The following is a 115343-nucleotide window of genomic DNA, read 5'->3' as shown; positions in this document are numbered from 1 at the left end:
GGTGGCGACCGTTTCGACGAAGCCATTACTAACTATGTGCGCCGCAACTACGGCTCGTTAATCGGTGAAGCGACGGCAGAACGCATTAAGCATGAAATTGGCTCAGCATATCCGGGTGACGAAGTGCTAGAAATTGAAGTGCGCGGCCGTAATTTGGCCGAAGGGGTACCACGTAGCTTTACGCTGAACTCCAACGAAATATTAGAAGCGCTGCAAGAGCCTCTGTCGGGTATTGTTAGTGCCGTAATGGTTGCCCTAGAGCAGTCGCCGCCAGAACTGGCATCTGATATCGCAGAGCGCGGTATGGTGCTTACCGGCGGTGGTGCTTTGTTGCGAGACCTTGATCGTTTATTGATGGAAGAAACCGGCATTCCTGTCGTGGTAGCCGATGATCCCTTGACCTGTGTGGCCCGAGGTGGCGGCAAGGCATTGGAAATGATCGACATGCATGGCGGAGATTTGTTCCATTACGATTAATAATGGGGCAGAACACATCGGCTTGCCTATTGCACCATGAAACCGATTTTTGGTCGTGGACCTTCTCTACCCATCCGCTTAGCTTTAGCGGTGGTGGGGTCGTTGCTGCTTATTATTGCCGATAGCCGTTACCAAAGCTTTAACGGAGCCAAGGTGTACCTCAATTCGTTGGTTAGCCCGTTGCAGTATATTGCGAGCAGCCCGCGACTTTTACTTGATTCAGTATCTAACCAGCTGATATCCAATAAGTCTTTGCTCTCTCAGTCTAAACGGCTGGAGCAAGAACTTTTTTTGCTGCGCGACGATTTGTTAAGGTTGAGCCACCTTGAGCAAGAAAACAAACGGTTGCGCGGTTTGCTAGGCTCGCCGGTGCGTCTTGACGCGCGGCGCATGGTGGCAGAAATAATGGCAGTAGATTCAGACTCTTTTTCTCACCAAGTGGTGATTGATAAAGGGAGCTTGAAAGGCGTATTCGAAGGCCAAGCTGTGCTGAATGAACAAGGAGTAGTGGGCCAAGTGATATCGGTGGGTAAAACCACTAGTCGCGTGCTGTTAATTACCGACAGTGGTCATGGTATTCCGGTACGGGTGGCGCGCAACGACATACGGGCCATTGCCAGCGGCAGTGGACAGCTCGATCGTTTGTCACTGCATAACATTACTCGTAACACCGACATTCAAGAAGGTGACATCTTGTTGAGCTCCGGCTTAGGAGGGCGCTTTCCTGAAGGATATCCGGTGGGGCTTGTTAGCCGAGTGGGTTATGAAGAAGGCCAACCCTTTGCCGATATTCAGGTTAAACCTTTTGCCGCGCTAGACCGAGTGCGCTATCTATTGCTGCTGTGGCCTGAGCCAAAAACCAGAGAGCACATAACAGAATGAGAAGCTTCTCGCTAAAAGGGCGTTTAGTGATCGCCGCCAGCATACTATTAACGCTTATTTTATCTATTCTGCCCTTGCCTGACATGATTGCTCCCTTTCGACCCGACTGGCTGCTAATGACCCTTATTTATTGGAGCATAGCGCTGCCACATCGAGCTAACGTAGGCACGGCATTCTTTGCAGGCTTGGTGCTGGATATATTGCTTGGCTCGGTGTTGGGCATGCATGCATTAGCGCTGGTTATTCCCATTTATATTGCAGCTTCTCAGTTTCAGCGCATGCGTAACTACTCGGTTTGGCAACAAGCGTTTGTGGTGGGGGCATTAACGATTTTAAATAAGCTGCTGATACTGTGGGCGGCTTATATGAATCGAGATGTCCAATTGGATTATCAGTACTTTTGGTCGATTGTAAGCACCATGGTGTTTTGGCCTTGGATCTTTTTGCTACTACGCAAATGCCGTCGCCAGTTCGCTTTGTCTTAAACGTAAGAGCAGCGCTGAGCACCAAGCGCCGAGCTAAACATAAGTATTGTTGTTTTTTGTAGTCTAGCGCTTTAGCTGCTAGTCCCGTCTCAGCGGGAATTTAAAAGCTATCCTGCCGTGCAGAATTACGCAGCTAAAGCAGCGGCTACAAACAACGATGTTTTTAAACTAACAGCTTACCGCTGACGGCTTACAGCTGCCCGAAGGGCTAACGGTTTCTCTCAATGTCCCCACAAATTTACTTGGCTTCTGGCTCACCTCGGCGTAGCGCACTGCTTGCGCAGTTAGGCGTGGCGTTTGCGGTGTTGCGCCCCGAGGTAGAAGAGTGCCAGCAAGCGGATGAAGACGCCGCAGGCTATGTGCAACGTCTCGCCGCTGACAAAGCTAAAGCCGGAGCCGCCATGGCTCCAAAGGCCATACCCGTGCTTGCCGGTGACACCATAGTGGTGCTAAACGGCGATGTGCTAGAAAAGCCCAACAACCAGCGCGAAGGCTATGCCATGTTACGCCGCTTGTCTGGTAGCACCCATCAGGTAATGACCGCCATGGCGCTAGCCTGTGATGAGCAGCTAAACGTGGTAATGGTGTGCACAGCCGTGACGTTTCGTGAGCTAACGGATGCCGATATTGCTCGATATTGGGCTAGTGGTGAACCCCTGGATAAAGCCGGCGGATATGGGATTCAAGGGCTGGGGGGACGTTTTGTGGTATGTATTAATGGCAGTTATAGCGCCGTAGTGGGTTTGCCACTAGTAGAAACGGAAGCCTTATTGCGTAACGCCGGGGTTTTGTTGGATTGAGACCCTAATACCATCGTCAATCTATGGTAGTTTAGAGATCATTAACTTCTTCTATGGGGCGTGCAAGCATGACGGCTGAACTGATTATCAATGTAACTCCCGCAGAAACCCGGGTTGCGTTAGTCGAAAACGGAATTCTGCAAGAAGTGCATGTCGAGCGTCAGTCGCGTCGTGGCATTGTTGGCAATATTTACAAAGGCAAAGTCAGCCGGGTATTACCGGGTATGCAGGCCGCCTTTGTTGATGTTGGCGGCGAACGTGCCGCCTTCTTGCATGCATCCGACATTGTTCCGCACACCGAATGTGTTGCCACCAAGGAGCAGGCGCATTTTCAGGCCGGCAACATTGGCGAGCTAGTGCGCCAGGGGCAAGACATAGTGGTGCAAGTGGTTAAAGACCCGCTGGGCACTAAAGGGGCGCGCCTTACTACCGACATTACCCTACCTTCTCGTTATCTGGTGTTTATGCCCGGCAGTGCCTATGTAGGGGTGTCGCAACGCATTGATTCAGAACAAGAGCGCGACCGACTTAAGCAAATAGTAGGCAGCTACGTAGACGAGCAAGGTGGCTATATCATTCGCACAGCGGCCGAGGGCGTGGGCGAGGTAGAGTTGGCACAAGATGCCGCCTTTTTAAAGCGGCTGTGGCGTAAGATCCAAGAGCGACGAGGTAAGTATTCGGCCTGCTCTATATTGTATGAAGATCTTGGGCTAAGTTGCCGAATTGTGCGTGATTTTGTCGGCACAGAGCTGGACCGAGTGCGTATTGATTCACGTAGCACCTGCGATGTGCTAGGTAATTTTGTAGAAGAGTTCGTACCTGAGTTATCGGGTAAAATTGAGTATTACCACGGTGAGTCGCCGATATTCGACCTCTATGATGTTGAAAATGAAATTCAGCGGGCGTTAAACAGAAAGGTGGAGCTTAAATCGGGCGGCTATTTGATTATCGATCAAACCGAAGCCATGACCACCGTCGATATTAATACCGGCGCCTTTGTTGGCCATCGTAATCTTGAAGAAACCATATTTAATACTAATACTGAAGCCACTCAGGCCATTGCCCGTCAGCTGCGCCTGCGTAATTTGGGTGGTATTATTATTATCGACTTTATTGATATGTACGATGCGGATCATAAACGCCGGGTGCTGCACAGCCTAGAGATGGCGTTATCTAAAGACCGAGCCAAAACCAATGTAAATGGGTTTTCTCAGTTAGGGCTGGTGGAAATGACCCGCAAGCGTACCCGAGAAAGTTTAGAGCATGTATTGTGCGGCGCCTGCCCCGAGTGCAGTGGCCGGGCACGGGTGAAAACTGTAGAAACCGTAAGCTATGAAATCTTGCGCGAAATTACCCGAGTCAATAAAGCCTACGATGCCGATAAGTTTGTCGTGTATGCCTCGCTGGCAGTGGCCTCGGCGCTGCAAGAAGATGAAACGCATATGCTGGCCGAACTAGAAGTGTTTATTGGTAAGCAAGTAAAAGTAAACAGCGAACCACTGTATAACCAAGAGCAATTTGACGTGGTAATGATGTAGTGTCCGTGGCGTTTAGGCGAAGTTTAAATTGGGCGTGGCTAAGCGTGGCCGCGGTAGCTGTATTGTTGGCAGTGCTGGTCACCTTGCTGCGCTTTGGCTCGCCTTGGCTGGCGAGTTGGCAGCAACAGTGGCTGAATAGCCAGCTTAATGACCAGGCGTTAACGCTTGAAATAGGTCAGCTTGGGCTAAGTTGGCAAGACTATGGCCCGGTATTGGTAGTCAGTCAGGTAAGCCTACACCAAGATAATGCCCCGCCTATTACGTTACGCCGCGCGCTGGTGGATGTGCAGCTGTGGCAAAGTGTACGTCAGTGGCGGCCGGTGCTAAATGAGCTGATTCTGGACGGCCTACGAGTGCCCATCGTTTTGGCTGCAGACTCTGGCTCAGAGGCCACGCCGGTGTCTATTGACTGGCGCAGTTTGCGCCACTTAGTGCTGCAGGGCGTAGAACAGTTTTCTCTGCAAGATGCCCAACTTATTGTAAGCAGCCCAGACAAAGACTTGGTTGAGCTGCACCTTCCTGATTTGCATTGGCAAAATAAACCCGGATTACACCAAGGCCAAGGGCGGCTGGGTTTTGGCGCCGATGCTAGGCAGCAATTTCAACTTAGCAGCCGCTTTAGCGGCCCCAGTGACCAGTTGAATGGCAGTGTGTACCTGCAGGCCGATAATGTAGATGCATCTAATGTGCTCAGCCTTATTCGGCCGGAAGATCAGGCGGTAACTGCCAAAGTGAACCTTGAGCTGTGGCTTGAATGGCAGCAAGGACAACTAAGCGCAGGATTGTTGGAACTTGGCGAAAACCGCTTTGGTTGGGGTGAACAACACGATGTGGCTATAAAAGGCGGGCGTTTGCAGTGGCAGCCCACCGATGCGGGCTGGCAGTTAGCCAGTAACAACATTGATATTAGTGTTGACGGTGAAGTATGGCCCAGTTGGCAGTTGCAACTAGACCAACATCAAGATCAATTACAAGGGTACTTAAACCGTCTTAGCTTTACCGACGTTGCACTGTTAGCACAGTGGGGCGAGAGCTTTTGGCCAGGGCCGGCGCGGCAACTCGCGGGCATTGCTCCTCGTGGCCAGCTAACCGATGTGTATTTTTCTGCTGATAGTGATTTAGCGGGCTGGCGCTGGCAGGGCAAGCTACAAAATATTAGCACCCAAGCCTTTGAATGGGCCCCGCAGACTCAAGGCATTAACGGTCGCTTTGTGGTGGCAGCCGAGGGGGGGGAACTGAGTGTGCAACAGCAGACCGCCGCCGACTGGGTCTTTGATGATGCCTTTAGGACACCGTGGCCCATGCAGCGGCTGGCCGCTAATGTACGCTGGCGTAAACAGCCCAAAGGGTGGATGTTATGGAGCCGAGATCTTGAGGTCGACACCGCCGATTTAACATTGCAGGGCTGGTTTAGTTTATTGCTGTCTGAACAGGCGTCGCCGTTGCTGAGTGCCTCGGCGCGGGTGGACGTGTTGCGCGCCGAACAAGCCTTTAGTTATTTTCCTGAGCCGGTGATGGGCCGCGAGCTGGTCGACTATTTACAGGGCGCCATTATGGGTGGCCAAGCTAAGGGCGCAGAAGTGCTTTGGTATGGCCGGTTGAATGAATTTCCCTATGCCGACGACAGCGGAATTTTTCAGGCGCGAGTACCGCTGCGCCAAGCCCAATTTCGTTTTGATCCCGAGTGGTCGCCCTTATCGGATTTAAGCCTAGACCTATTATTTGAAAACGACGGCCTTTATATGAAAGGCAGCCAAGGGCGCTTGGGTGCCGTTAATGCCAGCGCCATTGATGCGCGCATTGTGCCGCTGGATGAAAATGCCAAGCTAGAACTCAGTGCAGATATTAATGGCCAAGGCGAGGCCGTTACCGCCTATTTACAAGACTCTCCACTGGCCTCTTCGGTAGGCATCACCTTAGAGCAAGTACAAGTCAGTGGCCCGCTAGAGGCTAAGCTGGCGCTGACCATCCCCCTTAGCGGGGGCGCGGTTGCGGTAACTGGGCAAGTTGATTTTTCGCGTAACCAAGTGCGAGTTAAACCTCTTGATTTAGGGCTGCGCGAAGTGACGGGACGTTTGTTATTTGATGAGCAACAAACGCACTTTAGTAATATGAAAGCCCAGTGGAACGAACAGCCATTACAGCTGGATTATACCGGCCAAGACACGCCAGACAGCTATAAGGTCGCGCTGGCAATAAAAGGCCAGCTGCAGGCCGAAAAGCTGCGCCGGGTGTCGCCACCGTTAAAAGCCCTAGCGGGTACGGCAGATTGGCATGGTCAGCTAGATTTAACCTTGCCCGACCAAGGGCCGCTGCATTATCGCTTTACCGCTAATTCGGCCTTAACTGGGCTGAGCAGTCGGCTGCCGCCACCGCTTAATAAAAGCGCGGGGCGGGCTCAGCATAGCCAACTACAGCTTAGTGGCGATATTAATCAGGCCCAGTTGCAGCTAAATATAGGTGAGCATATTAACGGTCAAGCAAAGTTAGCTTTTGCTAACTCGGGGCCCCAAGTGCAACAGCTATGGCTATCTGCTGGTGCTGGGGTACGCGCGAGTCTACCCAGAGCACCGCTGGATATTGCGGTGCGCGTGCCCGACTTACCCATAGATGATTGGCTGGCATTATTGAGCGAGCTGCAAGACGCTTTGCCCAGTACGGGTGCGCCAAGCCAAGGACAGTCTAAGGCCGGTGGCATTAGCTGGCCTAGCCCGTATCGGGTAATGGCACAAGCGAGCCGTGCCGAGCTATGGCAGCAGCCGCTGAATCAGCTTAAATTATCCATTCAGCCGCTCAATAACAATCGGCAACAGCTGCAGATTAGTGCCGAGCAAGCCGAGGGCGGTATTCATTTTGGTGGCAACCAGCCGTTGCAGGCAAATTTTAAGCGGCTGTGGTTAGGGCAAGCCACCGCGGCAATCGATCAAGCTAAGCCCGCTGATAATCAATCTGGGCTGGACATTAATATACGGCCTCAGCAAGTTCCGGCGCTGCAATTCACTTGTGATGACTGTCGTTGGCAGCAGCTGGCGCTGGGTAAACTCAGCTTCGCACTACAGCCCGAACCCCAAAACAACAAGGTACTATTAAGCGAGTTTACCCTTAATGGTCCGTTGCTAAAAATGCAGGCGCAGGGACAATGGTTACAAGAAAAAAGTGTTAATTTAAGCCGCTTAGAATGGCAAAGTAGCAGCCCGTCTTTGCAGCGGGTGTGGCAGACGCTAGATAAAGAGTCGCCCTTTAGTGAAACCTCGGCACGGCTTGATGGCCAGCTACGCTGGTTAGATGTGCCTTGGCAGCCCAAGCTTGCCAATATGAACGGCACACTCGCCATAGACACTGGCGCTGGGGTGTTGCGTGAAATTAACGATAAAGGGGCCGGTTTGCTCTCGGTGCTTAGTTTAGAGTCTTTAATGCGCCGCTTGCGGTTAGACTTTCGTGATGTGTATGCCGAAGGCTTTTACTTTGACAGTATTACTGCCAGTGGCGAGCTGCGCAGTGGGGTGTTACACAACGAAGACTTACTTTTAAAAGGGGCTGCGGGTAACTTGCGGGGCAATGGTGGGCTCGACTTGGTTGCCGAACGGCTTGATTATCAGTTTGAGCTTACACCTAATTTAACCGGCAATTTGCCGGTGATTGCCGCCTTCGCCGTTACGCCCGTTGCAGGTCTGTATGTATTGGCGCTGTCTAAGGTGCTGGGACCGGTGGTCGATGTGTTTACGCGGATCCGTTATCAAGTAACGGGGCCACTGGCGGAGCCCAATATAACCGAGCTGGGCAGAGACAAAAAACGAGTCTCGGTGCCGGAGTAAGGGCGTCCCTTTGGGGAGCGGTAAGCCGTAAGCCGTCAGTTAAACAGAAAACCAAGTACAGATATGAGCAAAATGACAGGCGAAACACCGACTGAATATGCAGGTTGGTTTGGGTGTTTATCTTGAGCTTAAAGCTTACGGCTGCCCGAAGGGCTAGGCTGATAGCTATCTGTTAGCCGTACAATGAAGGAGCCGGTGATGGAATTGGTCGCGATTCAAATTAATGCCGGATCTGATTGGGAAGCGAATCGATCGCGTTTGGCCGGCTTATTACTACAATTACCCTCGCAGCGGCCGTTGTTGGTGTTACTGCCAGAAAATGTGGCGGTGTTCGGGTGTAAAAACGCCATACAGCAGGCGGCCGAACCCTTGGGTGACGGCCCCATACAAGACCAATTCAGCCAGTGGGCTCGCGATCATGGCATTTGGTTGGTGGTGGGCTCTATGCCAACCCGCATTGAAGGCAGCGCTCGCTTTCATGCCACCAGCTTGGTGTATAACGAGCTAGGCGAGCGCGTGGCTTATTATCATAAACTGCACCTGTTTGATGTGGATGTGTCCGATGAGCAGGGGCGCTATCGTGAGTCCGACAGCTATGCGCCGGGCGAAGAACTCTGCGTGGTAGACAGTCCGTTCGGGCGTTTAGGGTTGTCTATCTGTTATGATTTGCGTTTTCCGCAAGTGTATAGCGAGTTGCGCGCTAAAGGCGCCGACATTTTACTGGTGCCGGCGGCGTTTACTCGGGTAACTGGGCAGGCGCATTGGCAGCCTTTGTTGCAGGCCAGAGCCATAGAAAATCAGTGCTATGTGCTAGCAGCCGGACTATACGGTGAGCAAGGCGCACGGCAAACCTGGGGGCATTCGATGATTATTAGCCCGTGGGGAGAAATTGAACGCTGTTTGCCTAAGGGCGAGGGGCTGATTAGTACGCCCATAGACACAGAGCGACTGGCAGATATTCGTCGGCAAATGCCAGTGGCACAACATGCCCGCTTTAGCGCGGTCAGGAGAAATAAATGAGTATTGAACAACTTAATAACAGCATTTTAGTGCCAAACGACTTAGACATGGCACTGCTAAACGCGCAGTTGGCACGCCTGAGCCGACACCAGATTGATTTTGCCGATCTTTATTTTCAAAACAGCGTGCATGAGTCTTGGGTATTAGAAGACGGCATTGTAAAAGATGGCAGCTACAACATAGAGCAGGGTGTGGGTGTGCGCGCTATTAGCGGCGAGAAAACCGGCTTTGCTTATTCTGATGAGCTAACGGCGTCGTCACTCGACCAAGCGGTGAGTGCGGCACGCGGTATTGCAGAAAAAGGCGGCGATGGCCGTTTTAAAGTCGGCAAAGAGCGCGCCGTCACCAGCCGTTATATGGGCGTGAACCCGCTAGACAGCCTGACGCGTGAGCAAAAAATTGAACTGTTACAGCAAATGGACGCCTTCGGCCGCAGCTTAGACTCGGCAGTCACTCAGGTAATTGCGTCTATTTCTGGGGTGTACGAAGAGATTTTAGTGCTGGCCACAGACGGTACCTTAGCCACCGATTTACGCCCACTGGTGCGCCTAAACTGTTCGGTATTGGTTGAGCGTAATGGCCGCCGCGAACGCGGTGGCAGTGGTGGCGGCGGTCGCGTTGGCTATGAGTATTTCTTAGAAGAAGTCGACGGTCACCCCAGAGCCATGAGCTATGTAAAAGAGGCGGTACGCCAAGCCTTAGTTAACGTAGAGGCCATTGATGCCCCAGCGGGCACCATGCCCGTGGTATTGGGTGCTGGTTGGCCGGGCGTCTTGCTGCATGAAGCAGTAGGCCATGGGCTAGAAGGCGACTTTAACCGCAAAGGCTCGTCGGCTTATGCCGGACGCATTGGTGAAAAAGTGGCATCTAGTTTGTGCACCATTGTGGATGACGGCACCTTAGATAATCGCCGTGGCTCACTGACTATTGACGATGAAGGCACCCCCACCGGCTACAACGTGCTTATTGAAAACGGTATTCTCAAAGGCTATATGCAAGATAAGCTGAATGCCCGTTTAATGGGCGTGGCCCCCACCGGTAACGGCCGTCGTGAGTCTTATGCGCATCTGCCAATGCCGCGCATGACCAACACGTATATGTTGGGTGGTGAAACACCGCCAGAAGACATCATTAAGAGTGTGAAAAAAGGCATTTATGCACCTAACTTTGGTGGTGGTCAGGTTGATATTACCTCGGGCCGATTCGTGTTCTCAGCCTCAGAAGCTTACTTGATTGAAGACGGCAAAATTACCGCCCCTATCAAGGGCGCCACGTTAATTGGTAACGGCCCCGAGGCCATGAGCCAAGTGTCTATGGTCGGTAACGACTTAGCATTAGATGGTGGCGTAGGCGTATGTGGTAAAGAAGGCCAAAGCGTGCCGGTCGGTGTTGGCCAACCCACGCTTAAGTTAGATCAACTAACTGTAGGTGGCACTCAGTAGCCCGTATTTAGTACATATAGGGTAACCACAGTGCTAAGCGGTTAGTTATCGCGCTCGCCTTTGGCGGTTAGCTGTCACTTGGCTTTAAAAAATCCTGACTCACGTCAGGATTTTTTGTTATTAGCTCGACTCTTAAGTAATACCAATCTGAATAAAAAAGTGATCTATTTTAAAATTGGATACTAGAGGAAACAGAGTCCGCTCCCACGACCCGCCACTGGGCTAGCCATCTTTGCTGGGTAACGGCTGCGAATATTCACAGGATATTCGGTCCATGACCCAACAAAGATGCATGGCAGCAAGCTTCCCCATGGGGCCTTGGGAAATGCCATCCGACCGCCATGGATGGAGGAAATGTCGAAATGGCAGAAGCACTTTTCGGCCCTGGCATTGTCACGGTCGTGGGAGCTGATCTCGTTGCCTCTCTTTAAGCACCGAGCTGTCTGTAGGTCGAGCCCACAGTCGACTCTGTGGCATAGGGGCGGATGAAGAGAGCTACTCCACCGACCATCACATGACAAGGATGTCATGTGTTTGAGCGCCACAAGGATGTGTTTGCAGCGTGTCGGTGGAGTAGGCCCTTCGTTCGGCCTTTACAGAGCAGCTAAATAGATCAGTTACTTAGTCAGTTTGGTGTTAGGCATTATGCAGTTCACTAGAAAATCCATAAAAAGGAATACGACATGCCCAGTGTTAGTCTGCCGACTCATACCATTGTTGATGACTTTGTGGCGCCGGTGTGTGACGATTTTTTGCAGATATTATATCAAGATACCGACATCTTGTTGATCAACAAACCCAGTGGCTTGCTTAGTTTGTCGGGTAAGAATCCGCTTAACTGGGACTCAGTACATTATCGTTTGGTACATGGCCAAGCGGGGATGACCCCGGCCTTCCCAGAGGCAAAGTTACCGCACCGTTTAGACTTTGGCACCTCGGGTATTATGGTGGTGGCGCTAAATGCGCTGGCCGCTAAGCACCTTAATAAACAGTTTCAAGCACGCACCATTCAAAAGCGCTATCGCGCCATGCTCGAAGGCTGGGTGGCTGACGATCAGGGGCAGATTACGGCGGCGATAGCGAAAGACAAAGCTCATTTTCCACGGGTAAAAATATGCGCTGCTACCGGCAAGGCCGCCATCAGTGAATATCGGGTATTAGCACGTTTAGCGCAGCCGCAACGCAGCTTGGTGGAGTTTAATCCTCTCACTGGCCGCACTCACCAGTTGCGCATTCACAGCCAATCAATTGGCCACCCTATTCTTGGTTGCGACTTATATGGCAGTGCCACTAGCGAACAGCGGGCAGACCGGTTGCAATTGCATGCCAGTGATTTATATTTTGTGCATCCGACGAGCGGTGAGCCAGTGCACGGGCAATGCCCTTGTCCGTTTTAATACTTGCGCGGGAAGAGTGAGAGCAAGCGCTTACAGCCTACACATAAAGTTAGAGAATAGCGCGTCAATATGTCGTTATTAGCGTACAGTGAGCGTTTGTTAAGACTCACTACTTTAGGAAGCATTAATATGATTAGTTATGTCACTTTGGGTGTTAGCGACTTAGCCGCCGCAAAAGCATTTTATGGCGAATTACTGGCCGATATGGGCGCTAAAGTGCTGATTGATATGGACCGCATTAGCTTTATTGGTAAAAGCATGGCCGCACCCATGTTGGCGGTGTGCATCCCTTTTAACCAAGAGCCAGCACAAGCAGGCAACGGTACTATGGTGTCGTTTGCACCGGGCAGTAAAGAGGGCGTAGACGCTATGTACCACAAGGCCATCGCTTTGGGTGCGACTTGTGAGGGGGCTCCTGGTGAGCGCGTTGCAGATGTGTTTTACGGCGCTTATGTTAAAGATCCAGACGGCAATAAGCTGTGTTTTAATATTTTTATGTAAGACGTTTCCGCCTGCAGTTTAATAACGACTGCAGGCTTGCCTCCGCCAATTCCTACTCCCTCTTTCAATAGTGTTGAGTCGTCGGTTAGCCATAGTAACCAGTGCTAAGTTCATGAGTAGCCTAAAGCTAACCGCTTTACGCCAAAATCACCCTCGTATTTAGTAAGGCCGAGCTATTTTAGGTAAGAGTACTCTGCCGTCATCCTGACGAGCTTGCGAAAGTCAGGATCTCGTTTGTCCCTTAGCGCCAATATAAAGACAGTTAATACTGTAAATAAGCTGTTAGGGAACAACTTGTTCGATTGTTTTATTTTGTAGTTTTGGTCTTTTATTTAAAAATATTGCGCTTGTTTTTTATTTTTTTTTGGTAGTAGTTATTTTCATACAAAAAAACACTTATACTAAACCGCTATTAACTCCTTTACAGCCTAAGTCAATAGTAATAAGTTAAGTAGGTTACTACTTTTTCTTGTTTTAATAAAAAGCAAATGTACGTACTTCGATACTCGCTCTTGCGCCAACATTTGGATCTTGATCTGGGTATTCAAAAGCCGTGTGTGGTGTAAACCGAGCTACACCATCTTTCACGGAGTCGAAGCCTTTAATAAGAACAACTTCAGCGTGATTCATTTCTGAAAAATAGACCCACTTCTGCTCAGCAGCTTTACGCAATGCATATATTTCACCAACATGATCTGTATCTGGAAAATGAATTTTGGATAGCAGTAAATCTTTTTGATTAACACTAGCTGCATTACAAAATGCTAAGGGTGAGCGCTTTACAATATCCACCAAGGGACGCCAAACATTAATCTGGATCATTCGACGCCCTTTGAGTTTAGCAAACTGCTCCACTCCAATGCGCTCTTGTGCACGAGACTGAGCCGTCTGCTCAGTATAATCATTATGAACATGATGCGCGGGTTTACGGCTGCTATCTGCAGAGCCACGTCTTACAGTATGATCAAAAACAAAAACATCTTTCACACCGGTGGCTTCTTTAATAATCGCAATCACTTCGTCATAATAACTAGCTTCAATAGCTTTTTCGTCTATAAAATCTTTATGTTTTGTCGGGGCTGTAACTAATTGAAAGCCTTGTTTGTGAACTGAAAATGTTTCTTGTGAACTGCGCGCATCATCAATAGTGGCTGGCATAAATGCATAAGCATCATTGTATTTTTGTGGAGCCGCTCCACCAGAGTAAAAAACTTCAGGAGCGAGAGTGCTTTCTGGCTTAATATAATTAAGTTCAGATTCGATTTGACCAGATGTTTTCATTGTTGAGGTTTTTGTTGAGGATGCTGTCGTCATCTTAAGAGTTGCCCTTTTATACTGTAACTAGTTTTGTGTCACCTTAATATGACCATTATACCTATTTAAAAAAACTCAACAAAGCATGATAACTTCTGTGCAACAGAAGAAAATGTTTGTATGAAAATCTATGCTGGGGCAAGTGCTGAATATACAGGTGTAGCTTCGCGCGTTACAGGCAGTGCGATAGCAGAAATTATTTGTACAAGGCGAGGTAAAAAATGCTTGCGGTTAATTGCACAGTTTTCGCAACAACAATTTTAATTCTTTTTCAAGCCAGTTAGCAAAAAGTTTAACTTGGGATCTAGGGTTTAGCGGGGTAATAATGTAATACCCCCAATTTGTTGATAGAAGGTTATTAGGGTAAAGGTTTATTAAAGTCCCTGCAGCTATTTCGCTATGTACAAGGTGTTCACGCACCAGTGCAACACCTTGACTAAGTTTTGCCATTTCTATTGCAACTAAGGATGCATTTACCTCTAAAAAGTTAGTGTTATCAAACTCGGTAACTCCGACTTTATTTAACCACTCTCGCCAGTTAGGATAACTTGAATTTTCCATGGTTATATCGCGAATTAAAGTTTGCTTAAGTAAGCCTGAAGTTCCGGCTATTTCTGGGTGTGCTTTTAATAATTTAGGGCAACAAACAGCTAGAAGGCTTTCATTCTCAGCTAATGAAATAACATTAAAGCTTGACCAATCCTCTGCTTTTTCAGCGTATCGAATGACAATATCAAATTCACCTGTAGTTAAATCGATCAGGCGGTTTGTTATATCTAACTTAACGTCTATATCAGATTCGTCATTCAAAATCTTAGGTAAAATCGGTACTAACCACTTAGAGGTAATCGATGGGGAGGTGCTAATAGTTAAAGCTCCCGATTTTGACAAGCCATTTAATCTATCAGTAACACTTGATAAACACCTAAATGCTTCACTCAAGCTTGGCAGTACATTGAGTGTTTCTTGGGTTGCTGTAAGCTTTTTCCCTCCTTTATTACGTATGAAAAGCTGTATGCAAAAGTAAGACTCCAATGTGCGAACTAATTGCCCAATAGCTTCAGGGGTGACACCTATTTCATCAGCTGCGGCTTTAAAGCTACCTAATCGGGCTGTCGCTTCAAAGGCTCTTAGTGCATTAAGGTGCTTAGGTGTTTTCATACAAATTTTTTCTTTGCTGTAGGGGTAAGTTAAGTCATTGTCATTTGCTTGTTGGTGTTTGGCAAGACGTTATTATTGCAACACTACAATTTAACTAGAGACTTAGGTAAATTTGTCAGGGTAATTGCTCAAGCTGGTCTAAAATGCTCAAAGTCAAGGTTAGTGACAAAGTGGCGGTTCGTTGTTATCTCTACTCATTCCACGCTTTGATCAGTTATATTTTTTAATCGTTATGTGTTTGCCATTCAATCAACGTATAACAAGGTAAATCAATTAGGAAAAATACAGTTTGTCTCTTTTTTGCAAAATAACGAAAAAAAGTAGCCAATCAACAATTTCCTATTATTTAAGCGTTAGTGTGCTAATCGGGGAGAGGCTGTTAGGACTTCAAGCTAAAAAATAATCGAGAAAATAACACCGTCTTCGTTTTGGAAACTGCCAGCCTTTATTTAGCTGCTAGCAGATCTTGCCTGCAGGCAACTCGGTGCTTGAAAAATCCGTATCAAGTCCCGAATTTTTTGCCTCGTCGTCATCACGTAGCTGGCTGATGATGACGATAAAATCAGGCTATTGGTTGTACTAAGCTGCTGTTAGATGAACTTTTAACATGAGTGGCTTGATAGTATTCTTACTTTGGTACACTTCTGTATGGAGCGAGCCAAAACTGTCGATTGTTACTTATTTCTCGAGCATCGCTTCAAAATCAGTACCCATCCCTCTGTTTTTAGATGCTTCAGTCTTTTTTATTGCAGAGTAGGGCAATCAATTTATATTGCTCATACCAAGGGTTACTCTTGGATATTTTCTTTAATATGGCTGGTATGTTAGTATTTTAGGGATTTGTTGCGTGTAACGATAAAAAATGGAGAAAAGATAATAATGAAAATTGTAATTTTAGAATCTCTAGGGATTAGTGATGAAGAGTTCAATTTAATAACAAAACCATTAGCTGATAGTGGCCATGAGTTAGTTGTATATAACGATGGGAAGACAGATGATGAGACTCTTAAGGTTAGGGTCAAAGATGCAGATATTTTAGTGCTCGCTAATACGCCACTGAGTGGTGAAGTTATCGACGAAGCAGGGAGGTTAAAATATATTTCAGTAGCCTTCACAGGTTATAACCATATCGATTTAGAAAAATGTAAAGAGAAAGGGATTAAAGTCTCAAATGCCGCAGGTTATAGCACAAACTCAGTAGCAGAGCTTACTTTTGGGCTAATAACTGCACTGTTACGTAATATTGTACCTTTAGATGGTGTAACGAGAGAGGGAGGTACAAAAAATGGTTATAGACAGATTGATTTAAATGGTAAAACCTTGGGAATATTAGGTACTGGAGATATAGGTAGCGCAGTAGCTAAATTAGGTTTAGCTTATGGTTGTCACGTCATTGCTTATAACAGAAGCGTAAATACAGAACTAATAGAAAAAGGTGTTGAATATAAGTCGCTAGATGAAGTGTTAAAGACGAGTGACATTGTTACCCTTCATATACCGCTAACAGATGAAACCAAAAACTTAATTGATAAAGATAAGCTAGCACTGATGAAAACTAGTTCATATTTAATCAACACAGCAATTGGACCGGTTGTTGATAATGGTGCATTGGCAGAAGCACTGCACAATGGGACCATCGCTGGCGCCGGTTTAGATAGAGTAGATATGGAACCACCGGTTCCCGTAGATTACCCTATCCTACATGCTCCGAATACTGTTCTTGTTCCGCATGTCGGATTTGCAACAGATGAAGCAATGGTAAGAAGAGCCAAAATTACATTTAACAATATTATTAAATGGGAAAAAGGCAAACAAGAAAATACAGTTATTTAAAACAGCCCAAAACAAAGCTATCGTCACGCCTTGACCTTGGCCGTACCATCATCGATAAAGGGGGTCTGCTCAGCCGCGGCAGGATGGCGCGGCTGAGCCTTTACGGGGCGAGCTTGTCTCGCCGTGACGAACTATTTTAGCCTAATCGAACATCCAGTGAATGTTCGCAGTTGGCCAAAATTGTGAGTGGCGCACTAGCGGCGAGTCGGAGGAGTCGTGCCCTTTGCCTGCCCTCACACAGCATCCTAGCCGAAACCGATCCAACCCAAGATCCTGACGTGCGTCAGGATGACGGCAAAAAACACCGAACCTGCAGGTTCGGTGTTTTTTTAGCTTGGCGTTCTTTGTTTTTCTTCCAGATTTCAGCTTACGGCTTACCTGCCAGTCGCCGCCGTTGGTCAGCTTGTCGGTGACCTGATTTACTGCCTTCTTGAAAACTAACAAAACACCCATGTTAAGTGGCTGATTTTTCCTTCGGCATCTAAACTTACTAGATTCAAATTTGGTGTGTTGAGGAGGCTCCGATACCCAGATCACGTTCTACCCGAATGAGTTTGGAGGATACGCCCTTTTACCATAGTGTCAGTCGCACGATGAGAAGGGCGCTTTTATAGATTAATGACTCGTCGCTGCTTTTATTAAGACCTTACAAATAAACATTTCCGATTTTATCTTTATTTTTCCGTGGGGTCTGTGGATTCCGTTGCAAAAAATTATTGAATCTCTAAAAGTTCTACTTCAAAAATAAGTAACGAACCGGGGGTTATATTTCCGGTTGCGCTGTTGCCGTATGCTAGTTTAGACGGAATGAAAAATTTAAATTTATCACCCACTACCATTAATTGCACACCTTCTGTCCATCCTCTGATCACGCGATTTAAAGGAAAGCTGATGGGTTCGTTACGGTCTACTGAACTATCAAATACAGTGCCGTCTAATAGCGTGCCATGGTAATGCACTGTTACTGTTGAGCTGGCAGTGGGATGAACTGTTCCTTCACCCTTTGTTAATATTTTATATTGTAAACCTGAAGCAGTTTCGAATATGTCATTGTTCGCTTTGTTGGTTGCTAAAAACTCGCTTCCTATCGTTATGTTTTCGGCGGCGGCCTTTTTATTATTTGAATTTCTAATAAAGTAAAATGCCACTACTAAAATGACGACCACTAAAATAACAAACTTCATTACATATCCTTTAATGTTGAGATGTTTGCATTCTAACACTCAATTGATTTGCGCTTCTAGTCAGGCGGTTTAGCATTTTGGTATGAGGTGGCTATGTACGCTCTAGCAGATCCGAAAAGTGAGGCTAGAATGTTAGTTGTAGAGCCTAAAGGCGGGCGCATAGCAAGGCTAATCAAAAATGCCAGCAAGCTCAGGGTTGGTCCGTGTTGACTGCGTTAAGGATGGCAAGGAGGTTATCGTGAAAGGAAGTTGCTTATGTGGCGCCATAAAGTATGCAGTCTCTAGGCTGGATATGCCGATCATTTTTTGTCATTGCAAAACGTGTAAAAAGGCACACGCAGCGCCTTTTAACGCTACCGCTGGTGTAGCAAGAGAAAACTTTAGATGGTTACAAGGGCGCGACAAGCTTGCTAGCTTTGAGTCTAGCCCAGGCAAGATCAGGCATTTTTGCTCCATATGTGGCACACACTTAGTGGCTGAAAAACCGGCTCAACCCCATGTCATACTGCGAGTGGCCAGTTTAGATGAAGATCCTGGGGTTAAGCCTGAGGCTCACATTTGGACCAGTCATGACGTTGAATGGTTGCAGGGTGAAGGTATAGTTGCTTATAAAGAAGGGCGATTAGAGACCTGATATCTTGCCGATTTGTGCTGCCTCGGCACCTTGGCTCCGTTGCAAAATATTATTGGTGTGAGTAGATGCAATGCTCATCAGCTATATTTTTCTACCTTGGTCCAGCAAGATAGTAATAACAGTTAAGGCGAGGGTTGCTAGGAGAGTGAAAATAAATAAATAAATAAATAAATAAATAAGGTAAGTGTAGTCATGTTTATTAATGATGGGCTGTGTTGGCTATTTTATAATATTGAGAGGTTAATATGATCGAACGATTTAGTAATGTCGAGATAGATGCTTCGCTGCAAGAGCTTAACAACGGCTCTGAAAAATTATGGACCATTAAGGATGATAAATTACATCAAGAATTTAAGTTTGCTAATTTTGTTGCGGCATTTGGCTTTATGACAAAAGTGGCGATGCTGGCAGAAAAGGCGAATCATCATCCCGAATGGTCCAATGTCTATAACAGAGTGGTTATAAATTTAACGACTCATGAAGCTGGCGGTATATCGAAGAGAGATTTTGAGTTGGCTAAAAAGATCGCAACATTAATGTAACTTTTTAGAGGCGATTGATAGTGTCAACAGACAGCTCAAGTGCAGATGGGCGAGCTTATCACGCTGATATGCGCTGTTTTAGCCTAATCGAACACACCATAAAGGTGTGCAGTTGGCTAAAACGGTGAGTGACACACCCAGCGTCGAGTCGGAGGCCGTACGGCTGCCGTGAAAAACTCTGCACGGCCCATCACCTGAGCACCGCAAAAAACCATTAGTATCAGCTTGAATAACCTTACATTTCTCTAATTCATGCGGTTATAGCTGTAATGACATTTCTTTTATCGACATCAGTCGCACTTCTTGTTCTTTAGCGTAGTAAATTAAGCTACATTAATGGCATGATTTTAGAACAAGGTTGTAACATTGTGTGTCGCCCATGCGACACGGCTTCGATCCACTGTTAAGAGGGAACTTTAATGCTTAAAACGACCGTTAAGGCACTGGCTTGTGCTGTATCACTGGGATTGGCTGGTTTAGCTACGGCTGCCGAGCCTATTGTGATCAAATTTTCGCACGTAGTTGCCGAGCACACGCCAAAAGGCCAAGGTGCATTGTTGTTTAAAAAACTGGCGGAAGAGCGTCTACCTGGGCAAGTAGAAGTAGATGTGTATTCCAACTCATCGCTATTCGGTGACGGGAAAGAGATGGAAGCCTTGTTACTGGGTGATGTGCAGTTAATTGCCCCTTCACTGGCTAAGTTTGAACACTATTCTAAACCGATTCAGATTTTTGATTTGCCATTTTTGTTTGACAACATTGAAGCCGTTGACCGCTTCCAAAAAGGCCCTGTGGGTCAAGAGCTGTTAACCAGCATGGAAGATAAAGGCATTACTGGTTTAGGCTATTGGCACAATGGTTTGAAGCAGTTATCTGCCAATAAGGCGCTGCGCGTTCCTAAAGATGCGCGTGGTTTAAAGTTCCGAGTACAAGCTTCTGCCGTACTGGATGAGCAGTTTAAAGCGTTGCGCGCTAACCCTCGTAAAATGAGCTTTGCAGAAGTGTATCAAGGCTTGCAGACCGGTGTAGTTAACGGTGCAGAAAACCCGTACTCCAATATTTACTCGCAAAAAATGCACGAGGTACAAAAGTACATTACCGAGTCTAACCACGGTTTGCTCGACTACATGGTGATTACTAACACCGAGTTCTGGAATGGTTTACCAGCGGATGTGCGTACTGAGCTGACTGAAATCATGAGTGAAGTAACGGTTGAAGTGAACAAGCTTGCTGAAGAAATTAACCAGCGTGATAAACAGTCAATTATTGATAGTGGCAAAAGCGAAATTATTACATTAACGAAAGAGCAGCGTGATCAATGGCGTGAGCAGGTTAAGCCGGTGTGGAATATGTTTGAAGAAGACATTGGTGCAGAGCGCATCAAGGCAGCAGAAGCCTCTAACCAGCAGTAACTGAGCGAGTCGTCACGCGGTCATTGTGCTGCGTGACGACTGATTTAGCGCTCGTTAGTCGTGTCTGAGTTTTGCTATCCGTTTCGGGGTGAATATTTATGAATGCTGCGCGCCTGATTTGGGACCGCTTTGAAGAAGGTTTTATTGTTTTTTTACTGGCGGTAATGACGCTAGTCACCTTTGTTTATGTGATTTTTAATAACTTTTATACTTTTTTTTATGCAGTAGGTGCGTATTTTTCAGAAAGCTCTGAAGGTGTGTCGGAGTTTTTTTATACCATTGGTGACTTCATTTTAGACATAGTGCAAACCATGACGTGGAGTAATGCCTTAACCAAGGCCTTGTTCGCTTGGCTGATTTTCTTTGGTTTGGCCTATGGCGTACGTATTGGTGGGCATATTGGTGTTGATGCTTTAGTTAAATTAGCCTCGCGGCCCGTGCAGCGCATCATTGCCATTGTTGCTTGTGTTGTTAGTTTGGCTTATGCCGGGCTGTTGAGTGTGGCCAGCTTTGAGTGGGTCAGTACCTTAATGGAAGTTTCGATTGGTGCTGATGATTTAGCGCAGTTTGGCATTAAGCAATGGTATATCGGTGCCATTGTCCCTTTTGGTTTTGCTTTGGTGTTTATTCGTTTTTTTGAGATTTTAGTGCGGATAATTCGCCACCAACAAGTGGGTTTAGGCTTGGCTGATGAAGCCGCCGATGCCATGAAATTGTCTGAGACAGAGGAGTCTAAAAAATGACAATTCTGTTTTTGTTTGTCGCGTTATTTGCGCTGATGTTTATTGGGGTGCCGGTTGCGATATCGCTCGGCTTAGCTGGCTCTGTCACTATTATGCTGTTCAGCCCCGACTCGGTACGGTCGCTGGCGATTAAGCTATTTGAAACCAGTGAGCACTATACGCTGTTAGCTATTCCGTTCTTCTTGCTGGCGGGGTCGTTTATGACCACCGGTGGGGTGGCGCGGCGCTTAATTGATTTTGCCAACGCCAGTGTTGGGCACATTCGCGGTGGTTTGGCGATTGGTGCTGTATTGGCGTGTATGTTGTTTGCCGCGTTATCGGGCTCTAGTCCGGCAACGGTTGCGGCGGTGGGCTCAATTGCCATTGCTGGCATGGTGCGCTCGGGTTATCCCAAGCCGTTTGCCGCAGGTATTGTTACCAATGCGGGTACGTTGGGTATTCTGATCCCGCCCTCGGTGGTGATGGTTGTTTATGCTGCTGCCACGGAAACCTCAGTGGGCACCTTGTTTATGGCCGGTGTGGTACCGGGGGTATTACTGGGCGTGGTATTGATGGCGGCAATTTATATTATTGCGGTGAAGAAAAATCTACCGGCATTACCTAGAGCCACTGTTCGTGAGTGGTTAAGCTCGGCGCGCAAAGCTGTGTGGGGCTTGCTGCTGATGGTTATCATCTTGGGTGGAATTTACTCAGGGATGTTTACTCCTACCGAAGCCGCAGCAGTGGCAGCTGTGTATTCTGCTTTTATTGCGTTGTTTGTCTATAAAGACATGCGCGTTAGAGAGGCGCCAAAGGTGGTGTTGGAGTCGGCAAAACTCACCATTATGTTGATGTTTATTATTGCCAACGCCATGTTGTTTGCCCACGTGTTAACCACAGAGCAAATTCCTCAGCAAATTACTGAGATGGTGTTAGAAGCCGGGTTGCAGCCATGGATGTTTTTGTTGGTGGTGAATATTGTGCTGCTAATTGCGGGCGCATTTATGGAGCCCTCGGCGATTATTCTGATTTTGGCTCCTATCTTGTTCCCGATTGCCATACAGCTAGGGATTGACCCGATTCACCTCGGTATCATTATGGTGGTGAATATGGAGATCGGCTTGATTACACCGCCGGTGGGGCTCAACTTGTTTGTGACCTCTGCCGTAACCGGTATGCCGCTGTCTGAAGTGATTAGGGCCGCGATGCCGTGGCTGATGATTCTGTTGGGCTTCTTGATGCTAGTGACCTATGTGCCAAGTATTTCGATGGGTTTACCACGCTTACTTGGAATGTAGCTTAATGGCGTAGGGCCTGAGGCGTGACACGAAGCGGCTGATAGCGACAGCGCCAGCCGTTTCTTAGTAAATAGTTAAGTAAGAGAACCACTAACTCATAAAATAAATAGCTAGATATTATTGTTGTAAATTTAAATTTGTTATTTTCTATGTTACTTCAATGGTCAGTGTTACTCAGTGGATTTTTACTCTGCTGATTTTGTTGGAAATAGGATTAAATTACACTGGAAGAAGGGTCACGTATATTTAAATTAGACGATACTTCAGGTGGTTTAATGTCGGTATTGTTTTTTAAAGTGAAACTTAGAGGTTGAAATGAAATCGATTAGTGTGTTTGAAATTATAAAAGTAGGCATTGGTCCGTCTAGTTCTCATACTATGGGGCCTTGGAATGCTGCTGAGTTGTTTTTGAATGTCATTCGCAAAGACCATAAGCTATCTGAAGTTAAAGAGGTGTTTGTTGAGTTTTTTGGTTCATTAGCCAAAACGGGCATTGGACACGGAACCGATATTGCCGGAATGCTAGGGCTTTCTGGTGAAGATTTTAAAACGATTGATACTAAAAAAATAACAGAAAAAATAGATGCGATAAAGTCAGCGGGTACGCTTAAGTTAGGTGCTGAAGTAGAGGTTCCATTCGTATATGGCCATCACTTGATTTTAAATATGTCTAAAAATTTAGATTTCCATCCTAATGGGATGATTTTTAAAGCTATTTTTAATGATGGAACCGAACTAGAGCAGGATTATTACTCAATTGGTGGTGGATTTGTAGCCACACAAGAAGAAACTTCGGCCGATGAGGTTCTTACGCAGACTTTATATCCATGTCATCATGGAAAAGATGTACAATTTTATTGTGATAAATTAGAAGTTTCATTTTCAGATTTAGTTTATATTAATGAAGAAAGCTGGCGTACGAGAGAAGAAATAGATGCGCACGCATTGGATATTTGGGAAAACATAAAGAACTGCATCTACAAAGGAGTAACTCAAGAAGGTATTTTACCCGGAGGTTTAAGAGTTGTTCGTAGAGCGGCAGGATTAAATAGGAAGTTGTTAGGGGCGGATAATAAATATAGAAATCAAGCGCAATGGTATAAAATGGTGTTTGATGCTGAGACAAATTTTGTAAATATAAATAAGTGGATTTCTTGTTTTGCATTGGCAGTTAATGAGGAAAACGCAAGCTTTGGACGAATTATTACGGCGCCAACTAATGGTGCAAGCGGAATTATTCCTGCCGTCTTAATGTACTCTCAGGCGTTTACTGAGTTTTCAGGAGACGATGCAGTTATTCGTTTTTTATTGGTCGCAGGAGAAATTGGCACTTTATTTAAGAAGAACGCGACAATTTCTGCAGCCATGGGCGGATGCCAAGCAGAAACTGGCGTGTCGTCAGCAATGGCAGCGGCAGGTTTAACTGAAATTATGGGCGGAACACCCGGGCAAGTATTGATGGCAGCCGAAATAGCAATGGAACATCACTTGGGATTAACTTGTGATCCAGTCGGTGGCTTGGTGCAAATACCGTGTATTGAGCGAAATTCAATGGGTGCTATTAAAGCGATTACTGCTGCAAATATTGCCATTGAAAGCGACCCTGCCAATGCCCGAGTTACTTTGGATGAGGTGATTCAAACTATGTGGGAGACCGCTCAAAGTATGAATGATCGCTTTAAAGAAACGTCAGAAGGCGGACTTGCGATTGCTGTGAATATTACAGAATGTTAATTGATAAGTAAGTTTAATTAACTGACAAGACACCCATGTAAACTGGTTTGTTCTTTCGTTTGATATTGGCCACTATTGTGGCCAATTTTTTTGAGCAGCGCCGAACGTGAAAAATGCCTCTAACATGGGTGGTTATGTAAGCGACAAGCTGGGTTTCCCGTTGCAAATTATAGTACGGGGCCAATGGTTGCGATGACGTTATTCCAGATCCGTCGGTAATAGGGCCAGGCAAGCACCGTGGCCAGTTCCACCGTTTCGGAGCTGGCGATATAAGTTTGCTGGCGTTCGAAAATTGCCATGGTCATGGCTGGATCTTGCAGCAAAATATTGTTCTCGTAATTCAGGTCAAAGCTGCGTAGATCAAGGTTTGAAGAACCAATCAGACTGACACAGCCGTCAATAGTCAGCGTTTTTGCGTGCAGCAGACCGCCTTTAAATTCATAGATGACACAACCCGCATCAAGCAGCTGATGGTAGTAACTGCGGCTAGCAGCAGAAACAATCCAGCTGTCATTCACCTTCGGATAAATTAGCGTAACGGCAACGCCGCGGTGTGCAGCAGCGCACAGCGACTCTAAAAGCGTGGCATCAGGCACAAAGTAAGGCGTAGAAATTGTCAGCTCGGTTTGTGCGCTGGCAATTAGGTTGGCGAACAGCTGTGGTGTTGCGCCACGACGTTCCGTCGGGCCGACGCCCATTACCTGCGCCGGAAATCCTCCTGAAATTGGTACGGCTGATGGTTCGGTTTTTTGCTCAGCGTTTAGCTCGATCTGTAATTTAAATTGGTCCAACGATTCGCCGGTGGAGTGCATCCAGTCACTGGCGAATAATAGTTGGTTTTGGGCGACCACTGGGCCTTCAAAGCGCAGCATGATATCCACCCACGGGCCGTACTTCGCCTTGGGTAAAAACTCGGGGTCTGCCGAGTTGCGGCTGCCGCAATAGGTAATACTTGCGTCAATTACGGTGATTTTGCGGTGGTTTCTTAGGTCGAAGCGACTAAGTAGGATGGTGCGGATTAGATTTCTAAACGACAGCGCCACCGCAAGTTCTACTCCAGCATCTTGCATGCTTTGCCACAGCTTGGATTTGATTAACGCCCGAGAGCCGAGCCCGTCCGCCATTGCACGGCAGGTCACGCCTCGTTGCGCGGCCCGAATCAACGCTTGTGCGACATCTCCGCCGGTATGGTCGTCAAGCCAGATGTAATAGAGCACATGCACGTGATCGGTGGCGGCATCTATGTCTGCGACCAGCCGTGCTCGTGTTTCATCGCCGTCAGCCATCAGTTCAGCGCTATTTCCGTCCACGGTGTGAAATCCGTTAATTGATCCGGCATAGCGAAAACCTGGGCGATAGAGCGGCTCGATCAGCCGCTCGACACTGGTCCTGTCCCCCATAAAACCCAGTGCTTTCGCCCGAATTTCATCAAAAATCTCGTCGTGACGTTTGACGGCGCGTTTGCCAATATCAATTTCGCCAAACAAAAAATAGGCGGCAACGCCAAAATATGGCAGCACGTTTAAGACGATAAACCACGCCAAACGCCCGGGGGGCGATAAGTCATCGCGAAGTAAAATTCTAGCTGTAAATGTCATAACCAAAAGAAAGTGAAGAGTAAGAACAACGGTCATTTATTTTCCTATCCTATCCATATTCATTTAAGGCCTGCATTTACAGCATAATATTTTGTTCTGGCAGCACTTTTGGAGCCGCCATAGCGAGATTACGCAGGCACCTAATTTCAGGCATCAATAACGCTCAACCATAGCATGAGGCCTAGTGCATGGCAGAATAAAACTAACAAGACACTGATGTTAATGACACTGCCAGAATGATGCTAATATCTCAGGTGTTGCTTTAACATCAGCATCAGCCTTCAACTATTTTTCTAGGTAAGCTTGGCTGTTCAGCGTCGTCGCAGCGCGACGAGACTTGAGTTCTCACGCTGCAGCGTGGGAGAAATGCGCAATTATGAAAATTGGTAATATACGTGGTTATTGAAGTTAAAAATGTATCTGTAGGCGAAGTGACTTGTGCAACGTGTCAGGCATGCTGTTGTCGTTTAGAAGTCATGCTAATTAGCGACACTGGTGTCCCCAAAGAGCACATTACCCAAGATCAATGGGGGGGAGAAACCATGCTGCGGTTAGCAGACGGTTGGTGCTCGGCAATAGACCGTGAAACCTTTCTGTGCACTATTTATGAACAGCGGCCGTGGATTTGTCGAGAGTTCGAAATGGGGTCAGATGAATGTCGTGATGAAAGAGCAGATTTATTATAAGGTATTGCGGTACGCCATACGTAAGCTAGGTAAATTTGCCGAGGTACAAGATCGTCCCTGCGGGATTCTTTAGCCGTCACCCTGACGAGCTTTCGAAAGTCAGGATCTCGCCTTTGGTTTTAGGGGCAGCACTCAGAGATAACTGAGTAGCTTCCTCCAACCCGCTTAAACCGCATCCATGCGGCGCTCAGCACATGACTTCGATCGCCATGGATGGCGGAAATGCCGAAATGGCAGGAGCATTTTTCGGCCCGGTCATGTGATGGTCGGCTGAGGTTATCTCAGTTATCTCTTCTTATACTCTTGAGTCGCCGATGAGCCAAAGCTACAGATAACATAGTGTTTCTGTAGTCTGGTCATGTTTGGCAGAAAGCCCCGAACCAGCAGGTTCGGTGCTTATTTTTAGTTTGGCGCTATCTCGCTTTTCTGACCGCTGTTAGCTTTTTACTTACCGCAGCTATTAAGCGGTGACCTTGTCTCTTGTTTTAAAATCGCCACTGCGCACTAACTGATCGGTGACTTTATTCACAGCCTTGGCGGTGCGCTCGACTATGTTGTCGATATCATCTCGGTTGACCACCAGCGGTGGTGCAAAGCCAAGAATGTCGCCGTGGGGCATGGCGCGGGCGATTAGGCCTTGTTCCAAACACGCTGCGGCAACTTGTGGCCCCACTTTAAGACTTGGGTCAAAGTGCTGACGTTCGGCTTTATTGCTCGAAAACTCCAGAGCGTGGAGTAAACCGACGCCGCGGGTGTCGCCGATAAGCGGATGATCGGCAAAAGTCTCATGCATGCGTTGCTGCAAATAAGCACCGGTGTCGCGGGCGTTTTCGGTTAAGTTCTCGCGGGCAATAATATCTAAGTTACACAAAGCCGCTGCCGCACCAATAGGGTGGCCAGAGTAAGTGTAGCCATGGCCGAAGGCACCCCATTCATCGGTACCTTGCTCTAACACCTTCCATACTTTATCGCCGACAATTACCCCAGATAATGGCTGATACGCCGAGGTTAAGCCCTTGGCAATGGTCATTAAGTCGGGCTTCATATCGTAGTGCAACGAACCAAAGTCTGATCCTAGGCGTCCAAAACCACATACCACTTCATCGGCAATTAACAAAATGTCATATTTATCGAGCACGCGATTAATTTCAGCCCAGTAGCCTTCAGGTGGGGGCACTATGCCACCGGTGCCCAGCACGGGTTCGCCGATCATGGCGGCAACGGTGTCTGGCCCTTCGGCCAAGATCATTTTCTCTAACTCATTGGCACAGTGGTGCGAAAACTCGCGCTCGCTCATGTCGTGATCCGCGCGGTGATAATACACAGGTGCTAGCGTGTGCTTGATACGGGACAAGGGCAGGTCGAAGTGAGCATGAAAGGTATCTAGCCCGGTGAGTGAACCCGCTGCAATGGTCGAGCCGTGGTAGCCGCGGTCTCGCGAGATAATTTTCTTCTTCTGTGGCAGGCCGCGCACGTTGTTGTAGTACCACACTATTTTCATTTGAGTTTCGTTAGCGTCACTACCCGACATGCCGTAGTACACCTTGCTCATACCGGCCGGTGCCATTTTGATGATGCGATCCGAGAGCTCAATTAGCGCCTCGTTACTGTGGCCCACATAGGTGTGATAGTAAGCCAGCTTTTTTGCCTGCTCATAAATGGCTTCGGCCATTTCGGAGCGGCCATAGCCGATGTTTACACAATACAGCCCAGCAAAAGCGTCGATCAGCTCGATGCCGGTGGAGTCGGTAATACGAATGCCTTGGGCGCCGGTAATAATGCGGCCTTTAATCTCGCCATGGGCATACTGCTTAAGGTGCGTTGATGCGTGAAATATATTCTGGCGATCCATTTCTAACCATTTTTGAGTGTCTAAAGTCATGATGCTCTCCTTAATTTTCATGATGCTAAATGGCAATAATTTTTTCTTAAAGACTAAGAAATTCTTTGCAATGGAATCCACGGAATCCACGGAAAAATTAAGATGAGATAAGGTCAAAAAATTCTTATGGGTTAGACCTTACAAATAATGATCTTTTTTCTCCTTTGATATGGAGCTTCGTCCGTGCGTACGTACTGTGTTCTCGTAGCAACAATGGGTTTTTCTGGGGTTAGTGTGAAATGTCGTCCCCTTCACCCTTCACTCATTAATCCGCCTAGGCAGTAGTATTTAAGTTGGCTGTATTCATCGAAGCCGTGGCGGCTGCCTTCGCGGCCTAAGCCCGATTGTTTAACACCGCCAAAGGGAATGCCGTGGCCGGTCATTTTCACCGAGTTAACCGACACCATGCCAAACTCTAAGCCGCGCAGCAGTTGCCAAATGGTGCGAATATCGTGGCCATATACATAGGCGGCTAGCCCATATTCGGTGTCGTTGGCCTGAGTAATCAGACTAGCAATGTCGTTGTAGGGCAGTACACCGGCCACAGGGCAAAAGTTTTCTTCGCGAAATACCTTCATTTGCGCCGTTACATCAGCCAACAGCACCGGCATAAAGAAGTTGGTGCCAGGGGTGTGTTCTTGGCTGCCGGCAATAAGCCGTGCCCCTTTAATAATGGCGTCATCTACTAACTCTTGCGCTTTGTCGACCGCTTCGCGAAAGATAAGCGGACCCATGGTCACGTCTTTATCGAAACCATTGCCAACTTTGATGTGGGCCATTTCGTCGGCAAACGCCTGCAAAAAGGCCTCGTACTTCGCTTGGGGTACAAAAATACGGTTGGCGGCTAAGCAGTCTTGTCCTGAAGTTTGAAATTTAGCGGCCACGGCGGCTTTGGCGGCCTCGGTAATATCCATGTCTGGCAGCACAATAAAAGGCGCGTTGCCGCCTAGTTCCATCGAGCATTTTTTGACGGTGCTGGCCGCTTGGGCGAGTAGAATTTTGCCGACGCGGGTAGAGCCGGTAAATGATAGGGCGCGCACTTTGTCGGACTGACATAGCACTTGGCTAATTTGGCTGCCTTTGCCGGTGATAACGTTGTATACGCCAGCTGGAAAACCGGCGCGCTCGGCAAGCTCTGCTAAGGCGAGGGCAGAAAAGGGCGTTTCGCTCGCGGGTTTAATGAGCACGGTGCAGCCTATGGCTAAGGCCGCCGCCGCTTTGCGGGTGATCATGGCATGGGGAAAATTCCAAGGCGTGATCAGAGCTGCCACACCGATGGGTTCGCGAATAGTGGCCAGCTGTGCATTGGGGATATGGCTGGGAATAGTGTCGCCATAGGCTCGGCGGGCTTCTTCGGCAAACCAGCGTACAAACGAAGCTCCATAATCGACTTCGCCACGGGCATCCGCCAGTGACTTGCCCTGCTCTAATACCATGAGGGTGGCGAGATCTTCTTTGTTTTCTAAAATGAGGTCATGCCAGCGCAATAAAATGTCAGCCCGCTCGTCGGGCATAAGATTGCGCCATGGGCCAAAGGCCATATCGGCGGCCGCTATTGCTTGTTCTATTTGTGGAGGCTCAAGCAGCGTGCAGTGGCCAATGGTGTGATTGGTGGCGGGGTTGATAACGGCAATGTCTTGCTGCCCGTGCACCCATTTACCATTAATGTACGCCAACTCGCGCACCAGTCGCGGATCTTTTAGGTACGGCATGATGGCGTCGGTAACTTTGCTGTTTATGACCGGCTGAAGCTTTAAACTCATAAGCGCACCTCTTTATTACGATAAGGCGAATGTTGAACAAGCAATAAGCTGTGGTTGTCTTGTTATGCATTGAGTTTAGCGGGCAAGGGGGAGAGTTACTTTTTGTAAGCGGGTGTAAATATGATGAATTCTTCTGTTTGAGCGCGGTTAAGTGAGGTTTTTTTCTTTCTAAACATGGTGATGGGTAAGGCGTAAGAAGTGAGGTGGAAGTAACTGTATGCTTTACGCCATCCGCTGTCCGGTAAATGCGAACGGCATACGGCGTAAAGCGGTCGGGTGTTTCCTCCTCGTTTTGTTGCATAAAGTCAGCCGGCTAAAGCGGCTGTTATGTTTAACCGTAGGATGCAGGAATGAGAAAAATGCACCGAGTTAGCAGGTTCGTGTTGATCATTAACGGACGGCGCATAGCAGCTTTACTCCGCACTGATCTTAGGAATAGTGGTTTGTTTGATGGTTTTGGTGACGATGTAGGTAAAGTATTTATCTATGCCGAGATCTGAGTCTAGCCAATGATCGATAAGGCGCTGATATTGGTCGATGCCATCGCACAGCACTTTAATGATGTAATCCACGCCGCCACCGGTGGCGTAGCAGTCAACCACTAGGTCGCACTCACACATGGCTTGTTCAAAGCGTTTCATGCTGCTGGCGCTGTGACTATTAAGGCTTACCTCAACCAATACTGGGGTTTGCTTGCACAGCACCTGGCTGTTAATGCGCGCACCATAACCTTCTATGATACCGGCTTGTTCTAGGCGTTTTACACGCTCCCAGCAGGGGCTGACGGATAAATTGATTGCCTCGGCAAGTCCCGACTTAGTAATGCGCCCTTGTTGCTGCAAAATCTGCAAAATCAGTATGTCGTATCGGTCTAAACGCATAAAGTGGCTGCTCCTTTCACGGCTTACGGCGCTTTTGTCGGCGAACGCTTGCCCTTGCATTTTGCCGAAGGCGAAACGATTTCAAGCATCATAGAGACTGAATATGCAGGCTAATTTGGCTATTGTCCCTTATTCCGTCTTTCTTGGCGCTGGTAGCTGGGTGCCAGGTGCTATTTTTCCCTTCCCCCGCTTATGATTTCACAAACAGCTGCCGAGGATAATTGCTAAGCGTTTCTACGCCGGTTTTAGTGATCACGATACTTTCTGTGGTTTCCATTCCCCAGTCATCTAGCCAGAGGCCGGGCATAAAATGAAAGGTCATGCCGGATTTTAAGATGGTTTGGTCGGTGTTACGTAAGCTCATGGTGCGCTCGCCCCAGTCGGGCGGATAGCTTAAACCGATGGAGTAGCCACAGCGTGCGCCTTCGCGATTAAAGCCATACTTTGCCAAGGTGGCATTGAGAGCATCGGCAATATCGGCACAGCGATTACCGGGTTTGGCAGCTGCTAAGCCTGCTTCTAAACCAGCATTAAGTGCTTCGTCTGCACGTAAAAAGTCATCGGTGGGCTGACCTAAATAAATGGTACGAGACAAAATACAGTGATAACGACGATGACAACCCGCCAATTCTAAAAAGGTACCTTCATTAAGGTTAACTGGCCGCTCGTCCCAAGTAAGGTGTGGGGCCGAGGCATCTTTGCCCGAGGGGAGCATCGGTACTATGGCGGGGTAATCACCATAGTGGCCATCATGGCCGAGCATGGCTACCCGATAAATTTCTGCCACCAGTTGGTTTTTGGGTAAGCCGGGCTCAATGATGTCGAGTGCGGTTTGGTGCATGTTTTCTACAATGCGCGCGGCAATGCGCATATAGCGCAATTCGGTTTCCGATTTTATTGAACGGCACCAATTCACTAAGGCGGTGGCGTCTACTAGCTCGGCATCGGGCAGATTATCGCGTAATGAAAAATAGGCGGTGGGGCTAAAATAATAGTTATCCATTTCCACGCCAATATTGCCATAAGCCCAGTCACGGGGCTTTAGCTCTTGGTTAGCCAGATACTCCATGGCGTGCAGCAAAGGATTCATTACATAGTAATCGGGATACCAAGTAATGTTTTCTGGCTGTAGGTAAACGGTGAGCTTAGCACCGCTAGCATCCATGTATCGCCCATACCAGAGTGGCTCTCCTGTTGGGCCGACCACCACGGCTTGAGGGGTATAAAACGACCAGCCGTCATAGCCGGTTAGCCAGGCCATGTTAGAAGGGTCATGCACGATGAGCGTTTGAATATTGTGCCGCGCCATGGCGGCTCTTACTTTCACTAAACGCTGGCGATATTCTTTGGTAGAAAAGCTGGGGAGCTGTTTTTGCATCTCTCGCCTCACTCTAGTCGGTATTCGAGGCCCAACCCCAGCCCACCACGGTAGGCAGAGGCGATAATATTTGGTAGTGGTGGCGGTTGAGTCTTAATGCCCAAGTGAAACCACTCTTTATTCAGCATAGCAACGAACAGGATCTGTGCTGCAGAAATTGTTGCTGCGCATCTTTGGCGATCGTTACCGATGGCAGCGCAGACCGTAGACCTAAGCCTATCGGCCATTCAAAAATGTAAATAAATGGTATTTTTACTCCATTACGGACTCAGTTTTACCTAACCTTTTTCATTTTTTTGTGAACTAGATCACGAAGTGGTCGTTCGTGGTAGAGGTCGGGTTGCTGAACTGTATTTTAAATGTAAAATCCTGCCTCTAGTTAAATAGCCAGTTTACTTTGCTGTCTAAGTAATAAACCGCAGTTCAATCGTTTTGGTTTTGTTGAGGATTACACCATGAAAGGATCGCTCTCCACCCGTATCTTCGCCGGCTTGTTTGTCGGCTTGGTGATCGGCAGCATGATTCAGTATCTTTTTGCTGATGTTGCATTTTTAAATAACAACATTGTGGGGCTGGCCGAGGGGTTGGGAGGCATGTTTGTGTCGCTCATCAAACTGATGGTCGTTCCCTTGGTGTATATCTCGATTGTGACCGGCATTTGTGAGCTGCGAGATATTGCCAGCTTCGGCCGCTTGGGCAGCAAGACCTTTGGTCTTTATATCGTGAATACCATATTGTCGATTGCCGCCGCCATTCTGGTTGGGGTGATTTTTCAGCCGGGCATGGGTGCGACCTTACCGAACGGTGCTTCTACTACCGTGGAATTAGCCACCACTGAAACGCCTAACATCGGCGCCATGCTTATTAACATAGTGCCTAGCAATCCTGTGCAGGCCTTTGCTTCTGGCGATATGCTGCAAATTATCTTTATGGCCATTATTACCGGCTTGGCGATTCAAGCGATGGGCAGCGCTGCGGCACCCGCCATGCGCACCTTCCGCGTAGCTAATCAGGTGATGATGAAGCTAGTAGGCTTGGTAATGACGCTGGCGCCTTATGGTGTGTTTGCGTTGATGATTAGTCTCGGCGCAACGCTTGAGGCCAACACCCTCATGTCGGTGGCTGGTTACGTTGGTTTAGTGGTGATGGTACTCACCTTCTGGATTTTAGTGGTGTATCCAATGGCGGTGTGGCTGACTACGGGCATTAAGCCTAAGATGTTCCGCCAAGCAACCCGCGAACAGTTACTGTTCTCGCTATCTACCGCCAGCTCTAACGCCACTATTCCGGTTACCATGCGCACCCTAACTGAAAAACTGGGCGTATCTAGAGCCATTGCCGGTTTTGGTGTGCCACTGGGTGCCACCATTAATATGTCTGGCTCAGCCATTTATATTACGCTGGCCGCCATGTTTGCCGCCAACATTTCTGGTACGCCAATTCCTGCGGGCGACCTAATCACCGTTGGCGTCACTGTATTGTTGATGTCGGTGGGTGTAGGTGGTGTACCCGGTGGTGCGGTAGTGATGGCTGGTGTGCTGTTGCATCAAATGGGCCTGCCCATTGAAGCTATGGCCATTATTATGGCGGTAGACCGTATTAACGATATGTTCTGTACTGCGTCTAACGTGGTGGGTGATACCGCGGTAAATACCATAGTGGCGAAGATGGAAGGTAATCCAGAACCCGTCACCGAGGAAGAGCATCTAGCCGCTTCCACCGTGGAAGAGCAACGCTCTTAATATAAATTACGAGTATTAGCTATTAAAACGGCCCTTCGCAGGGCCGTTTTTTTTATGTTTAATATTGGCAGCTCAAAGGTGAAGAGTTATACCAATCGCACTAAATAAGTAGTCTGCTTTTACTTCCTATAAAGGTCGGATAAACGGCCTACTCCACCGACACGCTGCAAGTACCTCCCTGTAACGCTCAAACACATGACATCCTTGTCATGTGATGGTCGGTGGAGCAGTGCCCTTCATCCTCTCCTATATTTCGCAGGTGACTGATGACGATGCTCACAGACAACTCGATGCCCCCTCTAACACTCCAAGCTTTAAAATAGATCAAATATTTAGTGAGATTGGTATTAAAAAAATCTTAAAGACTTCTTTGCCACGGAATACGCGGAACCCACGGAAAAATTAAGGTGAGGTAAGGTCGAAAAACCCTGAGGGGTTAAGATCTTATTAAAAGCAGCGCTCAGTAGAACAAATGACGTTGGGTTTTGTAGGCTGTCGCTTTAGCTGACAGTCCCGTCTCAGCGGGATGTTAAGGGGGAGTGTTATGTATTCTTCCCTATCCCTTCAAACCAGTCGCCTACCAAACACGTCTCGGCTGCTGGGCTAGCCGGAGGCCTTGCTCTTACCCTGTAAATGTCGCTCTTAAATCTAAGCTTAATTTTTCCGTATTCTTCAGTGGCAAAGAGTATTTAAGTCTTGGGTGTTGGCTTTGGTTATGCTCACCCCTCTCGGTCTTTTCAAGAAAGCTGCGCAGGCTCAGGAACCGGAAACACTTTGTCGTAAATAAGGTTATAAACAAAAGCATAGACGAGATAGAAAACCGACATCGCCATGCCCATGGTAAAGGCGTCCCATAAGCTTATCGCTAGATACCAAGCGATTATCGGCAAGAAGAACAGCAACAAGCCCCCCTCAAATAAGCAGGCATGAAACACTCTAATTAAGGTGGTTTTACGCACACTGCCACGTAGTCTTAACATGGCGTGATCGAACAGTAAGTTATAAATATAGTTCCACACGGTAGCGACAATAGAGCCGACCACGGCCATGGTGCCCATTTCAAACATGTTGTAGCCAAAGGCCACGGTAGCTAAAGGGGCAAAGATTAACAGACCGATAATTTCAAACCCTAGGGTATGACGAATACGGTCACCAGTAGTGCGCATGTTAACTCCTCTTTTTAGTCGTAGGCTCACCGTTATTAGGCACGGGGTTGCGTACAAAATATTGTAGTTGATTGTGGAGGGTTAAAAATCAGCTAAAGGCAGGCTTGAGTGCAGCCTAGCTTAGACAGCACTCAAGCTAATTGTGCATTGTGGTAAATGTTAATCTATTAGATCGTAGGGCAGTGCCTGTAGGGCAAGGCGGCTATCGTCTTGTCCCTTAATTCTGAATACGGCATCTGGCTCTAGATTTTTATTTAATACCGAGGTGACCAAACACTCACCGTTTTTTTGGTAAATGCTTAACACAGTACCTGCTCGGCGCCAGTTATCACCCAGTTGTAATTCAATATCTTGGTTGATAGTAATTGGCTGATCACTGTTACCCGCCAGTATAAACATGGCCTTTTTATTGGCTCCTCGATATTTAGCGCGGGCGACGGTTTCTTGCCCCAAGTAGCACCCTTTGGTAAAGCTGATACCGTTTAATGCCTGAAGATTCAGCATCTGCGGAATATACTCGCCTTGATGCGGTTGGCTCATGTCTGGCATGCCGGCTTGAATCATCAACCCTTGCCATTCTTGCTCATCGCCGTGCGGTAACTCAGGTGCAGCGCTCTCTTTGGGAAGCAGCAACAGCGCATGCTCGGCGGCCACGGGAATGACCACACCGCCATCTGGCGTTAGATTATCGGAGCCATCAAGCTGTTCATTAAGCCATTGAGACAGGCCCTCACCAGCCAAACCAAATACCTGCCATTTTTCGCTGGTGTCTGCTACCTCGGCCTTGGCGAACACGGCGAATTTTTTCAGCTCGGGAAGCTGGCGCTCAACTAAGCTGTGGTTAAGGATTAAGACTAACTGTTCGTCTAGGCTTGCGAGCCAAAAAGAGGCCCACAGTCGGCCCTTACTGTCGCAGTGAGCCCCTAAGCTGGCATCACCTAGTTTAAGCTGCTCTACATCACAGGTTACCTGACCTTGCAGGTATTTGGCTCGGTCTTCACCGGTTAGGCTGATAACGGCTCTATCGCTAAGCGGATAAAGTACGGGAGAAGAAGAAAGAGTCAACACGGGCGCTCCCCTTAATGGTGGTCAATTAGTTAAGTGTGACCTTCATGGTAAAGATGGCCAACACATTTGTCAGTACTCATTGGACCTTATACTATGGGCTTTGTCTTATTTTTTGGATACCTCCATGCTCAATTCCTCTGATAAACCTCGTCTGATTTGGGCTTGCCGCCGTGGCATGCTTGAGCTGGACGTTATTTTAGGCCCCTTTGTTGAACACGAATATGATGGATTAACCGACGAGCATAAAGTTGTATTTAAGCGCTTTTTGGAAAGCGATGATCCCGATTTATTTGCCTGGCTAATGGGTCATCAGCAGTCTAAAGACGCTGACTTTCAGGCGATGGTGGAATATATTCTTGAGCGTAACCAGATTCGCAATCAGCGCTAAAGCTTCTCGATTACATGGCTGTTATTTACTGGCGGCGGCAAGCTTGTGGTGGCTGCCCGCCAGTTTATTACTCAGTGTAGATATGCTTATTTGGTTTACGCCGGTTTGGCTGCTGGTGTCGTTATTGTTGTGGCATCACAGTGGCAGTTATCGACTGCAGGGTGAATATAACCAAGGGGTGCTCAGCCTTAATGGGCGCAGCGGGGTGCTATCAACAAAAAGCCGAGCAGGGCCCGGCTTCTTGTTATTAGTATTAGACGGAGATGCGTGGCCACCGTTCTGGCTGTTTCAAGATGCGGTACCCGATGAGATATTTCGCCGTTTATCCCAACGCGTATTGCTGGCAGAAAAGCCTAAGCTATAGCGCCTAGCACCAAGCTAAACACCACTCCATTTTTGCGTCATTCTGACGAAAGTCAGGATCTTGGGTTGAGGTGTTGCATAGGCTACTGCAGATACCGGGGCAAGCCCGGTAAGACGGCACAAGAACAGCGTGTTGTTTGAGCTCGGCGCTGGGTGTTTGGCGCCGAGCGCTGCTTTTAAGGTTTTAAAATCGTTGGCTTTGGGTTGTCCTGTTGTTCGGGATAATCCAGGGTGTAATGCAAGCCGCGGGATTCTTTGCGCTCCATGGCCGAGCGTACGATAAGTTCAGCCACTTGCACCAGATTACGCAATTCAAGCAAGTTGTTGCTAACGCGAAAATTGGCGTAATACTCCTGAATTTCTTGCTGCAGCAAGTCGATGCGCCGTTTAGCGCGCTCTAGCCGTTTGTTAGAGCGTACGATGCCCACGTAATCCCACATAAATAACCGCAATTCATGCCAGTTATGATGGATCACCACTTCTTCATCGGAGTTTTCTACTTGGCTTTCATCCCACAGCGGTAATATCGGTGGTTCGGGCGTGGTACTAAGCTTGGCTAATATGTCTTGCCCTGCGGCGCGAGCAAACACAATACACTCTAACAACGAGTTAGAGGCCATGCGGTTCGCGCCGTGTAAACCGGTATAAGAAACCTCGCCAATTGCATATAAACCGCCAATGTCGGTTTGGCCTTTGTCATCAACCATGACGCCGCCACAGGTGTAGTGTGCGGCAGGTACCACGGGCATAGCTTGGCGAGTAATGTCGATGCCCACTTTAAGACAGCGTTCATAAATAGTAGGAAAATGCCTAATGATAAAGTCGGCGTCTTTATGACTAATATCCAGAAACATGCATTCTGCCCCAAGGCGCTTCATTTCATGGTCGATGGCACGGGCGACAATATCGCGGGGGGCAAGCTCGGCACGCGCGTCATATTCGGGCATAAAACGACTGCCGTCGGGGCGTTTAAGTACCGCACCTTCGCCGCGCAAGGCTTCTGTTAATAAGAAGTTGTTATCGTCTGGATGAAACAAACTGGTGGGATGAAACTGATTAAATTCCATGTTGGCCACCCGACAACCGGCACGCCATGCCATGGCAATGCCATCGCCAGAGCTAACGTCTGGGTTTGACGTGTACTGATAGACCTTAGATGCGCCGCCGGTGGCCATGGCAATAAAGCGTGCGCGCACGGTTTCTACCCGCTCTTTATCGCGGTTCCACACATAGGCGCCCAACACTCGATTCTTAGAGAAATGGCCGGGTAGCCCAAGCTTGGTGCTGGTAATTAAATCCAGCGCATTTACCCGTTCTAGAATATGAATGTTAGGATGTTGCTGCACTCGCTCATTTAAGGTGAGTTGCACGGCGCGGCCGGTGGCATCGGCGGCATGAAAGATACGCCGATGGCTATGGCCACCTTCTTGAGTGAGATGATAACAAGACTCACCTTGGGGGGAATCTTCGGTATCGAAGGGCACGCCTTGGCCAATGAGCCATTGTATGGCATCAGGTGCTTGGCGAGCGGTGAACTCAACGACGGCTGGGTCGCACAAACCCGCGCCAGAGACTAAGGTGTCAGCAACATGAGATTCTATGCTGTCGGTTTTATCGAAAACAGCGGCAATGCCACCTTGAGCGTAGAAGGTTGAACCTTCTGCGAGGGGGCCTTTACTAAGAACATGAACATTGGCGTGATCGGCCAGCTTCAATGCCAGAGACAGCCCAGCGGCACCACTGCCAATGATGAGTACGTCGCAAAGGTATTCAACGGGATCCTTCATAAAGTATCATTGGCTCTAATGGATAGTTTTTATATGTTATCCCAAGCAGGCAGCTGGTGCAGCCTGAATCAGCCTTTTCAAATGAGAAATGAGATTAAAACTTTTCAGAACTTTTGTCCGCATCCATAGTCTACATAGGTGCGCTTATTACGGGCTGATGTATTAATACATCGGATTATTCGGAGGCTACGCGGCTCGCATGAGCGATAATTTAACAGACCAGCAGCTGGTTGAACGGGTACAGCGTGGCGATAAAAACGCATACAACCTGCTGGTAAAAAAATATCAGCATAAAGTAGCGAACCTAGTGTCTCGATACGTGTCCAATCCAGGAGATGTACCTGATGTGACGCAGGAGGCTTTTATTAAAGCGTATCGGGCGTTGCCCGGATTTCGCGGTGAAAGTGCTTTTTATACCTGGTTATATCGGATTACGGTAAATACCGCGAAAAATTACCTGGTCGCGTTACGTAGGAGGCCACCAGGCCGAGATGTAGAAGTTGAAGATGCAGAATATTATGACGGTGGTGGCGGATTACGAGATCAGGCCACACCAGAACGACTCATGTTATCGGAAGAGATCAAGCGTGCAGTGTTCGACACTATAGAGACACTGCCGGAAGATCTTCGAACGGCGATAACCTTGCGAGAGCTGGAAGGGATGAGCTATGAGGATATTGCAAACGTGATGGATTGTCCGGTGGGAACAGTTCGCTCTCGTATTTTTCGAGCACGCGAAGCAATAGACAAGCGAGTCCAGCCGTTACTTCAGGGTTGAACAGGGAATAATTGTTATGGCAAACGTTATAGCGAATAAAGAATATATTTCGGCATTGGTCGACGGAGAAATCCAAGACCGTGTCTTGCTTGAGCAACTCAGCAATGAGCAAGAGTTAGCCGATACCTTTGGTCGTTACCATCTTTATGGTGATGCGCTACGCAACGACTTACCCAGTCATTTGCAGCTAGACTTAAGCGATAGAATTGCGGCGGCCTTAGCTGACGAACCTGCTATGGTAGCGCCACCTATTGCATTGCAGCCCACTGCGGACGTTGCTAATGCTAACGAAAGCTCTAACAACATAGTGCGACCGCGCTTTGGTCGAGTGTCTCCGATGTTGCGTTATATCGGGCAATTTGCGGTGGCAGCTTCTGTGTCGGCGGCGGTTATTGTTGGCGTGCAGCAATATAGCCAAAACGACTTACAATCGCCGGTGCTAAATACCATTCCGCTGAATGGTGGCGCTGCTCCTGTTAGTTTGAATTATCAGATGGAATCGCGTCAGCCAGCGAATGAACAAGCGCTGTTAGAACAACAGCGACGCATTCACGAGCTGCTAATGGACCATGAGCTGCAGCAGCGACTGCGTCAAAACGAAAGGTAATGGTTTTGAGAATACAGGGGCTGCGTGCCGTTATTCTGATAATGGCTTGGGCGTTGCCCAGTGTCGTTATGGCTGAGCAAGAGTCAGCAAAGGTTGTGCTGCAACGTATGCAGCAAGCTTATCAGCAACTTAACTTTGAGCTCACGTTAATTGAATTTAGCCAAGGTCTACTTGAGCCAAAACGGCTAACTCGGGGCCACCTAGACGGCGAAGTGCTTACTCACCTCACCCATCTTAATGGGCGACCCCGTGAGTTTGTGCAGCGTAATGATGAAACCAGCTTCTTTGATGCCAGTCACAGCGGCTATACCTTAAAAAACGCCAACCTACCTGGGCTTTTCTATCGCTTACAACAGGTTTCACTCACACCTATATTAGAGCACTACGATGCGGTGCTAGCTGGGCGCAGCCGAGTATTGGGCAAGGTTGCCCAAGTGGTGCGACTGGCACCTAAAGCGCCTGGTTACTATGGGTATGTATTATGGCTGGATCAAGAAAGCGGCTTGCTGGTTAAACTAGACACGCTCACTCAAGAGGGCAGTATGGTAGAGCAGAGTATGGGAGTGGCACTAAAAATTAGTGATCAACCCAGCTCGCTGGTCAGTGAATTAAAAAGCGCCACCTTGCCGCCTGCCATGTCGGTGTCTGATGTGTATCCAACGTTACCGCAACCTCTGCCTTGGCAAGTGGGTTGGTTACCGGCAGGGTTTACGCTGCGCTCGCAAGATACTCATAAACTTCCCGTTACCGAGCAGCCTGTTGATTATTTAATGTTGTCTAACGGCCTCGTTGATGTGTCTGTGTACATGGCGAAGGCGGGGCGAAATACCGATATGAATCGGCCATTGATTCGGCAAGGAGCCACCCATTTACTGAGCGTGGTAAATGCATCACAAATTGAAATTACTGTGGTGGGGGCCATTCCTGCCGAGACCGCGCGCCAAATAGCAGAGTCCGTTATCCATGACAGTACCGGAAAAACACCGTGAAGAGTAAAGGGTGAAGTACAAAGCTTGAAGCCGTAAACTATAAGCGGTCAGTTAAAGATAAGCCCGTAGGGTAACCAAAATGGCCGAATGAATTCGACCCACAAAACGCCCTCGACAAGAGAGGCTGTTAGCTTTTAACGTACAGCTGACGGCGTAGGACGTACAACGGCTTTGGTTTTACGTCCCACAGCTCTCCCCTTACTCCTCACAATTAATAGTGGATAAAATCATGATTGAAGAGGTTGCGACCGTATCAGCGTTATACGACGGTGGCGTAGAAGTAGTGTGCTTTAGTAAGTCGGCCTGCGGCCAGTGTAAGCAAAACAGCCAGTGCGGCACCGGCATTGTGTCTAAGGCGCTGCCGGGCCGTGATCATCGATTTATTATTGCCACCGACTTACCATTAACGATTAATCAGCAGGTGCGTATTGGCATTCCCGAGCACAGCTTAATTGGCAGTGCCCTGCTGGTTTATTTATTGCCATTGCTGTTATTACTGGGCGGCGCCTTGCTGGCCAGTGCTGGGTTTGGCATGGGTGATGGCGGAACGCTAGCTGGCGCAGCTGTTGGAGGCTTTATTGGGTTTGTACTGGCATCACGTTGGGCCAAAGGTAATAACCGCTTGCAGACCGAGCCCGTCATTATTTCTTCCATACTGTCGGTAACCAATATCGACTAAGGATTGGCCACGGTAGGGCTAATCCAGTAGAATCCTGCCTTTGACTCTCGCTTTTCAGACTACGGACTCCTTATTGCATCATGAAGCATATTCGTAACTTTTCCGTCATCGCTCACATAGACCACGGCAAGTCCACCCTGTCCGATCGCTTGATCCAGGTATGTGGCGGCCTATCTGACCGTGAAATGCAGCAGCAAGTGCTCGATTCTATGGATCTGGAGCGCGAGCGAGGTATTACCATTAAAGCTCAGAGCGTAACCCTGGATTACCAGGCTGACGATGGCGAAATATACCAGCTCAACTTTATCGATACTCCAGGGCATGTGGACTTTTCTTATGAAGTTTCTCGCTCTTTAGCCGCCTGTGAAGGTGCTTTGTTAGTAGTGGATGCAGGGCAGGGGGTTGAAGCACAGACGCTGGCCAACTGTTACACCGCGCTAGACATGGATCTAGAAGTGGTTCCTATCCTTAACAAAATTGACTTACCGCAAGCCGAACCCGAGCGGGTGGCTGAAGAAATTGAAAACATCGTGGGTATCGATGCTATGGACGCGGTGCGCTGCTCGGCGAAAACCGGCGTGGGTATCGATGAAGTACTCGAAAGGATCGTCAAACAAATTCCCCCGCCAGAAGGCAACCCAGAAGGCCCATTACAGGCGCTGATTATCGATTCTTGGTTTGACGCTTATTTGGGCGTCGTGTCTTTGGTGCGCATCAAGAACGGCAACCTGAAGAAGAATGACAAAATTAAGGTGATGAGCACCGGCCAAGTATGGGGCGTGGATCGCATTGGTATTTTCACACCTAAGCAGAAAGATACCGACGGCCTAAACTGTGGTGAAGTTGGCTGGGTGGTGTGTGGTATTAAAGAAATTCATGGTGCCCCTGTGGGTGATACGTTAACTCACGCGAAGCATGGCGCTGACTCTGCCTTACCTGGTTTTCAGAAAGTAAAACCGCAGGTGTATGCAGGCTTGTTCCCTATTTCTGCCGATGATTACGAAGCCTTCCGTAACGCGCTAGATAAACTATCGCTTAACGATGCGTCTTTGTTCTATGAGCCAGAAACGTCTAATGCATTGGGCTTTGGTTTCCGTTGCGGTTTCTTAGGCTTGTTGCACATGGAGATCATTCAAGAGCGTTTAGAGCGCGAATATGATCTGGACCTGATTACCACCGCACCCACAGTTGTGTATGAAATCGTGCAGACCGATGGCAGCATCATTCATATTTCTAGCCCATCGAATATGCCCGCGCTCAACAATATCGAAGAGCTACGCGAGCCCATTGCCGAATGTAATATTTTGGTGCCCCAAGAATACTTGGGCAACGTGATCACCCTGTGTATCGAAAAACGCGGTATGCAAACTAATATGGTGTATCACGGCAATCAAGTGGCACTCAGCTACGATATTCCCATGGCCGAAGTGGTGCTCGACTTCTTTGACCGTCTTAAGTCGTGCAGTAAGGGTTATGCATCATTAGATTACGGGTTTAGCCGGTTTGAAGCGGCCGACATGGTGCGATTGGATATTATGATCAACGGCGATCGTGTTGATGCCTTGGCCGTTATTACCCATAAAGAAAATGCCTTGTACCGTGGTCGCCTGTTGGTAGACAAAATGCGTGAGCTTATTCCGCGCCAGATGTTTGATATTGCCATTCAGGCTTCCATTGGTAGTCAGATTATTTCGCGCAGCACAGTAAAAGCGCTACGCAAAGACGTAACCGCTAAGTGTTATGGCGGCGACGTTAGCCGTAAGAAAAAGCTGCTGTCTAAGCAGAAAGAAGGTAAAAAACGCATGAAGTCACTAGGGCGGGTAGACATACCACAAGACGCTTTCTTGGCCATTCTTCACGTAGGAAAGGATAAGTAATTATGGCAAGTAATTTTGCCTTGATTTTAGTGTTGATCACGCTAGTGAGTGGCATTATTTGGGCTTGCGATAAATGGCTTTGGGCTCCCGCTCGGGCACGTAAAATTGCCGAGGCACAAGTTGCCCATGGTAATAAAGTGGACCAAGCGGCGCTGGCGCGTGCAGCTAGAGTGCCTGGTTGGATTGAACAGGCACGCTCTATCTTTCCGGTAATCGCCGTGGTGTTGGTGCTGCGCTCTTTTATTTACGAGCCGTTTCAAATTCCTTCCGGATCCATGATGCCGACCTTGCTGGTTGGTGACTTTATTTTGGTAGAGAAGTTTGCCTACGGCTTAAAAGAGCCGGTGGGCAATACTACTTTGATCCCAACCGGTCAGCCTAAACGTGGCGATGTGGTGGTATTTAAATACCCAGAAGACACCCGTATCGACTACATTAAACGCGTGATTGGTTTGCCTGGGGATCGTGTTATTTACCAAGACAAGCAGCTGTTTGTTCAGCCGGCTTGTGATGGGGAAGTTTGCCCCGATGTTGCTGCTGTAGAATTAAGCCCTGCACAACAGGGTGAATTTTATCAGATGGGCATTGAGTTAGAACGCAGCCATGAAAGCTTAACCGAGCGGTCGCATGATATTTTGCGCAACCCCATGCTGCCAGACCGGGTGTCCATGTATTACCGACAGCCTAATACGGCACTAAATGAGTGGGTGGTTCCTGCCGGTCACTACTTTACGATGGGCGATAATCGAGACAACAGCACCGACAGTCGGTTCTGGGGTTTTGTGCCGGAAGAAAATTTAGTGGGTAAGGCCGTGGCTATTTGGATTAGCTTTGAATTTGAACGTAACGCCGACAGCTGGTTACCTGCTTGGGTGCCCAGTAATGTCCGTTTTAGCCGCATAGGCGCAATTCGTTAATGAAAAAACTGAATATTTTACAAAAAAAACTGGGATACACCTTTAACGACGAAGCCATGCTGGTGCGCGCACTTACGCACAGAAGTGCCGGTTCGCGTCATAATGAGCGACTGGAGTTTTTGGGTGACTCGCTGTTGAGTATGGTGATTGCCGATGCACTTTTTCACCGTTTTCCTAAGGTGAACGAAGGTGACATGTCACGCATGCGCGCCACTTTAGTGCGAGAAAAGACCTTGGCCGAACTGGCTCGGGAATTTGAACTGGGTGAGTATTTGATCTTGGGCCCAGGTGAGCTAAAAAGTGGTGGTTTTCGACGCGAGTCCATTCTGGCCGATGCGGTAGAGGCACTGATTGGTGCCGCATATCTGGATACCAATATTGAGCAGATGCAAACCATGTTGCTGGGTTGGTATGAGGATCGGCTGAATGCCATTCAACCAGGTATCGATCAAAAAGATCCTAAAACACGGCTGCAAGAACTGTTGCAAGGCCAGCGAAAACCACTGCCAACCTACACGGTAGTGAATGTGGTGGGTGAAGCTCACAATCAAAATTTTACTGTGCATTGCCAGATAGAAGGCGTGCCAGAACCTGTTGTTGGTATTGGCACTAGTCGGCGTAAGGCCGAGCAGTCTGCCGCCGAACATGCCTTGGAAGTATTGCTATGACAGCTGAAGAACAAACTTATTGTGGCTTTATTGCCATTGTTGGCCGCCCGAACGTCGGTAAATCGACCTTGATTAACCACTTATTGGGGCAAAAGGTCAGTATTACCTCGCGTAAGCCACAAACCACGCGCCACCGTATTATGGGCATTGATACCGAAGGTGCGTATCAAGCTATTTATGTGGATACGCCTGGGCTGCACATCGAAGAGAAACGGGCTATTAACCGTTTGATGAATCGCGCGGCATCGAGTTCGCTCGGTGATGTAGAAATGGTGATCTTCATGGTAGAAGGCACCAAGTGGACTGACGACGACGAAATGGTGGTAAATAAACTGCGTCGTATGGACTGTCCTGTCGTGCTAGCTATCAATAAAATTGATAACGTTGAGAGCAAAGAAGAGCTATTGCCGCACATGCAGTGGTTGGCTACAAAAATGGATTTTGCCGATATCGTGCCTATTTCTGCGGAAAAAGGAACCAATGTGGACACGCTTGCCAAGCTGGCTCGTGCCCGTTTGAAGCCGTCTCTGCACTATTTTCCTGATGATTATATTACCGATCGTTCGTCACGCTTTATGGCGGCAGAAATTATTCGCGAAAAGCTTATGCGCTTTACGGGAGACGAGCTTCCTTATTCGGTGACGGTAGAAATTGAACGTTATCAGGTAGATGAAAAAGGCATCGTACATATTAACGGGCTGATCCTGGTTGAACGTACTGGGCAAAAGCGTATGGTGATCGGCAATAAGGGTGCAAAGCTAAAAGTGATTGGCACCGAAGCGCGGCTGGATATCGAACGTTTACTCGAGCAAAAAGTGTTTCTTGAGCTATGGGTAAAGGTTAAATCCGGTTGGGCTGATGATGAACGGGCCCTACGTAGTCTGGGGTATGGTGACGATTGATGACGGCGCACGCCGCCTTCGTTATTCATAGTCGCCCCTATCGAGAAACCAGCCAGCTGGTTGAGGTATTTACTCGAGAACAGGGGCGACAAAGTCTGATTGCCAAAGGGAGTCGCCGACCGCGCTCTATGCTTAAAGGGCTGTTACAGCCCTTTGTGCCTTTGGATGTCACCTTTGCCGGTAAGGGGGAGTTAAAAACCTTACACCGAGCAGAAGCTACCGCCCCCGCCATTCATCTTACGGGTACGGCCCTTTATAGCGGCTTATATCTTAACGAACTCATTTTTTATCTGCTAGAAACTCACACCCCCTTCGATGAGGTATTTGATGCCTATCGCCAGACGCTGACAAGTTTAGCGAATGGTGGCGGAATTGAACCTTGTCTGCGTCATTTTGAGTTTTATATGTTAAATATATTGGGCTATGGCGTGGACTTCACCGTGGATGCTCATAGTGGACTGGCCATTGACCCCGATGCTTGGTATCAATATCAGCCGGAGTCTGGCTTTATTCAGCTGGCTAAGCCTGAACCGGGTGCTTACCCCGGAGAACATCTTTATGCGCTGGCCGAACTCGAATTAACCCGAACCGATGTATTGGTGTCGGCCAAACGCTTTAGTCGTCAGGCTCTGGCGCCTTATTTGGGCGGCAGAGTTTTGCGCAGTCGCGCCCTGTTTATCAAAGGAAAGAGAGGAAGTCGCAGTGAGTGAATTGTATTTAGGCGTAAATATCGATCATATTGCCACTTTACGTAATGCCAGAGGCACCAGCTACCCGGATCCCGTACATGCGGCGGCCTTAGCTGAGCAAGCGGGAGCCGACGGCATTACCGTACACTTGCGTGAAGATCGACGTCACATTATTGACCGCGACGTTGAAATATTAAGCCAAACCATTGAAACCCGCATGAACCTTGAAATGGCGGTGACCGATGAAATGCTTGATATTGCCTGTCGTATTAAGCCGGCGTTTGTATGCTTGGTACCAGAAAAACGCGAAGAAGTGACCACCGAAGGTGGCCTCGATGTGGCGGGCCAGCTCGACAAGGTCACTGCAGCTGTTGCACGGCTCACCGAGGCGGGTATTAAGGTGTCTTTATTCATCGACGCCGACCGCGCACAAATTGATGCGGTAGTGGCCACCGGTGCACCTTATATTGAGATACACACCGGCCACTATGCCAATGCGCCCTGCGAAGCCGAACGCAACGCCGAGCTAAAGCGCATTGCCGCGTCGGCGTCTTACGCCCACGACGCCGGCTTAAAGGTGAATGGGGGCCATGGCCTGCATTATCATAATGTGAAGCCGATTGCCGCCATTCCCGAGATGCTAGAACTTAATATTGGCCATGCCATTATTGCCCGCGCCGCCTTCGACGGACTAGAAAAAGCCATCCGCGACATGAAGAGCCTAATGCGCGAAGCCCGCCAAGGGGTCTAGTGACCGCTGTAAGCGGTCAGCTATAAGCTAAACATTAGAAATAAACCAAAACACCGAGCCTAGGCTCGGTGTTTTTTTTCGTCACACTGACGCATGTCAGGATCTCAGTTTTGGAGGTTATCTTTAGCGGATCGCTTACAGCTGAAAGCCTTACCGCTATCTTTTACAGCTATCTTTTATAAATACAGCTTGGCTTCTTCTCGTACCTGAGCAATACGCTCTTCTAGCTCTAGTAGCTCAGGCTCTAGATTTTCTATGGTCTGCTTAGCCAGTAATGCTTTTTCTAACTCTGCCACCAAAGACTGCAACTTAGGGACACCACAATAGGCAGTGCCGCCATGCAACTTATGTAGTGGCGGATAGAGTTGCTGCTCATCCAAATTGCCCGATAAGGCGGCATTGAGTAGAGGACTAAATTCGTCGAAGCTTTGTAACAGTAAGCCGAGCATCTCTTTTGCTAGCGGTAGTTTATTTCCTGCCTGCCTAATGGCGAGTGGCCAGTTTATTTGCCCCTTGGGTTTGGGATGAAGCCCAAGCTGCTTAATGATGTTTGCCAATATAGTTTCGTCTATGGGTTTGGCTAAGTAATCATCCATGCCTTGAAGCATCAAGCGGTCGCGTTCGCCCTCAATGGCATGAGCGGTCACTGCCACTATGGGAGTGCTGGCGTTGGGGCCATTGCCGGTGCGAATTTCTCGGGTGGCCTGAATGCCATCGAGTAGCGGCATCTGTATATCCATAAAGATGATGTCGTACCGGTTGATAGTGGCAAGGTTAAGGGCTTCTTTACCATTTAAGCAGGTGTCTACTTGGCTGACTTGCTCATTGAGCATGGCGCTAATTAACTTCAGGTTAGCTGGGTTATCATCCACAGCCAGCACGCGCAAAGACTGTTTTTCAGCCGGAGGTGCTAAGGTTATCTGCAATAAAGCTTCGGGCTCGATAACGTCTTGCCCTATTAATGCCTGAGCCAGCTTTTGATAATGCACCGGTTTGCTTAGGCACAGCTCGGCTCCTGCATTTACCAGCCCATCGGCGAGAGTGGGGTCGGTAGAGCTTAGCAGTACTACCACTTTGTGATGTTGTGCTATTTGCTGGCGAATACCTTGCTCTATTTGGCTGGGCAGCGCATTAGGATTAAAGCCAAGTAGTACACAGTCGATAGTGGTATTGGCGTTGGGCTCGTGCAGCACTTGTACTCCCCATTCTCGTAGCAAAGCCGTGGTAGCGCGACGGCTAAAGTTATCTTCTTCGAGATAGAGTACGGCCTTATGACTGAGCTCGTTTAATGGTAGGGGCTCTGCCAAAGACAAAGCGGCGCGATTAAACTCAAGTGTAAAGCTAAACACCGAGCCGGTGCCGAGCTCAGAGTGCAACTCTATTCCCCCGGCCATTTGGTGCACCAGCTTTTGGGTGATCACTAGCCCCAAGCCGGTACCGCCATAGCGCCGCGAAATACTGGAGTCCGCCTGATTAAACGCCTGAAATAGCAGGCGGCGTTGGCTGTCAGAAATACCAATACCGGTATCTTGCACGTGAATATGCAGCGCGGCCTTATTGGGCTGGCTTGCTGGGCGGGCGTCTACTCGCACATCTACGTTGCCCTGCTCGGTAAACTTAACCGCATTGCCCACCAAGTTGGTGACGATTTGCTGTAGCCGTAAAGAGTCACCAATTAAACCGTCTTGCACGGCGGCGTCTACGCGTAATGATAGCTCTAGGCCTTTATCGTGGGCGCTGGGCGCGAGCAGCGTCATTACTTCCTGCAGGCTGTCGCGCAGCGAAAACGGAATTTGCTCCATTTTCAATTTTCCCGCCTCTAACTTCGAGAAGTCGAGAATGTCATTAATGATGCCCAGTAGATTCTCTGCCGATCTTTCAATTGTCTTAAGGTAATCAAGTTGGTTGGCGGTGAGCCGTGTTTTTTGCAGCTGGCGGGCGAAGCCGATAACGCCATTAAGCGGGGTACGCAATTCGTGGGACATATTGGCCAAAAATTCGGTTTTAACCCGCGCTGCTTCTTGGGCACGTTTTTTCGCCATATCCAGTTCAATGTTCTGGATTTCTATCTGCTCCAGCGTTTCTCGTAGATCTGAGGTTGCCTGATCGATATTTTGCTGCATTTCTTCATGGTATTCAGACAAGGACTTGGCCATGGCATTAATGCCATCTTTTAGCATTTCCATTTCACCGGTAAACTCACCGTTAACCCGAGTATCGAGCCGCCCCTCACGAATTTTGTAAACAGCGCTTACCATGTCGGTGATTGGTTGCGATACGCCTCGGATCAGCCGCACGCCAAATAAAGCACTCATGCCCACGCCCAGCAGTACGATCAAACCGGCAAAAAAGCTGTCTTTATAATGCACCAGCATGGCGGAGTCATTGGTCAGTTGCATCGCTATGTAGCCGATAGGGATGGCTGACACATCTTCCCAAGAAGAGTCGGTTTGAATATTGTCGGTCAGCACAGGGGTACGCAAAATAATGCCATGCTCGCCACTCTCTACCTCGGTCGAACGAGGTATAGGGATGCCCTCGGGTAGGCGTAGCAGATTAAAGTCGCGATGATAATTTGAGGTGACCAACAATCTCCCTTGCTCGTCAAATAAGGCAATGGATTTAATGAGCGGGCTGTTATTGCGGTGAATATTGCTCAGTAGACGATTTAGCGACTCGCGATTACGACTGGTTAATGCCAGCTCGCTGGCGAGCGCCATGGGCTCGATCACATTGACGCCTTGACGAGTCAAGGCTTCTTCTAATTGCTGATAACGGCTCACGGAAAAGTAACCGGCCAAAAAAATGCCGATCAGCAGGGTGGGTATTATGGTATAAGCGAGTATTCTAGCTCGCAGGCCGTATTTGGTCATAGTTTGCTAATGTGGGACAATGCGTGCATCGAATCAACAGATGCTTATGATGACATAGCCGCTACGAGGGCTCCACGTTTATGGTTCAGTTCTTTAAGGAAAGTAAACCCAAACCCCAGAACCAACCGCTGTTGGACGTGGCCGTCGTCGATGTAAATATGCACGGCGTTGGCGTAGCTCGCTACCAGGGACGACCATTACTGGTGCCCGGGGCGTTAAAAGGCGAGCAGGTTCGGGTTAGATTGGATGTACAAAATAATAAATACCAAACGGCCAATTTGATTAAGGTACTTAAGCCTGCGGCAACACGACAGAAGCCTTTTTGTCGTTACGTACGCGATTGTGGGGGGTGCTCGCTGCAGCACATGCCGGCAGATGATCAGCGAACGTTAAAAGCCGATGCGGTGCGCCGACTCTTTGCTCGCCAAGGTATAGATCAGTTGCCCGAGCTCACATGGTTAGAGCAACCACAAACCCAAGAATATCGACGAGCGGCACGATTGGCTATTCGCCTGCAAGGAAAAGGCGTGGCACTGGGCTTTAGGCAGAGTCAGTCTCATCAATTGGTCGAAATTGAACACTGTGGCGTATTACGCCCTGCGTTATCGGAGCTAATTACTCCGTTGCGCCAGTTGCTAAATCAGCTAAAAGCGCTAAAGCAACTAGGCCATGTGGAGTTATATGACGCAGCAGAAGGTGTGGCTTTGTTGTTGCGTCATACCGGCACTCTGCCACCACGCGATTTGGAGTTACTGCTGTCGTTTGCGCAAACTAAACATGTGGCGCTGTTTTTACAAGGTGATACTGGACGTCGGCCTTTACATGTTCCTTTTTCACTTTATTATCAGATAGATAATATCAAGCTCTCTTTTACACCTGGTGATTTTATTCAAATTAACGCCGCCCTTAATGGGCAAATGGTCAGTCAGGCGCAGGCATGGCTGGCGGCCGAACCGGGTGTGCCGATACTGGATTTGTTTTGTGGTATCGGTAATTTCTCTCTTCCACTGGCGGCGGCAGGTAACCCCGTTATTGGAGTAGAAGGAGTGATGGAGATGGTGGAGCAGGCGCGGGGAAATGCCGAAGATAATAACCTGTCACATGCTTCATTTTATCGAACCGACTTAGCGAGCGACTTTACCCAAGAGCCTTGGGCTAGCGAAGGCTTTGAGCACGTGTTGTTGGATCCGGGGCGCGCCGGTGCCGAGCAGGTGATGCCTTATTTGTGTCAAATGGCTGCTAAGCGATTGCTGTATGTTTCGTGTAATCCGGTGACGTTGGCCCAAGACAGCCAAGTGTTACTGGCGGCGGGATACCAGCTTACACGGATGTGCTTAATCGATATGTTTCCCCATACGGCACACTGCGAAGCAATGGCTTTATTTGAACTTAGTTAAGGGGTAGTTATGGTTGCAGTACGCAATACTCATCTCACAGTTAACTTTAGCCTAGATGAATGGGCGAGTAGTTTGCCGTTTACGGCTGACGAGCAGGCACAACTGAAAGCGCTTTATGAGTATTGTTTGCAGCTCAAAGCTCCGAGGGAAACCTTGCCGCAACTTCAAGCGCAAGGGATAGAAATGGTCGGCATTTTACTGACGCTGAGTATGGATATCGACACCATAAAAGCGGCTTTTCTCTACCCGTTTCTTGAACATAATCATCTCACGTTAGCGCAGGTCACCACCGATTTTGGCTCGACCATTAGCCGACTGTTGCAGGGCGTAGTCGACATGGAAGCGATTCGCTCGCTGCAGCATGTGCATGGCGATAGCAGTTCTGAAGTGCAGGTTGACCGCGTTCGCCGCATGCTGATGGCGATGGTGGAAGATGTGCGCGCCGTGGTTATTAAGCTAGCAGAGCGTATTAGCTGCCTGCGAGAATTAAAAAGTTACGACGAAGAAACGCGAGTACTGGTGGCCAAAGAAATTGCCAATATTTATGCGCCACTGGCTAATCGTTTAGGTATTGGTCAGCTTAAATGGGAGTTAGAAGACCTTTCATTTCGCTATTTACACCCAGAAACCTATAAATTAATTGCTAAATTATTACATGAAAAGCGCCTTGCACGAGAAGCGTATATTGATGATTTTGTACAAGGTTTAAAGTCTGCTTTTGCCGAGGCGGGTGTAGTTGCCGAAGTGTATGGACGACCTAAGCACATTTACAGTATTTGGCGCAAAATGCAGAAGAAAAATCTGGAATTTGATGAACTGTTTGATGTGCGAGCGGTGCGTGTGGTTACTCAGCACCTGCAAGATTGTTATGGTGCGTTAGGGGTAGTGCACACCCAGTGGCGGCATATTCCTCGTGAGTTTGACGATTACGTGGCAAACCCTAAGCCCAATGGCTACCAGTCGATTCACACAGTGGTGATTGGCCCTGAAGGAAAAACAGTTGAAATTCAGATCCGTACCGACCAAATGCACCAAGATGCAGAGTTGGGTGTGGCGGCGCACTGGAAATATAAAGAAGGCAGCAGTGGTGGCACTAAGCAAAGTGGCTTTGAGGATAAGATAGCGTGGCTAAGAAAGCTGCTCGCGTGGCAAGAAGATATGGCCGAAAGCGGGTCCTTAGTGGATGAGCTGCGCAGCCAAGTGTTCGAAGACCGCGTGTACGTGTTTACGCCGAAAGGCGAAGTGGTGGATATGCCATTAGGCGCCACGCCGCTTGATTTTGCTTATTACATCCACAGTCAAGTAGGGCATCGTTGCATTGGTGCCAAAATAGATGGCCGTATCGTGCCTTTTACTTACCAGCTACAAACCGGCGATCAGGTCGAAGTGATTACCCAGAAACAGCCTAATCCTAGCCGCGACTGGATGAACCCAAATCAGGGCTTTTTACGCACTAGCCGAGCTCGGGCTAAGGTGGGTACTTGGTTTAAGAAACAAGATCGCGATAAAAACATTATTGCCGGTCGAGAAGTGTTAGAAAAAGAGCTGGATCGATTAGGGTTGGCTTTTTCTTCGTTAAACAAAGTAGTGCTCGAGCGCTTTAATGTGGCGCACCTCGACGACCTGCTAGCAGGTGTTGGTGGTGGCGACTTGCGTATTAACCAGTTGCTGAACTTTTTACAAGCACAATACAAAAAGCCGACTAGCGCCGAAGAAGATGAAGCGGCACTGCGCCAGCTTGAGTTAAAAGTAGCTAAAAAATCACTGGTCAGCACCAGTAAAGATCATGTGGTAGTACAAGGTGTTGGCAACTTGCTGACCAGTATTGCCCGTTGTTGCCAGCCAATACCGGGGGATGAAATTGTCGGCTTTATTACCCAAGGTCGCGGTATTTCGATTCACCGCAACGACTGCGAGCAATTAAAAGAATTACAAAGCCAACATCCCGAGCGAGTAGTAGATGCGGTATGGGGTGAGAATAATGCGGGGGGCTATCAGCTAACCCTGCGGGTGGTGGCGAGTGATCGTTCTGGGCTGTTGCGCGATATCACCACTATTTTGGCCAACGAAAAAATCAATGTCACCGAATTCAGCAGCCGTGCCAATCGCAAGCAACAAACCGCCACCATGGATATGGAGCTAAAAATTTATAACATCGACACCCTAAATCGCGCTCTAGCCAAAATCAGCCAGCTGCCTGATATTATCGAAGCGAAGCGATTATAAAAAGCAGCGCCGAGCGCCCGGCGCCAAGTACCCAGCTAAAGCGGCCTCTACAAAAGATGGCATATATGCAATAGGATTTTTATGAAGCAGGAACGTTACTCGCTGGATGATTTACTCGCCATTATGGCCGCGCTAAGGGATCCGGTTAGCGGTTGCCCGTGGGATAAAAAGCAGAACTTTGCCAGCATAGTGCCGCATACCATAGAAGAAGCTTATGAAGTGGCAGATACCATTACTCGAAATGCGTTAAATGAATTACCTGGGGAGCTGGGTGACTTGTTATTTCAAGTGGTATTTTATGCTCAGCTTGGTAAAGAGCAGGCGCTGTTTGATTTTAATGATGTGGTGCAAGCGGTTAGCGAAAAGCTGGTGCGCCGCCATCCCCACGTGTTTGGCGACAGTCAGTTTGTCAATGAAGCCGAAGTGAAAGCCAACTGGGAGCAGACTAAAGCACAAGAACGCCAAGCACTAGATGCTAGTGCCACTAGTGTATTGGATGGTATTCCCCGCAACCTGCCGGCATTAACGCGCGCTAACAAAATACAAAAACGCTGCTCAGCCGTGGGCTTTGACTGGCGTGAGTTACCGCCCGTTATCGACAAGATCTATGAAGAGCTAGACGAAGTGATGGCCGAGCTTAAGCAGACTGATCAAGATGAAGACCGTATTGCCGATGAGCTGGGCGATGTATTGTTTGCTTGTGTTAATTTGGTGCGTCATCTTAAAAAAGATCCCGAGGCAGTACTGCGCGGTGCCAATGATAAATTTGAACGCCGTTTTCGGACGGTAGAGCACGCATTACATACCGATGGTAAAGACGCCCGAGATTGCAGCCTAGCTGAACTAGACGGCTATTGGCGGCAAGCCAAAATTGAGCAAGGCTGAAACAATGTGAAGAGTAAAGCGGATGAGGTCCTTCCCATTACTTCTGTTTTTTACCCTTCACCCTTCACTTATCGAGGAACGTCAATGACACGTTTATGCGGATTATTATGGCTTTGCTTGAGCCTGTCGGTGCAGGCAGCTGAAGAAGCGGTTACGGCGGGCGAGGCGGTAACGGAAAAAGTGAAGGCAACGGCCCCAGACACGGGCGCAGAAAAAGTGAAAAATTCGACTGTTGAACCGGCGAGCACGATGCCGATAACGTCTGACTCTGCAGGCGTCGCTGAATTAGCACCAAGCGAACCAGAGGAAGAAAGTCTGCGAGCGATTCCTTTGTATGAAGAATATGAATTGCTTGAATGGATTAATGCCAACCGCCACCTAGATCGGGTGCGAGACCAAGATAACTGCCAGTTAGTACAAGATATAGAAGCCCGAGCTGAGGTGTTACGCTTGCCGGCCTATCAGTTTTTATGGGGAGACATGTTGGCGTGGGGCGTGTGCGTACCCCAGCAATCTCGCCGGGGGGTAAGCATGATGTGGAAAGCCGCAGACCAAGGCTTACCGGCGGCGTTAGAGCAGTTGGGGCGTTATTACTATCAAGGTATCTTGGTGCAGCAAAATCGCGAGCGGGCGGCGCCGCTGATGCAAGAAGCGGCAGGCCTAGGGTTAGAAAAAGCTCAATTTACTTGGGCGCGCTGGTTATTGAATGGGAGTGGTAGCCCACTTGATTATCCCCAAGCCTATTTATGGCTAAAAGAAGTGGTGATTACCGATAAAAAGCAGCACCAAGAAGTAGATCGGCTCAGCGCTGCCTTGGCGGCAAAAATGCCACCGAGTAAGGTAAAAGAATTGAATAGTCGGCTGTTGTTTTAAGCTTGATGCTCTATTGATCTTTAGCCGAACCCGTAGGGTTTCAAAAATCATTACGAGAGGTCAACAGACCCTAGTATTAGTGCTATTCTGGGCGGCTTACTTTGGTGGTAAGCCGTATGATTTGCCTACACTCGTAACTGTTCATCACCAATATATTATAATGGCACGCATATAAAGCAGTAATGTGTGCTGTACCATATTTTTAGCTCATTCAGGATATGCCAACATGAAGTTGACCACCTATACCGATTTTGGTCTAAGAACCTTGATGTATTTGGCAACTTTGCCCGAGGGAAAGCTGACTAGCGTTGCCCATGTGTCCGAGGTGTATAAGATATCGCGCAACCATTTGGTCAAAGTCGTTAACCAACTAGCGCGAGAAGGGTATATCCGCGCTATACGAGGCAAAAATGGCGGCATCTGCCTAGCTCGCTCTCCTGGCGATATTAATGTGGGGCAAGTGATCCGTTCGTTAGAAACGAATATAAAAGGTATAGACTGCGGTAGTCCGGCCTGTTATTTGGTGCGGATATGTCGTTTGAAAGACGCACTAAAACAGGCCATGGACGCCTTTTTGCGGGTAATGGACAGTTACACTTTGGCAGATCTTATCGGCAATAGAGATGAGCTAATGGTCATCTTCAGCGAGTTAGAGCCTGAAAAAAAGCCGTAAACCCTCCGGGCCGCTTTGCGCCGTACGCTATAAGCCAACAATGATGGTGTGGCTTTTAACTTACCGCGTAAAGCGTATAGCGTAACTGTTCCCCTCTTACGACCTACTTAAAGTAATGCGGTAGTACGCGTACTAGTTTTACCATGTTATTTTCTACATCGAGAATTTCAATGGGATAACCCGCGACACGTAAGCAGATATTGGCTTCGGGAATGTCTTCTAAATACTCGATGATCAAACCGTTAAGCGAACGAGGGCCGTCGTTGGGTAATAACCAGCCCAATTCTTTATTGATGTCGCGAATACTGGCCGAACCCTCGATGAGGTAAGAGCCGTCATCCTGTGGTTTGATCTCCTCACTTAAGGTGGGGCTGATGGTGGTGGTAAAATCGCCCACTATTTCTTCTAAAATATCATCTAACGTCACCAGTCCCTGAATATCACCGTATTCATCCACGATAATGCCAATGCGCTCTTTATTTCGCTGAAATTTCACCAGTTGCACATTAAGCGGGGTGGCTTCAGGAATGTAATACAACTCACGCAAAGCACGCATTAGGCTCGATTTGCTAAATTCATCTTTGGCCAACAGGCGCAGTGCATCGCGGGCATGAATAAAGCCCAAGGCATCGTCGATATTATCGCGATATAACAATACTTTAGTATGCGGGCTTTGCATTAAGCGGCGGCTGATGGTTTTCCAATCTTGAGTGACGTCTATGCCGTAAATTTCATTGCGGGGGACCATAATGTCATCCACAGTGACTTTTTCTAGGTCCAAAATGGACACCAGCATATCTTGGTGACGACGAGGGATCAGGGCACCTGCTTCGTTTACTATGGTGCGCAGCTCTTCTGAGCTAATGGCATTGTCTTCCTGGCCGTGAGGGTTGATACGAAACAACCGTAATAAGCCATTGGAGATGGCATTAATCATCCATACCGCAGGATATAACAACACCATTAGGGGCTTGAGCAGCAAAGAGGCGGGAAAGGCCACTCGCTCTGGGTAAAGTGCAGCTAATGTTTTGGGCGTGACTTCGGCAAAAATAAGTACCACTATCGTTAAGCCGACGGTGGCAACCACCACGCCATAGTCACCAAATAAGCGTATGGCGATTAATGTAGCAATGGCTGAAGCCAGAATATTAACCAAATTATTGCCGATTAAAATCAGGCCAATTAAACGGTCTGGACGTGATAAAAGCTTTTCGACTCTAAGAGCAGACTTGTTGTTACTTTGTGCTAAATGCCGCAACCGATAACGGTTCAGCGACATCATGCCGGTTTCTGAACTCGAAAAAAAAGCCGAAATAAAAAGTAGTGCTATCAGGATACCACCAAGGGTACCCGTGGATATTTCGTCCAAGCAGACCGTCCTGTGTCATAAAAATTAATTAAGTACTAAGGCTTTAAGCGCACGCTGTCAAGTGGATTACCTCAACAGTACCTCGCGCACAAAACGACTGCCAAAATAGGCAAGCGTCAATAGTAGGCTACCGGCAACGCTGGTCCAAATAACCTTGCGGCCCCGCCAGCCAAGGCGATGATGTCCCCAGAGTAAACCGACATACACACACCAAGCAACAATAGTGATAATTGCTTTATGAGCTTTACCTGGACTGAACATTTCTTGTAAAAAGAACAGGCCAGAAGAAATAGACAGCGTAAGCAGCACCACACCCACAAAAATAAGCCGAAACAAATAGCGCTCTATGGTCATGAGCGGCGGCATGGCAGGCAGATTGGAAAGTTTGTGATTTTTTAGTCGATGATTCAGAAAGCCCAGCAAAATAGCTAACAGCGAGGCAATGGCCAGCAGCGAGTAAGACATTAGCCCTAGGCCAATGTGCAATAACACTTCAGGTCGAGTTTCCAGATACATGCTGTAATAGCTAGGCAGCAACACATCGGCTGCCAGTAATATACCGGCAAAGCCATAGACCAGTGGCATCAATAGCCAGATATTAAAGCGAGTGACCAGTAAGGTCATGAGTACACAAATAATGAGGCTAACTAAAGACGCCACATTTAACATGCTCAAATTTTGCCCGGGCACTAAAACCACAGAGTCGAACAACCATAAGCCATGCAGCAACATGGCGCACAGTGCAGCTAACAGGCTATAGTAGCGTCTATTGCTCTGGGGATTAAGCATGTTATGCACACAAGCGAAGGCCGCTAATAGATAAAATGCCATCGCCAAAACAGCAAGCAATTTCATAATTAATTTAAGCCATTAATCGTTTAAATGAGAAGAGTTGTCAGTATACCCTTAACACAAAGCATATCGCTACCCAAGCTCACTTAAGTTCAGTCGATAACTTGGGTATACTAGAAGTAATTTTCGCTAATTGCGGGCTACATCATGTTTGAAAATCTTACCGAAAGACTATCGCACACCCTGAAGAACATCAGTGGTCGCGGTCGTTTGACCGAAGACAATATCAAAGACACCCTGCGTGAAGTACGCATGGCTTTATTAGAAGCCGACGTGGCATTGCCGGTGGTACGAGAGTTCGTTAACCGTGTAAAAGAGCGCGCGGTCGGCCAAGAGGTTTCTAAATCTCTGAGCCCAGGACAGGCCTTCATTAAAATAGTGAATGCTGAACTGGTATCGGTGATGGGCGAGGCCAACGAGGGGCTGAATCTATCGGTGACACCGCCGGCAGTGATCCTGATGGCAGGCTTACAAGGGGCGGGTAAAACCACCTCGGTGGGTAAGCTGGCCAAGTACTTAAAAGAGCAACACAAGAAAAAAGTACTGGTGGTGAGTGTCGACGTCTATCGTCCTGCGGCCATCAAGCAGCTAGAAACCTTGGCCGCCGATCTGGGAGTAGAGTGCTTCCCCAGTAATATTGAGCAGAAGCCAGTAGATATCGGGCGCAATGCGCTGGATTACGGTCGCAAACAATTCTTCGACGTCTTGCTGGTGGATACTGCCGGTCGCTTGCACGTTGATGAAGCCATGATGGATGAAATTAAGCAGCTTCATGAGGCTATTAATCCGATAGAAACCCTGTTTGTGGTCGATGCCATGACGGGGCAAGATGCGGCCAATACGGCTAAAGCCTTTAGTGAAGCGCTGCCATTAACCGGTGTGATACTGACCAAGGCCGACGGTGATGCCCGTGGTGGTGCTGCGTTGTCAGTTCGCCACATTACTGGTAAGCCGATTAAATTTATCGGTATGGGCGAAAAAATTGATGCCCTCGAGCCATTCCATCCCGAACGTATTGCTTCGCGCATCTTGGGCATGGGAGATATGTTGTCGCTGATCGACCAAATGGAGCGATCGGTCGATAAAGGCAAAGCCGCCGAAATGGCGCAGAAGTTGAAAAAAGGCAAAGGCTTCGACTTAGAAGACTTTCGCGATCAGCTGGCGCAAATGCGTAGCATGGGCGGTATGGCGAGCTTGATGGATAAGTTGCCGGGCATGGGAAAATTACCCGATAATGTAAAAGATCAGGTAAACGACAAGCTAACCGTACGCATGGAAGCCATTATTGGCTCTATGACCCCAAAAGAGCGCCGTCATCCCGATTTAATTAAAGGTTCACGCAAGCGCCGTATTGCTATGGGGGCTGGCACCGAAGTGCAGGAAGTAAATAAGTTGCTGAAGCAATTTACCCAGATGCAAAAAATGATGAAAAAGATGTCAGGTAAAGGCGGCATGCGCAAAATGATGGGCCAAATGAAAGGCATGATGGGCCCCGGTGGCATGGGCGGCGGCGGCGGACGCGGCCCTTTCTAAAGTATCGTCTGAGGGCCTGAGTCTTCTCGCGCGAGACAGGCTTAGACTGATAACGGGTCTTATCCTTGTACCTATGCCCTCGATATAGGCTGTAGGCGAGCACCAATATGGTTGCATTGTCATCGCATTGGAGTACAATTGCGCAGCTTATTTTAAGCCAAGGTTCGCACTGTCTGCGGACCTTGTTTGTTTCAGTATATAGAGGACGATATGGTAACCATTCGTTTACAACGTGGTGGCGCAAAAAAGCGTCCGTTCTACCAGGTAGTTGTTGCAGATAGCCGTTATGCTCGCGATGGCCGTTTCATCGAGAAAGTAGGTTTCTTCAACCCTATTGCTTCTGGCCAAGCAGAAAAATTGCGTTTGGACCTAGAGCGCATCAACCATTGGGTTGGTCAAGGCGCAACTGTGTCTGAGCGTGTAGCAAAATTGGTAAAAGACGCAAATAAAGCTGCGGCTTAAGTTTTAAGGTAGGGAATTAAAGTGAGCGAACCTGTAGTTGTAGGCCAACTGGGCGCCGTTTACGGCATTAAAGGTTGGTTGAAGGTCAACTCCTTTACCGACCAACCAGAAGGCATTTTTGATTATCGGCCTTGGCTGATGAAAGACGGTAGCGGTGGCTGGCGTGAAATTCAGGTAACTGGATGGAAGCGTCATGGTAAGGGTTTGATTTGCAAACTGATTGATATCGATCAGCGCGAAGAAGCTCAACTGCTAACCGGCACCGACATTGCGGTGAATGCAGCCTCTTTTGTTGCATTACCTAATGACGAGTTCTACTGGCGCGATCTGATCGGGTGTCAGGTGAAAAACATCAAAGGCTATGATTTTGGCCAGGTGTTTCAGCTGATGGAAACCGGCTCTAACGACGTGTTAGTAGTAAAAGCGAATGCCAACGACGCTTTTGGTCAACGTGAACGGCTAATCCCCTTCGTGGATGACCAAGTGATAAAGTCTGTAAATATTGCAGAGCGCATCATTGAAATTGATTGGGATCCGGATTTTTAACTCAAGTCGAATTGCGCGGAGAAAATCATGTGGATAGGGGTTGTTAGCCTCTTCCCGGAGATGTTCCGGGCAGTATCTGACTATGGAGTAACCGGGCGGGCCGTTAAAGATGGCCTGCTGACATTTGAATGCTGGAATCCACGGGATTTCACTCGGGACAAACACCGCACTGTCGACGACAGACCCTATGGGGGCGGACCCGGGATGCTGATGATGGTTCAGCCACTGCGCGACGCAATAGCGGCAGCGCGGCAAGCGGCGGGCGAGGGGGCTAAAGTTATTTATCTTTCTCCTCAAGGTCGTAAACTGGATCAACAAGGCGTAACCGAGCTGGTAACCAATAAGAAGCTTATTCTGGTGGCCGGTCGGTATGAAGGTGTGGACGAGCGTATAATTCAAGCCGATGTTGATGAAGAATGGTCGGTAGGTGATTATGTGCTCAGTGGTGGTGAATTGCCGGCTATGGTGCTGGTGGATGCGGTAGCCCGTTTGGTTCCCGGCGTCCTCGGTGACATGGCAAGTGCCGAACAAGACTCTTTTACGGAAGGCTTGTTAGATCATCCTCACTATACGCGCCCTGAACAACTGGCGGGAATGGCCGTTCCTAAAGTGTTGTTGAGTGGCCACCACGCCGATGTGGACCGTTGGAGAATGCAGCAGTCGTTGGGCCGCACTTGGTTAAGAAGGCCGGAGCTTTTAAACAACCTAGCTCTGACTGACGAGCAAGAGCAACTTCTTGCCCAATTCATTCGCGAACATCGTGAATCGAAACAGTAGAGTTTTCAGTTTACCCTAGGTAAGGAATATCATGAGCACCATAATTAAGCAGATTGAAGACGAACAACTACGTACCGACCTCCCTGAGTTCAACCCAGGTGATACCGTACGTGTACTAGTACGCGTTGCAGAGGGCGGAAAAGAGCGTCTACAGGCTTACGAAGGCGTAGTAATTGCCAAGCGTAACCGTGGCCTGCACTCTGCTTTTACCGTACGTAAAATATCTAACGGTGAAGGCGTAGAACGTACTTTCCAGACTCACAGCCCGTTGATTGGCAGCGTAGAACTGAAGCGTCGTGGCGCCGTACGTCGCGCGAAACTGTACTACTTGCGTGAGCGTTCAGGTAAATCAGCTCGTATTAAAGAGCGTTTAGTAGCACGCGGCAGCAAGAAGTAATAAGCCGTCCGGTTGTGTCAAAAGGCCCGCATTTGCGGGCCTTTTTGTTATGGGTTGGTGAGGGGTAAGGTATGAAGTGTTAGGGGGGATCCCCTGACTATTTACACCTCACTCCTCACGCTTTTTAAGATAAGGAGTTTACATGCCTATTACAGTTTGGGGTCTGGCGGTGGCTCAGGCGTTATTAATGTCGGGTAATATTCTGCTGGTGTCCATCTCGGCACTGGTGGGGCAAGAGTTGGCTGTACATCCCGCATTGATCACGCTGCCCATTGCTTGTCAGTTTTTAGGCTTAATTACCGCTACCTTACCGGCCGCTCATCTAATGCAAAAACTGGGTCGAAAAACGGGCTTTGTGTTGGGTAATATTATCGGTTTGTTAGGGACTTGGGTGGCCCTTCAGGGATTAGTTGCGAGTAGCTTAGCTGTCTTTGCGCTAGGCACCTTTCTAATTGGTATTGCCATTGGTGTGGGCCAACAATATCGCTTTGCGGCACTGGAAGCCTGTGCTCCACCGCTACATTCACGCGCTATCAGTATTGTCATGGCCGGAGGGGTGTTAGCGGCTATTATCGGGCCTAATTTGGCCATATTATCTCAAAACTGGCATGCTGCCAGCCCCTACGCGGGGGCTTTTTATGGGCTGTTTGCCCTCTATGTATTAGCGCTGTTATTAATTGTGTTGCTGCCACTTCCTAAACCAACCATCAGCGCAGTAAAAAGCGAGATCAGAAGTTACCGCGAATTGTTTCGCCAGCCGCTACTCATGGCTGCGGTAGCATCGGGTATGATTGGTTATGGCATTATGGTGTTGATCATGACCGCCACACCATTAGCCATGAACCATGATCAACACGACTTTAACGCCACCGCCTATGTTATCCAATGGCATGTACTGGGCATGTTTGTACCTTCTTTTTTTACCGGTAGTTTAATCCGACGCTTTACCACTCGTCGGGTCATTTTATGGGGCTGCGGCGCCTTATTGCTGAGTATTGCTGTCAACTTAACGGGTCAGGGTTTTTGGCATTATTGGTGGGGGTTACTGTTGCTGGGCGTAGGTTGGAACTTTACCTTTATTGGCGCCACCCATCTGCTGACCTTTAGTTATCAGCCGGCAGAAAAAGCCAAGGTACAGGGCATTAATGAGTTCTGTGTGTTTTCTGCTGCGGCATTAGGCAGTATGTTTGCCGGACAAGGGCTCGTGATACTCGGCTGGGCATGGCTTAACTTATTCGCCATTCCCTGGATCCTTATCGTAACTTTATTGATCTGGCGACTGAAAGAACAAACGCCCAGCGCAGCTGTCAGCGATCAGCCGTAAGCTGAAAACCATATTTTGTAGCCGCTGCACGGCATCGACAGACAACACCGGTTTTTTGTTGAGCTTGGCGCCTGGTGCTGGGCGCTGTCACTTACAACATAAAATGTTGGGCCAAGATGGACGCGGTGAATTGTGTCTTTAAATAAAAACCGCGCGGCAGGGTCATAATTGGTTGGCCGTGCTCGCCAATAGCCTCCGTTAGCGCGCGGCTGTTGGCGGCCTTAGGTCTTAATTGCAATACCTGACCGTGCTTGGCACTGATGCTTTGTACCTGTCCTAGGCTTATCAACTCCATGATCTCTTCCCAGTCTTGACGTAGTAATTCTTCTTGTTCTGCATTTGGTTGCCAGAGTATAGGCTGGCCTATGATCCTGTCACCGGGAGCCAAACTACGTTCCCCAATAATAGGGATCCACAACACGCAAGATAACTTGTTGTAAACATTCGAGTCTTGCCAACGTAAACCACTGATACCGATCAGGGGAGCTACACTAACAAAGGTGGTTTCCAATGGTTTACCTCGGCTGTCTATCGGGATCGTTTTAAGCTCCACGCCTAACTCGGGAAAGTCTTGTTCGGGCTTAGATCCGGCACTGGCACCTAACGCTAACTCCAGTAATTGGCCGATCCAGCCTTTGTCTCGTCGCAGATTGGGCGGAGTGACCACAGAGAGCATATTTGCCAGTTCACCTAGCGACAATCCGGCCAGTTGCTCAGCATTATTTAATAAAGCAGAGATAGATGCGGGGCTCATTATTGAGTTGTTCAAAATATCACCAATTGCTTACCGAAATGTTAATGCTGACTAATAAGCCAGTAAATAATATAAGTTGTTGATTTTAATGTGCTTATAGTGAGCTTCTTGCCGTGTTTTTTAGTAACAGCATCATATAGCGCTTTTACTCAACTATAAACAGGCTGCTGCACAGCCTTATCCACAGAAATTCTGTATAACTACTGTTAATCACAACGTGGCTATTTTACCTCAAGCAAAACCTGAATAAATCGTATTTATTTTTGCTCATCGCTGCTTTATTTAGCAAGACTCTGTGGATAACTTATTTGTGGTTGTTTTTTGTACAGCTAAACTTGCTAACAGTGAGCATATTTTTACATGGCCTGTGAAATGATCCAGTAGGATCCTTTTTTTTGTTTTTAACTGTTTGATTATTAAGGGTTATATATTTTTATATTAGTTGTCTTTAAGGTGTATTCATCGGCGGTTATAAGATAAGATCTCAAGCTATACAGCCTTTATCACAAGCTTATCCACACATTTTGGGGAAAGCGGCGCAGCATGAATTCTTTTTTTGTTTATAACTATTGACAAAAACATAAGTTATTCAGGGTTGTGATGATAACCTAGGTTAACAGCATCATTTGCCGAGAATAGGGGAATATGGAACAATCCTTTCTATGTTATTTTTTTAGTCTGGTGATTGCGTGATAGATGGCGACGGTTTTCGTCCCAATGTAGGCATAGTGATCTGCAATCGCAAAGGCCAGGTGTTATGGGCTAGACGCTATGGGCAACACTCTTGGCAGTTTCCTCAAGGGGGCGTAGACGACGGTGAAACACCTGAACAGTCTATGTACCGAGAGCTGTACGAAGAAATCGGGCTTAGGCCCGAGCATGTGACTTTGCTGGCGGTAACGCGACACTGGCTGAAATACAAACTGCCGAAGCGGTTAGTGCGCTGGGATAGTAATCCCGTGTGCATTGGCCAAAAGCAGAAGTGGTTTTTGTTGCGGTTGGAATCAGAGCATGAAGCTCATATCGAATTTGGTTGTCATGGACAGCCCGAGTTTGATGATTGGCGCTGGGTCAGTTATTGGTATCCGGTGCGACAGGTGGTTTCTTTTAAACGTGAAGTTTATCGACGGGTGCTAAAAGAGTTTGCCCCTATTGTGATGGCAGAACAGGGCCGTCGAGACGTGCGTAAACGACACCGATAAGTAGTAACCGTAAGGAGTGAAGTGTTAAGGGAGAGACGTAACAGCCAAGTCTGCAGATTCGGCGTTTACTTCCTCCTTACGCCTTACCCCTCATATCTCACCGTGTTTGATTGGTATTTAAGGAGTAGGCGGCTGTGCTAAAAGAATTGCGGGAAATTGTTCAGCAGGTAACGGCCAGCTCTGACCTTAATAACGCCATGAAAGAACTGGTGCAACAAACACGCTATGCCATGCAAGTAGATTGTTGCTCTATTTATTTGCGTCAAGAGCGTAAGCAAAATTACCTGTTGGCGGCCACCGACGGTTTAGCAATCAGTGCGGTAGGGCGGGCTAAAATTCCGGTGGGCGAAGGTATCGTCGGTCTTATCGGTGATAGAGAAGAGCTGATAAACCTTGCTGACGCCCGCTCGCACCCCAAGTTTAAATACCTACCCGAAGCCCGTGAAGACGCCTTTATCTCTTTCTTGGGCGCTCCTATTATTCATCAACGCAAAACCCTCGGCGTGCTGGTAGTACAGCAAAAGCAAGAGCGGTTATTCAAAGAAAGCGAAGAATCATTCTTAGTGACGCTCGCCTCGCAGTTGGCCACGGTGATTGCGCATGCCGAGGCAAAGGGCAACCTACTCTCGCCTAACTGGCACGGCATACTACGGGGCTTGGCGGGCTCTCCTGGAGTTGCCATTGGTCGTGCTTGGGTATGGCGACCTAGAATTACGCTTGCGCAAGTAAAAGAGCGTAAAGCCGATGATGCACAGCTTCAGCATGCTCGACTCGATAAGGTACTGGTGCAAGTCGAAGACGAGCTTAATGGCTTGGCGTTGCGCTTTCAGGAGTCTCAAGCGAGTGAGTCGGTAGCGGTATTCGAGGTTTATCAGTATATTCTTAAAGATCCGATGTTTATTGGCTTGATCCGAGACGAAATTACTCGAGGCTGGATTGCCGGTAGTGCGGTAAAGCGGGTATGTGAGCAGCAAATCGCCCAATTTGGAGACATGTCTGATCCTTATCTACGCGAGCGGGCGGCCGATATTCGTGACTTAGGGCAGCGACTACTTACTCGTTTGATCCATGAAGACGAGGGGATGCAGACGTTAACGCTGGACGAGCCGATTATTTTGGTGGCTGACGAAATTAGCGCTACCTTGATCGCGGAAATTCCGCCGAGCAAATTAAAAGGCATTGTTTCTGGCAAAGGCTCAATAAACTCCCACGCCGCTATTCTTGCACGATCGATGGGTATTCCGGCCGTGATGGGTATTGATCATACCTTTGAGTTACTCGAAGACCGAACCTTGATCGTGGACGGCTATAACGGGGATCTTTTAGTTGAGCCGGTACCGTCAGTATTACGAGAGTACCGCAGGCTGATCGCCCAAGAAGAGCAAATGGACGAACTGTTTGCCACTACCCGCCTTGAAAAGGCCGTGACCCTAGACGGCATGTCCATTTCGTTACTATTGAATGCGGGTTTGAGTGTTGAGACCGATGTGAGCACTAATGATGCGGTGGACGGCATCGGGTTATTTCGTACTGAAATTCCGTTTATGATGCGTGATCGTTTTCCCTCAGAACAAGAGCAGGTGATCTGCTACCGCCGTGTGATGGCTGGTTATGTTGGCAAGCCAGTATGCATGCGCACCTTAGATGTGGGCGGTGACAAGCAGCTACCATATTTTCCTATTGTTGAGGAAAATCCTTTTCTTGGTTGGCGGGGCATTCGCCTGACCCTCGATCACCCTGAGATTTTTCTCGTACAGCTGAAGGCGATGCTGCGAGCGAGTCAAGGGTTAGATAATTTATCCATTATGCTGCCCATGGTCACTAACTTGGACGAGGTTAGGGTGGCGCGGCGCATGCTAGATCGGGCGTGGCGAGAGGTGTCAGCCGAAACGGCGGAGCAGCAAGGGGAAATTCGCTACCCCAGCCTCGGTGTGATGATAGAGGTGCCTTCGCTGCTGTATTTGCTACCCGAACTGGCTCCTTTGGTGGACTTCTGGTCGGTGGGTACCAATGACTTAACGCAGTACCTGTTAGCGGTGGATCGTAACAACGGTCGCGTAGCTAGCGTTTATGATGCGTTTCATCCGGCGGTATTACGCGCCTTGCAGCAGATCATCGACGCCGCCGATCGTTATGGCAAACCGGTGTCTATTTGCGGTGAATTGGCCGGTGATCCTATCGGTGTGCTGGTGTTGCTGGCCATGGGATATCGTCGTTTTAGCATGAATAACAGCAATATCATGCGCATTAAATACATAGTGCGCCAGTCCCGTTTCGATGAGCTACAAAAGCTGTTGCACGAAGTGCTGAATCAGCAGCAAGTAGGCGCCATTAAGGAACTCTTTAGCCGTTACCTAGAAGAACGCGGTCTAGGCGGCCTACTACGCGGTCCAAAGACCTCCGCACAGCGGTAAGACCAACAGGGCCATACGGCGTGCGCCATACGCTTGAAGCCGTAAACTGTAAGTAAAAAAACATTGAAGAGCGAGATCCTGACGAGCGTCAGGAAGACGGGGCAGCGCCGAGCGGTATTTATCTTTAACGTACAGCTGTCCGAAGGACTCAAGTTAACTTCTGGTATTTCTTACGCTTGGATCGCACAATACCTCCTTTTTGTTATTGGTGGAGTAAAGGCATGTCTGAAGGCCACTGGGTGTTCCCCGGTTTTGATCCCGTTGCTATACAAATAGGCCCGCTTGCGGTGCATTGGTATGGCTTGATGTACTTGTTGGGCTTTTTATTTGCTTGGCTAATGGCAAACCGCCGGGCGGCACAGCCAAATTCAAACTGGACTCGGGACCAAGTGTCTGACGTGCTGTTTTATGGCTTTCTTGGCGTGATCGTCGGTGGTCGTCTCGGTTATGTATTCTTCTATCAGTTTGATGCCTTTTTAGACGATCCTCTTTATCTTATCAAGATCTGGACCGGCGGCATGTCGTTTCATGGTGGCTTGATTGGCGTGATCACCGCACTGTGGCTGTTTGCTCGCAAGCAGAAAAAAACCTTTTTTGCCGTATCCGACTTTATTGCTCCGCTTATTCCCTTTGGCTTAGGTGCAGGGCGTATTGGCAACTTTATTAATGGTGAGCTATGGGGGCGAGTGACTGAGGTGCCTTGGGGAATTATTTTTCCTGCTGCTGGCCTATTGCCAAGGCATCCCTCCCAGCTGTATCAGTTTGCGCTCGAAGGCGTCGCCTTGCTGATTATCCTTAACCTAGCTTGGCGCTTACGTGCTCCTCGTGGCGTGGTGTCCGGCCTGTTCTTGGCTTGCTATGGCCTATTTCGTTTCTTGGTTGAGTTTGTACGAGAGCCAGATGCCCAGCTGGGGCTTTATCTCGACCTGTTCAGCATGGGACAGCTCTTGTCGATGCCGATGATGCTGGCGGGAACATTTATGATTTGGGGCGCTTTTTGTCGCCCGCAATGGTTTGGTAAGGGAGAAAAAGTAGCATGAAAGCCTATTTAGAATTGATGCAACACATACTGGATAACGGCGCAGTTAAAGAAGACAGAACCGGCACCGGTACCTTATCGGTATTTGGCCATCAAATGCGCTTCGATTTAGCACAAGGCTTTCCGTTGATCACCACGAAAAAGTGCCATTTAAAATCCATTATTCATGAGCTGCTATGGTTTTTAAACGGCGATACTAATATTGGCTACCTCAAAGAGCACGGCGTACGCATTTGGGATGAATGGGCAGACGAAAATGGCGATCTTGGACCTGTGTATGGCCACCAGTGGCGCAGCTGGCAAGGAGCCAATGGCACTACCATTGATCAAATTAGCCAAGCACTAGACACCATCAAGACCAACCCTGATAGCCGCCGTATTATTGTCTCGGCTTGGAACGTGGGCGAGCTAGAACAAATGGCACTGGCGCCGTGTCATGCGCTGTTTCAGTTTTATGTAGTGAACGGTAAGTTGTCTTGTCAGCTGTATCAACGCAGCTGTGATGTGTTTCTTGGCTTGCCCTTCAATATTGCCAGTTATGCGCTGTTAACCCATATGCTGGCCCAGCAGGCGGGATTAGAAGTGGGAGACTTCGTGTGGACCGGTGGCGATGTACATTTGTACAGCAATCATTTTGAGCAGACGAAACTACAATTAACTCGAGCACCATTACCATTGCCGCGTCTAAAGTTAGCCCGCAAACCAGAGTCGTTATTTGATTACAGCTTTGAGGATTTCGTGCTAGAAGACTATCAAGCTCATCCTCATATTAAGGCGCCAGTGGCGATTTAAAGAGCATATAGTTTGTTAAAAATTTGCTAGTCTGGTGTGGCGCTTAACCCTGATTTTGGAAATATGCACATAATATAAGTGAATAATTCGGTTTTACTTAGGTAGTTAGGATAAAACAGTCTACTACTCACCCGCAGCTTTTCTGATAGCGCTGGGTAGCTGATGGTTGATGAGAAGGAGTCTCGATCACATGGCCTATGTATTAAAACGATTTCTGGCAATGGAGTCTGCTGGGGGAATATTGCTTATTATTGCGGCGATTGTCGCCATGATAATGGCCAATACCGGCTTATCTGATATTTATCATTATGTGCTTGATACGCAGATTCAGTTGCGGATCAGCAGCCTTAACTTAGAGAAAACCTTTGCGCACTGGGTTAATGATGGCCTGATGGCCATCTTCTTTTTGGTGATAGGCCTTGAAGTAAAACGCGAGCTGGTATCTGGCGCGCTGTCGAGTCGAGAAAAAGCTATTTTTCCGGCGTTGGCAGCGGTAGGGGGCATGGTATTTCCTGCGCTGTGGTTTGTGTTTTTCAACTACGGTGAAGGCGAAAGCCTACATGGTTGGGCTATTCCTACCGCAACCGACATTGCGTTTGCCTTAGGGGTAATGGCTTTGCTGGGCAAGCGAGTGCCTCTAAGTCTTAAAGTGTTTTTGTTGGCCTTAGCTATTATTGATGATCTTGGGGCCATCATTATTATCGCACTATTCTATAACCATGGTTTGTCGATACCGGCGCTGTCGGTGGCGGCATTAGGCATTGGCGGTTTGTACTGGCTTAATCGTGCGCAGGTGAAGAACCTAGTGCCTTACCTTATTCTGGGTTGGATAGTGTGGGTCGCGGTACTGCAGTCGGGAATACATGCGACCTTAGCCGGTGTTATTTTGGGCTTTTTGATCCCGCTACACGGCCTTAAATTTTCACCGTCTCAAGAGCTAGAGCGTTTTCTTCACCCTTGGTGTGCCTTTTTTATTCTTCCCATTTTTGCTTTTGTAAATGCGGGAGTGTCATTACAAGGGTTGTCGCTAACCGACTTGTCATCAACCTTACCTATGGGGATCATGGCGGGTTTGCTGTTGGGTAAGCCGATGGGCATTTTCTTAACCTGTTGGGTGGCCGTCAAGCTTGGTATTGCTCAGTTGCCGACGGGGGTGTGCCTGCGGCAAATATTTGCGGTATCTGTGTTGTGCGGCATTGGTTTTACCATGTCGATTTTTATTGCTTCACTGGCGTTTGCCGGCCAGCCAGAGCTGGCCAACTTATCGCGACTGGGTATTTTAATGGGGTCAACGCTATCGGCCACGCTAGGCTATACCCTGTTATATTGTGTGTTACCTCGCCATCACGTTAAGACGGCAGTGTCGGTGTAGACTAGATTTCTTGTCGTGTGTGAGTCTAATCTAGCGGCTGGGTATTCAAACCCAGCCGCTATTATTATGATGGAGCCACACAGCTGTGGAGATGGCTTTTGTCACACCTTAATTACAATCACCTCTATTATTTTTGGATGACCCAAAAAAAAGGCTCGGTTACCAAGGCGGCTGAGGCGCTGTTTTTAACGCCGCAAACAGTAACTGGGCAAATCCGACAGCTAGAGCAGCGCCTAGGCGGTAAGCTATTTAAACGTAAAGGTCGGCAATTAGAGGCAAGTGAGCTGGGGCAGCTGGTATTTAAATATGCAGATCGCATGTTTAGCCTGTCGTACGAAATGCTGGATATAGTGCATTATCGCAAGGAAGACCACTTGATCTTCGACGTTGGAGTAGCCGATGCGTTATCTAAGCGGCTGGCCAGCCGAGTGTTGATGTCGGTGATCCCTAACGATGGCTCCATTCATTTACGCTGTTATGAGTCGACTCACGAGATGCTGCTAGAGCAGCTGAGCGAACACAAGCTAGACATGATTCTCTCAGATTGCCCCGTTGATTCTGCCCAGCATGCTGGCTTATTGTCAAAAAAGCTGGGTGAATGTGAGATCGGTTTCTATTGCCGAGAGCCGCTGCCCACTAAGCCTTTTCCTGAGTGCCTAGAAGAGCGCAGCTTGTTGATACCAGGGCGACGTACCGCCATGGGGCGACAATTACGCCATTGGATAGAAGTGCAGGGGCTGAAACCGAAAATTTTGGGCGAGTTTGATGATGCGGCGTTAATGAAAGCGTTTGGTTTTTTTAACCAGGGTATTTTTATAGCGCCGGCAATTTATCGTGATGCCATTTTGCAGTATCAGCCGGTGATTGAAATTGGTCGGGTTGAAGAGCTAAAAGAAGAATATTACGTTATTTTTGCCGAGCGAATGATCCAACACCCTGCGGTAAAGCGACTGTGTGAAAGTGATTTTACGTCACTCTTTTCTGGGCTGGACGATTTTTCTGCCGGCGTGCCCCCCGTCAGCTTTGACGGCGAATTTAGTTAGGGTCAACAGACCCTAATCATCTGAAAGTGGACATCATGATGGAATTGAATATGCAAGCGATGGAAGCCAGCGCAGCACAAGCGGTTAAATTGCTGAAGGCCCTAGCGAATGAGCGAAGATTATTTATTTTATGTCATTTGCTCGACAAAGAGTTGTCGGTCGGTGAGATGAATCAGTATTTGGGATTAAGCCAGTCTGCTTTGTCACAGCACTTGGCACTGTTACGTAACGACGATTTAGTGCGCACGCGCAAAGAAGCACAAACTGTATATTACTCACTAAAAAGCGAAGAAGTGCGTGAAGTGATCGCGTTGCTGCATAAGCTCTACTGTAGCGAAAAGTAAATGTGAAGCGTGAGGGGCGAGCAAAAAACGTTAAGGTGGGGCTTCATGTCGCCCTCTTTACCCTTCACGATTTGCTCTTCACCTCAAATTACAGGCAATAAAAAACCGGCATTAAGCCGGTTTTTTTTATGCTTTAATTAAGTCTCTAAATTACAGAGCTTTAATTTTTGCATTCAAGCGGCTCTTATGACGAGCTGCTTTATTCTTATGAATCAGACCTTTAGTGGCCATGCGATCCAACAGAGGTTGTGCTTCGTTAAACGCCTTTTGAGCGTTTTCTTTGTCGCCGCTAGCGATAGCTGCAATTACTTTTTTCACGTAAGTGCGAACCATAGAACGACGGCTGGCATTGTGCTTACGGCGTTTCTCTGATTGAAGCGCGCGCTTCTTAGCAGACTTGATATTAGCCAAGGTAAAACTCCTGAAACTGTCTTAGCGAGTGTTAATAAAAGGCCGAGGAATATGCCTTTTTCACTGCTAAATGTCAATTGATTTGTGCAAATAAACACCGCCCTGTGGTCAGATACAGGGCCGAGGGTTAAACTGTCGGACGGATTCTACCAGCATTCCCCTACATTCAGCAATTTTCTTAATAAGAGGTTTTCATTTTGAGCAAAGCACTGTTGCGATCGGGCCTAATTGTGTCCGCCATGACCTTAATATCTCGGGTGCTGGGCTTAGTGCGAGATGTGGTGATTGCTAACTTGTTAGGGGCGGGTGCATCGGCTGACGTATTCTTTTTTGCCAATCGTATTCCTAATTTTTTACGACGGTTGTTTGCCGAGGGGGCGTTCAACCAAGCCTTTGTACCGGTAATGACCGAATATAAACAAACACGCAGTTTTAAAGACACCCAAGACTTGCTGGCAGCAGTATCTGGTACATTAGGCATGATAGTCACAGTGGTCACTGTGATTGGCATGGTCGGCTCTGGGGTGGTTACCGCGCTGTTTGGTATGGGGTGGTTCTTAGAGTGGGTTAACGATGGGCCTGAGGCGTATAAATTTGAGCTGGCCTCATTACTGTTGAAAGTGACCTTCCCTTATTTGTGGTTTATTAGCTTTACCGCCATGGCCGGTGCCATTTTAAATACCTTTGGTAAGTTTGCGGTATCTTCCTTTACGCCGGTGTTTCTTAACCTTGCCCTGATTGGCGCCGCACTCTGGTTGTCACCCAACATGGCTCAACCTGAGTTAGGGTTAGCCATCGGGGTGTTTTTGGGCGGCTTGCTGCAGTTTTTGTTTCAGTTTCCTTTTTTATGGCGCTTGCGCATGTTGGTGCGTCCGCGTTGGGCTTGGCATCATCCGGGTGTAGTTAAGGTGCGCACTCTGATGATACCTGCGTTGTTTGGGGTGTCGGTCAGCCAGATTAACCTGCTTTTCGACACCATGCTGGCGTCATTTTTGGCCACCGGCTCCATCAGTTATTTATATTACTCCGATCGCTTGTTGGAGTTTCCGCTCGGGCTATTTGGTATCGCCATTGCTACTGTGATTTTGCCAGCACTGTCGAGTCGCCATGTTGAACAATCAAAAGCCGGCTTTGCCGCCACCATGGACTGGGGCGTGCGCATGGTGTTGCTGATGGGCTTTCCTGCCATGTTGGGACTAATCGTATTGAGTGAGCCTATGCTGCGGGTGCTGTTTATGCGCGGTGAGTTTGGGGTGACGGAAGTAACGGCCGCTAGCAAGAGCTTGGTGGCCTATGGGGTGGGCTTGCAGGCCTTTATGCTCATCAAGGTGTTGGCTCCCGGTTACTATGCGCGACAAGACACTAAAACTCCGGTGCGCTTTGGTATTATTGCCATGGTGGCTAACATGGTATTTAACGCGGTGCTTATTTTTCCGATGGGATATGTGGGGCTGGCGCTGGCGACGGCGATGTCCGGTATTTTAAATGCAGGGCTGTTGGCATGGGGCTTAAGCCGACGCGATATTTATCATCCTAGCCGACAAACATTACTGTTTGGGGCCAAGGTGGCCTTGGCAAGTTTGGGCATGGCGGCACTGTTGTGGTGGCTTTCACCGTCACTAAGTACTTGGGCTGAATGGGGGCTGCTAAGCAGTACTTTGCACCTGCTGGGCTATATTGGTGCGGGTGCCCTGTGTTACGGTGCCTTGCTGCTGATAAGCGGTGTACGCATAAAGCACTTTAAAACCGCTTAGCAAGGGCTGATCCTAACGGCTAGCTGAGGTATAATCCGCCAATTTACAGCTTACAGCTAAGGCTAGACACGGAGTCTATGGAGCTTATACGTGGCATTCAGAACATCAAACCATGGCATCGCGGCTGTGTGCTGAGCATTGGTAATTTTGATGGGGTGCACTTGGGGCACCAATCGGTATTGCACCGCCTCACCGAACAGGCCCGTCGGCTTAATGTACCGGCCTGTGTGATGATCTTTGAGCCTCAGCCCAGAGAGTTGTTTACGGGCAACGATGCACCGCCGCGTTTAACTCGTCTGCGTGAGAAGTATCAGCAGTTGGCGCGCTTGGGTATCGACCGTTTGTTATGTGTGCGTTTTAATGCGGATTTTGCCGCACAAAGCCCCGATCATTTTATTCGCGACTTGTTGGTGGATAAATTAGGGGTGCGTTTTTTAGTCGTGGGCGACGACTTTCGCTTTGGTCAACACCGCGACGGTGATTTTGAGTTACTGACCCGCGCCGGTGATGCCTTCGGTTTTGAAGTGGTGAGTACCCAAAGCTGGTGTATGAACAGCCAACGCGTTAGCAGCACCTTGATTCGTGATGCGATGATGAATGACAAACTAAGCGATGCCGCCACTATGCTGGGGCGGCAGTTTAGTTTGTGTGGGCGAGTTGCCCATGGCGCCAAACTGGGCCGTACTATTGGTTTCCCCACCGCGAACGTGGCACTTAAACGCCAAGTTAGCCCAGTGTCGGGTGTGTATGCGGTTGAGTTGTGGCTCGACGGCCAGCGTTACCCTGGAGTTGCCAATATTGGTAATAAACCCACGGTGAATGGCACCCAAGCATTATTAGAAGTTCATCTGTTTGATTTTTCCGGTGATATATACGGCAAACAGGTGGAAGTAGAGCTCCGCCATAAGTTGCGGAGCGAACAAAAATTCGCTTCCTTTGCGTTGTTAAAGGAGCAAATTCAACGCGATGCCGTTCATGCCCGCCAATGGTTTGGGCTAGCGGTATCAGAACCGAACGGAATGTAGGATCCATGAGCGACTATAAAAACACCCTGAATTTGCCCGAAACTGAGTTTCCCATGCGCGGTAACCTGGCTCAACGCGAGCCAGAAATGCTAGCTCGCTGGATTGAACAGGATTTATACGGCGCAGTGCGTCAGGCTAAAGCGGGTAAAAAGCCGTTTATCCTGCACGATGGCCCTCCTTACGCCAATGGCAGCATTCACATTGGTCACTCGGTTAACAAGATCCTAAAAGACGTTATTGTTAAGTCTAAGGGCCTGCTGGGTTATGACTCTCCCTACATTCCCGGCTGGGACTGTCATGGTTTGCCTATCGAATTGAAGGTTGAAGCTAAAGTCGGTAAGCCTGGCGTTAAGGTCTCGGCTGCCGAGTTCCGCCAAGCGTGTCGTACCTACGCACAAACGCAAATTGAGGCACAAAAAGCCGACTTTATTCGTTTGGGTGTGTTGGCCGATTGGGAAAACCCCTATCTGACCATGGACTTTGGCACCGAAGCCAACATCATTCGCTCTTTGGGCAAAGTTATTGATAACGGCCATCTGCACAAAGGCTCTAAGCCGGTACACTGGTGTACCGATTGTGGTTCGGCCTTGGCCGAAGCCGAAGTCGAGCATGAAGACAAACGCTCACCGGCCATCGATGTGCGTTTTAAAGCCGTAGATGAAACTGATGTTGCCGCAAGCTTTAATTGTGCAGAAGGTCACACCGGCCAAGGCCCGTTGTCGGTCGTTATTTGGACCACTACCCCGTGGACATTGCCTGCTAACCGCGCCGTGGCGTTGCATGGCGAGTTACGCTATGCATTGGTTCAGGTCGAAGGCGAACAGCCTGAGCGTCTGATTGTGGCCGCCGATTTGGTGACCGAGGTCATGGATCGTGCCGGTATCACTCACTATCACAACTTGGGTTACTGTGAAGGCGCAAAGCTTGAGCTAAAACGCTTCCATCATCCGTTTTACAGCTTTGATGTTCCCGCGATACTGGGCGAGCATGTCACCACCGATTCCGGTACCGGTGCCGTGCATACTGCGCCAGGCCACGGCCAAGAAGATTTCGTGGTTGGCAAGCAATACGGACTAGAAATTGCCAACCCTGTGGGCGGTAACGGTGTTTACTTGCCCGATACCGAACTGTTTGCCGGTCAGCATGTGTTTAAAGCTAACGACTCTGTGGTAGAAGTACTAAAAGAGCGCGGAGCCCTGTTACATCATCAGGCCATCATGCACTCGTATCCGCATTGCTGGCGCCATAAAACGCCTGTCATCTTCCGTGCCACACCACAGTGGTTTATTAGCATGGATCAAAGTGGTTTGCGTGAGCAGGCACTGGCCGAAATTAAAAAGGTACAGTGGGTGCCCGAGTGGGGTGAGAACCGCATTCAGGCTATGGTTGAAAACCGCCCTGACTGGTGTATTTCTCGCCAGCGTACTTGGGGCGTGCCTATTGCCTTATTCGTGCATAAAGACAGCCAAGCCCTGCACCCGCGAGCCACTGAGCTAATGGAAGAAGTGGCCAAGCGTGTAGAATTGGCCGGCATTCAAGCCTGGTGGGATCTCGATCCTGCCGAGTTGTTGGGTGATGAAGCGGACAGCTACGAAAAAGTACTGGATACCTTGGATGTGTGGTTTGACTCCGGCTCCACTTTCGCCTCTGTGGTTGATGTGCGCCCCGAGTTTGAAGGCCACGGCGCCGATATGTACCTAGAAGGCTCGGATCAACACCGTGGTTGGTTTATGTCATCACTGATGCTCTCTACTGCCATCAAAGGCCATGCGCCTTATCGCCAGGTACTGACCCATGGTTTTACCGTGGACGGTAATGGCCGCAAGATGTCTAAGTCGATTGGTAACGTCGTGAGCCCGCAGCAAGTAATGAACAAGCTGGGCGCGGATATTCTGCGTTTGTGGGTGACGAGCACCGACTATACTGGCGAAATGACGGTCTCTGATGAGATCTTAAAGCGCAGTGCCGATGCATATCGCCGTATTCGTAATACCGCGCGCTTCTTGCTGGCGAATCTAAATGGTTTCAACCCAGAAACCGATATGGTTGCCCCCGAGGACATGATCGTAATCGACCGCTGGGCTGTGGGCCGTGCGCAGGCTATTCAGCAAGAAATTACCACCGCCTTCGATGAGTATAATTTCCATTTAGTGACGCAAAAGCTGATGCAGTTCTGCTCTATTGAAATGGGTTCTTTCTATTTGGACGTGATTAAAGATCGTCAATACACCGCTAAAGCCGACGGCCTAGCTCGACGCTCTTGTCAGACGGCTTTGTACCACATTGCCGAAGCCTTGGTGCGCTGGATGGCACCGATCATGAGCTTTACCGCTGATGAAATCTGGAATCAGTTGCCCGGCGAGCGCGCTCAGTTTGTGTTCACCGAAGAGTTCTACAGTGGCTTATTTGGTTTGGCAGACGGCGAGCAGCTAAACGATAACTACTGGGCTGAGTTGCTGACCCTACGCCAAGCGGTGAATAAAGCCTTAGAAATGGCGCGTAAGGACAAGGTGATTGGCTCTGGGCTGGAAGCGGAAATTACGTTGTTCGTAGAAGATTCCCTTGCCAGCAAGCTTGCGTTGTTGGGTGATGAGCTGCGCTTTGTGCTGCTTACTTCTCAAGTACGGATCCAGCCGCTGGCTAATGCTGGTGATGCGGCTGATACCGAGCTTGAAGGCTTGAAAATTACCGTTGCCAAAAGCGATGCCGAAAAGTGCGGTCGTTGCTGGCACCATGTAGAGGACGTTAGCGCCGAGCAGGATGGTATTTGTGGGCGTTGCGTGACTAACGTATCTGGAGACGGTGAAACCCGTCAGTTTGCTTAATGACCATGCTTAAAGAAACTGGCTTACGCTGGTGGTGGTTGGCCATAGTGGCCATCCTTCTTGATCAGGTAACTAAATGGCTGACGATTGCCTACCTTGACTATGGTTACCCTGGGGTGGAGATCACCCCGTTTTTTAACCTAGTTCATGTATACAACCCAGGTGCCGCCTTTAGCTTTTTAGCAGACCAAGGTGGCTGGCAGCGCTGGTTTTTTGCCGGCCTTGCGACGGCGGTTACCGTGCTATTAAGTGTGTGGATGGCCAAGTTGCCCAGGGCTGCTCGCTGGTTACCCGCCGCTTATGCGCTGGTGATTGGTGGGGCCATTGGTAATGTTATCGACCGCTTGGTATTAGGGCATGTAGTTGATTTCTTGGACTTTTACGTTAATAACTGGCATTGGCCAGCTTTTAACTTAGCCGATAGCTTTATCTTTATCGGTGCCGCGATGATTATTATCGACAGCTTCAAAAAGGACAAACCCCATGACTAAGCAAATAGGTCCGCAAAGTGAGGTGGTCTTTCACTTTACTATTAAATTGGCGGATGGCTCTGTGGCCGATAGTACTCAGTTACAGGGTAAACCAGCTAAGCTGAAAATGGGTGATGGCAGTTTAACGCCCACCTTTGAAGCTTGTTTATTGGGCCTAACTGAAGGCGACAGCCACAGCTTTGAACTGGGCCCAGATGATGCGTTTGGTCCAGTTAACCCTAATAATATTCATTATATGGAACGCAGCAAATTTGCCGCCGACATGACGCTGGAAGAGGGCGCTATTGTTGCCTTCACTCAGCCTAACGGGGCTGAAATACCCGGCATAGTGCGTGACGTTGCTGGTGACTCGGTGACCGTTGATTTTAACCATCCTTTGGCGGGCCACCCGGTCACCTTTGAGGTGGAAATATTGACGGTTGAACCCTTGCCTGTTGAAGAATAAGGAGCCTGATGTGGATATTTTACTTGCCAACCCCCGTGGTTTTTGTGCCGGTGTAGACCGCGCTATTAGCATAGTGCAAAGTGCGCTCGAAAAATTTGAGGCGCCCATTTATGTACGCCACGAAGTGGTACACAATCGCTATGTAGTTAATAAGCTTAAAAATGCAGGGGCGGTATTTGTAGAAGAGCTGGATCAGGTGCCCGACGATAATATCGTCATCTTCTCGGCTCACGGTGTCTCGAAAGCGGTGCGCGAAGAAGCCAAACGCCGTGGCTTAAAAGTATTTGATGCAACTTGCCCGTTGGTGACTAAGGTGCACATGGAAGTACACCGTGCCAGTAAAAAAAATATTGAGACTATACTGATCGGCCATTCGGGGCATCCCGAAGTGGAAGGCACCATGGGTCAGTATGAAAGTGACTCGGGCGGTATATATCTGGTTGAAAACCCAAGCGATGTAACTACATTGCAGGTTAAACACCCCGATAACCTAACCTTTGTTACTCAAACTACTTTGAGCGTTGATGAAACCTCAGATGTGATTGATGCACTGCGCGCGCGTTTTCCTACTATTGAAGGACCGCGTAAAGACGACATTTGCTATGCCACACAAAATCGCCAAGACGCGGTGCGCGAGCTAGCGGCAAAGGTAGATGTGATGTTAGTGGTGGGTTCTAAAAACTCGTCTAACTCAAACCGCTTACGCGAGCTGGCAGAAAAAATAGGCACGCGAGCCTATTTGATTGATTGCGTAGAAATGATAGATGCGAGCTGGCTTAAAAATGTGGCGCGAGTTGCCGTTACCGCTGGCGCTTCTGCACCTGAAATCTTGGTGCAAGAAGTAATCGACCATTTAAAGTCTCTAGGCGGAAATACCGTTACCGAGCACCCTGGGCGAGAAGAAAATATCGTATTTGAAGTGCCTGCCGAACTAAAGGTAAAGCAGGTTTCTTAAAATAGTGCCCGGTGCCCAGCACCAAGCGCCCCGCTTAAAAATCAACCCAAAACAGCGCCCGCATCGGCGCTGTTTTTTGTTATCTAACACCATTCTATAAAATTACCTGCTCAGAAAAGAGTAATTTAGCTCTTGGTACTATTAACACCCGCTATCTTCATTTTTCGGGCCTTCCGTACTCTTGATCTTAGTGACCAGAGCTAATTGGCAACGGAATCCACAGAAAAACGCGGAACAATAGTGATCAGATTTGAAAGTGTTCTTAGGGGTAAGAGATAACTCCCTCAGCCCGAACTAGACGAGCTCTTACCCATAAATTTATTATCTTTCGTCGCTCCTATCTCAGCTTAATTTTTCCGCGCCTTCCGTGTTCTTCCGTTGCAGATAAGCTCTGGCTCTTTAGGTTTGGCCGTTTTGTGAATCATTAGTTCGGTGCTGCTCTTCACCGCCAACAATCAGCAGGCGTTTTGTTGTTATTGCGATCTAAAGTAAGCGTGTGACAAATGGTGCTTCCCGCCTTGTCTTGATACTGAGCGGAGCCAGATTTAGCACTCGCTTTTAGCGTGTAATCCGTGGCGCTGGCGGCACTTACCTTAAATATATAATGCGCATGACTGGGCACAAAATTCGCTGCTGCGTCAGCTGTATTGGCATAAGAGGTATGAGCAATGCGCCACTCTTCTTGCTGTAGCTGCATTATATATAGCGCTTGAATTGCCTCTATACGCTTACTTTTTATCAGGTAGCGCGACAGGCTCGGATAGGCGATAAGGGCTAATATCGCCACAATGGCCACTGTTATCAGCAATTCTATTAGGGTAAAGCCACTCGATTTTGGCATACCTTCACCTTGTTGAACTCTTTGCTATAGACCAAGCTTAGTCGTAACTAACGACACTGTTGTGGTCTTTAATACACAAGGAGGGACGGGTGAAGCTGAGTCAGGAGGGGCTAACGCTTATCGAGTTATTAGTGAGTGTTGCCGTGGTGGCGGTGCTGCTGTCAGTGGCCATCCCTAGTTTTCATCGCGTTAGTGAGCAACAAAAAGTGCGCGGTGCGGGCATGGCGCTGTATTCCGATTTTCAGCTAGCCCGCAGCGAAGCCATTAAGCGTAATAAAGATGTTACCGTCTGCTTTAATGGCTCGGGTACTGCACTTTGGAGCTATCACATTAAAGAGCTAGCTCAGCCATCGGATTGTGATGCCAGCGTCTACCTCGATATTAATCGTGTCGATAATCCCGCTTCCTCCACCCTCATTCTCACCGCTTCTTACCCCAGCCCTTATGTTATTTTTAAACCCAGAAGAAGCAGTCTCGTCTCCGGTAATGTGACCTTCGTGGACGGTGGGCATAGCATTAAAGTGATCACCTGGAACAACAGCATTATTCGCACCTGTTCCGATAGCCAACTGTCTGGAGTACCGCGATGCTGAGTCGTCACCATGGTTTTACGATAGTTGAATTACTGGTTGCCATGGTGGCAGGCCTAGTGGTGTTGTCGGGTGCCTTATCTTTATTTATTACGGTGTTGGCTACTGGCAACACCAACTTAATGCTGTCGCGCCTCAATCAAGAAGTACAAGCGGTGGGCGATTTGATCAGTCGAGATCTGCAAAAAGCCGGTTATCACCCTGAGGCTGCAGCAGACCTAGCACTGAATAGGCCGATTAGTACTAACTCTGCCGCACACTATGTTTTTTCAGTCGCTGATGATCTTTATACCGAGCCGAGTACGACAGGGTCGCATTGCCTGCGCCTTAAATACTGGGATGCGGCTCAATCTTCAGGAAAAAAGCCCATCGTGCGGATATATAGCTATCACCGAGGAACACAAAAGTTAACGGTACGCACTAAGCATAATCCATCGGATAACACGGCATTAAGTACGCTGTGTGGCAGCGGTAGTCAGCTGATATCGAGCAAGGAAATCAAGATAGATCAGTTGTTATTCACACCGATACCCGCAGGTCCTTCTTCAAGCGGTGCCAGTCTATATATGACGTTGAGCGCCTCCCATGCTCGCCGACCGAATCTCATTATGAGTCTGCAGCGCCATATTTATCTCAGAAATGAGGGTAGCTCACCATGAAGGCTGTGCAAGGCTTTACCACACTCACCGTTACCCTAATATTAATCTCCATTTTAATATCGGTGTCGGTATTTATCGGTAAGGTGTTAGTGGCAGAAAGGCGCATCACCCTTAACGAAATTGAGTATAGAGTAGCTCAGGCGGCCGCCGAGCAGGGGATCGCTGAAGCAAGAGCGTTACTTAACGTTGCGCCCGCTAACAGTGTGTGGGCAGGCACCGTATCCAGTAATGTGGCTGAGGTGAGTTATCAAGTGACCATGGTGCCTGACGCTAACCTCGCAGGGCTTATTCATCTAGAGTCGGTAGCAACGTTGCCTGGCGGCGGCGAAAGCCGAGTGAAAGTGACACTCGCTCGACGCTCAGTACTTAATCCCCATAATTCTGGCCCCGCCGCTCCGCTAATGTTGGCCGCGGCCAATAATGATATTGACGGTAATATCACCGTGGTCGCACATCCTAATGGCGGTGGTGCAGGAGTGCCGATATCTGTGTGGTCCAAAGGCACAATTGCGACCAGTGGCCAGCTACAAAGCTGCTATCTAGCAGACTTTAACGCTATTGCTAATCACTGTGTGCTTGAACTGAGCCATAAAAATAGCACTAGCCAAAATATTAATAGCGATATGGTGATTGATGATGGGGGTTTTCCTGCTGATCTGTTGAGCTATTTATTTGGCTATGGCCAAGATCAATGGTCCAGTATTTCAGCCATGGCTGTGCAAGCGGTTTCTCGTTGTGATGAAATTAACCGTGCCGGTTTTTTCATCATCACCGATGGTGGCGTCTGTGCCCTAGAGCAAGTCACCAGCTCGGCCATCGCGCCTGTTATCTTGCTGGCCAAGGATATCTCGGTGACGGGGTCAATAGGCACGCAGTTTTATGGCTTGTTGGTGCTATACGATAGTGACCCCAGCGATAGTAACGTGATGTCGGTACAGTTGAACCAAGGCAGCCAGCTATTTGGCAGTCTGTTAAGTAACCTAAGCGACGACAGCCTAAAAGACGATTTTGCCATTATTTATCATCAAGGTGTGCTGTGCTTAATTAGTAATTGTAACCAAGATCCACAGTCTCCCTTCGTGAGTCTAAATACCATCCCCGGCAGCTGGACCGATGATTAACGTAAAGCAGCGCCAAACGGCCAAAAAAAAAGAGCTGATTTTTCTCTTAACTGAGCGGCTGATCGTGATGTTGTCTGCACTTATCAATAAGTAAGATCACTTGGTACTGGTCGCGCTTATCTCATCTTAATTTTTCCGTGGCTAGAAAGCCTTTAGTCTTTCGGTGTTTATCAGTAGCTGAACGCTGACGGCTTAAAGCTGAAAGCTACCCAAGGGGTATGTATGAAGCGACAAGGCGGCTTTGGTTTGATTGAAGTGATGATTGCCTTCGTGATTGTGGTGGTCACGGCGGGATCCTTATTACAGTTAAGCAAACAGTATTTGGAATACAGCCGAGACGGACGCAGCCGAGAAGTGGCCTTGCGGTTGTTGGAGTCTAAGTTAGATGAGCTAAGACACCAGCAAAGCCTTGCTGGATATCAAGCCGTCAGCTCGAGTAATGAAGTGCGCATCGTGTCGGATGTGATCTTTAATATTGACTGGACGGTGCAGGGCCAAGATTGGGATCCTGCGCAAAGTCAGTGGATATCGTTAGGTGCGGGACCGCTTGGCGATAAAAAAGATCTACAGGTATCGGTTGCTTGGCAAAATGGCCGAGGAGAGGCAAAGAGCATGACGTTGCAATCAGCGATAGCGCCACTGGTGCCTATTTATGCCGGCCCGTTCGGCGAGCGGGATCCGAGTTTAGGTCCTGGTGTCGGTGGCCCAGATTAAAGTAAACCTAGCCTCCTCGAGCACAACTTAGCCAGCTAATAAATTAGAACCGTAGGGGGAAATGAGTCTCCTCCTCCGACATTTTGTTTAGCTTGGTGCGCGGCGCTGAATGCTTGGCGCTATAACATCCCCTTTTCCCTAGCTGTTATTGTTAATTTTTAATAGTATGCGGATATCACCGTTTTAAGCGAATTCATCCATGCCCTCACAATTGACTCTGGCGCTGGCCCAGTTAAACCTAACGGTCGGTGCTATTGAAGCCAACACCCACACCATGTTGGCAGCGTTAGCCGACGCCGAGCGCCAAGGCGCCGATTTGGTATTATTTCCCGAACTGGCCATTACTGGGTATCCACCCGAAGACTTATTGCTGCGTGACGACCTGTATTCACGCCTCGACGCCGCATTAGTGCAACTGGCAGACGCGAGCACGCAAACGGCTCTGATCGTTGGTCATCCGTGGCGACAAGGTGGCCATTGTTATAATGCCGCCTCTTTTTATTATCAGGGCAAACTTCAGGCGCGCTACTTTAAACAACAGCTGCCTAACTACGGGGTGTTTGACGAACAGCGCTACTTTAGCGCCGGCGAGCAATCTTGTGTGGTTGAATTTAAGGGCCATCAGTTAGGGCTGTTGATTTGTGAAGACGTGTGGCAAGCCGGCCCTGCTGCTAGTGCTAAGGCGGCGGGGGCCGAATTATTGCTCAGCCTTAATGCTTCGCCTTATTACCAAGGGGTGGTTGAAGTACGCCACCAGCAATTAGCGAAACGCTGTCGTGAAAATGCCTTACCACTGGTATATGTGAATCAAGTAGGCGGGCAAGATGAGCTAATATTTGACGGCCGATCTATGGCGCTTAACGCCCTCGGTGAGATCACTCAAAGTATGGTGGCTTTTAAGCCCGAGCTGGCGCTGGTGCACTTTGATCTTAAGACTCCACGTAAGGGTCAAATACAAGCACCTCTTGAGTCATTGGCCGAGCTTTATCAATCGCTGGTGTTGGCCACCCGCGATTACGTGAACAAAAATGGTTTTAATGGGGCCGTGCTGGGGCTCTCGGGAGGCATCGACTCGGCACTCACAGTGGCGATTGCGGTAGATGCCTTAGGTAAAGATCAGGTGCAAGCGGTGATGATGCCGTTTCGTTATACCGCCTCCATCAGTGTGGCCGATGCAGAAGAAGAAGCGAAGCTGCTGGGTATTGAATATAACAGTGTGTCTATCGAACCGATATTTGATGCCTTTATGGGGCAGTTAGCCCCCTTGTTTGCCGAAGAGTTACCTCAAGCAGGCGATACCACAGAAGAAAATTTACAGGCTCGAGCACGCGGCATGTTGTTAATGGCGTTATCTAATAAACGTCGCCGTTTGGTGCTGACTACTGGTAATAAAAGTGAGCTTGCAGTCGGTTATTGCACCTTATATGGCGACATGGTGGGCGGCTTTGCTCCCCTTAAAGATGTGTCTAAGACCTTGGTGTTTGCGTTGTCACGATACCGTAATACGTTAGGATATGTGATCCCACAACGGGTGATCGAGCGTCCGCCATCCGCCGAATTGGCGCCAGGCCAACTCGACCAAGATAATCTGCCCCCTTATGATGTGCTGGATGCTATTCTTGAGGCCTATGTTGAGCAAGATCAGTCTCTAAACGATTTATTGGCATCAGGGTTTGATGAAGCAGAAGTGCGGCGCGTTATTAAATTGGTGGACATCAATGAATATAAGCGCCGACAAGGTGCCATGGGACCTCGGATAACGCAGCGTAACTTTGGTAAAGATCGCCGTTATCCTATTACGTCAGGTTTTGGAAAAATAAACTGGTAAGGGCCCTTCGGGAAGCGGACAGCCGTAAGCGATAAGCTAAGTTCAACGAGCACGCTTGTGGTTGGGGGTTGGAATTCGGCTTCTGTCGTTCCCTTAACCCCGATCTCTTCACCCTCTAGTTATCATCGATATTAAGGATTCATCGTGAAGAAAATTGAAGCCATCATTAAACCCTTTAAACTGGATGATGTACGCGAAGCATTGGCCGAACGTGGTATTACCGGTATGACGGTCTCGGAAGTAAAAGGCTTTGGCCGCCAAAAAGGGCACACCGAGTTATATCGCGGTGCCGAGTACATGGTGGATTTTCTGCCTAAGGTTAAACTTGAAATAGTGGTGCAAGACGACTTAGTAGAAGCCTGCATAGAAGCCATTGAAACTACGGCCCGCACCGGCAAAATTGGCGACGGTAAAATATTCGTATTTGATGTCACTCAGGTGATCCGTATTCGTACCGGCGAGCAAAACGAAGACGCGGTGTAAATGCAGATCCGAGCGCTAAGCACCAAGCACCCAGCTAAACAAAAAGCGGTGTTGCTCTTAACGTATGGCGTATAACGTACGGCGTTTAATGTAAGGCGTAAGACGTAAAGCTAGGGTAAATAGGCACTTTATAGAGCTACGATTATCCTTTGAGGCCCTTTATTGTTGAATTACCTTGGCCATTACCCTTTTCTTTGTCACAATCTCTGTGACATCTAAATAGAGGAATAACTAAATGCCATTACTAGACAGTTTTACTGTTGATCATACCCGTATGGAAGCACCTGCGGTGCGAGTAGCCAAAACGATGGCCACGCCTAACGACGACACGATAACGGTATTTGATTTACGCTTCTGTCTGCCGAACCAGGAAATCTTGTCTGAAAAGGGCATTCATACTCTGGAGCACTTGTTTGCAGGCTTCATGCGTGATCACCTGAATAGTAATGGCACTGAAATTATTGACCTGTCGCCCATGGGGTGTCGTACCGGCTTTTACATGAGCCTGATTGGTGCACCTAACGAGCAGCAAGTAGCGGATGCCTGGCTGGGCGCAATGCAAGATGTGCTTAACGTTGAAAGTCAGTCGCAGATCCCCGAGCTAAACGAATATCAGTGCGGCACGTATGTGATGCATTCGTTAGATGAGGCCAAAGCCATTGCCCGCAATATCATTGAACGCGGCATTGGCGTAAACAGCAATCAGGTGCTGGCGCTGCCAGAAGAGATGCTAAAATCTCTGTAATGCAAGGCTGCTTTTTGTAGTGACAAAAGCGCCCGGTTTAAGCAAGCACTGGCTTAACCGGGCGCTTTGTCACTTGTTATTCTCTTTAGATAATCTTCCCTTATTCCAGTGCTCAAATGGACTACTTTATGTCAGAACAACAAGACCCCTTCCTCAAGCGGGAAGCCGAAAAATACGATAACCCTATTCCTAGCCGAGAGTACATTCTTGAGCTAATTAAAACCAAGCAGGGTCCTATCTCGCGTGACGAGATATTTGCTGAGCTAGATTTAGATGGCGAAGAGCAAACCGAAGCCTTACGTCGTCGACTACGCGCCATGGAGCGTGATGGCCAGTTAGTGTTTACCCGTAACAAATGCTACGCCTTACCAGAAAAGCTGAATCTCATTAAAGGTCGCGTTATTGGTCACCGCGAAGGCTTTGGCTTTTTACGCCCCGAAGAGGGCGGCGATGACCTGTTTTTGTCGCAGCGTGAAATGGATGCGCTAATGCATGGTGACCAAGCATTAGTACAGCCGCTGCGTTTCGACTCTAAAGGCCGACGCGAAGCACGAGTTGTGCGCTTGCTTGAGTCTCGTGACCTCGAAGTGGTGGGCCGTTATTTCGTTGAAAACGGCGTGAGCTACGTGGTGCCCGATGATAGCCGCATTGCTCAGGATATTTTGATCCCGCAAGGCGAAACTCAGGGTGCGCGCATGGGGCAAGTGGTGCTGATTAACATTAGCCAACGCCCAACCAAGCGCATGACCGGCGTAGGTAAAGTGGTAGAAGTGTTGGGTGAAACCATGGATCCGGGCATGGAAATTAACATTGCCCTGCGCACCCATGGCATTCCTCACGTATGGCCAGAAGAAGTGAAGCAAGAAATTGCCTCACTGACCGAAGACGTGCCAGAAGAAGCCAAAGTGGGTCGTCGTGATCTGCGTGACTTACCGTTGGTGACCATTGATGGCGAAGATGCTCGCGACTTTGATGATGCAGTCTATTGTCAGCCCAATGAAGCGGGCGGTTGGCACTTATGGGTAGCCATTGCTGACGTGTCTTACTACGTGCGCCCAGGCACAGCATCAGACAACGAAGCCTATTTGCGTGGTAACTCGGTGTACTTCCCCGAGCAAGTGATCCCGATGCTGCCAGAAGTACTGTCTAATGGCCTGTGTTCGCTTAACCCGCAGGTGGATCGCTTGTGCATGGTGGCAGAGATGAACATTTCTGCCAGCGGCAAGCTTCTTGACTCGCAGTTTTACGAAGCAATAATGAGCTCTCATGCGCGCCTTACCTATACTAAGGTAGCGGCTATAGTTGAGGGAGATGAGGGGCTTCGCGAGCGTTATGCGCCGTTAGTACCACATTTAGAAGCGCTGAACAGCATGTATCATGCAATGAAATCGGCGCGTCATCAGCGTGGTGCAGTTGAATTTGAAAGCGAAGAGACTAAGTTCGTGTTCAACGCGCAGCGTAAAATTGACAGCATAGTACCGGTAGTGCGCAACGACGCTCATAAGATCATTGAAGAGTGCATGATTGCGGCTAACGTGGCGGCGGCACGCTTTATTGAAAAGCAAGACGCCCATGCCTTATTCCGTGTACACGACAAGCCAGGCGAAGAAAAACTGGTTGGCTTTCGCAGCTTCTTAGCCGAAGTAGGGTTAGAGCTAAAAGGGGGCCTAGAGCCCGAGCCTGCAGATTACGCCTTGTTGGCCGAGCAAATTAAAGGCCGCCCCGATGCCGGATTAATCCAAACCATGCTGCTGCGCTCGATGAAGCAGGCGGTGTATCAGGCAGAGAATATGGGTCACTTTGGTTTGGCGCTAAAATCATACGGGCACTTTACTTCCCCGATTCGTCGCTACCCAGACCTTATTATGCATCGTGCCATTAAGGCACAAATAAGCAAGATACAGGCCGAAGGTAACAGCAAAACCGGCGGTGTGCCTTATCAGCTAGAAGATGTCGCCCCCATGGGTGAGCATTGCTCGCTAACTGAACGCCGTGCCGATGACGCTACCCGTGACGTGGCCGATTGGCTTAAATGCGAATATATGCTGGACCATGTAGGCAGCGAATTTATGGGTACCATTGCCAACGTTACCGGCTTTGGTTTCTTCGTGCGCCTAGATGACATTCATATTGACGGCTTGGTACATATTTCTAGCCTGCAAAACGATTATTATCAGTTTGACTCGGCGCGCCAAACCTTGATTGGCGAGAACTTTCGTCGTCGTTATCGCTTGGGCGATAAAATTAAGGTTAAGGTGATGGCCGTTAACCTCGACGATAGCAAGATTGATTTTGAAACGGTTGAAGAGCCACTGCCAGCGGGAGCTAAAAGCGGTAAAGGAGCCAAAAACCTGAAATCGCGTCAGCGCGCTAAGCCAAAAAGAAACAACAAGCCTAAAGGCGATGCTAAAGCACCAGACAGTAAAGGCGATAGCAAACCCAAAGGCGGCAAGAAACGCCATTAATCGTTAGTTAAAGATGTGGGGGATAGGGGCTAGGGATTTATCTTCGGCCGCTACTCCCACTTTTATTTTAAATTCCGAGAAATATTATGAGCAATGAACTGATTTTTGGTATTCATGCCCTTGATGCCCTGCTAGAAACGCACCCCGAAAAAGTACTGGAAGTTTGGTTACTGAAAGGGCGCGACGATGAGCGCCTAAATGCGTTGCAAGCGCGCTTATTAGAGGTGGGTGTTAAGGCTCAGCTGGCAAGTCGCTCGGCACTGGATAACAAAGCTAAGGGTGGCCAACACCAAGGGGTGGTCGCTAAAGTACAAGCCGCGCCTATTCTAAATGAAACAGACTTAGCACAACTACTCGCAGGCCAAGCAACGCCCTTCTTGCTGGTGCTAGATGGCGTCACCGACCCCCATAACCTGGGAGCTTGTTTGCGTACCGCCGATGCTGCAGGCGTACACGGCGTGATCGTGCCCAAAGATAACTCGGCAAGCTTAACTCCAGTGGTGCGTAAAGTAGCCAGTGGTGCCGCCGAAGTGGTGCCTTTATTCCAGGTGACCAACTTGGCTCGTACCTTACGTGCGTTGCAAGACCAAGGTGTGTGGGTAGTGGGCACTGCGGGTGAAGCTGACCATAGCGTATATCAAACTAAATTCAGTGGTGCACTGGCGCTAGTGATGGGTGCAGAAGGTAAAGGCATGCGTCGTTTAACTCGTGAACATTGTGACGAGCTAGTGAGCATCCCCATGAGCGGCTCGGTATCCAGCCTAAACGTATCAGTCGCCACCGGGGTTTGCCTGTTTGAAATGGTCCGCCAGCGCGGGCTTTAATCATGCGCTTGGTAACTATTAAAACGCGAAATTAAAGGCTTTTTAGCAACGGAACCCGCGGAAGAACACGGAAAAATAGGGATCAAATCTGAAAGGAATTTTTTGGTAAGGGCGCAAGCGGGATCAAAAGCTATTCTCCGTGCGCAGCGGAACCCACGGCAATTAGTGGGTGTTGGGTTAAGACCTACAGCTCAACACTTATTTTAAAGCCCTATATTTAGCCCTTACCCTTAAATAATCTTTCGTACTTATCTCATATTCATTTTTCCGTGAGTTCTGTGAGTTCCGTTGCAAAAACCTTGAGCCTTAGGTTTTGTTTAGCTACCCCTCACGATTAGGAGTAAACATGCAACAGTTAATGGCTCGCATGGCGGCCGAACGGCAAATGCTGGCCATTTTATTACTGGTGCTGGGCAACTTGATTATCTCGGTTGGCGATGTGCTGGTTAAGTTGCTGGGCCAAACCACGGTAACGCCCTATCAATATGTGGCGTTGCGTTTTTTGCTGACCTCCTTACTGCTGCTGCCATTTTGGTTGCGCTTACCACGCGAGAAAAAAGGCTGGGGCGAGTGGAAAATCCATGTGCTGCGTGGTCATTTGCTGCTGGTGGGCTCGGCCTGTGTGTTTATCAGTTTAATTTATTTGCCGCTAGCCACGGCCAATGCGGTGTTTTATGCCGCGCCCTTAATGACATTGCCGCTGGCCGCGCTGCTCAGTAAAGAACAAGTGCGTTTATCCGCTTATATCGTTAGCTTGCTTGGCTTTGGCGGCATCTTAATTGTGCTTAACCCGGCCGAATGGCATTGGGCGGGCTGGATTGCGCTCCTCACCGCGTTTTCGATGGCGGCCAGCAATGTATTAGTGCGCCGCTTGCCCCAAGGGCGCTCGGTGTTGGCTACGCTGTTTTTAACTCAAGCTTTGGCCCTGCCTATTAGTTTTGCACTGGCTCTGCCTACTTGGCAGCCGTTAACTGCCGATCTTTGGTGGCTGTTAGTCGGTGCCACCTTAGTAGGCATCGTGTATCAGGGCGTGTGCATCTTGGCTTACACCATGGCCGACGCCAGTAAAATTGCCGCCAGTGAGTATTCAGGACTTATCTTTGTCACCATTATGGGCATGGTATTATTTAGCGAATTCCCCGCCATTAACGTCTACCTCGGTGCCGCCGTAGTAATAGTCGCCATCGGCTTACAACGGAAATTGCGTTAAGCAAAGCGGTCAGCTGTCAGATAAATACCAAGACCAAGCCAATACCCACTAAGACGATGCACTGCGCTGTTGGTTTTTGACCGGTCTTTAGCTGAGGGCTGAAAGCTGATCGCTGGCGGCTATAAGTTAAGCTTTCTTTTAAGATATTTATGGCTTACAATCCGCCACCTTAAAATCAGTCGCTTTACCTATTAAGTTCCTTGCCTCCGATGGTGTGACTGAGCCCACGCAGAGGCTATAACCCGTAAGGAGCAATCCATGCGTCATTATGAAATCGTATTTATGGTTCACCCTGATCAGAGTGAACAAGTTCCAGGTATGATCGAGCGTTATACTAGCGCCATCACTACTTCTGGTGGTCAAGTTCACCGCCTAGAAGACTGGGGCCGTCGTCAGTTGGCTTACCCGATCAACAAACTGCACAAAGCACACTATGTTCTGTTGAACGTAGAAGCTGACCAGGCTGTTGTCGATGAGCTAGAAAACAACTTCCGCTTTAACGATGCGGTGCTGCGTAACATGATTATGCGCACTAAGCAGGCCGTTACCGAGCCTTCAGAAATGGCAAAAGCCAAAGATGAACGCTTACCACGTCGTGACGACGCTGCTCCTCGTTCAGAGTCTGCAGACGAGCGTCCACGTCGTGAAGACGCCGCTCCTCGTGCAGAAGCTGCTGCCGAGTAATCCACGTTTTAGCTGAGGAAGATAATCATGGCACGTTTTTTCCGTCGTCGTAAATTCTGTCGTTTCACCGCTGACGGTGTAACTGAGATTGATTACAAAGACATCGCAACACTGAAGAACTATGTTACCGAGTCCGGTAAAATTGTACCGAGCCGCATCACTGGTACCCGCGCTAAGTTTCAGCGTCAGCTGGCTCGCGCAATCAAACGCGCTCGTTACCTGGCCCTGCTGCCTTACACCGATCTGCACAAGTAAGCAGCGGCCTAACTCGCCAATTTTTATAGAGGAAAGGTAATGCAAGTTATTCTGCTTGATAAAATCGCCAAATTAGGCGGCCTGGGCGACCAGGTAACCGTGAAATCCGGTTATGCTCGTAACTTTTTGTTGCCTCAGGGCAAAGCTGTTCTAGCTAACAAAGATAACGTAGCTACGTTTGAAGCGCGCCGCGCCGAACTGGAAGCCAAATTAGGCGAACAGTTGGCAGCAGCCCAAGCGCGTGCCGACCAGCTATCTGGTTTGGCAAACGTTGAAATCGCATCTAAGTCTGGTGACGAAGGCAAACTGTTCGGCTCTATTGGTGCCCGTGACGTTGCTGAAGCCATCACCGCTGCAGGTGTTAAAGTTGCTAAGAGCGAAGTTCGTCTAACCGACGGCGTTCTACGTAACTTAGGCGAGTTTGAAGTGGGTGTGCAGCTGCACGCCGACGTTAAAGCAACCGTTACTATTTTGGTTGTTGCTGCCTAAGTTAGGCCGCTCGTTAAAAAAGCCCGCGCTTGTCGCGGGTTTTTTATTGCCTGCAATAAGGCTACAGTGGAGTCTGGCCTTTAGGGAGAGACAAACATGGCAAATTGGGTCACAGGTAAAGTGAAGAGCCGAACACAATGGTCGGATACGCTATTTTCTCTGGTTGTCGACGCCGACGTCGCGCCTTTTAAGGCGGGGCAGTTCACCAAACTGGCCTGGCACACCGACGATAACAAAGTGTCGCGCGCGTATTCTTACGTTAATCCGCCAGGACAAGACAGCGAATTTTATGTGATTTCCATACCAGAAGGGCAATTAACGCCGCATTTAGCTGATCTTCAAGTCGGTGACGAAGTGCTCGTAGAACACTCGGCGGCCGGTTTTTTAACGCTAGATGAAGTTCCCGAGGGGCGAGATTTATGGCTGATGGCCACCGGCACCGGCGTGGGCCCCTTTGTGTCTATGCTTGCCGAGGGTAGTTGCTGGCAGCAATTCACTAACATAGTGTTGGTGCATGGCGTGCGCTTTGCTGACGAGCTAGGTTATCGCGAACGTATTCGCGAACTCACCCAAGATCGGCTGAACTTTCAATATGTTCCTTTTGTCTCACGAGAAGCCGCGCCAGATGTAGAGACAGGCCGCATTACCCACGCCATTACCAATGGTAGCCTCGAGCAAAAAGCCAACCTGACCTTTAGCGCCGAACACAGCCGCGTCATGCTCTGCGGTAACCCACAAATGGTGCGTGATACCTTAAATGAGCTTAAGCTGAAGGGGCTGCAAAAACATCTGCGCCGTAAACCCGGCCAAATACTGATGGAAAATTATTGGTGAAGAGATAGCTATCAGGCTTTAAGCCGTCAGCTATCAGATTAGTAATATGATAAGTGACGGCTATCAACTTTAAGCTGACCGCTTAGGGCTGATAGCTTAAAGTCATGTTTCAGCTCGTTACATAGATCATTAGGCTCAAAAAGGCGGCTAATCCCCAGCCAAGGGCGATAATCCAATAAAATACGCGCGCGCCCTGTTTAATGGGGATCTGGTTATAACGTAAAAAAAAATACCAGAGCAGGGCGGGTAACAAAGGTAATAAAAACAGTCGGGTCATGGCGACAAGCCCTCTATATATAGTGGCAGAATACAAAACGTTGCGTCTACCCGTGCACTGTAACAATTGAAACCGTGCTGAGCTAATTATGATCACTCATCGATTGAGTCCATACTGTAGCGCTGGGCCAAACCCAGCACAAAGACTAGTGCAGTAGCGGCTGCGTTGCGAGCTGAGCCTCGCTTATTGTAAACGGATAAGGAGTACCGCATGAAGCAGTTGGTGATTAAAGCCTTTGGTGATGCCGATCAGTTGGTATTAACCGAGTTGGCAGTTGACACGATGGCGACTAATGAAGTTCGCGTAAAAATGCACTACGCTGGCGTCAATCCCGTGGATGCAAAAACACGAGCGGGTTTAGGCTGGGGAGCCCAAGCCATTAAAGACCGCCTACCGTGGTCGCCTGGTTTTGAGGTAATGGGCACGGTACAAGAAGTGGGTGCCGAGGTAAGCATTCATCAGGCAGGGGACCGCGTAGTGGGGCTGCTGACAGGAGGAGGCTATAGCGAAGTGGTAATCGCACCAGCTAATGCCTTGGTGCGTGTGCCTAAAGAGGTGAGCGATGAAATGGCGGCGGGCTTATCGCTGGCGGGAATGACCGCTTGGCAGGGCTTAACCGAGCATGGCAGCCTAAAAGCCGGCGAGCGGGTGTTAATCTCTGCTGCTGCCGGTGGCGTAGGCCATTTAGCTGTGCAGCTAGCCAAAGACTTAGGCGCCACCGTCGTTGCCTTGGCTTCGCCCAATAACCACGACTTTTTGCGTGACCTAGGTGCCGACGAGATCATCGATTATCGAAATGAGGCACAATTAGCAACGCTGGAACCGGTCGACTTATTGTTTGATTTGGTAGGCGGCGCTTCTGGTCTTGCGCTGCTGTCGTACTTGCGCCACGGTGGACGAGTAGTGACGGTGCCCACTATTACTGCTGAGCAAGTGATTACAGCGGCTAAGTCACAAGGCTTAAGCGCGACCGGTATGCTCAAGCACAATGATACTCAGCAGCTGGCATTATTAATTGACGCGGTTGCCGAGCAGCGGTTACGAGTAGAGGTGAGTCATGTGTATCCGTTGGCCGAAGGTGCCGATGCTCATCGCCAGGTTGAAACCGGCCATACCCGCGGCAAAATTTTGCTAAAAGGCTAACCGGTTAAACTCGTTCATATAAGGAAACCCCATGAAGTTTTGGTCTCTGTTATTGCTGTTGTGCCCCATAGTGGCAACGGCGGCTCCGGTGTTAGTGAAGCAAGTCACGCAGTCGGAAGACGGCTTGGTGATCCCTTATCAGGAGTATCGACTGGATAACGGGCTGACCCTGTTACTCAACACCGATAAATCTGATCCGGTGGTACATGTCGAAATGACCTACCATGTTGGCTCGGCGCGCGAAGAGCCAGAGCAAACCGGTTTTGCCCATTTTTTTGAGCACATGATGTTTCAAGGCTCAAAGCATGTGGCGGATCAGGAGCACTTTCGCCTGATCAACGAAGCCGGTGGCACCATGAATGGCACCACCAACCAAGACAGAACTAATTACTTTCAAACCGTTCCTGCTAACCATCTTGAAAAAGTATTATGGCTAGAGGCGGATCGCATGGGGTTTCTGCTGGAAGCCGTCAGCCAGCAAAAATTTGAAATTCAGCGCGATACCGTTAAAAACGAACGTGGCCAACGTATCGACAACCAGCCCTATGGCTTGGTGGGCGAGCGCATGGGCGAGCTGCTGTATCCCCGAGATCATCCTTATAGCTGGCAGCCCATTGGCTATGTTGAAGACTTAGACCGCGTCAATGTTGAACATTTAAAGGCGTTCTTTACACGCTGGTATGGCCCCAATAACGCCACCTTGGTGATCAGTGGCGACTTCGATACTCAGCAAACGCTAGACTGGGTAGAAAAATACTTTGGCTCCATTCCAACCGGCCCCGAAGTGACCTCGGATAAGCCTCAGCCTGCCACGTTAAGCGCAAGTCGTTATCAGACGCTGGTCGACTCGCGAATTCGTATGCCAATGTTGTATGTGTCGTATCCTACCGTATGGCTGGGTCACAAAGATGAAGCGGCACTCGACGTGTTGGCCAACGTATTGGGCGGCGGCAAAAGCTCACTCTTGTATCAAGAGTTAGTAGAAACGGGTAAGGCGGTGAGCGCCGGTGCCGGCCACTATTGTGCTGAGCTTGCCTGTACTCTAAGCGTGTGGGCTTATAGCAACCCGTCTGAAGACGGATCACTGGCACCGCTTAAGGCAGAAGTAGACCGTATAGTTGGCGAACTGGCCGAGCGCGGTATTAAAAAAGCCGACGTAGATAAAGCGGTGACCGAATTGCGCGCCAATCTTATTTTGGGGCTCGATAGCACCAAGGGTAAGGCTCGACAGTTGGCCTTAGGCCAAGTATTAAAAGACGATCCCCTGTTTGCCATTAATGCGTGGCGCCAGTTAGCTCAGACGACACCTAAGCAGGTGACGGCGGTCTATCAACAATATCTGCAAAACCAACCGGCAGCCGTATTAAGCGTGGTTCCCACAGATAAAAATGACTGGCAAGTCGCCAAGCCAAATTACGTGACCCCTGAACGAGAGCTACCGACCACAGAAGAGCAAATTGTTGCCAACGTGCCCGATCGTCAAATAAAAGACGACTTCGATCGTAGCCAAATGCCTGTAGCCGCAGATCCCGTCACCATTAAGGTGCCGACCCTATGGCAAGACACTTTGGGTAACAATATCCAGCTGCAAGGTATTGTTAATGATGAAATTCCGGCGGTCTCTATTATTTTGGCTTTCCCCGGTGGCCAGCGTAGTGAAAAACCAGAACAAATAGGATTAGCTAGTCTCACCGCTGACATGATGAATCAAGGCACCGAGCGCCTGAGCTCCGGTGAATTCAGTGAAGCGCTAGAAAGACTGGGTGCGAGTGTGAGTGTGAGTAATGGGTTTTATACCAACCTGATTAACATCACCACCATGACCGAAACCCTGCCACAAACACTTGCCTTGGTAGAAGAGTTATTGCTGAAGCCTGGCTTTCGTGAACAAGACTTTAAACAGGTGAAAACCCGTGCCTTAGAGTCCATGGCGCAAAGTCGCCATCAGCCTTCTTGGCTGGCGCAGCAGGCATTTCGCCAGCTCATGTATGGCAACACCCGCATGGGCTTGCCCGATGAGGGTCGAACAGCACAAGTGGAAGCCATCACGTTGGAACAGGTGCGTGACTATTATCAGCGATACTACAATCCCGCTAATGGTCATGTGCTGATAGCTGGAGATGTAGAGCAGGCTCAGGCCAAACAAGACTTTGCCTTTTTAACCCAGTGGCAAGGTCAAGCCGCCAATATGCCAGAGGTAGAAGTTAATCCCCAACCTGGCAAACCCGGTATCTATATTGTCGATGTGCCGGGAGCGGTGCAGTCGGTGCTAAGAGTGGGCCATCGCGCACTGCCAATAGATGCCACCGGACCTTTCTTTCATGCCAATTTGATGAATTTCAATTTAGGCGGCAACTTTAACAGTCGCATTAACCAAAACCTACGTGAAGATAAAGGTTACACCTACGGTGCCAACTCTTACTTTACCGGTAACCGTGATGCGGGAGTGTTTTTGGTAGCAACCGATGTGCGCGGTGATGTCACCGCAGAAGCCATTAAGAATATACTGCAAGAGTTTAAACAGTTTGAAAAAGAAGGCCCTAGTAAGGCTGAGTTGGCTTATTTGCGTAGCAGTTACTCGCAGCAAGATGCGCTAGCCTATGAAACCCTTAGTAATAAAGCCGGCTTCTTACTGCAATTAGCCATGATGGAGCTATCACCAGACTATCTTGAGCAGCAGCAGAAAATTGTGAGCGATGTAGATGCTAAGGCATTAACAAAGCTTGCTAAGCAGTGGCTTAACCCCAGTAATATGGTAATAGTAGTGGTGGGTGATAAAGCTAAGCTTGAAAAGTCACTCTCTGAGCTCCATTTACCATTACACGACTTTGTCATTGAATAACGAGGCCAGACCTCTCACCTACTGGCTCCAATCTCGGAGCCAGTAGGTGCAAAAAGGTAACTAATAATGACTACAACTACATTAACACTGGCCGAACGAATTCAAGCTTGGCACCAGCCAGAAAGCCTGCCGGCAATTAAGGGTATTCGCCGTGGAATAGAGCGCGAAAGCCTGCGTATTAAGCCCGATGGCAACTTGGCACAAACCGAGCACCCCAAGGCGCTGGGCTCGGCACTGACTCACGGCAGCATCACTACCGATTTCTCCGAGTCGCAAATGGAGTTCATTACTCCGGTTTCCGACTCGGTGGATATTTTGCTGGCGCAATTAGGCGATATTCACGGTTATGTGATGCGTCATTTAGGGGAAGAGCAGCTGTGGCCGCTTAGCATGCCATGCTTGCTAAAAGGCAGTGATGAGCCGATCCCGCTCGCGCAATATGGCAGCTCAAATGTAGGGCGCATGAAAACCCTATATCGCCAAGGGCTGCACCATAGATATGGCAGCCGCATGCAGGTTATTTCGGGCGTGCACTTTAACTTCTCTATGCCCGACAGTTTTTGGAGCGAGTGGCACCGCCAAGAAGCTAATAACGACATTTTGCAGGACTTTGTGTCTGAGAAATACTTAGGACTGATCCGTAACGTCTATCGCTTTGGTTGGTTGATCCCCTATTTATGTGGTGCCTCGCCGGCCTTGTGCGGCTCATTTTTAACGGGTTCTAAGCATAACTTGCCTTTCGAGCGCTTAGGTAAGGGCACGCTTTATTTACCTTATGCCACCTCGCTGCGTTTATCCGATCTGGGCTATACCAATAATTCACAGGCCGATCTTAATATTTCTTCCGATAGCCTCGATCAATACGTGGCCTCGTTACGCAAAGCTATTGGAACTCATGAGCCTGAGTTCGCCAAAATTGGCGTTAAGGTAGGCGGTGAATATCGTCAGTTGAATGACAATGTGCTGCAAATAGAAAATGAACTCTATGCGCCTATTCGACCGAAACGCACCGCAGACAGCGGCGAAAAGCCCACAGATGCACTTAATACTCGCGGTATCGAATACATAGAGCTGCGCTCCGTAGACGTAAATCCTTATTCTGCGGTGGGCATAGACGCGTCGCAAATTCGCTTCTTAGATACCTTCTTGCTGTGGTGCTTGCTCTCTCCTTCTGCGCCGTTAACCGAAGAAGAAAATGCCCTTAACCGCCGCAACTTTAATAAAGTGGTGTTAGAAGGACGCAAGCCGGGCCTTGAGTTAGAGGTGTTTGGCGAAGGCTCGACCACGTTAACTGCATTAGGCGAACGCTATTTTGGCGAGCTAAAAGACGTGGCCGACTTGCTGGATGCTTGTTGTGGCAAAGGCTGCTACGGCAAGTCGCATCAACAACATTTGGCCGCCATACAAGATCCTTCGCTCACGTTGTCGGCCAAATTGCTTACGCAGTTAAAAGACGCAGAACAAGACATATTGCCGTTTGGTTTGGCGTTGTCTAAGCGCTATCACGATCAGTTGCAGCAAAGTCGGCCACTTTATTGGGAAGACAGCTATTTTGACGAAGAGGGCAGCCGTTCGCTCGCTCGCCAACAAAAAATAGAGCAGTCAGACAGTGTTAGCTTCGACACTTTCTTAAAAGACTACTTCGCTAAAGTCTAAAAATATAACCCCATTTGCAACGGAAACCACGGAACCCACGGAATCCGCGGAAAAATAGAGATCAAATCTGAACATGATCTTGATGGTAAGGGCTGAGACTAAACATATGCAAAAGTGACAGGCGAAACTGCGACTGAATATGTAGCCTAGTTTGGATGTTGTCCTTTAAGTAACCCCGCATAACTGGTGTGGTTCTGTCGTCATTCCCGCGAAGGCGGGAATCTAGGGCCTGTGGCGCAGATTTGTCAGCCTGCGCTTTTCCTGCAAAGGCACTGGACCCCCGCCTTCGCGAGGGTGACGAGAAAGGTAAACCTGCCTCATAATCCACATGAGTTACGCGGCTTTACTTATGCCGTCTTACCGGGCTCGCCCCGGTATCTCGTTTTTTGGGCTTATCTTTTGTAGGGTTCATATTTTAGGTAAGAGTATTCGACCGCTGTTATGTTTTGTAGTCCCACGCTTTAGCTGTGGGTTCTGCGAAGCAGAAAGAAAGGTTAGGGTTAGCCCTCCCCCATAAAGGTCTCTTTTCTGTGTTATCTCGTGACTCTCGCAACAAAGAAGCGTGGCGAAAAATCTTTAAATGTATTAATCAGAGAAATATATGAATCAAGAAGTCCCGCCAGAGCCTGCACCGTTGCGGGAACATGAAGATTACTACATCGAAAGCGGCTTTTGGGTATTCACCGAAAAATACCACCTAGACCGCGGCTATTGCTGCGGCAACGGCTGCCTCCATTGCCCTTACCCGATCAAAAGACAGCCATAAGCTATACGCCGTACGCTATACGTTAAAGACAAACATCATCTTGATAGCGTACAGCGTACGGCGCATAACGTAGGGCGTAAAACGTACAGCTGTCCAAAGGGTTTAGGAGAATTAAATGCGCGTGGTTTGTATGGTGCCATCTTGGACCGAAACTCTGATTGCCTGTGGCGTTAATGTAGTAGGGCGTACTCGTTACTGCATTCATCCCGCAGAGCAGGTGGCCGATATCGCCGTAGTGGGCGGCACCAAAGATGTGCAGTGGGACAAGGTCTCCGCGCTGGCACCGGATCTGGTGATTTTCGATAAAGAAGAAAATACCCGAGAAATGGCCGACAGCTGCCCGTACCCTTACTTCGCCACTCATGTGGAGTCGGTGCAAGATATGCCAAGCGCACTGCGTTTATTGGCGCAACAGCTCAACAACCAAGCCTTAATCGAACTGGCAGCCCGCTTTCAATGGCTGCTTAATCATCCCGTCGCCATTGAGCCTGACGCCTTGCCATTGCTCGCACACAAAGACGCCGCAGCTAATTCAGTGTTAACAGACGAGCGGCCTTGGTTGTATCTGATTTGGCGTAAGCCCTATATGAGCGTCGGCCGTCATACCTTTATCTATTCGGTCTTTGCGCACTTAGGTCTTGGCCATAAACTGCTGGCCTTTGAGTCTAATTACCCAGAGCTGAGTCTCGAAGACATCGCAGCGCTTAATCCAATACTGTTGTGCTCCACCGAGCCTTATCCCTTTGCCAAGCAACTAACCACCACCCAACAAGAGCTACAACAACCCGCCGTACTCATCGACGGCGAGCCGCTGTGCTGGTACGGCATTCGCTGCCTGCGCTTTCTCGAATCAAGAATGGAGTCTTTATGAAAACCAGCTTTAGCCTTGCGGCTCTCTTGCTTGCCAGCTTAATACTGACCGCTTGCAGCGCTCAATCCGCAGCCCAGCGCAATTTACAAACCGAGCAGCTAGCCGCACGAGGCAATTTAACCGCCCTGGCGGTAGATACTCGCTTGCCGATTAAAGCCTGGGGGCGCATAGCAACCGGCTCACCCATACATGTCTATATAGAAGGTGATGGCCGCGCTTGGCGTAATAGCCATCTGCCATCCCTCGATCCTACACCTCACGACCCGGTAGGCCTTAAATTAGCCGCCGCCGATACACACAGCTCTGTGTTATATCTAGGTCGCCCTTGCCAGTATCTAATGGATGCCACGCGCGGTTGCCATTTTAGCGTGTGGACCGATCGCCGCTTTGCGGAAACCGCCGATATTAAAGCGGCACTGCAACAGTTGGCTGGCGAGCAAGAAGTCATACTCATCGGCTTTTCTGGCGGCGCTAACATTGCCATACAGTTAGCGGCCCAGTTTCTGCAGGTGAAAGAGCCGCATATGAAAGGGCCACAAGTAACAGGCTTAGTCACGGTTGCCGGTAACCTAGACGCGGAGAGCTTCAACCGTTTTCATCGTACTACACAAGAAAACTATGGCCATAACCAAGCTCTACTAGCAGCGTTAGCAGACTTACCACAGCTGCATTACACCGGCCGTAAAGATAGAATAATACCGCCTGAATTAACGCACCAGCAGTTAGCCGGCATACAAAATAGCCACTGCGTGCAAATAGATGAGGTCACCAACGCCAACCACAATGGCCCTTGGCAGATAGACTGGTCGGCATTTTCCGCACTGCAAAAAGCCTGCGGCGGTAAATGAATAATGTTGAATTTTTAGTGTTGAATGTTGAGTGAAAACCAAACAACAAGCGCCCGGCTCCCAGCGCCCAGTTAAGAAGAGCCCCGCATGTTTCTGTAGCTTCGCGCTTTGAGCGCTGAATTCTGCGTAGCAGAACGGTTAGGTCTCCCCTGCATTCAACAAACAAAAAAGCGAACCCTAAGGTTCGCTTTTATTTATATCACAGAGTTAGTGTTTAACTTTTTCTTAGTTTAGCTTTCAGCTTAACTGGACGCTTGGTGCTGGGCGCCGGGCGCTAATTTTTCGGCTTAGAAATCCCAGCGGAACTTCAGTGCGCCAGAGTTGGCGTCAAAGCCATCGCCATTCCAGTTGTAGTTGTACTCGGCACTCACGGTAAGGTTTTCACCGCTCATGATGTCTAGACCTACACCAGCAACGTAGCGGTTTTTCTCAGGCTTGGTGCCAGACACGTTAAAGGTTTCGCTAGGTGCGGCGGCAAAGGCTACAGTGCTGTTTTGAGCTTCGGCTTCAAAGTCATGGAACACGCCCAGGTTAACGCTAGGTGTAACCATGGCGCGACTCAACTGATAGTCTTTGCTTAGCTCGGTGCTTAAACCCATTTCGAAGCGGTTGAAGTTTTGGCTATCAACCTTCAAACCTGCCAGACCCGTTTCGGTGTAGCCGTCAACGGACAAGCGAGATGCATCTACAGACAAAGTCGGCACTAAACGAGTACCAGGAGCGATGTCGAACTGGTAACCAGCACCTACACGCGCACCGTACAGGCTGCTGTCGTAGCTAGAAGTTGTGCCAATGTTACGGCTACCGTCGTTATCGCCCCAGGCGTAGTACACCTGACCGTCTAACAAGATTTGCCCCATAGACTGTGCCGCATAAGCGGTGGCCATGTGGTAGTCAGAGTCGGTATTGCTGTTGGCCGTTTTGCTTTCTGAAGCAATAAAGCTATAGGCGCCACCCACCACCAGGCCATTGTTTAGTTCGGTATCGGCACCCAACACAAAGCCATGGCTGTTTACATCATAAGCATTGCCGTCACGGTTATCTTGCTGACCTTTAGATACCAGGCCTTGCATCCACAAGCCGCTGTTATCCAACGTATCACCAGAGGCCAGACCACGGGCGCGAACCGAAATTTGCGAGCTGGACTGGTTGCTGGCATTCATGGCACCGGCTACGCTGGCACCGGAAACGTCTGGTAGTAGAGCGGAGAAGCTTTCGGGACTGCCATCCAGGCTGTTCAGCAACTTGGCAACGTCTGGGTTGTTTTGGGCTAGCTTGTCCAGCTTCTGCAGAGCAGCGGCCAGCACAGTAACGTTTTTAGCTTGCTGTCCGCTTAGCTTGCCATCGTTTTCATGTTTCTGTGCCTGCTCAATAAAGGAAGAGCGATCAAAGGTCAGCACCAGATTACCGGCGTCGTTGCGCTCAGCGTTGGCCACTGTCACCAGGCTGGAGCTCACCACATACTTAACATCGGTATCGGTCAGGGTACCACCAGCATTGACCTTCAGCAGTTCAACCTGCTCGCCGTTCTGTACATAAAGGTTGCCCTTGGTCAGATCGATCAACACCTTACTGCCTTCAGCCAGGTTGATATTGTCGGCGGTCAGGCTGGTTTTAGTGTGCAGGCCCATGGCCAGGGTAGAGCCGGCGGTCTGCATATAGTCACCGACGATGGACTGATCACCTTCAACATAGAAGGTACCGCCGTGGTTATCCACGTTGCCCTTGATTGAGCCGCCGGTGTAGTTGGTGCGGGTCACCTTGTTCATGCGCAGCGCGGTGGCACCATTCAGCTCTCCGGCCAACTGGTTGATAGTGAGATTACCGGTCACATCGTCGGCTATATAAATACCGGTTTCAGTACCACTGATGGTACCGTGGTTGGTGATGGAGGCATTGGCAGTTAGGTTAGACAAGTCGATGCCTGCTCCTTGGCTCAGAATGCTGCTTTCAGCTTCATTAACGATACTGCCATTAAAGATTGAAGGGCGTTTGATTACTTCTAGCTGGCTGCGATCTTCTTCCCGTATATTTGGGCCTTCCCAAGTGTCGAGAATCGTGTAGGCGCCGCTTTCTTTATATCCGCCGGTCAGAGTAATACCGCTTTTTACGCCCTGAATGTTGCCCTTGTTAATGATATTACCATCAAGTTCAGCACCCTCATTTATAATTACAGCATGTTCACCAGCCTTAATATTACCGCTGTTAACGATATTCCCTTTTAAAGTACTTTTTTGAGTTTCCCATTCGCCCTTGTAGGTGCCCAAGTAACCATCTAGTAAATTTTCCCAGATAGCTTTTTGAACATAATTTTTTTCGCCCGTAAGCTCGATACCGCTACCGCTTGCTGTGATTTTCCCATGATTTAGTATGTCGCCTTTCATATCAACGCTATTCAGATAAATAGCAGTACTGTCTCCTGTGTAGGAGTCTGAGGAGATACTATTGATATGGCCGGTTTCTGTGTTAAGGATATTGCCTACAATCTTGGACACAATACTACGGTGAGTTGAGCTCTCACCATGAACGCTTCCCTGTTCAGGAAGTTCACTTTTATCTAAACTAATCGTCGATTGTTCATGCCCACCATGGATAGCAATGCCACTGCCGTAGTTGCTATTAATACTGCCAGCATTTTTTATATTTCCAGTGAAATTTATGGAGTCAAGCAATAAGCTATCACCGTTACTGTTAATGCTCGCATGCTGTGTATTAATAATATTACCAGTTGCGATACCTATCCCCATAGTTGAAGCACTTTCATGATGAAAGTTGTCATCTTCTCTGTTGTGTTTAGTTGTTCCTGCGCCTACAAAGTTACCTGTTATAGAAACGCCTTTTCCCATTGAATTGATACTACTTTCGTTGACAATATTGCCTTCGAAGTCCGCACCCTCTATATCTATAGCGCTAGACGTATACTCGGCCTGAATATTGCCTGTGTTCACAATATTGCCCTTCATGGAGCCGTGACCAGCGGTGTTAGTCCAAGCGGACTGGCCATTTTCGTCTGTATCGGTCCAGTTATGCTTGCTGCCATCTACGACAATGGCACCCTTAATCAGACCATCGTTGATAATATTGCCGAGTACTTGGCTACGCTCAACCAGAATGGCGACTTTGCCACTGTTATAACCGAACTCGTTTTCATTGCTTATTTCGCCGGTATTGACGATATTGCCTTCAAAGCGAGTCTCGCTCAGTACGATGGCGGCCTCACCGGTGACATCTTCTTGGTAGTAGCCGGATCCATGGCCAACTTGTAGTAGACCGCTGTTGTCGATATTACCCTTGAAACTGCCACCAGAAACTAGGATGGCGCGCTTATCACCCACAATCACTGGTCGGTTTTCTGGATCGTTACCCAAAGCTTCGTTGATAATAGCGCCGACAAACTTGGTGTCGATCAGCTCAATACCGTTAGTACCGCCGCTGATTTCGGAAACCGCATTGCGCGAGCTGTTGATAACGCCACCACGCCATTCAGCATCTCGTACCGAAATGGCCGCGTCACCGGTTGAAGCGATAAAACCTCCGGTCATCGGGGCCTCTGTGCCACTCCAGTCTTCATTGATAATCACTCCATCAATGTTGCTGTCGCTGATATCGATAGCATTGCCACCGGTAAGATAAGTCTTACTGACGTCGTCATAAAATTCATCGACAACAATTTCGCCGCCGTTGTTGGTCAGCAACTCCTTTTGATCCAGAAAAATGTCCGGGATTGGCTTGTCGTTAGGCAGTACTTCAAATTCCACACCGGCCAGCTTGCTGTTGCTGATTTCGATGGCGGCCGCGCTTCCGTTATGCTCGATGTGAGAACCGTTGGTTTCGATAATGGTGGCTCTGGATGTCACATTATCAAATATGAAGGTGCTCTCACTGCCGGTGGTCAGGAACTCCTCACGGCTCGAGTCGATATCCTGCAAGTCCATATCCATTTGGTTTAGGTCAGCATTACGGATTTCCAGCAGCGACTCATTATTACTTTGGTAAACGGCAATTGGGCCTGACGGGGCTTTTTCGAAAACTTCATTGATGGGGGAGGTTTCGTCTTCAAACTTCCGGGTGTCGGTGTCGGTGTCGGCACTGGCGCTGCCTACGCTGGCGTAGCCATCGAGAGTAAGAGAGCCGTAGTTGGTTGTGGTCTGCGCTTGAGCAGAGAAGCTAATAGCCATGGCAACGGCCATAGCCAGCTGTGATTTATTGAACGTCATTGAGTTCTTTCCTTGTTATTGGTTTTTATTCGGTGCTTACCTATGCTCTGCGTGTGCGTGTGCGTGTTGCTGAGGCTACAGGCGGGTAATACCCGCTTTTTCTTTCGGGCTAATGCGACAAAAGGCGAAATAAGAAAGTATGAGGGAGTACCTAGATCTAGCTACAGCTACAGTACTCGCCGTACAGTAACGGCGCTCCTCAAACGAGGCTATTTAAGACATGTAATTTTTTTATTGCAATTGCTTTGATGAGTTTGCAATGCAAATTGAGGGGTTGGTGGCAAAAGTTGACGCAGCGTGATTGTGTTGAAGTAGATGGCAGGCAATAAGATGACGAAACAGTAAAGACAAAAAAGCCCGCAGATGCGGGCTTTTTTGTTGCTGGCAGGTGTTTAACTGGCTGCGAAGTTAGCGCGCAATACCGCTTTGGCGTTATTGGCCATTTCAGTTAAGCCTAAGGTGTTATAGGCATTTACCATGAGTTCTAGTGCGGGGCGCAGGGTGTCGGTGTCGGGATACGACTCAACCACAAATTTTGCGCGGTTGGCGGCGGCTAGCCAAGCGCCGCGCTTTATATAAAACTTTGCTACGGCTAAGTCGTATTGAGCTAAACGATTTTTCAGGCTTATCATGCGCGCACGCGCATCGGCTGCATACACGCTGTCGGGGTATTGGCGTAATAATTGACGGAAATCAGCAAAGGCTTGGCGTGCATAGGCAGGGTCACGGTCGGTTCTGTCTATGTTAAGCAGTTCTTGAAAGAAATTATGATCGGTCGCCATGTTGGTTAAGCCACGCATATATTGCGCATAATCCACGCTAGGATGGTTAGGGTTTAGGCGAATAAACCGATCAATGTTGGCCAAGGCGCGCGCGGTATCGTCTTGCTTGTAGTAGGCATAAATCAAATCAAGCTGTACTTGGTTGGAGTAAGCCCCAAACGGATAGCGAGAGTCCATTGCTTCTAGCAACTCGGCTGCGCGGATATAATTAGCCGATTGTAAGCGAGCTTGTGCATCTTGATAGAGCACTTCTGGCGGCTCATCGGGTACTTCGTCTTTCTTGGTACTAGAGCAGCCGGTGGCGGTTAATGCCAAGGCGAGAGTCAAAGTGAGCCATACGCTTCGTTGTTTAGCCATGTAAAGAGTCCATTTTTGCGATTTAAGCGCGAAGTTTGCGGAAACTGATTAACTCAGCGTCAAGAACAGCTAGAATACCCAATTAAACATCATTTGGTAACCAGTCGTCACTATGAGCCAGCAAATTGAATTAAACGGCACCGTCGCCGATCACCAGTTCGGTCAGCGTTTAGATCAGACGTTGGCAGAAATGTTCCCTGATTATTCCCGTACGCGCATAAAAACTTGGATCCAGCTAGACCAAGTGCGCCTTGATGGCGAAGTCGCCAATAAGCCACGCGCTAAAGTCGTATCAGGCCAGCAAGTGCTCATTAACGCCGAGCTGGAAGACGATGTGCGTTTCGACCCCGAAGATCTCCCGCTTAATATTGTCTATGAAGATGATGACATTATGATCATCAACAAGCCCGCAGGCTTAGTAGTACACCCAGGAGCGGGCACGCCAGGCGGCACTATGCTGAATGGTTTGTTGCATTATTGCCCGAGCCTTGCCGAAGTGCCGCGTGCTGGCATAGTGCACCGATTAGACAAAGACACTACCGGCTTAATGGTAGTGGCTAAAACGATACCGGCACAAACGCACTTAGTCACGGCGTTGCAAGAGCGCAACATTACCCGTGAATATGAAGCGGTGGCCATCGGCCATATGACCTCCGGCGGTACGGTAGATGCCAATATTGGTCGCCACCCCACCCAGCGTATTCTAATGGCGGTGGTGCCGTCCGGCAAACCAGCTGTAACGCACTATCGAGTAATGGAAAAGTATCGGGCTCACACTCGGCTACGCTTACGTCTAGAAAGTGGTCGTACTCACCAAATTCGCGTACACATGGCGCATTTACAACACCCGTTAGTAGGCGATCCTACCTACGGTGGTCGTCTTAAATTACCGCGCAGTGCTGAACCTGAGTTGCGAGACTTTTTACGTAATTTTAAGCGCCAAGCATTACACGCAGTATTGTTGCGCTTAGAGCATCCGATTAGCGGTGAGGTCATGGAGTGGCAAGCGCCATTGCCCGATGACTTTGTGGCCTTAATAGAGTTACTTAAGGCTGATACCACGGCCCATCCGGATGACTTGGTGTGGACTTAAGTTCTGGCGCTAAAGCAGTGGACCTAAAGTTATGGACCTGATCCAGCCTAATTGGCCTGCACCGGCTACTGTGTTCTCGGCGCAAAGCACCCGCGCCGGTGGCATTAGCCCGGCACCTTTTACTAGCTTAAACTTAGGGGCTCATGTTGGTGATAGTCCCACCAACGTGGAAGCAAACAGGGCGCAGCTAGCTGCGTGTTTAAGTTTGTCTGCGCCATTGGTATGGCTAGAGCAGGTGCACGGTACTCGAGTGCTCACGCTGCCCGATACAACAGGCAATTTAACCGCCGATGCGGTGGTGAGCCACGTATCTGGGCAGGTGTGTAGCATTATGACGGCCGACTGTTTGCCGGTATTGTTTTGCGATCAAGCGGGTACGGTAGTGGCGGCGGCGCATGCGGGGTGGCGTGGGCTGGCGGCGGGGGTATTAGAGTCCACCTTACAGGCCATGGAGGTTGATCCCGCTACTGTCATGGTGTGGTTGGGGCCGGCTATCGGTCCTACTGCCTTTGAAGTGGGTGGCGAAGTGCGAGCGGCATTTATGGCTTATTCGCCACTGGCCGCCGGTGCTTTTGTGCAGCACGGCGACAGCATCGCCGATAAGTGGCTGGCCGATATTTATCAGCTGGCACGCTTACGGTTAGCGACCGCTGGCGTCAGGCAGTGTTATGGCGGTGACTATTGCACTTATACTGACCGCGAGCGCTTTTTCTCTTATCGACGAGATCAACAAACCGGCCGCCAAGCCAGTTTGATCTGGTTGGAATAAAATCAGCGCCGAGCACCAAGCGCCCGGCGCCCAGCTAGACAGAAACACCGAAGCCAAGATCAAACCCGAACCTAAAACCTTCTTTGCCACGGAATCCACAGAACCCACGGAAAAATTAGGATGAGATAAGGTCGAAAAGTGAAAAATTTATTGTGTAAGGACAATCCCGCAGCTATAAGCTGTCTCTTTGGTCTTACTTATAAAATATCTTTTCAGATTTGATCACTATTTTTCCGTGGGTTCTGTGCTCTCGTCGCAAAGAGTCGTTGCGAGAAAGTCTTTAAGGTTTTTAAAGTACTATGTTTAGCTCGAAGCTTGGCGCTGTGCGCTGTAACTTATTTCCCCCTAAAGCTTGATATTTGACCATTACCCCCCATCTTTAATAGCAGATAATACTTATTTTAATTCCTCGTCAGTCAACTGGCGAGTTGTTGGAGGAAGGATCTGATGCGACTCGATCGTCTTACTAGTAAATTTCAATTAGCCCTGCAAGATGCTCAATCTATGGCGGTGGGGCGTGATCATGCCTATATAGAGCCGGCACACTTATTAGTGTCCATGCTTAACCAAGAAGGTGGCACTTTACGGCCCTTGCTGACCACATCTGGCGTGGATGGCAACACCTTGCGTGCGGAGCTGGATAAATCACTCGGCCGTTTACCTAAAGTTAGCGGCGGCGACATGGATGTGCAAGTGTCGCCAGTATTGGCACGTTTGCTTAACCAATGCGACAAATTGGCGCAGCAGCGTAAAGATGCCTATATCTCGTCCGAACTATTCTTGCTGGCAGCGGTAGATGAAAAAGGTGAGCTGGGCGAATTGCTGAAACGAGCGGGCCTCACCAAAGACAAATTAAGCGCAGCCATTGAAAATGTGCGTGGTGGGCAAAAGGTAGACGACCCTAATGCCGAAGAAAACCGTCAAGCATTAGAAAAATACACTATCGATCTTACCGAGCGGGCCGAGCAAGGCAAACTGGATCCGGTGATTGGTCGTGACGATGAAATTCGCCGTACCATTCAAGTACTACAGCGACGCACCAAAAATAATCCGGTGCTGATTGGCGCGCCCGGTGTCGGTAAAACCGCCATTGCCGAAGGGCTGGCTCAGCGCATTATTAATAACGAAGTGCCCGAAGGGCTAAAGGGTAAGCGGGTATTATCCCTTGATATGGGGGCGTTAATTGCTGGCGCTAAATATCGCGGCGAGTTCGAAGAGCGTCTTAAGTCACTGCTTAACGAATTAGCCAAAGAAGAAGGGCAGGTGATCCTGTTTATCGACGAGCTGCACACCATGGTCGGCGCCGGTAAAGGTGAAGGCGCTATGGATGCAGGAAATATGCTAAAACCTGCGTTGGCGCGAGGTGAGCTGCATTGCGTGGGAGCCACCACCCTGGATGAATATCGACAATATATTGAAAAAGATGCAGCGCTAGAGCGACGTTTTCAAAAAGTGTTGATCAACGAGCCTTCGGTGGAAGATACCATCGCTATTTTACGCGGCTTAAAAGAGCGCTACGAGCTGCACCACCATGTGCAAATTACCGATCCGGCCATAGTGGCGGCGGCAGTGTTGTCCCATCGCTATATCGCCGACCGGCAGTTACCCGACAAAGCGATTGATCTAATAGATGAAGCGGCATCAAGCATTCGTTTGCAAATTGACTCCAAGCCCGAGCCGCTGGATAAGCTAGACCGACGCATCATTCAGCTTAAACTCGAAGAGCGGGCGTTATTAAAAGAAGACGACGAAGGCAGTTTAAAGCGCTTACAGCTGATCCGTGATGAGCTAACAGAAAAAGAAGCCGAGTATGCAGACCTAGAAGAAATCTGGCTGTCCGAAAAGGCGGCCATGGCTGGTACTCAACATATCAAGTCGGAATTAGAACAAGTGCGCCGCGAGCTCGAAGTGGCAAGGCGAGCCAGCGACTTGGGCCGCATGTCTGAACTGCAATATGGGCGCATTCCCGCGCTAGAAAAGCAGCTGGACTTGGCTGGGCAAGCAGAAATGCAAGAACAGCACCTGCTAAAAAACCGCGTCACCGAAGAAGAAATTGCCGACGTGCTGGCGCGCTGGACCGGGATCCCGGTGGCGAAGATGCTGGAAGGCGAAAAAGACAAGCTGTTACGCATGGAAGACAGCTTGCACGAGCAAGTAATCGGCCAAAACGAAGCGGTAGATGCGGTATCTAACGCCATTCGTCGTAGTCGCGCCGGTTTGTCTGATCCTAACCGTCCAGTGGGCTCTTTCTTATTTATGGGGCCAACGGGGGTGGGTAAAACCGAGCTGTGTAAGGCGCTAGCCGATTTCTTATTCGACAGTCGCGATGCCATGGTGCGCATCGATATGTCGGAGTTTATGGAAAAGCACTCGGTGTCGCGTTTAGTCGGGGCGCCTCCTGGCTATGTTGGCTACGAAGAGGGCGGTTACTTAACCGAAGCGGTACGCCGCAAACCTTATTCGGTGATCTTGCTTGATGAAGTAGAAAAGGCACATCCCGATGTGTTCAATATCTTGTTACAGGTATTAGACGATGGCCGTCTCACCGATGGCCAGGGGCGCACCGTCGATTTTCGCAATACGGTAGTGATCATGACCTCGAATATCGGGTCTGACTTGATCCAAGAGCATAATCACGACACCGCCTATGATGAAATGAAAGAAATGCTGATGGGCGTGTTAAGCCATCAGTTCCGTCCTGAGTTCATCAACCGCATTGACGACATCGTGGTATTCCATCCGCTGGCGGTCGAGCAGATTAAGTCTATCGCTCGTATCCAGCTGCAAGGCTTGATGTCGAGATTAGAAGATAAAGGCTACGAGGTAACGGTAACCGAACAGTTGTTAGATAAGTTAACCCAAGCCGGGTTCGACCCGCTATTTGGTGCGCGGCCCTTAAAGCGAGCCATTCAGCAAAAAATCGAAAACCCGCTGGCACAAGCTATTCTGTCCGGTAAAGTAGTCCCCGGCAAACCGCTAGCGCTAGACACCGACGAGAACGGACTTATTTTTAAGCAGTAACTTAGCGCCGAGCGCCCGGCGCCAAGCACCCAGCTAAAGATAAACCAAACGGCTAAAACTAAAAAAGCACCGAACCCAAAAGTTCGGTGCTTTCTTGTTTAACTTATAGCTTACAGCTGATCGCTTACGGCTTTCTTTTAACCCGGATGCCCATCAGCTCTAGGTTGTGTCAGTATCGGCCAGTATACCCAGCAAAAAATACCATAGGCCGCAATCCAGAGCGCCGCACTGCTGTGATAAGCCTGCATGGTCATACTCGGGGCAATCATAGGTAACACGCTACGTAACACTGCCGCCAGTATGATCAATACAAAGGCGACCACCATGGCACGAGTGACTTCTAACTTACGACCCGAATGACCCAACGACACTCGGGCAATCATACCCAGCACCACAGCCCCTAACGCACCTGCGGTTAACCAATGGCTGGCCAAAGACACACTAATGCCCATCCTTAGTAGCGCAGCTGCCAAGGTCAGCAAACCTAGCGGAATAAATAAATAACCAATGTACAGCACCCACAGCAACGGCACGGTACCGGTTAACTTGTAATTCCAGCGCGATAAGCGATAAACATGCGCCACTGCTGCGACCACCAGTAACAGTGCTAGCAGTGCATTAGTAACAGGTGTGCGCGGCAACGCTAACCAAGCAAACACCGACAACCAAACCGACACCAAGCTCAACTTTTCTAACCACGATATCGGCGCTACTTTTTCAGTATTGGTGGCACGAGCAGTAAAGAAGGGCACCACCCGACCACCCATTACCGTAATTAACGCGCAAAGTGCTAATGCCATAGCAATAAAAACGCGCTCGCTCAGCAGCCAATTACCACTTATAGCAGCGTAATAGCTTAGGGCGTTCAGTAAGGTGAAAAACATAAACAAAGGTACAAAGAACAAGTTGCGCCATTGCTTCGTCTTCAATACAGGGAGAGCTAGCATGCCCGCTACTATAGGTAGCCATAATAAATCCAGCGTGATCACCAAAGGATTAAGCTCGCCGCGCAGTGGCATCAGTAAACGAGGTAATAGCCATAAGCCGGCAACAATCGCCAGTGGCCAGCTCTTAATGCCAGGTACACCGGTCCAGTTTTGCATCGCCGTCACCACAAACCCCGCGACTATGGCTAAAGCAAAACCAAACAACATCTCATGGGCATGCCACCAAATCGGGTTTTGCACCCCAGGTAATGCGTCCACTCCAGACAGCATAAGAATCCATAACAGCATCGCCAGAGCAGAAAATAATGCACCACCTAGAAAGAACACCCGAAAGCCTAGCCTAAACAAGGGCCATATTTTGTTCTCTTTATTTGTATCCAGTATTTGCATCCGCTGCCACCTTTAATGGTATTTAATATGCATATTATATATGTGGCTTCAGATAAAAAACCGATCTGGATCAAAATAAGCGAAGAGGATATGAAGAGGAGGAGTGAAGGGCGAAGGGAACAACATTCAAGAGTAAACCCAAGATCATTTTTGCCACGGAACCCACGGAAAAGAAGATAGTAAGGGCATGAACGAATTCTTACTTGGTCAGACCTGAACACACCGGTGAAGTGGGAAGAGAAACACCAACATCAGAGTAAGTAAGTGGGAACCGTTGGTTTTCCCTTCACTCTTCACTAATTGCTGCTGTTATTGCTCTTTGTCCGTGGTTTCTGTGGGTTCCGTGGCAAAAAATAGCATTGGGGGTTGGGTTTGGCCTTATGTTTTCAGTTCGTACTGGGATTATCTTTAACTTCCAGCTTAAAGCTGACCGCTTATCGCTATTTTTTGTGGGTAACTCTGTGTGTAACCTGTGCTAACGCTGGGTGTTTGAGCAGTCGGCCATTAAAGTGCTATTTATCGCTACAAAGCCCTTGCGCTAAAACGAGGCTTCCCTATAATGCGCATCCACTGACACGGGGCAAGTCGCTCACGGTCACAAGGGTTTGTAAGAACGGAAATTAAGTTCGAAGCAAACACTTGACGAATGCTACGGAGTGCGTAGAATACGCATCCCTGACCTGAGATACGGTCAACGCTCTTTAACAATTTATCAAGCAAACTGTGTGGGCACTCGCAGGTCGTTGAGAACAAAAAAATATTGTTTTTTCAATGTCTTGTGAAGTGCACCTAGAAATAGAAGTACATCAGTAATTCATT

At 48.8% G+C, this 115343-nt stretch carries 99 protein-coding genes (1 of these 99 running past the window's edge); 78 read left to right on the top strand and 21 right to left on the bottom strand.

Going from position 1 to position 115343, the window contains the following annotated elements:
• The 10 genes from ACFQ1C_RS14220 to ACFQ1C_RS14175 all read left to right on the top strand — a co-directional run.
• Nucleotides 1–477, top strand: partial view of a rod shape-determining protein gene (locus ACFQ1C_RS14220; RefSeq protein WP_379559332.1) — the final stretch only. Its footprint begins 567 nt before the window's first position; only the last 477 of its 1044 coding nucleotides appear in the window; its start codon lies off the left edge, out of view; it ends in the stop codon at nucleotides 475–477.
• A 36-nt stretch (nucleotides 478–513) separates the two neighbouring features.
• A complete protein-coding gene (gene mreC, locus ACFQ1C_RS14215; RefSeq protein ID WP_379559331.1) occupies nucleotides 514–1359 on the top strand; it encodes a rod shape-determining protein MreC in 846 nt (281 codons plus the stop codon).
• A complete protein-coding gene (gene mreD / locus ACFQ1C_RS14210) occupies nucleotides 1356–1844 on the top strand; it encodes a rod shape-determining protein MreD (protein WP_379559330.1) in 489 nt (162 codons plus the stop codon). The genes mreC and mreD overlap by 4 nt, the downstream gene beginning before the upstream one ends.
• Before the next feature lie 224 nt (nucleotides 1845–2068).
• Nucleotides 2069–2644 carry a Maf family protein gene (locus tag ACFQ1C_RS14205; protein ID WP_379559329.1) on the top strand — a complete coding sequence of 192 codons (576 nt, stop codon included), beginning with the start codon at nucleotides 2069–2071 and terminating at the stop codon, nucleotides 2642–2644.
• Nucleotides 2645–2712: 68 nt separating this feature from the next.
• Nucleotides 2713–4182: a ribonuclease G gene (gene rng / locus ACFQ1C_RS14200; RefSeq protein ID WP_379559328.1), complete on the top strand. Its 1470-nt coding sequence runs from the start codon at nucleotides 2713–2715 to the stop codon at nucleotides 4180–4182.
• Nucleotides 4182–7997 (top strand): YhdP family protein, encoded by a 3816-nt coding sequence (locus ACFQ1C_RS14195; RefSeq protein ID WP_379559327.1) that lies wholly within the window; start codon nucleotides 4182–4184, stop codon nucleotides 7995–7997. Before rng ends, ACFQ1C_RS14195 begins: the two co-directional genes overlap by 1 nt.
• Nucleotides 7998–8195: 198 nt before the next feature.
• Nucleotides 8196–9017, top strand: coding sequence for a carbon-nitrogen hydrolase family protein (locus tag ACFQ1C_RS14190; RefSeq protein ID WP_379559326.1), 822 nt, complete (start codon nucleotides 8196–8198; stop codon nucleotides 9015–9017).
• Nucleotides 9014–10459: a metalloprotease TldD gene (gene tldD / locus ACFQ1C_RS14185; RefSeq protein WP_379559325.1), complete on the top strand. Its 1446-nt coding sequence runs from the start codon at nucleotides 9014–9016 to the stop codon at nucleotides 10457–10459. The genes ACFQ1C_RS14190 and tldD overlap by 4 nt, the downstream gene beginning before the upstream one ends.
• 683 nt (nucleotides 10460–11142) lie before the next feature.
• A complete protein-coding gene (locus ACFQ1C_RS14180) occupies nucleotides 11143–11856 on the top strand; it encodes an RluA family pseudouridine synthase (RefSeq protein ID WP_379559324.1) in 714 nt (237 codons plus the stop codon).
• A gap of 129 nt (nucleotides 11857–11985) precedes the next feature.
• The gene (locus ACFQ1C_RS14175; RefSeq protein WP_379559323.1) at nucleotides 11986–12357 is read left to right on the top strand and encodes a VOC family protein; all 372 of its coding nucleotides are present in this window, start codon (nucleotides 11986–11988) and stop codon (nucleotides 12355–12357) included.
• A 474-nt stretch (nucleotides 12358–12831) separates the two neighbouring features.
• Here the strand turns inward: ACFQ1C_RS14175 and ACFQ1C_RS14170 are convergent, their stop codons facing one another.
• Nucleotides 12832–13671: a CmcJ/NvfI family oxidoreductase gene (locus tag ACFQ1C_RS14170; protein ID WP_379559322.1), complete on the bottom strand. Its 840-nt coding sequence runs from the start codon at nucleotides 13669–13671 to the stop codon at nucleotides 12832–12834.
• A 231-nt stretch (nucleotides 13672–13902) separates the two neighbouring features.
• A complete protein-coding gene (locus tag ACFQ1C_RS14165; protein ID WP_379559321.1) occupies nucleotides 13903–14832 on the bottom strand; it encodes a LysR substrate-binding domain-containing protein in 930 nt (309 codons plus the stop codon).
• Between the two features lie 879 nt (nucleotides 14833–15711).
• On the opposite strand from ACFQ1C_RS14165, the gene ACFQ1C_RS14160 reads away from it, so the two are divergent.
• Entirely contained in the window at nucleotides 15712–16665 is a 954-nt protein-coding gene (locus tag ACFQ1C_RS14160) for an NAD(P)-dependent oxidoreductase (RefSeq protein WP_379559320.1), read from the top strand.
• Nucleotides 16666–17378: 713 nt separating this feature from the next.
• On the opposite strand, the gene ACFQ1C_RS14155 is transcribed toward ACFQ1C_RS14160, so the two are convergent.
• Nucleotides 17379–17849 carry an FKBP-type peptidyl-prolyl cis-trans isomerase gene (locus ACFQ1C_RS14155; protein ID WP_379559319.1) on the bottom strand — a complete coding sequence of 157 codons (471 nt, stop codon included), beginning with the start codon at nucleotides 17847–17849 and terminating at the stop codon, nucleotides 17379–17381.
• Nucleotides 17850–18027: 178 nt separating this feature from the next.
• On the opposite strand from ACFQ1C_RS14155, the gene ACFQ1C_RS14150 reads away from it, so the two are divergent.
• The 6 genes from ACFQ1C_RS14150 to ACFQ1C_RS14125 all read left to right on the top strand — a co-directional run bounded on the left by ACFQ1C_RS14150 (nucleotide 18028) and on the right by ACFQ1C_RS14125 (nucleotide 24191).
• On the top strand, nucleotides 18028–18483 hold the full coding sequence (locus ACFQ1C_RS14150; protein WP_379559318.1) for a GFA family protein: 456 nt from the start codon (nucleotides 18028–18030) through the stop codon (nucleotides 18481–18483).
• Nucleotides 18484–18728: 245 nt separating this feature from the next.
• Entirely contained in the window at nucleotides 18729–19025 is a 297-nt protein-coding gene (locus ACFQ1C_RS14145) for a 4a-hydroxytetrahydrobiopterin dehydratase (protein WP_379559317.1), read from the top strand.
• A gap of 419 nt (nucleotides 19026–19444) precedes the next feature.
• The gene (locus ACFQ1C_RS14140; protein WP_379559316.1) at nucleotides 19445–20437 is read left to right on the top strand and encodes a TRAP transporter substrate-binding protein; all 993 of its coding nucleotides are present in this window, start codon (nucleotides 19445–19447) and stop codon (nucleotides 20435–20437) included.
• Nucleotides 20438–20535: 98 nt separating this feature from the next.
• A complete protein-coding gene (locus ACFQ1C_RS14135) occupies nucleotides 20536–21180 on the top strand; it encodes a TRAP transporter small permease (RefSeq protein WP_379559315.1) in 645 nt (214 codons plus the stop codon).
• A complete protein-coding gene (dctM, locus tag ACFQ1C_RS14130) occupies nucleotides 21177–22457 on the top strand; it encodes a C4-dicarboxylate TRAP transporter large permease protein DctM (RefSeq protein WP_379559314.1) in 1281 nt (426 codons plus the stop codon). Before ACFQ1C_RS14135 ends, dctM begins: the two co-directional genes overlap by 4 nt.
• 315 nt (nucleotides 22458–22772) lie before the next feature.
• Nucleotides 22773–24191, top strand: a complete 1419-nt coding sequence (locus ACFQ1C_RS14125; protein ID WP_379559313.1) for an L-serine ammonia-lyase — start codon at nucleotides 22773–22775, stop codon at nucleotides 24189–24191.
• Between the two features lie 167 nt (nucleotides 24192–24358).
• Here ACFQ1C_RS14125 and cls read toward each other — a convergent pair whose 3' ends face one another.
• A complete protein-coding gene (gene cls / locus ACFQ1C_RS14120; RefSeq protein ID WP_379559312.1) occupies nucleotides 24359–25825 on the bottom strand; it encodes a cardiolipin synthase in 1467 nt (488 codons plus the stop codon).
• A 359-nt stretch (nucleotides 25826–26184) separates the two neighbouring features.
• Between cls and ACFQ1C_RS14115 the strand changes: the two genes are divergently transcribed.
• Nucleotides 26185–26475 carry a YkgJ family cysteine cluster protein gene (locus ACFQ1C_RS14115; RefSeq protein ID WP_379559311.1) on the top strand — a complete coding sequence of 97 codons (291 nt, stop codon included), beginning with the start codon at nucleotides 26185–26187 and terminating at the stop codon, nucleotides 26473–26475.
• 460 nt (nucleotides 26476–26935) lie between these two features.
• Here ACFQ1C_RS14115 and ACFQ1C_RS14110 read toward each other — a convergent pair whose 3' ends face one another.
• The 4 genes from ACFQ1C_RS14110 to ACFQ1C_RS14095 form a co-directional block, all read right to left on the bottom strand.
• Nucleotides 26936–28357, bottom strand: a complete 1422-nt coding sequence (locus tag ACFQ1C_RS14110; protein ID WP_379559310.1) for an aspartate aminotransferase family protein — start codon at nucleotides 28355–28357, stop codon at nucleotides 26936–26938.
• A gap of 251 nt (nucleotides 28358–28608) precedes the next feature.
• Entirely contained in the window at nucleotides 28609–30120 is a 1512-nt protein-coding gene (locus ACFQ1C_RS14105) for an NAD-dependent succinate-semialdehyde dehydrogenase (RefSeq protein WP_379559309.1), read from the bottom strand.
• Nucleotides 30121–30533: 413 nt separating this feature from the next.
• Nucleotides 30534–31001: an Lrp/AsnC family transcriptional regulator gene (locus ACFQ1C_RS14100; RefSeq protein WP_379559308.1), complete on the bottom strand. Its 468-nt coding sequence runs from the start codon at nucleotides 30999–31001 to the stop codon at nucleotides 30534–30536.
• Nucleotides 31002–31191: 190 nt separating this feature from the next.
• Nucleotides 31192–32379 (bottom strand): M24 family metallopeptidase, encoded by a 1188-nt coding sequence (locus ACFQ1C_RS14095; RefSeq protein ID WP_379559307.1) that lies wholly within the window; start codon nucleotides 32377–32379, stop codon nucleotides 31192–31194.
• A 455-nt stretch (nucleotides 32380–32834) separates the two neighbouring features.
• Between ACFQ1C_RS14095 and ACFQ1C_RS14090 the strand changes: the two genes are divergently transcribed.
• Nucleotides 32835–34121: a dicarboxylate/amino acid:cation symporter gene (locus ACFQ1C_RS14090; RefSeq protein WP_379559306.1), complete on the top strand. Its 1287-nt coding sequence runs from the start codon at nucleotides 32835–32837 to the stop codon at nucleotides 34119–34121.
• A 737-nt stretch (nucleotides 34122–34858) separates the two neighbouring features.
• Here the strand turns inward: ACFQ1C_RS14090 and ACFQ1C_RS14085 are convergent.
• Entirely contained in the window at nucleotides 34859–35287 is a 429-nt protein-coding gene (locus ACFQ1C_RS14085) for a PACE efflux transporter (protein WP_379559305.1), read from the bottom strand.
• 159 nt (nucleotides 35288–35446) lie between these two features.
• Nucleotides 35447–36355, bottom strand: coding sequence for a tRNA-modifying protein YgfZ (gene ygfZ / locus ACFQ1C_RS14080; protein ID WP_379559304.1), 909 nt, complete (start codon nucleotides 36353–36355; stop codon nucleotides 35447–35449).
• A gap of 124 nt (nucleotides 36356–36479) precedes the next feature.
• Here ygfZ and ACFQ1C_RS14075 point away from each other — a divergent pair, with 124 nt between their 5' ends.
• Both ACFQ1C_RS14075 and ACFQ1C_RS14070 read left to right on the top strand, forming a co-directional pair.
• Nucleotides 36480–36743 carry an FAD assembly factor SdhE gene (locus ACFQ1C_RS14075; protein WP_379559303.1) on the top strand — a complete coding sequence of 88 codons (264 nt, stop codon included), beginning with the start codon at nucleotides 36480–36482 and terminating at the stop codon, nucleotides 36741–36743.
• Nucleotides 36712–37107 carry a hypothetical protein gene (locus ACFQ1C_RS14070; RefSeq protein ID WP_379559302.1) on the top strand — a complete coding sequence of 132 codons (396 nt, stop codon included), beginning with the start codon at nucleotides 36712–36714 and terminating at the stop codon, nucleotides 37105–37107. The genes ACFQ1C_RS14075 and ACFQ1C_RS14070 overlap by 32 nt, the downstream gene beginning before the upstream one ends.
• 175 nt (nucleotides 37108–37282) lie before the next feature.
• On the opposite strand, the gene nadB is transcribed toward ACFQ1C_RS14070, so the two are convergent.
• Entirely contained in the window at nucleotides 37283–38893 is a 1611-nt protein-coding gene (nadB, locus tag ACFQ1C_RS14065; protein ID WP_379559301.1) for an L-aspartate oxidase, read from the bottom strand.
• Between the two features lie 199 nt (nucleotides 38894–39092).
• Here nadB and rpoE point away from each other — a divergent pair, with 199 nt between their 5' ends.
• The 10 genes from rpoE to pdxJ all read left to right on the top strand — a co-directional run bounded on the left by rpoE (nucleotide 39093) and on the right by pdxJ (nucleotide 47750).
• Nucleotides 39093–39671, top strand: coding sequence for an RNA polymerase sigma factor RpoE (gene rpoE / locus ACFQ1C_RS14060; RefSeq protein WP_379559300.1), 579 nt, complete (start codon nucleotides 39093–39095; stop codon nucleotides 39669–39671).
• A 28-nt stretch (nucleotides 39672–39699) separates the two neighbouring features.
• Nucleotides 39700–40278 (top strand): sigma-E factor negative regulatory protein, encoded by a 579-nt coding sequence (locus tag ACFQ1C_RS14055; protein WP_379559412.1) that lies wholly within the window; start codon nucleotides 39700–39702, stop codon nucleotides 40276–40278.
• The gene (locus tag ACFQ1C_RS14050; protein ID WP_379559299.1) at nucleotides 40278–41267 is read left to right on the top strand and encodes a MucB/RseB C-terminal domain-containing protein; all 990 of its coding nucleotides are present in this window, start codon (nucleotides 40278–40280) and stop codon (nucleotides 41265–41267) included. The genes ACFQ1C_RS14055 and ACFQ1C_RS14050 overlap by 1 nt, the downstream gene beginning before the upstream one ends.
• Before the next feature lie 229 nt (nucleotides 41268–41496).
• Nucleotides 41497–41946 carry a SoxR reducing system RseC family protein gene (locus tag ACFQ1C_RS14045; protein ID WP_379559298.1) on the top strand — a complete coding sequence of 150 codons (450 nt, stop codon included), beginning with the start codon at nucleotides 41497–41499 and terminating at the stop codon, nucleotides 41944–41946.
• Between the two features lie 80 nt (nucleotides 41947–42026).
• Nucleotides 42027–43823: a translation elongation factor 4 gene (lepA, locus tag ACFQ1C_RS14040; protein WP_379559297.1), complete on the top strand. Its 1797-nt coding sequence runs from the start codon at nucleotides 42027–42029 to the stop codon at nucleotides 43821–43823.
• A gap of 2 nt (nucleotides 43824–43825) precedes the next feature.
• Nucleotides 43826–44740, top strand: a complete 915-nt coding sequence (lepB, locus tag ACFQ1C_RS14035) for a signal peptidase I (RefSeq protein ID WP_379559296.1) — start codon at nucleotides 43826–43828, stop codon at nucleotides 44738–44740.
• Nucleotides 44740–45408 carry a ribonuclease III gene (rnc, locus tag ACFQ1C_RS14030; RefSeq protein ID WP_379559295.1) on the top strand — a complete coding sequence of 223 codons (669 nt, stop codon included), beginning with the start codon at nucleotides 44740–44742 and terminating at the stop codon, nucleotides 45406–45408. The genes lepB and rnc overlap by 1 nt, the downstream gene beginning before the upstream one ends.
• On the top strand, nucleotides 45405–46310 hold the full coding sequence (gene era, locus ACFQ1C_RS14025; RefSeq protein ID WP_379559294.1) for a GTPase Era: 906 nt from the start codon (nucleotides 45405–45407) through the stop codon (nucleotides 46308–46310). The genes rnc and era overlap by 4 nt, the downstream gene beginning before the upstream one ends.
• Nucleotides 46310–47020, top strand: coding sequence for a DNA repair protein RecO (gene recO / locus ACFQ1C_RS14020; RefSeq protein WP_379559293.1), 711 nt, complete (start codon nucleotides 46310–46312; stop codon nucleotides 47018–47020). The genes era and recO overlap by 1 nt, the downstream gene beginning before the upstream one ends.
• On the top strand, nucleotides 47013–47750 hold the full coding sequence (gene pdxJ / locus ACFQ1C_RS14015) for a pyridoxine 5'-phosphate synthase (protein WP_379559292.1): 738 nt from the start codon (nucleotides 47013–47015) through the stop codon (nucleotides 47748–47750). The genes recO and pdxJ overlap by 8 nt, the downstream gene beginning before the upstream one ends.
• 176 nt (nucleotides 47751–47926) lie before the next feature.
• Here the strand turns inward: pdxJ and barA are convergent, their stop codons facing one another.
• Entirely contained in the window at nucleotides 47927–50623 is a 2697-nt protein-coding gene (gene barA, locus ACFQ1C_RS14010; protein WP_379559291.1) for a two-component sensor histidine kinase BarA, read from the bottom strand.
• Nucleotides 50624–50703: 80 nt separating this feature from the next.
• On the opposite strand from barA, the gene rlmD reads away from it, so the two are divergent.
• The 5 genes from rlmD to ACFQ1C_RS13985 all read left to right on the top strand — a co-directional run bounded on the left by rlmD (nucleotide 50704) and on the right by ACFQ1C_RS13985 (nucleotide 56677).
• A complete protein-coding gene (gene rlmD, locus ACFQ1C_RS14005; protein WP_379559290.1) occupies nucleotides 50704–52020 on the top strand; it encodes a 23S rRNA (uracil(1939)-C(5))-methyltransferase RlmD in 1317 nt (438 codons plus the stop codon).
• Between the two features lie 9 nt (nucleotides 52021–52029).
• Nucleotides 52030–54246 carry a GTP diphosphokinase gene (gene relA / locus ACFQ1C_RS14000; protein ID WP_379559289.1) on the top strand — a complete coding sequence of 739 codons (2217 nt, stop codon included), beginning with the start codon at nucleotides 52030–52032 and terminating at the stop codon, nucleotides 54244–54246.
• Nucleotides 54247–54327: 81 nt separating this feature from the next.
• A complete protein-coding gene (gene mazG, locus ACFQ1C_RS13995) occupies nucleotides 54328–55131 on the top strand; it encodes a nucleoside triphosphate pyrophosphohydrolase (protein ID WP_379559288.1) in 804 nt (267 codons plus the stop codon).
• 84 nt (nucleotides 55132–55215) lie between these two features.
• Complete coding sequence (locus ACFQ1C_RS13990; protein ID WP_379559287.1) at nucleotides 55216–56004, top strand: tetratricopeptide repeat protein; 789 nt, start codon at nucleotides 55216–55218, stop codon at nucleotides 56002–56004.
• A gap of 226 nt (nucleotides 56005–56230) precedes the next feature.
• Nucleotides 56231–56677 (top strand): Rrf2 family transcriptional regulator, encoded by a 447-nt coding sequence (locus ACFQ1C_RS13985; RefSeq protein WP_379559286.1) that lies wholly within the window; start codon nucleotides 56231–56233, stop codon nucleotides 56675–56677.
• 103 nt (nucleotides 56678–56780) lie between these two features.
• On the opposite strand, the gene ACFQ1C_RS13980 is transcribed toward ACFQ1C_RS13985, so the two are convergent.
• Both ACFQ1C_RS13980 and ACFQ1C_RS13975 read right to left on the bottom strand, forming a co-directional pair.
• Nucleotides 56781–58046, bottom strand: a complete 1266-nt coding sequence (locus ACFQ1C_RS13980) for an HlyC/CorC family transporter (RefSeq protein ID WP_379559285.1) — start codon at nucleotides 58044–58046, stop codon at nucleotides 56781–56783.
• 66 nt (nucleotides 58047–58112) lie between these two features.
• Nucleotides 58113–58901 (bottom strand): cytochrome C assembly family protein, encoded by a 789-nt coding sequence (locus ACFQ1C_RS13975; RefSeq protein WP_379559284.1) that lies wholly within the window; start codon nucleotides 58899–58901, stop codon nucleotides 58113–58115.
• A 144-nt stretch (nucleotides 58902–59045) separates the two neighbouring features.
• Here ACFQ1C_RS13975 and ffh point away from each other — a divergent pair, with 144 nt between their 5' ends.
• The 6 genes from ffh to ACFQ1C_RS13945 all read left to right on the top strand — a co-directional run bounded on the left by ffh (nucleotide 59046) and on the right by ACFQ1C_RS13945 (nucleotide 63937).
• Nucleotides 59046–60431, top strand: a complete 1386-nt coding sequence (gene ffh, locus ACFQ1C_RS13970; RefSeq protein WP_379559283.1) for a signal recognition particle protein — start codon at nucleotides 59046–59048, stop codon at nucleotides 60429–60431.
• A gap of 210 nt (nucleotides 60432–60641) precedes the next feature.
• Nucleotides 60642–60893 (top strand): 30S ribosomal protein S16, encoded by a 252-nt coding sequence (gene rpsP / locus ACFQ1C_RS13965; RefSeq protein ID WP_379559282.1) that lies wholly within the window; start codon nucleotides 60642–60644, stop codon nucleotides 60891–60893.
• Nucleotides 60894–60914: 21 nt separating this feature from the next.
• Nucleotides 60915–61439, top strand: coding sequence for a ribosome maturation factor RimM (gene rimM / locus ACFQ1C_RS13960; RefSeq protein WP_379559281.1), 525 nt, complete (start codon nucleotides 60915–60917; stop codon nucleotides 61437–61439).
• Between the two features lie 27 nt (nucleotides 61440–61466).
• On the top strand, nucleotides 61467–62216 hold the full coding sequence (trmD, locus tag ACFQ1C_RS13955; RefSeq protein WP_379559280.1) for a tRNA (guanosine(37)-N1)-methyltransferase TrmD: 750 nt from the start codon (nucleotides 61467–61469) through the stop codon (nucleotides 62214–62216).
• A 31-nt stretch (nucleotides 62217–62247) separates the two neighbouring features.
• Nucleotides 62248–62613 (top strand): 50S ribosomal protein L19, encoded by a 366-nt coding sequence (gene rplS, locus ACFQ1C_RS13950; RefSeq protein ID WP_379559279.1) that lies wholly within the window; start codon nucleotides 62248–62250, stop codon nucleotides 62611–62613.
• A gap of 142 nt (nucleotides 62614–62755) precedes the next feature.
• Nucleotides 62756–63937, top strand: coding sequence for an MFS transporter (locus ACFQ1C_RS13945; RefSeq protein WP_379559278.1), 1182 nt, complete (start codon nucleotides 62756–62758; stop codon nucleotides 63935–63937).
• Between the two features lie 91 nt (nucleotides 63938–64028).
• On the opposite strand, the gene mutH is transcribed toward ACFQ1C_RS13945, so the two are convergent.
• Entirely contained in the window at nucleotides 64029–64691 is a 663-nt protein-coding gene (gene mutH, locus ACFQ1C_RS13940) for a DNA mismatch repair endonuclease MutH (RefSeq protein ID WP_379559411.1), read from the bottom strand.
• Nucleotides 64692–65380: 689 nt separating this feature from the next.
• On the opposite strand from mutH, the gene rppH reads away from it, so the two are divergent.
• The 7 genes from rppH to ACFQ1C_RS13905 all read left to right on the top strand — a co-directional run bounded on the left by rppH (nucleotide 65381) and on the right by ACFQ1C_RS13905 (nucleotide 72897).
• On the top strand, nucleotides 65381–65893 hold the full coding sequence (gene rppH, locus ACFQ1C_RS13935) for an RNA pyrophosphohydrolase (protein ID WP_379559277.1): 513 nt from the start codon (nucleotides 65381–65383) through the stop codon (nucleotides 65891–65893).
• A gap of 134 nt (nucleotides 65894–66027) precedes the next feature.
• A complete protein-coding gene (gene ptsP, locus ACFQ1C_RS13930) occupies nucleotides 66028–68307 on the top strand; it encodes a phosphoenolpyruvate--protein phosphotransferase (RefSeq protein WP_379559276.1) in 2280 nt (759 codons plus the stop codon).
• Nucleotides 68308–68528: 221 nt separating this feature from the next.
• Nucleotides 68529–69347 carry a prolipoprotein diacylglyceryl transferase gene (gene lgt, locus ACFQ1C_RS13925; protein WP_379559275.1) on the top strand — a complete coding sequence of 273 codons (819 nt, stop codon included), beginning with the start codon at nucleotides 68529–68531 and terminating at the stop codon, nucleotides 69345–69347.
• Nucleotides 69344–70138 (top strand): thymidylate synthase, encoded by a 795-nt coding sequence (thyA, locus tag ACFQ1C_RS13920; RefSeq protein WP_379559274.1) that lies wholly within the window; start codon nucleotides 69344–69346, stop codon nucleotides 70136–70138. Before lgt ends, thyA begins: the two co-directional genes overlap by 4 nt.
• Nucleotides 70139–70328: 190 nt before the next feature.
• Nucleotides 70329–71510 (top strand): Na+/H+ antiporter NhaA, encoded by a 1182-nt coding sequence (nhaA, locus tag ACFQ1C_RS13915; RefSeq protein ID WP_379559273.1) that lies wholly within the window; start codon nucleotides 70329–70331, stop codon nucleotides 71508–71510.
• A gap of 98 nt (nucleotides 71511–71608) precedes the next feature.
• Complete coding sequence (gene nhaR / locus ACFQ1C_RS13910; RefSeq protein ID WP_379559272.1) at nucleotides 71609–72553, top strand: transcriptional activator NhaR; 945 nt, start codon at nucleotides 71609–71611, stop codon at nucleotides 72551–72553.
• A 35-nt stretch (nucleotides 72554–72588) separates the two neighbouring features.
• Nucleotides 72589–72897 (top strand): ArsR/SmtB family transcription factor, encoded by a 309-nt coding sequence (locus ACFQ1C_RS13905; RefSeq protein WP_379559271.1) that lies wholly within the window; start codon nucleotides 72589–72591, stop codon nucleotides 72895–72897.
• 150 nt (nucleotides 72898–73047) lie between these two features.
• On the opposite strand, the gene rpsT is transcribed toward ACFQ1C_RS13905, so the two are convergent.
• Nucleotides 73048–73308: a 30S ribosomal protein S20 gene (rpsT, locus tag ACFQ1C_RS13900; RefSeq protein WP_379559270.1), complete on the bottom strand. Its 261-nt coding sequence runs from the start codon at nucleotides 73306–73308 to the stop codon at nucleotides 73048–73050.
• A 197-nt stretch (nucleotides 73309–73505) separates the two neighbouring features.
• Between rpsT and murJ the strand changes: the two genes are divergently transcribed.
• The 6 genes from murJ to ispH all read left to right on the top strand — a co-directional run bounded on the left by murJ (nucleotide 73506) and on the right by ispH (nucleotide 80803).
• On the top strand, nucleotides 73506–75062 hold the full coding sequence (gene murJ, locus ACFQ1C_RS13895; RefSeq protein WP_379559269.1) for a murein biosynthesis integral membrane protein MurJ: 1557 nt from the start codon (nucleotides 73506–73508) through the stop codon (nucleotides 75060–75062).
• 77 nt (nucleotides 75063–75139) lie between these two features.
• The gene (gene ribF / locus ACFQ1C_RS13890; RefSeq protein ID WP_379559268.1) at nucleotides 75140–76087 is read left to right on the top strand and encodes a bifunctional riboflavin kinase/FAD synthetase; all 948 of its coding nucleotides are present in this window, start codon (nucleotides 75140–75142) and stop codon (nucleotides 76085–76087) included.
• A 5-nt stretch (nucleotides 76088–76092) separates the two neighbouring features.
• Nucleotides 76093–78912, top strand: coding sequence for an isoleucine--tRNA ligase (ileS, locus tag ACFQ1C_RS13885; protein WP_379559267.1), 2820 nt, complete (start codon nucleotides 76093–76095; stop codon nucleotides 78910–78912).
• Nucleotides 78912–79403 (top strand): signal peptidase II, encoded by a 492-nt coding sequence (lspA, locus tag ACFQ1C_RS13880; RefSeq protein WP_379559266.1) that lies wholly within the window; start codon nucleotides 78912–78914, stop codon nucleotides 79401–79403. The genes ileS and lspA overlap by 1 nt, the downstream gene beginning before the upstream one ends.
• Nucleotides 79396–79848, top strand: coding sequence for an FKBP-type peptidyl-prolyl cis-trans isomerase (gene fkpB, locus ACFQ1C_RS13875; protein WP_379559265.1), 453 nt, complete (start codon nucleotides 79396–79398; stop codon nucleotides 79846–79848). The genes lspA and fkpB overlap by 8 nt, the downstream gene beginning before the upstream one ends.
• 10 nt (nucleotides 79849–79858) lie before the next feature.
• Entirely contained in the window at nucleotides 79859–80803 is a 945-nt protein-coding gene (gene ispH, locus ACFQ1C_RS13870; protein WP_379559264.1) for a 4-hydroxy-3-methylbut-2-enyl diphosphate reductase, read from the top strand.
• Between the two features lie 442 nt (nucleotides 80804–81245).
• On the opposite strand, the gene ACFQ1C_RS13865 is transcribed toward ispH, so the two are convergent.
• Entirely contained in the window at nucleotides 81246–81644 is a 399-nt protein-coding gene (locus tag ACFQ1C_RS13865) for a type IV pilin protein (protein ID WP_379559263.1), read from the bottom strand.
• A gap of 89 nt (nucleotides 81645–81733) precedes the next feature.
• Between ACFQ1C_RS13865 and ACFQ1C_RS13860 the strand changes: the two genes are divergently transcribed.
• The 14 genes from ACFQ1C_RS13860 to ACFQ1C_RS13795 all read left to right on the top strand — a co-directional run bounded on the left by ACFQ1C_RS13860 (nucleotide 81734) and on the right by ACFQ1C_RS13795 (nucleotide 94545).
• Complete coding sequence (locus ACFQ1C_RS13860) at nucleotides 81734–82237, top strand: GspH/FimT family protein (protein ID WP_379559262.1); 504 nt, start codon at nucleotides 81734–81736, stop codon at nucleotides 82235–82237.
• Nucleotides 82231–82893: a PilW family protein gene (locus ACFQ1C_RS13855; RefSeq protein WP_379559261.1), complete on the top strand. Its 663-nt coding sequence runs from the start codon at nucleotides 82231–82233 to the stop codon at nucleotides 82891–82893. The genes ACFQ1C_RS13860 and ACFQ1C_RS13855 overlap by 7 nt, the downstream gene beginning before the upstream one ends.
• A complete protein-coding gene (locus ACFQ1C_RS13850; RefSeq protein ID WP_379559260.1) occupies nucleotides 82890–84014 on the top strand; it encodes a pilus assembly PilX N-terminal domain-containing protein in 1125 nt (374 codons plus the stop codon). Before ACFQ1C_RS13855 ends, ACFQ1C_RS13850 begins: the two co-directional genes overlap by 4 nt.
• Before the next feature lie 222 nt (nucleotides 84015–84236).
• Complete coding sequence (locus tag ACFQ1C_RS13845; protein ID WP_379559259.1) at nucleotides 84237–84728, top strand: type IV pilus modification PilV family protein; 492 nt, start codon at nucleotides 84237–84239, stop codon at nucleotides 84726–84728.
• Between the two features lie 199 nt (nucleotides 84729–84927).
• Entirely contained in the window at nucleotides 84928–86556 is a 1629-nt protein-coding gene (locus ACFQ1C_RS13840; RefSeq protein ID WP_379559258.1) for an NAD+ synthase, read from the top strand.
• Between the two features lie 144 nt (nucleotides 86557–86700).
• Entirely contained in the window at nucleotides 86701–87039 is a 339-nt protein-coding gene (gene glnB, locus ACFQ1C_RS13835; RefSeq protein WP_379559257.1) for a nitrogen regulatory protein P-II, read from the top strand.
• A 235-nt stretch (nucleotides 87040–87274) separates the two neighbouring features.
• The gene (gene luxS / locus ACFQ1C_RS13830; protein WP_379559256.1) at nucleotides 87275–87784 is read left to right on the top strand and encodes an S-ribosylhomocysteine lyase; all 510 of its coding nucleotides are present in this window, start codon (nucleotides 87275–87277) and stop codon (nucleotides 87782–87784) included.
• A gap of 128 nt (nucleotides 87785–87912) precedes the next feature.
• A complete protein-coding gene (gene rnr / locus ACFQ1C_RS13825) occupies nucleotides 87913–90249 on the top strand; it encodes a ribonuclease R (RefSeq protein ID WP_379559255.1) in 2337 nt (778 codons plus the stop codon).
• A gap of 86 nt (nucleotides 90250–90335) precedes the next feature.
• Nucleotides 90336–91073 carry a 23S rRNA (guanosine(2251)-2'-O)-methyltransferase RlmB gene (gene rlmB, locus ACFQ1C_RS13820; protein WP_379559254.1) on the top strand — a complete coding sequence of 246 codons (738 nt, stop codon included), beginning with the start codon at nucleotides 90336–90338 and terminating at the stop codon, nucleotides 91071–91073.
• Between the two features lie 346 nt (nucleotides 91074–91419).
• Nucleotides 91420–92283 (top strand): DMT family transporter, encoded by an 864-nt coding sequence (locus ACFQ1C_RS13815; RefSeq protein ID WP_379559253.1) that lies wholly within the window; start codon nucleotides 91420–91422, stop codon nucleotides 92281–92283.
• A gap of 258 nt (nucleotides 92284–92541) precedes the next feature.
• Nucleotides 92542–92967, top strand: a complete 426-nt coding sequence (rpsF, locus tag ACFQ1C_RS13810) for a 30S ribosomal protein S6 (protein WP_379559252.1) — start codon at nucleotides 92542–92544, stop codon at nucleotides 92965–92967.
• A gap of 27 nt (nucleotides 92968–92994) precedes the next feature.
• Nucleotides 92995–93222, top strand: coding sequence for a 30S ribosomal protein S18 (gene rpsR, locus ACFQ1C_RS13805; protein WP_188628650.1), 228 nt, complete (start codon nucleotides 92995–92997; stop codon nucleotides 93220–93222).
• Nucleotides 93223–93261: 39 nt separating this feature from the next.
• A complete protein-coding gene (rplI, locus tag ACFQ1C_RS13800; protein WP_379559251.1) occupies nucleotides 93262–93711 on the top strand; it encodes a 50S ribosomal protein L9 in 450 nt (149 codons plus the stop codon).
• A gap of 96 nt (nucleotides 93712–93807) precedes the next feature.
• On the top strand, nucleotides 93808–94545 hold the full coding sequence (locus tag ACFQ1C_RS13795) for a ferredoxin--NADP reductase (RefSeq protein WP_379559250.1): 738 nt from the start codon (nucleotides 93808–93810) through the stop codon (nucleotides 94543–94545).
• Between the two features lie 109 nt (nucleotides 94546–94654).
• Here ACFQ1C_RS13795 and ACFQ1C_RS13790 read toward each other — a convergent pair whose 3' ends face one another.
• Nucleotides 94655–94822: a hypothetical protein gene (locus ACFQ1C_RS13790; RefSeq protein ID WP_379559249.1), complete on the bottom strand. Its 168-nt coding sequence runs from the start codon at nucleotides 94820–94822 to the stop codon at nucleotides 94655–94657.
• A 210-nt stretch (nucleotides 94823–95032) separates the two neighbouring features.
• Here ACFQ1C_RS13790 and ACFQ1C_RS13785 point away from each other — a divergent pair, with 210 nt between their 5' ends.
• The 6 genes from ACFQ1C_RS13785 to ACFQ1C_RS13760 all read left to right on the top strand — a co-directional run bounded on the left by ACFQ1C_RS13785 (nucleotide 95033) and on the right by ACFQ1C_RS13760 (nucleotide 102948).
• Nucleotides 95033–95965 (top strand): NADP-dependent oxidoreductase, encoded by a 933-nt coding sequence (locus tag ACFQ1C_RS13785; protein WP_379559248.1) that lies wholly within the window; start codon nucleotides 95033–95035, stop codon nucleotides 95963–95965.
• Between the two features lie 31 nt (nucleotides 95966–95996).
• On the top strand, nucleotides 95997–98807 hold the full coding sequence (locus tag ACFQ1C_RS13780; protein ID WP_379559247.1) for a M16 family metallopeptidase: 2811 nt from the start codon (nucleotides 95997–95999) through the stop codon (nucleotides 98805–98807).
• 66 nt (nucleotides 98808–98873) lie between these two features.
• Nucleotides 98874–100463 (top strand): glutamate--cysteine ligase, encoded by a 1590-nt coding sequence (gene gshA, locus ACFQ1C_RS13775; RefSeq protein WP_379559246.1) that lies wholly within the window; start codon nucleotides 98874–98876, stop codon nucleotides 100461–100463.
• A 601-nt stretch (nucleotides 100464–101064) separates the two neighbouring features.
• The gene (locus ACFQ1C_RS13770) at nucleotides 101065–101229 is read left to right on the top strand and encodes a DUF5522 domain-containing protein (protein WP_379559245.1); all 165 of its coding nucleotides are present in this window, start codon (nucleotides 101065–101067) and stop codon (nucleotides 101227–101229) included.
• A 115-nt stretch (nucleotides 101230–101344) separates the two neighbouring features.
• Nucleotides 101345–102100, top strand: a complete 756-nt coding sequence (locus ACFQ1C_RS13765; RefSeq protein ID WP_379559244.1) for an ABC transporter substrate-binding protein — start codon at nucleotides 101345–101347, stop codon at nucleotides 102098–102100.
• On the top strand, nucleotides 102097–102948 hold the full coding sequence (locus ACFQ1C_RS13760; RefSeq protein WP_379559243.1) for an alpha/beta fold hydrolase: 852 nt from the start codon (nucleotides 102097–102099) through the stop codon (nucleotides 102946–102948). Before ACFQ1C_RS13765 ends, ACFQ1C_RS13760 begins: the two co-directional genes overlap by 4 nt.
• 287 nt (nucleotides 102949–103235) lie before the next feature.
• Here ACFQ1C_RS13760 and ACFQ1C_RS13755 read toward each other — a convergent pair whose 3' ends face one another.
• Both ACFQ1C_RS13755 and ACFQ1C_RS13750 read right to left on the bottom strand, forming a co-directional pair.
• On the bottom strand, nucleotides 103236–107165 hold the full coding sequence (locus ACFQ1C_RS13755; RefSeq protein ID WP_379559242.1) for an autotransporter family protein: 3930 nt from the start codon (nucleotides 107163–107165) through the stop codon (nucleotides 103236–103238).
• A 392-nt stretch (nucleotides 107166–107557) separates the two neighbouring features.
• On the bottom strand, nucleotides 107558–108304 hold the full coding sequence (locus ACFQ1C_RS13750) for an outer membrane protein assembly factor BamD (RefSeq protein ID WP_379559241.1): 747 nt from the start codon (nucleotides 108302–108304) through the stop codon (nucleotides 107558–107560).
• A 112-nt stretch (nucleotides 108305–108416) separates the two neighbouring features.
• Here ACFQ1C_RS13750 and rluD point away from each other — a divergent pair, with 112 nt between their 5' ends.
• The 3 genes from rluD to clpB all read left to right on the top strand — a co-directional run bounded on the left by rluD (nucleotide 108417) and on the right by clpB (nucleotide 113187).
• Complete coding sequence (rluD, locus tag ACFQ1C_RS13745; RefSeq protein WP_379559240.1) at nucleotides 108417–109397, top strand: 23S rRNA pseudouridine(1911/1915/1917) synthase RluD; 981 nt, start codon at nucleotides 108417–108419, stop codon at nucleotides 109395–109397.
• A 31-nt stretch (nucleotides 109398–109428) separates the two neighbouring features.
• On the top strand, nucleotides 109429–110166 hold the full coding sequence (pgeF, locus tag ACFQ1C_RS13740) for a peptidoglycan editing factor PgeF (protein WP_379559239.1): 738 nt from the start codon (nucleotides 109429–109431) through the stop codon (nucleotides 110164–110166).
• A gap of 447 nt (nucleotides 110167–110613) precedes the next feature.
• Entirely contained in the window at nucleotides 110614–113187 is a 2574-nt protein-coding gene (gene clpB / locus ACFQ1C_RS13735) for an ATP-dependent chaperone ClpB (protein ID WP_379559238.1), read from the top strand.
• 137 nt (nucleotides 113188–113324) lie between these two features.
• Here the strand turns inward: clpB and ACFQ1C_RS13730 are convergent, their stop codons facing one another.
• Nucleotides 113325–114524, bottom strand: coding sequence for an NnrS family protein (locus tag ACFQ1C_RS13730; protein WP_379559237.1), 1200 nt, complete (start codon nucleotides 114522–114524; stop codon nucleotides 113325–113327).
• Nucleotides 114525–115343: the final 819 nt, after the last annotated feature.

Origin of the sequence: Oceanisphaera ostreae, from assembly GCF_042676125.1 — a bacterium.
Classification (GTDB): Bacteria; Pseudomonadota; Gammaproteobacteria; order Enterobacterales; family Aeromonadaceae; genus Oceanimonas; species Oceanimonas ostreae.
Note: the sequence above shows the minus strand (reverse complement) of the source record. Positions and strands in the feature narration are given on the sequence as shown.

Bases quoted from the DNA above. Each gene is read 5' to 3' on its own strand.
- mreC (WP_379559331.1), top strand. From the start codon at position 514: ATGAAACCGATTTTTGGTCGTGGACCTTCTCTACCCATCCGCTTAGCT.
- mreD (WP_379559330.1), top strand. From the start codon at position 1,356: ATGAGAAGCTTCTCGCTAAAAGGGCGTTTAGTGATCGCCGCCAGCATA.
- ACFQ1C_RS14205 (WP_379559329.1), top strand. From the start codon at position 2,069: ATGTCCCCACAAATTTACTTGGCTTCTGGCTCACCTCGGCGTAGCGCA.
- rng (WP_379559328.1), top strand. From the start codon at position 2,713: ATGACGGCTGAACTGATTATCAATGTAACTCCCGCAGAAACCCGGGTT.
- ACFQ1C_RS14190 (WP_379559326.1), top strand. From the start codon at position 8,196: ATGGAATTGGTCGCGATTCAAATTAATGCCGGATCTGATTGGGAAGCG.
- tldD (WP_379559325.1), top strand. From the start codon at position 9,014: ATGAGTATTGAACAACTTAATAACAGCATTTTAGTGCCAAACGACTTA.
- ACFQ1C_RS14180 (WP_379559324.1), top strand. From the start codon at position 11,143: ATGCCCAGTGTTAGTCTGCCGACTCATACCATTGTTGATGACTTTGTG.
- ACFQ1C_RS14175 (WP_379559323.1), top strand. From the start codon at position 11,986: ATGATTAGTTATGTCACTTTGGGTGTTAGCGACTTAGCCGCCGCAAAA.
- ACFQ1C_RS14170 (WP_379559322.1), bottom strand. From the start codon at position 13,671: ATGACGACAGCATCCTCAACAAAAACCTCAACAATGAAAACATCTGGT.
- ACFQ1C_RS14165 (WP_379559321.1), bottom strand. From the start codon at position 14,832: ATGAAAACACCTAAGCACCTTAATGCACTAAGAGCCTTTGAAGCGACA.
- ACFQ1C_RS14160 (WP_379559320.1), top strand. From the start codon at position 15,712: ATGAAAATTGTAATTTTAGAATCTCTAGGGATTAGTGATGAAGAGTTC.
- ACFQ1C_RS14155 (WP_379559319.1), bottom strand. From the start codon at position 17,849: ATGAAGTTTGTTATTTTAGTGGTCGTCATTTTAGTAGTGGCATTTTAC.
- ACFQ1C_RS14150 (WP_379559318.1), top strand. From the start codon at position 18,028: ATGCCAGCAAGCTCAGGGTTGGTCCGTGTTGACTGCGTTAAGGATGGC.
- ACFQ1C_RS14145 (WP_379559317.1), top strand. From the start codon at position 18,729: ATGATCGAACGATTTAGTAATGTCGAGATAGATGCTTCGCTGCAAGAG.
- ACFQ1C_RS14140 (WP_379559316.1), top strand. From the start codon at position 19,445: ATGCTTAAAACGACCGTTAAGGCACTGGCTTGTGCTGTATCACTGGGA.
- ACFQ1C_RS14135 (WP_379559315.1), top strand. From the start codon at position 20,536: ATGAATGCTGCGCGCCTGATTTGGGACCGCTTTGAAGAAGGTTTTATT.
- dctM (WP_379559314.1), top strand. From the start codon at position 21,177: ATGACAATTCTGTTTTTGTTTGTCGCGTTATTTGCGCTGATGTTTATT.
- ACFQ1C_RS14125 (WP_379559313.1), top strand. From the start codon at position 22,773: ATGAAATCGATTAGTGTGTTTGAAATTATAAAAGTAGGCATTGGTCCG.
- cls (WP_379559312.1), bottom strand. From the start codon at position 25,825: ATGACCGTTGTTCTTACTCTTCACTTTCTTTTGGTTATGACATTTACA.
- ACFQ1C_RS14110 (WP_379559310.1), bottom strand. From the start codon at position 28,357: ATGACTTTAGACACTCAAAAATGGTTAGAAATGGATCGCCAGAATATA.
- ACFQ1C_RS14105 (WP_379559309.1), bottom strand. From the start codon at position 30,120: ATGAGTTTAAAGCTTCAGCCGGTCATAAACAGCAAAGTTACCGACGCC.
- ACFQ1C_RS14100 (WP_379559308.1), bottom strand. From the start codon at position 31,001: ATGCGTTTAGACCGATACGACATACTGATTTTGCAGATTTTGCAGCAA.
- ACFQ1C_RS14095 (WP_379559307.1), bottom strand. From the start codon at position 32,379: ATGCAAAAACAGCTCCCCAGCTTTTCTACCAAAGAATATCGCCAGCGT.
- ACFQ1C_RS14090 (WP_379559306.1), top strand. From the start codon at position 32,835: ATGAAAGGATCGCTCTCCACCCGTATCTTCGCCGGCTTGTTTGTCGGC.
- ACFQ1C_RS14085 (WP_379559305.1), bottom strand. From the start codon at position 35,287: ATGCGCACTACTGGTGACCGTATTCGTCATACCCTAGGGTTTGAAATT.
- ACFQ1C_RS14075 (WP_379559303.1), top strand. From the start codon at position 36,480: ATGCTCAATTCCTCTGATAAACCTCGTCTGATTTGGGCTTGCCGCCGT.
- nadB (WP_379559301.1), bottom strand. From the start codon at position 38,893: ATGAAGGATCCCGTTGAATACCTTTGCGACGTACTCATCATTGGCAGT.
- rpoE (WP_379559300.1), top strand. From the start codon at position 39,093: ATGAGCGATAATTTAACAGACCAGCAGCTGGTTGAACGGGTACAGCGT.
- ACFQ1C_RS14050 (WP_379559299.1), top strand. From the start codon at position 40,278: ATGGTTTTGAGAATACAGGGGCTGCGTGCCGTTATTCTGATAATGGCT.
- ACFQ1C_RS14045 (WP_379559298.1), top strand. From the start codon at position 41,497: ATGATTGAAGAGGTTGCGACCGTATCAGCGTTATACGACGGTGGCGTA.
- lepA (WP_379559297.1), top strand. From the start codon at position 42,027: ATGAAGCATATTCGTAACTTTTCCGTCATCGCTCACATAGACCACGGC.
- lepB (WP_379559296.1), top strand. From the start codon at position 43,826: ATGGCAAGTAATTTTGCCTTGATTTTAGTGTTGATCACGCTAGTGAGT.
- rnc (WP_379559295.1), top strand. From the start codon at position 44,740: ATGAAAAAACTGAATATTTTACAAAAAAAACTGGGATACACCTTTAAC.
- era (WP_379559294.1), top strand. From the start codon at position 45,405: ATGACAGCTGAAGAACAAACTTATTGTGGCTTTATTGCCATTGTTGGC.
- recO (WP_379559293.1), top strand. From the start codon at position 46,310: ATGACGGCGCACGCCGCCTTCGTTATTCATAGTCGCCCCTATCGAGAA.
- barA (WP_379559291.1), bottom strand. From the start codon at position 50,623: ATGACCAAATACGGCCTGCGAGCTAGAATACTCGCTTATACCATAATA.
- rlmD (WP_379559290.1), top strand. From the start codon at position 50,704: ATGGTTCAGTTCTTTAAGGAAAGTAAACCCAAACCCCAGAACCAACCG.
- relA (WP_379559289.1), top strand. From the start codon at position 52,030: ATGGTTGCAGTACGCAATACTCATCTCACAGTTAACTTTAGCCTAGAT.
- mazG (WP_379559288.1), top strand. From the start codon at position 54,328: ATGAAGCAGGAACGTTACTCGCTGGATGATTTACTCGCCATTATGGCC.
- ACFQ1C_RS13990 (WP_379559287.1), top strand. From the start codon at position 55,216: ATGACACGTTTATGCGGATTATTATGGCTTTGCTTGAGCCTGTCGGTG.
- ACFQ1C_RS13985 (WP_379559286.1), top strand. From the start codon at position 56,231: ATGAAGTTGACCACCTATACCGATTTTGGTCTAAGAACCTTGATGTAT.
- ACFQ1C_RS13975 (WP_379559284.1), bottom strand. From the start codon at position 58,901: ATGAAATTGCTTGCTGTTTTGGCGATGGCATTTTATCTATTAGCGGCC.
- ffh (WP_379559283.1), top strand. From the start codon at position 59,046: ATGTTTGAAAATCTTACCGAAAGACTATCGCACACCCTGAAGAACATC.
- rpsP (WP_379559282.1), top strand. From the start codon at position 60,642: ATGGTAACCATTCGTTTACAACGTGGTGGCGCAAAAAAGCGTCCGTTC.
- trmD (WP_379559280.1), top strand. From the start codon at position 61,467: ATGTGGATAGGGGTTGTTAGCCTCTTCCCGGAGATGTTCCGGGCAGTA.
- rplS (WP_379559279.1), top strand. From the start codon at position 62,248: ATGAGCACCATAATTAAGCAGATTGAAGACGAACAACTACGTACCGAC.
- ACFQ1C_RS13945 (WP_379559278.1), top strand. From the start codon at position 62,756: ATGCCTATTACAGTTTGGGGTCTGGCGGTGGCTCAGGCGTTATTAATG.
- mutH (WP_379559411.1), bottom strand. From the start codon at position 64,691: ATGAGCCCCGCATCTATCTCTGCTTTATTAAATAATGCTGAGCAACTG.
- lgt (WP_379559275.1), top strand. From the start codon at position 68,529: ATGTCTGAAGGCCACTGGGTGTTCCCCGGTTTTGATCCCGTTGCTATA.
- thyA (WP_379559274.1), top strand. From the start codon at position 69,344: ATGAAAGCCTATTTAGAATTGATGCAACACATACTGGATAACGGCGCA.
- nhaA (WP_379559273.1), top strand. From the start codon at position 70,329: ATGGCCTATGTATTAAAACGATTTCTGGCAATGGAGTCTGCTGGGGGA.
- ACFQ1C_RS13905 (WP_379559271.1), top strand. From the start codon at position 72,589: ATGATGGAATTGAATATGCAAGCGATGGAAGCCAGCGCAGCACAAGCG.
- ribF (WP_379559268.1), top strand. From the start codon at position 75,140: ATGGAGCTTATACGTGGCATTCAGAACATCAAACCATGGCATCGCGGC.
- ileS (WP_379559267.1), top strand. From the start codon at position 76,093: ATGAGCGACTATAAAAACACCCTGAATTTGCCCGAAACTGAGTTTCCC.
- lspA (WP_379559266.1), top strand. From the start codon at position 78,912: ATGACCATGCTTAAAGAAACTGGCTTACGCTGGTGGTGGTTGGCCATA.
- fkpB (WP_379559265.1), top strand. From the start codon at position 79,396: ATGACTAAGCAAATAGGTCCGCAAAGTGAGGTGGTCTTTCACTTTACT.
- ACFQ1C_RS13865 (WP_379559263.1), bottom strand. From the start codon at position 81,644: ATGCCAAAATCGAGTGGCTTTACCCTAATAGAATTGCTGATAACAGTG.
- ACFQ1C_RS13855 (WP_379559261.1), top strand. From the start codon at position 82,231: ATGCTGAGTCGTCACCATGGTTTTACGATAGTTGAATTACTGGTTGCC.
- ACFQ1C_RS13850 (WP_379559260.1), top strand. From the start codon at position 82,890: ATGAAGGCTGTGCAAGGCTTTACCACACTCACCGTTACCCTAATATTA.
- ACFQ1C_RS13845 (WP_379559259.1), top strand. From the start codon at position 84,237: ATGAAGCGACAAGGCGGCTTTGGTTTGATTGAAGTGATGATTGCCTTC.
- ACFQ1C_RS13840 (WP_379559258.1), top strand. From the start codon at position 84,928: ATGCCCTCACAATTGACTCTGGCGCTGGCCCAGTTAAACCTAACGGTC.
- luxS (WP_379559256.1), top strand. From the start codon at position 87,275: ATGCCATTACTAGACAGTTTTACTGTTGATCATACCCGTATGGAAGCA.
- rnr (WP_379559255.1), top strand. From the start codon at position 87,913: ATGTCAGAACAACAAGACCCCTTCCTCAAGCGGGAAGCCGAAAAATAC.
- rlmB (WP_379559254.1), top strand. From the start codon at position 90,336: ATGAGCAATGAACTGATTTTTGGTATTCATGCCCTTGATGCCCTGCTA.
- ACFQ1C_RS13815 (WP_379559253.1), top strand. From the start codon at position 91,420: ATGCAACAGTTAATGGCTCGCATGGCGGCCGAACGGCAAATGCTGGCC.
- rpsF (WP_379559252.1), top strand. From the start codon at position 92,542: ATGCGTCATTATGAAATCGTATTTATGGTTCACCCTGATCAGAGTGAA.
- rpsR (WP_188628650.1), top strand. From the start codon at position 92,995: ATGGCACGTTTTTTCCGTCGTCGTAAATTCTGTCGTTTCACCGCTGAC.
- rplI (WP_379559251.1), top strand. From the start codon at position 93,262: ATGCAAGTTATTCTGCTTGATAAAATCGCCAAATTAGGCGGCCTGGGC.
- ACFQ1C_RS13795 (WP_379559250.1), top strand. From the start codon at position 93,808: ATGGCAAATTGGGTCACAGGTAAAGTGAAGAGCCGAACACAATGGTCG.
- ACFQ1C_RS13790 (WP_379559249.1), bottom strand. From the start codon at position 94,822: ATGACCCGACTGTTTTTATTACCTTTGTTACCCGCCCTGCTCTGGTAT.
- ACFQ1C_RS13785 (WP_379559248.1), top strand. From the start codon at position 95,033: ATGAAGCAGTTGGTGATTAAAGCCTTTGGTGATGCCGATCAGTTGGTA.
- ACFQ1C_RS13780 (WP_379559247.1), top strand. From the start codon at position 95,997: ATGAAGTTTTGGTCTCTGTTATTGCTGTTGTGCCCCATAGTGGCAACG.
- gshA (WP_379559246.1), top strand. From the start codon at position 98,874: ATGACTACAACTACATTAACACTGGCCGAACGAATTCAAGCTTGGCAC.
- ACFQ1C_RS13770 (WP_379559245.1), top strand. From the start codon at position 101,065: ATGAATCAAGAAGTCCCGCCAGAGCCTGCACCGTTGCGGGAACATGAA.
- ACFQ1C_RS13765 (WP_379559244.1), top strand. From the start codon at position 101,345: ATGCGCGTGGTTTGTATGGTGCCATCTTGGACCGAAACTCTGATTGCC.
- ACFQ1C_RS13760 (WP_379559243.1), top strand. From the start codon at position 102,097: ATGAAAACCAGCTTTAGCCTTGCGGCTCTCTTGCTTGCCAGCTTAATA.
- ACFQ1C_RS13755 (WP_379559242.1), bottom strand. From the start codon at position 107,165: ATGACGTTCAATAAATCACAGCTGGCTATGGCCGTTGCCATGGCTATT.
- ACFQ1C_RS13750 (WP_379559241.1), bottom strand. From the start codon at position 108,304: ATGGCTAAACAACGAAGCGTATGGCTCACTTTGACTCTCGCCTTGGCA.
- rluD (WP_379559240.1), top strand. From the start codon at position 108,417: ATGAGCCAGCAAATTGAATTAAACGGCACCGTCGCCGATCACCAGTTC.
- pgeF (WP_379559239.1), top strand. From the start codon at position 109,429: ATGGACCTGATCCAGCCTAATTGGCCTGCACCGGCTACTGTGTTCTCG.
- clpB (WP_379559238.1), top strand. From the start codon at position 110,614: ATGCGACTCGATCGTCTTACTAGTAAATTTCAATTAGCCCTGCAAGAT.
- ACFQ1C_RS13730 (WP_379559237.1), bottom strand. From the start codon at position 114,524: ATGCAAATACTGGATACAAATAAAGAGAACAAAATATGGCCCTTGTTT.